Source organism: Sinomonas sp. ASV322, from assembly GCF_030908245.1.
Lineage (GTDB): Bacteria > Actinomycetota > Actinomycetes > Actinomycetales > Micrococcaceae > Sinomonas.
Window position 1 is genome coordinate 1 of record NZ_JAVFJJ010000015.1, and the last position, 84,894, is coordinate 84,894.

At 68.2% G+C, this 84,894-nt stretch carries 74 protein-coding genes and 2 tRNA genes; 39 read left to right on the forward strand and 37 right to left on the reverse strand.

Going from position 1 to position 84,894, the window contains the following annotated elements:
* Window positions 1-825 (forward strand): IS1249 family transposase (locus tag RBS12_RS16465; protein ID WP_307964492.1); only part of this gene is annotated, 825 nt, incomplete at its 5' end.
* A 123-nt stretch (window positions 826-948) separates the two neighbouring features.
* On the opposite strand, the gene RBS12_RS16470 is transcribed toward RBS12_RS16465, so the two are convergent.
* The 11 genes from RBS12_RS16470 to dnaA all read right to left on the reverse strand — a co-directional run bounded on the left by RBS12_RS16470 (window position 949) and on the right by dnaA (window position 12,714).
* A tRNA-Ala gene (locus RBS12_RS16470) sits at window positions 949-1,021 on the reverse strand.
* 16 nt (window positions 1,022-1,037) lie between these two features.
* Window positions 1,038-1,157: a DLW-39 family protein gene (locus RBS12_RS16475; RefSeq protein WP_307967219.1), complete on the reverse strand. Its 120-nt coding sequence runs from the start codon at window positions 1,155-1,157 to the stop codon at window positions 1,038-1,040.
* Window positions 1,158-1,186: 29 nt separating this feature from the next.
* Window positions 1,187-1,260: transfer RNA gene (locus RBS12_RS16480), tRNA-Ile, on the reverse strand.
* Window positions 1,261-1,334: 74 nt separating this feature from the next.
* A complete protein-coding gene (locus RBS12_RS16485; RefSeq protein WP_373886546.1) occupies window positions 1,335-1,922 on the reverse strand; it encodes a DUF3566 domain-containing protein in 588 nt (195 codons plus the stop codon).
* Window positions 1,919-4,558 carry a DNA gyrase subunit A gene (gene gyrA, locus RBS12_RS16490; RefSeq protein ID WP_307967220.1) on the reverse strand — a complete coding sequence of 880 codons (2,640 nt, stop codon included), beginning with the start codon at window positions 4,556-4,558 and terminating at the stop codon, window positions 1,919-1,921. Before gyrA ends, RBS12_RS16485 begins: the two co-directional genes overlap by 4 nt.
* Before the next feature lie 49 nt (window positions 4,559-4,607).
* Window positions 4,608-6,632: a DNA topoisomerase (ATP-hydrolyzing) subunit B gene (gene gyrB, locus RBS12_RS16495; protein WP_307967221.1), complete on the reverse strand. Its 2,025-nt coding sequence runs from the start codon at window positions 6,630-6,632 to the stop codon at window positions 4,608-4,610.
* A gap of 274 nt (window positions 6,633-6,906) precedes the next feature.
* The gene (locus tag RBS12_RS16500; protein WP_307967222.1) at window positions 6,907-7,452 is read right to left on the reverse strand and encodes a DciA family protein; all 546 of its coding nucleotides are present in this window, start codon (window positions 7,450-7,452) and stop codon (window positions 6,907-6,909) included.
* On the reverse strand, window positions 7,452-8,774 hold the full coding sequence (gene recF / locus RBS12_RS16505) for a DNA replication/repair protein RecF (protein ID WP_307967223.1): 1,323 nt from the start codon (window positions 8,772-8,774) through the stop codon (window positions 7,452-7,454). Before recF ends, RBS12_RS16500 begins: the two co-directional genes overlap by 1 nt.
* A 23-nt stretch (window positions 8,775-8,797) precedes the next feature.
* The gene (gene gnd, locus RBS12_RS16510) at window positions 8,798-9,682 is read right to left on the reverse strand and encodes a phosphogluconate dehydrogenase (NAD(+)-dependent, decarboxylating) (RefSeq protein WP_307967224.1); all 885 of its coding nucleotides are present in this window, start codon (window positions 9,680-9,682) and stop codon (window positions 8,798-8,800) included.
* A gap of 38 nt (window positions 9,683-9,720) precedes the next feature.
* Window positions 9,721-10,845 carry a DNA polymerase III subunit beta gene (gene dnaN, locus RBS12_RS16515; protein WP_307967225.1) on the reverse strand — a complete coding sequence of 375 codons (1,125 nt, stop codon included), beginning with the start codon at window positions 10,843-10,845 and terminating at the stop codon, window positions 9,721-9,723.
* 456 nt (window positions 10,846-11,301) lie between these two features.
* Entirely contained in the window at window positions 11,302-12,714 is a 1,413-nt protein-coding gene (gene dnaA, locus RBS12_RS16520; RefSeq protein WP_307967226.1) for a chromosomal replication initiator protein DnaA, read from the reverse strand.
* Window positions 12,715-13,214: 500 nt separating this feature from the next.
* Between dnaA and rpmH the strand changes: the two genes are divergently transcribed.
* The 8 genes from rpmH to RBS12_RS16560 all read left to right on the forward strand — a co-directional run bounded on the left by rpmH (window position 13,215) and on the right by RBS12_RS16560 (window position 18,861).
* Window positions 13,215-13,352, forward strand: coding sequence for a 50S ribosomal protein L34 (gene rpmH / locus RBS12_RS16525; protein ID WP_084249685.1), 138 nt, complete (start codon window positions 13,215-13,217; stop codon window positions 13,350-13,352).
* Between the two features lie 50 nt (window positions 13,353-13,402).
* Window positions 13,403-13,786 carry a ribonuclease P protein component gene (gene rnpA / locus RBS12_RS16530; protein ID WP_307967227.1) on the forward strand — a complete coding sequence of 128 codons (384 nt, stop codon included), beginning with the start codon at window positions 13,403-13,405 and terminating at the stop codon, window positions 13,784-13,786.
* A complete protein-coding gene (yidD, locus tag RBS12_RS16535; protein ID WP_307967228.1) occupies window positions 13,770-14,180 on the forward strand; it encodes a membrane protein insertion efficiency factor YidD in 411 nt (136 codons plus the stop codon). The genes rnpA and yidD overlap by 17 nt, the downstream gene beginning before the upstream one ends.
* A 9-nt stretch (window positions 14,181-14,189) precedes the next feature.
* On the forward strand, window positions 14,190-15,152 hold the full coding sequence (yidC, locus tag RBS12_RS16540) for a membrane protein insertase YidC (protein WP_307967229.1): 963 nt from the start codon (window positions 14,190-14,192) through the stop codon (window positions 15,150-15,152).
* Window positions 15,153-15,172: 20 nt separating this feature from the next.
* Window positions 15,173-15,766, forward strand: a complete 594-nt coding sequence (locus RBS12_RS16545) for a protein jag (protein WP_373886548.1) — start codon at window positions 15,173-15,175, stop codon at window positions 15,764-15,766.
* A gap of 43 nt (window positions 15,767-15,809) precedes the next feature.
* The gene (gene rsmG, locus RBS12_RS16550; protein ID WP_307967288.1) at window positions 15,810-16,469 is read left to right on the forward strand and encodes a 16S rRNA (guanine(527)-N(7))-methyltransferase RsmG; all 660 of its coding nucleotides are present in this window, start codon (window positions 15,810-15,812) and stop codon (window positions 16,467-16,469) included.
* A 71-nt stretch (window positions 16,470-16,540) separates the two neighbouring features.
* Window positions 16,541-17,575 (forward strand): ParA family protein, encoded by a 1,035-nt coding sequence (locus tag RBS12_RS16555; RefSeq protein ID WP_307967231.1) that lies wholly within the window; start codon window positions 16,541-16,543, stop codon window positions 17,573-17,575.
* Window positions 17,576-17,631: 56 nt separating this feature from the next.
* Window positions 17,632-18,861, forward strand: a complete 1,230-nt coding sequence (locus RBS12_RS16560; protein ID WP_307967232.1) for a ParB/RepB/Spo0J family partition protein — start codon at window positions 17,632-17,634, stop codon at window positions 18,859-18,861.
* 5,791 nt (window positions 18,862-24,652) lie between these two features.
* Here the strand turns inward: RBS12_RS16560 and trxA are convergent.
* The 5 genes from trxA to RBS12_RS16585 form a co-directional block, all read right to left on the reverse strand.
* Complete coding sequence (trxA, locus tag RBS12_RS16565) at window positions 24,653-24,982, reverse strand: thioredoxin (protein ID WP_307967233.1); 330 nt, start codon at window positions 24,980-24,982, stop codon at window positions 24,653-24,655.
* Window positions 24,983-25,009: 27 nt separating this feature from the next.
* Entirely contained in the window at window positions 25,010-25,990 is a 981-nt protein-coding gene (trxB, locus tag RBS12_RS16570; RefSeq protein ID WP_307967234.1) for a thioredoxin-disulfide reductase, read from the reverse strand.
* A 206-nt stretch (window positions 25,991-26,196) separates the two neighbouring features.
* A complete protein-coding gene (locus RBS12_RS16575) occupies window positions 26,197-27,735 on the reverse strand; it encodes an ABC transporter substrate-binding protein (RefSeq protein ID WP_307967235.1) in 1,539 nt (512 codons plus the stop codon).
* Between the two features lie 112 nt (window positions 27,736-27,847).
* On the reverse strand, window positions 27,848-29,788 hold the full coding sequence (gene murJ, locus RBS12_RS16580; protein WP_307967237.1) for a murein biosynthesis integral membrane protein MurJ: 1,941 nt from the start codon (window positions 29,786-29,788) through the stop codon (window positions 27,848-27,850).
* Window positions 29,789-29,798: 10 nt separating this feature from the next.
* Complete coding sequence (locus RBS12_RS16585) at window positions 29,799-30,305, reverse strand: NUDIX hydrolase (protein WP_373886549.1); 507 nt, start codon at window positions 30,303-30,305, stop codon at window positions 29,799-29,801.
* A 157-nt stretch (window positions 30,306-30,462) separates the two neighbouring features.
* Between RBS12_RS16585 and RBS12_RS16590 the strand changes: the two genes are divergently transcribed.
* The 9 genes from RBS12_RS16590 (at window position 30,463) to RBS12_RS16630 (ending at window position 44,129) form a co-directional block, all read left to right on the forward strand.
* Complete coding sequence (locus RBS12_RS16590) at window positions 30,463-31,968, forward strand: CCA tRNA nucleotidyltransferase (RefSeq protein ID WP_307967239.1); 1,506 nt, start codon at window positions 30,463-30,465, stop codon at window positions 31,966-31,968.
* Window positions 31,965-32,546: a histidine phosphatase family protein gene (locus RBS12_RS16595; RefSeq protein WP_307967240.1), complete on the forward strand. Its 582-nt coding sequence runs from the start codon at window positions 31,965-31,967 to the stop codon at window positions 32,544-32,546. Before RBS12_RS16590 ends, RBS12_RS16595 begins: the two co-directional genes overlap by 4 nt.
* Before the next feature lie 602 nt (window positions 32,547-33,148).
* On the forward strand, window positions 33,149-33,385 hold the full coding sequence (locus tag RBS12_RS16600) for a hypothetical protein (RefSeq protein WP_307967241.1): 237 nt from the start codon (window positions 33,149-33,151) through the stop codon (window positions 33,383-33,385).
* Between the two features lie 75 nt (window positions 33,386-33,460).
* Window positions 33,461-34,303, forward strand: a complete 843-nt coding sequence (locus RBS12_RS16605; protein ID WP_307967242.1) for a trypsin-like serine protease — start codon at window positions 33,461-33,463, stop codon at window positions 34,301-34,303.
* 55 nt (window positions 34,304-34,358) lie between these two features.
* Window positions 34,359-35,810: a glycosyltransferase 87 family protein gene (locus RBS12_RS16610; RefSeq protein WP_307967243.1), complete on the forward strand. Its 1,452-nt coding sequence runs from the start codon at window positions 34,359-34,361 to the stop codon at window positions 35,808-35,810.
* Window positions 35,811-35,818: 8 nt separating this feature from the next.
* Entirely contained in the window at window positions 35,819-38,497 is a 2,679-nt protein-coding gene (hrpB, locus tag RBS12_RS16615; protein ID WP_307967244.1) for an ATP-dependent helicase HrpB, read from the forward strand.
* 111 nt (window positions 38,498-38,608) lie between these two features.
* Window positions 38,609-40,777 carry a transglycosylase domain-containing protein gene (locus RBS12_RS16620; protein WP_307967245.1) on the forward strand — a complete coding sequence of 723 codons (2,169 nt, stop codon included), beginning with the start codon at window positions 38,609-38,611 and terminating at the stop codon, window positions 40,775-40,777.
* Between the two features lie 74 nt (window positions 40,778-40,851).
* Window positions 40,852-42,867, forward strand: a complete 2,016-nt coding sequence (locus tag RBS12_RS16625) for a penicillin-binding transpeptidase domain-containing protein (RefSeq protein WP_307967246.1) — start codon at window positions 40,852-40,854, stop codon at window positions 42,865-42,867.
* Window positions 42,868-42,899: 32 nt separating this feature from the next.
* On the forward strand, window positions 42,900-44,129 hold the full coding sequence (locus RBS12_RS16630) for a sugar MFS transporter (protein WP_373886550.1): 1,230 nt from the start codon (window positions 42,900-42,902) through the stop codon (window positions 44,127-44,129).
* 68 nt (window positions 44,130-44,197) lie between these two features.
* Here the strand turns inward: RBS12_RS16630 and RBS12_RS16635 are convergent, their stop codons facing one another.
* From RBS12_RS16635 to RBS12_RS16670, 8 genes are all read right to left on the reverse strand, one after another.
* Window positions 44,198-45,487, reverse strand: coding sequence for a hypothetical protein (locus tag RBS12_RS16635; protein WP_307967247.1), 1,290 nt, complete (start codon window positions 45,485-45,487; stop codon window positions 44,198-44,200).
* 133 nt (window positions 45,488-45,620) lie between these two features.
* Complete coding sequence (locus RBS12_RS16640) at window positions 45,621-46,208, reverse strand: copper resistance protein CopC (protein WP_307967248.1); 588 nt, start codon at window positions 46,206-46,208, stop codon at window positions 45,621-45,623.
* Between the two features lie 56 nt (window positions 46,209-46,264).
* Window positions 46,265-47,020 (reverse strand): YcnI family protein, encoded by a 756-nt coding sequence (locus RBS12_RS16645; protein WP_307967249.1) that lies wholly within the window; start codon window positions 47,018-47,020, stop codon window positions 46,265-46,267.
* An 80-nt stretch (window positions 47,021-47,100) separates the two neighbouring features.
* Entirely contained in the window at window positions 47,101-47,682 is a 582-nt protein-coding gene (locus RBS12_RS16650; protein WP_307967250.1) for a hypothetical protein, read from the reverse strand.
* Between the two features lie 136 nt (window positions 47,683-47,818).
* Entirely contained in the window at window positions 47,819-48,367 is a 549-nt protein-coding gene (locus tag RBS12_RS16655; protein WP_307967251.1) for a hypothetical protein, read from the reverse strand.
* A 22-nt stretch (window positions 48,368-48,389) separates the two neighbouring features.
* Complete coding sequence (locus RBS12_RS16660) at window positions 48,390-49,619, reverse strand: ABC transporter permease (RefSeq protein ID WP_307967252.1); 1,230 nt, start codon at window positions 49,617-49,619, stop codon at window positions 48,390-48,392.
* Window positions 49,616-50,365, reverse strand: coding sequence for an ABC transporter ATP-binding protein (locus tag RBS12_RS16665; RefSeq protein WP_307967253.1), 750 nt, complete (start codon window positions 50,363-50,365; stop codon window positions 49,616-49,618). Before RBS12_RS16665 ends, RBS12_RS16660 begins: the two co-directional genes overlap by 4 nt.
* Before the next feature lie 10 nt (window positions 50,366-50,375).
* Entirely contained in the window at window positions 50,376-51,947 is a 1,572-nt protein-coding gene (locus RBS12_RS16670) for an HlyD family efflux transporter periplasmic adaptor subunit (RefSeq protein WP_307967254.1), read from the reverse strand.
* Window positions 51,948-52,117: 170 nt separating this feature from the next.
* On the opposite strand from RBS12_RS16670, the gene RBS12_RS16675 reads away from it, so the two are divergent.
* The 7 genes from RBS12_RS16675 to RBS12_RS16705 all read left to right on the forward strand — a co-directional run bounded on the left by RBS12_RS16675 (window position 52,118) and on the right by RBS12_RS16705 (window position 59,745).
* Complete coding sequence (locus tag RBS12_RS16675) at window positions 52,118-53,101, forward strand: ABC transporter ATP-binding protein (protein ID WP_307967255.1); 984 nt, start codon at window positions 52,118-52,120, stop codon at window positions 53,099-53,101.
* Entirely contained in the window at window positions 53,098-53,988 is an 891-nt protein-coding gene (locus RBS12_RS16680; protein ID WP_307967256.1) for an ABC transporter permease, read from the forward strand. Before RBS12_RS16675 ends, RBS12_RS16680 begins: the two co-directional genes overlap by 4 nt.
* Before the next feature lie 22 nt (window positions 53,989-54,010).
* Window positions 54,011-55,351: a histidine kinase gene (locus tag RBS12_RS16685; protein WP_307967257.1), complete on the forward strand. Its 1,341-nt coding sequence runs from the start codon at window positions 54,011-54,013 to the stop codon at window positions 55,349-55,351.
* Window positions 55,351-56,079 carry a response regulator transcription factor gene (locus tag RBS12_RS16690; RefSeq protein WP_307967258.1) on the forward strand — a complete coding sequence of 243 codons (729 nt, stop codon included), beginning with the start codon at window positions 55,351-55,353 and terminating at the stop codon, window positions 56,077-56,079. The genes RBS12_RS16685 and RBS12_RS16690 overlap by 1 nt, the downstream gene beginning before the upstream one ends.
* A 111-nt stretch (window positions 56,080-56,190) precedes the next feature.
* Window positions 56,191-57,519 carry a Fic family protein gene (locus tag RBS12_RS16695; RefSeq protein WP_307967259.1) on the forward strand — a complete coding sequence of 443 codons (1,329 nt, stop codon included), beginning with the start codon at window positions 56,191-56,193 and terminating at the stop codon, window positions 57,517-57,519.
* 171 nt (window positions 57,520-57,690) lie between these two features.
* Window positions 57,691-58,422 carry a glutamine amidotransferase gene (locus RBS12_RS16700; protein WP_307967260.1) on the forward strand — a complete coding sequence of 244 codons (732 nt, stop codon included), beginning with the start codon at window positions 57,691-57,693 and terminating at the stop codon, window positions 58,420-58,422.
* Window positions 58,423-58,467: 45 nt separating this feature from the next.
* Window positions 58,468-59,745, forward strand: coding sequence for a M18 family aminopeptidase (locus tag RBS12_RS16705; protein ID WP_307967261.1), 1,278 nt, complete (start codon window positions 58,468-58,470; stop codon window positions 59,743-59,745).
* 1 nt (window position 59,746) lies between these two features.
* Here the strand turns inward: RBS12_RS16705 and RBS12_RS16710 are convergent, their stop codons facing one another.
* A complete protein-coding gene (locus RBS12_RS16710; RefSeq protein ID WP_307967262.1) occupies window positions 59,747-60,412 on the reverse strand; it encodes a DUF1345 domain-containing protein in 666 nt (221 codons plus the stop codon).
* Window positions 60,413-60,717: 305 nt separating this feature from the next.
* Here RBS12_RS16710 and rpsF point away from each other — a divergent pair, with 305 nt between their 5' ends.
* The 6 genes from rpsF to RBS12_RS16740 all read left to right on the forward strand — a co-directional run bounded on the left by rpsF (window position 60,718) and on the right by RBS12_RS16740 (window position 64,645).
* Window positions 60,718-61,023: a 30S ribosomal protein S6 gene (rpsF, locus tag RBS12_RS16715; protein ID WP_307967263.1), complete on the forward strand. Its 306-nt coding sequence runs from the start codon at window positions 60,718-60,720 to the stop codon at window positions 61,021-61,023.
* 62 nt (window positions 61,024-61,085) lie between these two features.
* Complete coding sequence (locus RBS12_RS16720; RefSeq protein ID WP_307967264.1) at window positions 61,086-61,685, forward strand: single-stranded DNA-binding protein; 600 nt, start codon at window positions 61,086-61,088, stop codon at window positions 61,683-61,685.
* 64 nt (window positions 61,686-61,749) lie between these two features.
* Window positions 61,750-61,989 carry a 30S ribosomal protein S18 gene (gene rpsR / locus RBS12_RS16725; protein WP_010144869.1) on the forward strand — a complete coding sequence of 80 codons (240 nt, stop codon included), beginning with the start codon at window positions 61,750-61,752 and terminating at the stop codon, window positions 61,987-61,989.
* Between the two features lie 19 nt (window positions 61,990-62,008).
* A complete protein-coding gene (rplI, locus tag RBS12_RS16730) occupies window positions 62,009-62,461 on the forward strand; it encodes a 50S ribosomal protein L9 (protein WP_307967265.1) in 453 nt (150 codons plus the stop codon).
* 201 nt (window positions 62,462-62,662) lie between these two features.
* Window positions 62,663-63,346: an FMN reductase gene (locus RBS12_RS16735; protein ID WP_373886547.1), complete on the forward strand. Its 684-nt coding sequence runs from the start codon at window positions 62,663-62,665 to the stop codon at window positions 63,344-63,346.
* Between the two features lie 171 nt (window positions 63,347-63,517).
* Complete coding sequence (locus RBS12_RS16740) at window positions 63,518-64,645, forward strand: dipeptidase (RefSeq protein WP_307967267.1); 1,128 nt, start codon at window positions 63,518-63,520, stop codon at window positions 64,643-64,645.
* A 15-nt stretch (window positions 64,646-64,660) separates the two neighbouring features.
* Here RBS12_RS16740 and RBS12_RS16745 read toward each other — a convergent pair whose 3' ends face one another.
* On the reverse strand, window positions 64,661-65,392 hold the full coding sequence (locus tag RBS12_RS16745; protein WP_307967268.1) for a hypothetical protein: 732 nt from the start codon (window positions 65,390-65,392) through the stop codon (window positions 64,661-64,663).
* 545 nt (window positions 65,393-65,937) lie between these two features.
* Here RBS12_RS16745 and RBS12_RS16750 point away from each other — a divergent pair.
* Window positions 65,938-68,613: a replicative DNA helicase gene (locus RBS12_RS16750; RefSeq protein WP_307967269.1), complete on the forward strand. Its 2,676-nt coding sequence runs from the start codon at window positions 65,938-65,940 to the stop codon at window positions 68,611-68,613.
* A gap of 117 nt (window positions 68,614-68,730) precedes the next feature.
* Here the strand turns inward: RBS12_RS16750 and RBS12_RS16755 are convergent, their stop codons facing one another.
* The gene (locus tag RBS12_RS16755) at window positions 68,731-69,609 is read right to left on the reverse strand and encodes a sigma-70 family RNA polymerase sigma factor (RefSeq protein WP_307967270.1); all 879 of its coding nucleotides are present in this window, start codon (window positions 69,607-69,609) and stop codon (window positions 68,731-68,733) included.
* A 77-nt stretch (window positions 69,610-69,686) separates the two neighbouring features.
* Here RBS12_RS16755 and RBS12_RS16760 point away from each other — a divergent pair, with 77 nt between their 5' ends.
* Window positions 69,687-70,481, forward strand: a complete 795-nt coding sequence (locus tag RBS12_RS16760; RefSeq protein ID WP_307967271.1) for an NAD(P)H-binding protein — start codon at window positions 69,687-69,689, stop codon at window positions 70,479-70,481.
* Here RBS12_RS16760 and RBS12_RS16765 read toward each other — a convergent pair.
* Genes RBS12_RS16765 through RBS12_RS16780 form a run of 4 tightly spaced genes read right to left on the reverse strand, consistent with a single transcriptional unit; the run spans window position 70,456 to window position 74,520 of the window.
* A complete protein-coding gene (locus tag RBS12_RS16765; protein ID WP_307967272.1) occupies window positions 70,456-71,706 on the reverse strand; it encodes a glycosyltransferase in 1,251 nt (416 codons plus the stop codon). The genes RBS12_RS16760 and RBS12_RS16765 overlap by 26 nt on opposite strands.
* Window positions 71,706-72,305, reverse strand: a complete 600-nt coding sequence (locus RBS12_RS16770) for a TetR/AcrR family transcriptional regulator (RefSeq protein WP_307967273.1) — start codon at window positions 72,303-72,305, stop codon at window positions 71,706-71,708. Before RBS12_RS16770 ends, RBS12_RS16765 begins: the two co-directional genes overlap by 1 nt.
* A 41-nt stretch (window positions 72,306-72,346) precedes the next feature.
* On the reverse strand, window positions 72,347-72,940 hold the full coding sequence (locus tag RBS12_RS16775) for a TetR family transcriptional regulator (protein ID WP_307967274.1): 594 nt from the start codon (window positions 72,938-72,940) through the stop codon (window positions 72,347-72,349).
* The gene (locus tag RBS12_RS16780; RefSeq protein ID WP_307967275.1) at window positions 72,937-74,520 is read right to left on the reverse strand and encodes an MFS transporter; all 1,584 of its coding nucleotides are present in this window, start codon (window positions 74,518-74,520) and stop codon (window positions 72,937-72,939) included. The genes RBS12_RS16775 and RBS12_RS16780 overlap by 4 nt, the downstream gene beginning before the upstream one ends.
* Before the next feature lie 92 nt (window positions 74,521-74,612).
* On the opposite strand from RBS12_RS16780, the gene RBS12_RS16785 reads away from it, so the two are divergent.
* The 5 genes from RBS12_RS16785 (at window position 74,613) to RBS12_RS16805 (ending at window position 78,504) form a co-directional block, all read left to right on the forward strand.
* Window positions 74,613-75,992, forward strand: a complete 1,380-nt coding sequence (locus RBS12_RS16785) for an MATE family efflux transporter (protein WP_307967276.1) — start codon at window positions 74,613-74,615, stop codon at window positions 75,990-75,992.
* A 38-nt stretch (window positions 75,993-76,030) separates the two neighbouring features.
* A complete protein-coding gene (locus RBS12_RS16790; protein WP_307967277.1) occupies window positions 76,031-76,615 on the forward strand; it encodes a hypothetical protein in 585 nt (194 codons plus the stop codon).
* A 105-nt stretch (window positions 76,616-76,720) separates the two neighbouring features.
* Complete coding sequence (locus RBS12_RS16795; protein ID WP_307967278.1) at window positions 76,721-77,101, forward strand: hypothetical protein; 381 nt, start codon at window positions 76,721-76,723, stop codon at window positions 77,099-77,101.
* A gap of 64 nt (window positions 77,102-77,165) precedes the next feature.
* Window positions 77,166-78,164, forward strand: a complete 999-nt coding sequence (locus RBS12_RS16800; RefSeq protein ID WP_307967279.1) for a LysM peptidoglycan-binding domain-containing protein — start codon at window positions 77,166-77,168, stop codon at window positions 78,162-78,164.
* A gap of 82 nt (window positions 78,165-78,246) precedes the next feature.
* Window positions 78,247-78,504, forward strand: a complete 258-nt coding sequence (locus RBS12_RS16805) for a TM2 domain-containing protein (RefSeq protein WP_307967290.1) — start codon at window positions 78,247-78,249, stop codon at window positions 78,502-78,504.
* A 167-nt stretch (window positions 78,505-78,671) separates the two neighbouring features.
* Here the strand turns inward: RBS12_RS16805 and RBS12_RS16810 are convergent, their stop codons facing one another.
* Together RBS12_RS16810 and RBS12_RS16815 are read right to left on the reverse strand one after the other, a co-directional pair.
* Window positions 78,672-79,514 carry a hypothetical protein gene (locus RBS12_RS16810; RefSeq protein WP_307967280.1) on the reverse strand — a complete coding sequence of 281 codons (843 nt, stop codon included), beginning with the start codon at window positions 79,512-79,514 and terminating at the stop codon, window positions 78,672-78,674.
* A 173-nt stretch (window positions 79,515-79,687) separates the two neighbouring features.
* Complete coding sequence (locus tag RBS12_RS16815; protein WP_307967281.1) at window positions 79,688-80,233, reverse strand: CGNR zinc finger domain-containing protein; 546 nt, start codon at window positions 80,231-80,233, stop codon at window positions 79,688-79,690.
* 109 nt (window positions 80,234-80,342) lie between these two features.
* Between RBS12_RS16815 and RBS12_RS16820 the strand changes: the two genes are divergently transcribed.
* Entirely contained in the window at window positions 80,343-81,311 is a 969-nt protein-coding gene (locus RBS12_RS16820; protein ID WP_307967282.1) for an EamA family transporter, read from the forward strand.
* Window positions 81,312-81,398: 87 nt separating this feature from the next.
* On the opposite strand, the gene RBS12_RS16825 is transcribed toward RBS12_RS16820, so the two are convergent.
* The 4 genes from RBS12_RS16825 to RBS12_RS16840 form a co-directional block, all read right to left on the reverse strand.
* Window positions 81,399-83,690 carry a heavy metal translocating P-type ATPase gene (locus RBS12_RS16825; RefSeq protein ID WP_307967283.1) on the reverse strand — a complete coding sequence of 764 codons (2,292 nt, stop codon included), beginning with the start codon at window positions 83,688-83,690 and terminating at the stop codon, window positions 81,399-81,401.
* A gap of 77 nt (window positions 83,691-83,767) precedes the next feature.
* A complete protein-coding gene (locus tag RBS12_RS16830; protein ID WP_307967284.1) occupies window positions 83,768-83,998 on the reverse strand; it encodes a heavy-metal-associated domain-containing protein in 231 nt (76 codons plus the stop codon).
* A 55-nt stretch (window positions 83,999-84,053) separates the two neighbouring features.
* Entirely contained in the window at window positions 84,054-84,386 is a 333-nt protein-coding gene (locus RBS12_RS16835) for a metal-sensitive transcriptional regulator (RefSeq protein ID WP_307967285.1), read from the reverse strand.
* 236 nt (window positions 84,387-84,622) lie between these two features.
* Window positions 84,623-84,894, reverse strand: a 272-nt coding sequence (locus tag RBS12_RS16840) for a hypothetical protein (protein ID WP_307967286.1), incomplete at its 5' end; no start/stop codon positions are given.

The window sequence follows — 84,894 nt, forward strand, 5'->3', positions numbered from 1 at the left end:
CTGATCGCCACGGCCGGGGAGCACGTGATCGGCTGGCAGTGGTGCGACACCGAGAAGTCCGCCGCGTGGGCGGCCCTGCTCGAGCGCTTCCCCGCCCCGCGCGTGGTGGTCTGCGACGGCGGTGCCGGCCTGGCCTCGGCCCTGCGCAAGGTCTGGCCGGAGACCCGGGTCCAGCGCTGCCTGGTGCACGTTCACCGCAACGTCCGCACCCACCTGACCCATCGGCCCCGGCTCGAAGCCGGCAGAGCCCTCCTTCGCCTCTCCAAGGCGCTCATGCGCCTGAAGACCGCCGAAGAGGCCGCCGCCTGGGCGACCGCGCTGAACGACTGGCACACCCGCTGGGGCCCGATGCTCAAACAGCGCACCCACCGCGGCGAGGCCGGGGCCGCGCCGTCATGGGTCAAGCCCTCCCAGCAGTGGTGGTACACCCACAAGCGGCTGCGCGCCGCGTACTACCTGCTCGAGCGGCTCGTGAAGGCCGGGACGCTGTTCACCCACCTCGCCCCCGAGCACGAGGACCTCCGGATCGCCTCGACCACAAACCGGATCGAAGGAGGGGTCAACGCCCAGCTGCGCCTGCTCCTGAAGCACCACCGCGGCATGAGCCAGAACCACATGAAACGCGCCGTCGAATGGTGGCTCTACACCCACTCCGAAAACCCCGCCCCGGCCCACAAGCTCATCCGCCCAGAGCACCGCGAACCGCCGAAACGAACACCGACAACGACCGAGGAAGAACGGATCGGACCGGCCCTCTACGACACCGCCACGACCGCCGAGGAAGGCCTCTGGGCACGCACCGGACGGGCCGGCAGAAGCCGATGACACGCCCGGGCCATCCCCACGTTTTGACCGATAACCCCCCGACCGATTGGGAAAGATCAACCGGACTGGAGCGCGGGCTTGCCAGACGAAAAGGGTCCCAGCACTAGTGCTGGGACCCATCGGTGGAGGCAAGGGGACTCGAACCCCTAACCCCCTGCTTGCAAAGCAGGTGCGCTACCAATTGCGCCATGCCCCCGAGAATCCAGGCGAAGCTAGTCGACGCGATCCGTCGTCGAGCTCCAGACCTTCTTCTGGGCTTCGGATTCCTGGATCTTCCGGACAAGAAAGGCACCCGCGAGAGCAGCGATCGCCACCGCAATCAGCTTCTTCACGGGCACCTCCAACCGGAAACAGGTTTCCGTGGGCGTACCAGGACTTGAACCTGGGACCTCTTCGTTATCAGCGAAGCGCTCTAACCGCCTGAGCTATACGCCCCCATTTTGGCCCCACAGTGCGCTCGGGCCGAGATATGACTTTACAGCACCCCGGGGCCACCGGACAAATCGAGATCAGTCGTCCGTGAGGGTCACCCCGATGCCGCCAACGAGCGCAGCCGAGATGTTGTACAGGACGGCCGTGAGCATCGAGAGCGCCGTGAGCAGCACGACGTTGACGACGGCGATGATCGTCGCGAACGACGCGACCTGGCCCAGCGAGGCGATCTTCTTGAGGTCGAAGCCGCCGCTCTCGGATCCCGCGACCTCACCGAGGAGGCCGTTGATCTTGTCGAAGATGCCCGTGACGTCGAGGACCATCCACAGGACGATCGACGCCACGACGGTCACGATGCCGAGCGCGACCGAGAGGAGGAACGACATCTTGAGCACGGACCACGGGTCGACCTTGCTCACGAGGAGCCGCGCGCGCCGCTGCTTGGCCTTCGGAGCGGGGCGCACGAGACCCTGCGTCGGGGCGCCACCAAGGGGAGCCCGCGGCTGCGTCGGCCGAGGGGCGGGACGCTGCTGCGTCGTCGTCGGGCCTTGGGAGCCGCGCGGCTGGGAGTTGGCCGACGGCGCTGCGGCACCCGGCCGCTGAGGTGGCCGAGCCGGTGGGGTCACCGGGTAGCCGCCACGGGCCTCGTTCTCTGGCGTGCTCACGCGTTACCTCCGGGGTTCTCGACAGAGTCTCCGGTCAACGTTACGGCATCCGACGCTTCGGTGCTGGGGCCCTCGACCGCAGCGGCGCCCTCAGTACCCTCCTCCTCGGGCTCCTCCACGAGCCCACGCTCGGTGTTCTTCGCCACCGCAATGATGCGGTCGCCCCTGTCCGGCTTGGCGAAAATGACGCCCATCGTGTCACGTCCCGTGACCGGCACGCCGGATACGGCGGAGCGCACGACCTTGCCGCCCTCCATGACCACCAGCACCTCGTCCTCGTCGTGCACGATGAGTCCGCCCATGAGGTGGCCGCGGCCCTCTTGGTACTTGCCGACCTTGATGCCGAGACCGCCACGCCCCTGCCGCCGGTACTCCTCGACGGCCGTCTTCTTGGCATAGCCGGCCTCGGTGACGATGAAGACGTACGAGTCGTCGGTCACGACGTCCGCGGTGAGGAGCTCGTCGTCGTCCCTGAACTTCATGCCGGTGACGCCGCTCGTGGCGCGGCCCATCGGGCGCAGCGCGTCGTCGTCGGCCGTGAAGCGCACGGACTGGCCGTGGCGCGAGACGAGCATGAGATCGTCGGTCTCTGACACGAGCTGCGCCGAGACGAGTTCGTCGCCGTCGCGCAGGTTGATCGCGATGACGCCGGCGGTGCGGTTCGTGTCGTAGTCCTCGAGGCGGGTCTTCTTGACGAGGCCGCTCTTCGTCGCGAGCACGAGGTACGGCGCCTGCTGATAGTCGCGCAGGTCGAGCACCTGGGCGATGCGCTCGTCGGGCTGGAACGCGAGGACGTTCGCGACGTGCTGGCCCTTCGCGTCGCGGCCGCCCTCGGCGAGCTCGTACGCCTTCGCCCGGTAGACGCGGCCGAGGTTCGTGAAGAACAGGAGCCAGTGGTGCGTCGTCGTGACGAAGAAGTGCTCGACGACGTCGTCGCCGCGCAGCTGAGCGCCCCTCACACCCTTGCCGCCGCGGTTCTGCTGCCGGTACTGATCGCTCCGGGTCCGCTTGACGTAGCCGCCGCGCGTGATCGTGACGACCATTTCCTCTTCGGGAATGAGGTCCTCGACGCTCATCTCGCCGTCGAAGCCCGCGAGGATGCGGGTGCGGCGGTCGTCTCCGTACTTATCGACGATCGCCCCGAGCTCCTCGGAGATGATCGTGCGCTGGAGGGCCGGATCGGCAAGGATCGCATTGAACTCGACGATCTGGGCCTCGAGCTCCTCGTGCTTGTCGATGATCCTCTGCCGCTCGAGGGCCGCGAGCCGTCGAAGCTGCATGTCGAGGATCGCCTGGGCCTGTTGCTGGTCGATCTCGAGCAGCGCCATGAGGCCCTCACGCGCTTCCTCGACTGTGGGGGAGCGGCGGATGAGCGCGATGACCTCGTCGAGCATGTCGAGCGCCTTGAGCACGCCGCGGAGGATGTGGATCTCCTCCTCGGCCTTGCGCAGCCGGAAGCGGGTGCGGCGCACGATCACGTCGATCTGGTGCGTGACCCAGTGGCGCACGAACGCGTCGAGGGAGAGGGTGCGCGGCACGCCGTCGACGATCGCGAGCATGTTCGCCGCGAAATTGTCCTGCAGCTGCGTGTGCTTGTAGAGGTTGTTGAGCACGACCTTCGCGACCGCGTCCCGCTTGAGGACGATCACGAGGCGCTGGCCGGTGCGGCCCGAGGTCTCGTCTCGGAGGTCGGCGATGCCGGCCAGCTTGCCGTCCTTGACGAGCTCGGCGATCTTCATCGCGAGGTTGTCCGGGTTCGCCATGTAGGGGAGCTCGGTGACCACGAGGCACGTGCGGCCCTGGATCTCCTCGACGTTGACGACCGCGCGCATCGTGATCGAGCCACGGCCGGTGCGGTAAGCGTCCTCGATGCCCCGGTGGCCGAGGATCGTCGCGCCCGTCGGGAAGTCAGGGCCCTTGATGCGCGCGAGGAGCGCGTCGAGGAGTTCCTCGCGGGTCGCCTCGGGGTTCTGGAGGTACCACTGGACGCCGTCGGCCACCTCGCGCAGGTTGTGCGGCGGGATGTTCGTGGCCATGCCGACGGCGATGCCCGACGAGCCGTTGACGAGCAGGTTCGGGAACCGGGCCGGCAGGATCGTCGGCTCCTGGTTCTTGCCGTCGTAGTTGTCCTGGAAGTCGACGGTCTCCTCGTCGATGTCCCGGACCATCTCCATGGCGAGCGGCGCCATCTTGGTCTCGGTGTACCGCGGTGCAGCCGCGCCGTCGTTTCCGGGGGAGCCGAAGTTCCCCTGGCCGAGCGCGAGCGGGTACCGCATGACCCAGTCCTGGATGAGGCGCACGAGGGCGTCGTAGATCGCCATGTCGCCGTGCGGGTGGTACGTGCCCATGACGTCGCCCACGACGCGCGCGCACTTGTTGAACCCGCGGTCGGGGCGGTAGCCGCCGTCGAACATCGCGTACAGGACGCGCCGGTGCACGGGCTTGAGGCCGTCGCGCACGTCCGGCAGCGCGCGGCCGACGATGACCGCCATGGCATAGTCGAGGTAGGAACGCTGCATCTCCGTCTGGAGGTCGACCTGCTCGACGCGGTCGATCACCGCGCCCTCGACGACGCCGCCGGCAAGGCCGGCGTCGTCCGGGCCCAGGCCGGGGTTCTCGGGGGTCTCGTCACTCACGAGTGTCTCCTAAAGATTGCTCTGGCTTATCCGCGGGTCGGGACCCGGCTCAGATGTCCAGGAAGCGGACGTCCTTGGCGTTCTGCTGGATGAAGTGGCGTCGCGACTCGACGTCGTCGCCCATGAGCACGGAGAAGGTCTGGTCCGCGGCCGCGGCATCCTCCATCGTGACCTGCAGGAGCGTCCGGTGGTCTGGGTCCATGGTCGTGTCCCACAGCTCGGTGTAGTCCATCTCGCCGAGGCCCTTGTACCGCTGGATCCCGTTCTCCTTCGGGAGCCGCTGGCCCTTGGCTGTGCCCACGCGGATGGTCTCGTCCCGCTCGCGGTCGCTGTACACGTAGTCGTGCGCGTGGTTCGACCACTTGATGCGGTAGAGCGGCGGCTGCGCGAGGTACACGTAGCCGTTCTCGATGAGCGGGCGCATGTACCGGAACAGGAGCGTCATGAGCAGTGTCGTGATGTGCTGGCCGTCGACGTCGGCGTCGGCCATGAGCACGATCTTGTGGTAGCGCAGCTTGGCGATGTCGAAGTCCTCGCCGATGCCCGTGCCGAACGCCGTGATCATCGACTGGATCTCGGCGTTGCCGAGCGCCTTGTCGAGGCGAGCCCGCTCGACGTTGAGGATCTTGCCGCGCAGCGGGAGGATCGCCTGCGTCTTGGGGTTGCGGCCGCGCTTCGCCGAACCGCCTGCCGAGTCACCCTCGACGAGGTAGACCTCGCACTCCGACGGATCCTTGGACGAGCAATCCGAGAGCTTGCCCGGCATGCCGAACGATTCGAGCGGGCTCTTCCGGCGCGCGTTGTCGCGGGCCTTGCGGGCCGCCATGCGCGCCTGGGACGCCTGGATCGCCTTGCGGATGACCTCGCGAGCCGGCCCCGGATTGCGCTCGAGCCAGTCGCCGAGCTGGTCCGTCACGACGCGCTGGACGAACCCCTTCGCGTCGGAGTTGCCGAGCTTCGTCTTCGTCTGGCCTTCGAACTGTGGTTCAGCGAGCTTGATGCTGACGACGGCGGTGAGGCCTTCGCGGACGTCGTCGCCCGTGAGGTTCTCCTCCTTCTCCTTGAGGATGCCCTTCTCGCGCGCGTACCGGTTGACGAGGGACGTCATCGCGGCACGGAAGCCCTCCTCGTGGGTGCCGCCCTCGTGCGTGTTGATCGTGTTCGCGTACGTGTGAACCGACTCGGCGTAGGCCGTGGTCCACTGCATTGCGATCTCAAGCGCCATCTTCTTCTCGTCGTCGACGTTCTCGAACGCGATGACTTCCTCGTGCACAACCTCGATCTTCTTCGAGGAGTTGAGGTGCTTGACGTAGTCGAGGAGACCGTCCTCGTACCTGTAGTCGACGGTGCGCGGCGCGGGCGCGTGCTCGCCGTCGTCGCCCGCGATCTCCTCCTCGTCGATCTGTTCGAAGCGCTCGTCCGTGAGCGTGATGCGGAGCCCCTTGTTGAGGAACGCCATCTGCTGGAAGCGAGCACGGAGCGTCTCGAAATCGAACTCGGTGCTCTCGAAGATCGCCGGGTCTGGGTAGAAGGTCTGGATCGTCCCCGTCGCGTCGGTCGCCTCACCCTGCTCGAGGCTTCCAACCGGCTGCCCGCCGTCGCGGAAGGACATGCACCACACATGGCCCTGGCGCCGCACTTCGGTGATGACGCGCGTCGAGAGGGCGTTGACGACCGAGATGCCGACGCCGTGGAGGCCGCCCGAGACGGTGTATCCGCCGCCGCCGAACTTGCCGCCCGCGTGCAGGATCGTCATGACGACCTCGACCGTCGGCTTGCCCTCGGTCGGGTGGATGTCCACGGGAATGCCGCGGCCGTTGTCCTCGACGCGCACGCCGCCGTCGCGCTGGAGCGTCACGTTGATGTGGTCGCAGTAACCCGCGAGGGCCTCGTCGACCGAGTTGTCGACCACTTCGTAGACCAGGTGGTGCAGGCCGCGCGGACCTGTGGACCCGATGTACATGCCGGGGCGTTTGCGGACGGCTTCGAGGCCCTCGAGCACCGTGATGCTGCTTGCCCCGTATTCCTTGGGTGCCTTCGCTTCGGGCACGTTCGCTCCGCTCTCGTCAGACACAGGCGGTCTCTACCCCTCTTCAGTAGACAGGCTTATCGCATTAATTCTACCGGTTGGTTCGCGAAATTCCGGCCAGCGGCGCCCGCGGGTGCCCATGGGAAGCCCGCAACGGGCCGAATGGCGGCTCATCGGGACCCCGACCAAGGGGGAGTGTGGCTCCCGCCCCGTGAACGGCCCAGACAGCGGATTCCCGGCTTCCGCCGCATACCAGTCGACGCGCCGTTGCGCCAGTCACCTTCCCGGGCCCGGCCGACGGGAGCGGAGGGGCGAGACGTCAGCCGTACGTGTCGCGCGGCCCGCGGCCCCGCACGTGCCGCACGCCCTTGCGCCAGCTCGGCGCCGCGGGCCCGAGAACATGGAGCGAGCGGACGACGTCGGGGCCCAGCTCGCGCGCGAAGCGGTCGAGGAGCGCCGTGCTCAGCAGGCGGAGCTGAGTGGCCCACGCCGTCGAATCGCACCTCACCCGCAGCGTCGTGTCCTCGAAGCTCTCCGGCGTGCAGTGCGCCGCGACCTCGGGACCCACGAGTTCGGGCCACCTCGCGATCACCGAGCCGACCGCGACCGGGGAGGACCATCCCCGTTCCGAGACCATGCGGCTCATGACGCTCCCCAGGCCCTGTGGGTCCCGGCCGCCGTAGCCCTCGGCAAAGCCGGATCCCCGCCGTCGTCCTTCACGCCTGGCCCGGGTATCGGCCGCCCCCGACGAGCCGAGCGAGCCGGACGCGCGCGTGCGGATCTCGCCGCGCGCCTCGGCCGCCCGGCGAACCCGATTGAGGGCGGACTGGGCGGCGTCGATCTCGTCCTTCGGCTCGTCCGCCATCATCCACCCGCCGGGGCGGGCCCGGTTTCGTCCTCGATCCCGCCGGGCACAACCCTGATCCGGCGGCCCGCGAGCTCGGCCGGGATGTCGCCGTCGACCGCGGCCGTGACAATGACCTGCTCCGCGTGCGCGACGATCGAGGCGAGCCGCGCGCGGCGGGCCGTATCGAGCTCGGCGAAAACGTCGTCGAGGATGAGGATGGGCTCGTCGCCGTCGACCGTCGAATCGTCGAGCATGACGTAGTACGACCCGAGCCGGAGCGCGAGCGCGAACGACCACGTCTCGCCATGGGACGCGAAGCCCTTCGCGGGCGCCTCGCCCAGGAGAAGTTCAAGCTCGTCCCGATGCGGCCCCACGAGCGAGAGCCCGCGCTCGAGCTCGGCCGGCCGCGCGGCCGCGAGTGCCGAGAGATAGAGCTCCGCGAGCTCGTCGGCGGGGAGGGCCTCGAGGCCGCCGCCGTCGGATGAGCCCTCGGCTTGCGCGGACAGCGGCGCCGCGCCCGCATCCACGGTGAGCAGGCCGCCGGAGGCGGGCTGGGCATCGGGGCCGGATTGGGCATTCGGGTCAGACTGGCCGTCGTCGTCCGGGACGAAGCCCGTGATCGAGGAGCGATAGACGAGCCGCGCGGCCTTCGACCCGTCCGTGAGCTGCTCGTACGCCTTTGCAACGTGGGGCCGCAGCCGCTCGACGATTTCGAGTCGCGCGGCGAGGAGCTGTGCGCCGATCCGCGCGAGATGCTGGTCCCACACATCGAGGGTCGACTCGACCGTCGCACCGTGGGCGTCGGGCGCCCGTCCTCCGCGCGAGCGGGAGGTGCGTGCCGACTTGAGGAGCGCATTGCGCTGCTTGAGGACACGGTCGTAGTCCGCCCGGGTGCCGGCATGCCGGGGAGCGAGGACCGTCAGGAGCTCGTCGAGGAAGCGACGGCGCGCCGACGGGTCGCCCTTGACGAGGGCAAGGTCCTCGGGCGCGAAAAGGACGGTTCGGGCGATTCCGAGGATTTCCCGCGCACGCCGTGGGGCGCCGCGGTTGATCCTGGCCCGGTTCGCCTTCCCCGGATTGATCTCGAGTTCGAGCTGCGAACGCTGCACGCCGCGGACGAACCCGGCGCGAACGAAGGCTTGCGTCGAGCCGAACCGCACGAGCGGCGCGTCCGAGGAGACGCGATGCGAGGACAGCGTCGACATGAGGCCCAGGGCCTCGACGACGTTCGTCTTCCCGACGCCGTTCGGCCCGACGAGAACAGTCGGGCCGGGTTCGAACTCGAGATCGAGCTGGGGGTAGCTCCGGAAGTCCGTGAGCGAGAGCCGTTCGACGTACACGGACCAGGCAGTCCTTCCCGCCGCTACTTGGCGGGGCGCGTGGCGTGCCCGCCAAACTGGTGGCGCAGGGCCGAGACCATCTTCATGGCGGGGGAGCTGTCCTCGCGGGACTCGAAGCGCGCGAAAAGAGCGGCGGTGATGGCCGGTGCGGGGACCGCGTTGGCGATCGCCTCCTCAACCGTCCAACGGCCCTCGCCCGAATCCTCGACGTAGTCGTCGATGTTCGCAAGGCCGGGGTCTTCCTCGAGGGCCTTGACGAGGAGGTCGAGGAGCCACGACCGGACGACGGTGCCCTTCTGCCACGCACGGAACGTGCCGGGGAGATCGGTGATGATGTCCTTCGCGGCGAGGAGCTGGTACCCCTCGGCGTAGGACTGCATGAGGCCGTACTCGATCCCGTTGTGGACCATCTTGGCGTAGTGGCCCGCGCCGATCCCGCCGACGTGGACGAAGCTGTCCGCGCGCTCGCCTTGGGGGCGCAGTGCATCGAAGATCGGCATGGCGATCTCGACGTCCTCCGCCGCGCCGCCGGCCATGAGCCCGTAGCCGTTTTGGAGCCCCCACACTCCGCCGGAAACGCCGCAGTCCACGAAGCGGATGCCCTTCTCGGCGAGTTCGGCGGCGTGGCGCTGGTCCTCGGTGAAGCGCGAGTTGCCGCCGTCGATCACGAGATCGCCGGGGGAGAGCTTCTCGCCGAGCTCCTTCACGACTTTGTCGGTGATCTCGCCCGCGGGGACCATGACCCAGACGACGCGCGGAACCGGCAGCGTGCCGACGAGCTCATCGATCGTCGCGACATCCGAGACCTCGGGATTGCGGTCGAAGCCCGTCACCTCGAGACCCGCGCGGCGTGCTCGCTCGCGCATGTTGAAGCCCATCTTGCCGAGGCCGATCAATCCGAAGTGCATGGTTGTCCTTTCGACGACGACTGAGGGCCTGGGTGGGGTCAGTTGGGGAGACGCACGGGCATGACGAGGTAGCGGTAGTCCGTCTCGTCGTCGCCGTCGAGCTCCTTCTGCGCCGTGATCATGGCAGGCTTCGGGGCGCTCGTGAACGAGAACCTCACGAACGGGGTCTCGATGACGCTCAGCCCCTCGATGAGGTAGTGGGGGTTGAAGGCGACCGTGATGTCCTCGCCCGTGAGCTGCGATTCGAGCTCTTCGGAGGCCTGGGCGTCCTCGCCCGTCCCGGCGTCGAGCACGACAAGCCCCTCGCTGAAGGCCAGGCGAACGGGGGTGTTGCGTTCGGCGACGAGCGAGACTCGTCGAACGGCCTCGACGAGCTCCTGTGTCGAGACGACGGCATGGATCGGGGTGCTGTCGGGGAAGAGCGAGCGGATCTTGGGGTAGTCGCCGTCGACGAGGAGCGACGTCGTGGTGCGGCCGCCGCTTTCGAAGCCGACGAGCCGTGAATCGTCTTCGGCGAGGGCGATGTTGAGTTCGCCTGAGCCGCCGAGGGTCTTGGCCACCTCGTTGAGGGTCTTTGCCTTGACGAGCGCGCTGGTCGAAACGCTCGGAGTGGCAGGCTTCCAGGCGATTTCGCGGAGGGCGAGCCGGTAGCGGTCGGTGGCCAGGAGTGTGATGAGCCCGTCCTCGAACTCCATCCGGACGCCGGTGAGGATCGGCAGCGTGTCATCCTTGCTTGCCGCGATGATCACCTGCGACACGCCCTTCGCGAACGAATCCCCGGGAACTGCGCCGGTGATGGTCGGCAGCTCAGGTAGGGGCGGGTATTCCGATTCAGGCATCGTGGCGAGGTGGAACGAGCTTCGACGGCACGTGAGAGTCACCTTCGATCCGTCGGTTTCGACGTCGACAGGCGCGGCGGGGAGGCTGCGGCAGATGTCCGCGAGCAGGCGGCCTGAGACCAGGATCGTGCCTTCAGCGCTGATCTCGGCCGGGATCTCGAGACGAGCGGAGGTTTCGTAGTCGAAGCTGCTGAGGCTCACCACGCCGTCGTGTGCTCGAAGCAGGAGACCGGACAGGACAGGTACCGGGGGCCTTGGGGAGAGCGACCGTGCCGCCCAGCTCACAGCCTCGGTGAGGACATCCCGCTCGACTCGGAACTTCACGGAAGGGTTCCCGCCTTTCAACGATTCGTGCGTCCCAGCGCGCACTGCCCACAGCTTAGCCGCAAGTTCCTCGGGTCGTTCAACGGGCTGGTGATTTGCCAGGACCGTGCGGGGTGGGGCGCAGGGCGAGCGGGTTCCTGTTGTCTAGCTGTTCATGGAGTTTTTGGGATTCGTGGTGTTAATAACTGCTGTGGAAACTGTGGAAAAGCGCTTTCCGACCTGACGGACAGCGGGTTCGGGCTGTTCATGAGTTGTTGATCGGATGCGGACGATCGGGGGTGGTTCTGTGGATCGCAGGATTCTTGTCATTCAGCTCCTCCACAGAGCCGTGGTGAGTTTTAAGCCCATCCGGGGCACCTGTGCACTTAACTTCCCACAGGGTTGTCCACAGGGTGCTGTTAATAAGGAATGACAAGAAGGGCGAGCGCCGGGTGCCAGGGGTTCCCGTGCCGGGGCTCACGCCCCTCGCTGGGCCTGCTTGATCTTGTTCGTGAGCTCCGTGACCTGATTGAAGATCGCTCGCCGCTCGGCCATGAGTTCGCGGATCTTCCGGTCCGCGTGGATGACCGTCGTGTGGTCGCGTCCGCCGAGCACCTGGCCGATCTTGGGCAGGGACATGTCGGTGAGCTCGCGGCACAGGTACATCGCGATCTGGCGGGCTGTCACGAGAGTGCGCGTGCGCGACTTGCTGTTGAGCTCCTCGATCGAGAGCTTGAAGTAGGCGGCCGTCTCGTGGAGGATCTGGTCCGCCGTGATCTCGAGCGACGAATCGTCCGTGATGAGGTCCTTGAGGACCATCTCGGCGAGAGCCACGTCGACCGGCTGCTTGTTGAGGCTCGCGAACGCCGTGACGCGGATGAGGGCGCCTTCGAGTTCGCGGATGTTCGAGGCGATCCGCGAGGCGATGTACTCGAGCACATCGTCCGGGGCGTAGAGGCCCTCGCTGTTGGCCTTCTTCCGAAGGATCGCGATACGGGTCTCGAGGTCCGGCGGCTGGATGTCCGTGAGGAGGCCCCACTCGAAGCGCGACTTCATGCGGTCCTCGAAGCCGTGCAGTGCCTTCGGCGGCTGGTCGGACGTGATGACGACCTGCTTGTTGCTGTTGTGCAGCGCGTTGAACGTGTGGAAGAACTCCTCCATCGTCCCCGTGCGGCCTGCGAGGAACTGGATGTCGTCGATGAGCAGGAGGTCCACGTTGCGGTACGTGGTTTTGAAGCTCGTGCCCTCGTCGTCGCGGATCGAGTTGATGAAGTCGTTCGTGAATTCCTCGGAGTTCACATAGCGGACGCGGATCCCCGTGTAGAGCCGGCGCGCGTAGTGGCCGATCGCGTGCAGGAGGTGGGTCTTGCCGAGGCCCGAGTCCCCGTAGATGAAGAGAGGGTTGTACGCCTTCGCGGGAGCCTCTGCGACGGCGACGGCGGCCGCATGGGCAAATCGATTCGAGGCGCCGATGACGAAGGTGTCGAACGTGTACTTCGGGTTGAGGCGGCCGAACTCCTGGGACGTGCTCGGTGGCGTGGGCGCCGGCCGCAGGTCCGGCACGGGCTCGGGACGCTTGATCGGCTCAAAGATCTCTTCGCGGACGGGTACGAGCTCGGTGTCGACGTCGATCGCGCACCTGACGTCCTCAGAGAAGACCGAGCGGAGCGCGGCGTCGAGGGGTTCCTTGAGCTGGGTCTGGAGGACTTCGCGCGTGAGCTCGTTGGGGACCGCGACGAGGAGCGTCGAGCCGATGAGGCCCTGCGCCTGGGCGAGGGCTACGAATCCGCGCTGCCGCGGGCTGACCCGATCGTCCTCCTCGAGCAAGCGCACGACGCGCCGCCACGAACTGCCAACGGTGTTGGCCTCGTTCGCCTCGTCAGTTCCCATGTGCCCTTCTCGCCGTCCATGCAGTGCTCTGTCTTGTTGCTGCGCAGCCACCGTTTTCCACACGGCTATCCACACGTGCGCATGGGGTGCATTGAGCAAGCCTAGAGGACGGAGAAACCAGATGAGAACTGGGAACGGCCGCGCTGTGAATTACACTGATGGAGTTCGCCGCGTGAACCGCGGCGCCACGCTGTCCACAGGCTCGACGTGCAATTCACCACAGCTGGGGACAACGTCCTGAGAGTTGGCTCAGGCCGTCCTTCGGCGACCCTTCGGTTTGCTGCTGAGTTTGACGGCTGTGCCGTCCTTGCCCTAACGTCGTTAAGTCCTTTGTGTCTGCCTACTGTCCTGTCGCATGCCCCCGAACGCCTGGTCCAGCCCTGAAAGCTGGCGTGGCGGTCGGCATGAGGCGCGGCGGGGCGGCAGGCACCGCATATACGCGTCCGCCTGGCTCAACCGTGCCATCCGGGTGAGGCGCCGGAACCCACTGGAGTGACACCGTGAGCAAGCGGACTTTTCAGCCGAACAACCGCCGTCGTGCCAAGAAGCACGGCTTCCGCCTTCGCATGCGTACCCGCGCCGGCCGTGCCATCCTGGCTGCCCGCCGCTCCAAGGGCCGCGCAGAGCTCTCGGCCTAAGCCGGGCTCAGCCCTCGGCCTGCGGGTGATGCAGCGTTAGGAGCCCTGACGTGCTTCCCGCCCGCAACCGACTGCGAACGAGCGTCGATTTCTCGCATACCGTACGTTCCGGCGTCCGCCAAGGGCGCCGGAACGTCGTGCTGTATGCGGCTCTTTCGGACGACGGCGCGCCGTCGCGGTTTGGCTTCATCGTCTCCAAGGCGGTGGGGAACGCCGTCACCCGCAACCTCGTTAAGAGGAGGCTGAGGGAAGCCGGCGCGGAGACGCTCCGGGAGAGGCCGAGGGGCGTTGACGTCGTCGTGCGGGCTCTTCCCGCCGCGGCGTCCGCCGACTGGCCTTCCCTCCGAAGCGATTACGTCTCAGCTTTGCGCGGAGCGGTGCGGAAACTCGCGATGGGGTTGCGACAGGAGGACGTCGATGGCAGCGGTGAGTGACGCTCCACGGGGCCATGCCCCGCGGGAGTGGTTCGCCGTCGTCGGACGCTTCGTCTGGAACGTGCCGCGGAACGTGCTCATCGTCTTGCTCGTCGTCTACCGCGCCGTCATCTCACCGCTCTATGGGCAGGTGTGCCGGTTCTACCCCTCTTGCTCCGCATACGCGCTCGAGGCCGTCACAGTTCACGGGGCTGTGCGAGGATCGTATCTGGCGGTTCGTCGGCTTGCGCGCTGCCACCCCTGGAACTCCGGCGGACTGGATCCTGTGCCCGATGGGCACCGGCACTGGCCCGCCGGCCGCACGCCGCGGATCGTGGTGCTCAACCACCCGGACCGCTACTGGAAAGACGAGCCGGGCTCTGGTGGCCTGACGGCTTTCGACACGAGGAAATAGGGAAAACACATGGACCCTCTGGGGACAATACTCCTGCCCTTCGAGTGGCTGGTCTCCTTCGTCATGGTGGCCTTCCACGAGGCGCTCTCGTTCATCGGCCTGCCCGCTGCAAGCGGCTGGACGTGGACGTTCTCGATCATCGGGCTCGTGCTCGTGATCCGTGCCGCCCTCATCCCTGTCTTCGTCAAGCAGATCAAGGCCCAGCGCGGCATGCAGCTGCTGCAGCCGGATCTCCAGAAGCTCCAGGCCAAGTACAAGGGCAAGACTGATCAGCTCTCGCGCCAGGCCATGGCCCAGGAGCAGATGGCCCTGTACAAGCACCACGGCACGAATCCGTTCTCCGCGTGCCTCCCCATGCTCATCCAGATGCCGTTCTTCTTCGGCCTCTTCCGAGTGCTGTCCAACGTCAGCGGCGCTCAGACCAACAATCCGGGCATCGGGGCGATGTCCACCGATCAGGTCAATCAGTTCCACGGTTCAAGCATCTTCGGCGCGCCGCTTTCTGCGTCGCTCCTGCACGGCGGTGGTGGGGACGCCGTCGTCGTCGCCGTTCTCTCGATCCTCATGATCGTCGCGATGACCGCCTCGCAGTTCATCACGCAGAAGCAGATCATGGCGAAGAACATGTCCGAGGCCGCGATGCAGAGCCCGTTCATGCGCCAGCAGAAGATCCTCCTCTACATCCTCCCGCTCGTCTTCGGCGTGGGCGGCATCAACTTCCCCATCGGCGTCCTCATCTACTGGACCATCAGCAACCTCTGGACGATGGGCCAGCAGTTCTACGTCATCCGACGCATGCCCGCCCCCGGTTCGCCGGCCGCGAAGGCCCTCAATGAGCGGCGTGCCGCGAAGGGCCTCGCTCCCATTGACGTGACGACCGGGAAGGCCATGAAGCCCGAGGACATCCCGCCGCCCCCTGAGCCCAAGGGCCAGCGTCAGCAGCCGCAGCGCAAGAACCGGAGGAAGAAGTGACCCCTGCCGAGACCACCGCAGTGAACGGAACCGACGACAGCCTGGAGTGGGCGAACGCCCACGAGGACGCCGAAGCCGCTGAAGCTTCTGATGACGTCGCCGAGTCCGCGGAGAACGGCACCGATGAGGGTGCCGACGAGGTTCCCCTGAGCCGCCTCGAAGAAGAGGGCGACGTCGCGGCAGACTACCTCGAGGAGCTCCTCGACATTGCCGACATCGACGGCGACATTGACATCGAGGTGCGTGGCGGCCGGACCTATCTCTCGGTCATCGGCGACGAGAACGCCCAGGGTCTCGACACCCTTGTCGGCGACGGCGGCGAGGTGCTCGAAGCCCTTCAGGAGCTCACGCGGCTCGCCGTGCTCTCCCAGACGGGCTCGCGTTCGCGCCTTGTCCTCGACATCAATGGCTATCGGGGCGAGCGGACCAAGTACCTCCACTCTGTCGCCGAGGATGCCGTCGCGAAGGTCAAGGCGGATGGCACCCCCGTTCACCTCGATCCGATGAGCTCGTACGAGCGCAAGATCGTCCACGACGTCGTTGCCGATCTGGGCTTCGCGAGCGAGTCCGAAGGCGAAGGGGCCAAGCGCCACATCGTCGTCTCGGCCGCCTGACGTGGCGGAGGAGCACGCGCCGTCTGCCGCGCGCGACGCGTCGATGGGAGCGGCCGACGGCGGTCTTCCGGACTTGGCGGGGGCGGAGCTCGCGGCCGCGGAGAAGCTTTTTGGCGATCGACTCGAGCTGGCACGACGATACGTCGACCACCTCGCGACGTCGGGCCTCGAGCGCGGCCTGATTGGACCGCGCGAAGTGCCGCGTCTCTGGAGCCGGCACGTGCTCAATTGCGCCGTCATCGAGTCGGAGTTCTCCCACGGCGCCCTCGTGGCCGATGTCGGAAGCGGGGCCGGGCTGCCCGGCCTATGTCTCGCACTCGCCCGCCCGGACCTCACGCTGATCCTCATCGAGCCTCTCGAGCGCCGGGTGGTCTGGCTCGAGGAGGTCGTCGCGGATCTCGGGCTGACCAATGTTCGCGTCTTTCGCATGCGGGCCGAGCAGGCTGTCGACCTCGTGAACGCCGACTACGTGACCGCGCGGGCTGTCTCGGCCCTCGCCACACTCATCCCGCTCACCCTTCCGCTTCTCGGCGGTTCGGGAACGCTCGTCGCGATCAAGGGGCGCAGCGCTGCCGAGGAGATCGAAAAGGCGGCGAAGGCAATCAAGAAGTACCACGGCCGGAATCCGCAGATTCGCGTCCTCGGGGAGGGCCTCCTCGAGGAGCCGACGACAGTCGTGAGGATTGACGCCGGCCGTGCCTGATCCGGGGAAGGGCCGAGCCCACCCGCTAGGCTAGAGTGAGGAGACGTACGCGAACCGGGAGTGAGTGAACAGTGAGCAGTGACGAGTCATCGGCACAGCGGATTCCGCCCTTCGTATCGCTGGGGCCAGCTCGCTCGTCAACCGTCGCACAGTCTCTTGCTTCTCAACCCGCTCAGGTTGATTCCACCGCTTCTCGCGGACCCGCCAACGGGTCATCGCCCGGGATCAGCATCGATGAGTCGAGCCCGATTGGGAGCCAGCTCGCGAACGAAACGAAGCGCCGAGAGCGGCTCAGCCAGCGCCAGCTCCGCAGGCCGGACGCCACGCGGATCTTCACCGTATCGAACCAGAAGGGCGGCGTCGGCAAAACCACGACGACGGTGAATATCGCCGCGGCCCTCGCGGCCTCGGGCCTCAACGTCCTCGTGATCGACATCGACCCGCAGGGCAATGCGTCGACCGCCCTGGGCATCGAACACCACGCCGACGTGGAGAGCATCTACGACGTGCTCATCAACGATCTTGCACTCGCCGACGTCGTCCGTCCGTGCCCAGACGTCGAGCGGCTCGAGTGTGCGCCGGCCACGATTCATCTCGCGGGGGCCGAGATCGAGCTCGTCTCACTCGTTGCCCGCGAACAGCGCCTGCGGCGCGCGATCGACAACTACGCGAAAGAACGCGTGGCCCAGGGCCTTGAGCGGTTGGACTACATTTTCATCGACTGCCCGCCGAGCCTCGGCCTCCTGACGGTCAACGCGTTCTGTGCGGCCGGCGAGGTGCTCATCCCCATCCAGTGCGAGTACTACGCGCTTGAGGGACTCAGCCAGCTCCTCAATAACATCGGGATGATTCAGAAGCACCTCAACGGCGATCTTCGAGTTTCCACGATCCTGCTGACGATGTACGACGGTCGCACGAACCTTGCGGCGCAGGTTGCGGCCGAGGTTCGTGAGCATTTCCCGAACCAGGTCCTTGAGGCTGTTGTGCCGCGCTCCGTTCGCATCTCGGAGGCTCCGAGTTACCAGCAGACGGTCATGACGTATGACCCGTCGTCGACCGGGGCACTCTCCTACATGGAGGCTGCGGCGGAAATCGCCGAGCGTTAGTTTTTCACACAGGTCACACCCTCCGTGGTCGAGGGTTCGAGGGAGGAAGTCCGCGCATGAGCGAGAAGCGCCGAGGCCTGGGCCGTGGCCTGGGAGCTCTGATTCCGAGTTCCGGCACGGTCTCGGGTGGGACTGCCGCGCCGTCGCGTCCGGTTGACCTCTTCTTCCCCGAGTCGCGCAGTTCGAGTGAAGAGCGTGCGACGGCTGAGGAGACCGCCGCCCCGCAGAAAGAGGCTGAGGCTGCGAACTCGGCTGCGCCGGCAGCGGCTGAGGGGGAGCGTTCGACGGCGGCAGGGCTTGCCTCGGAGTCCGCCGCCCAAGTCGAGGAACGCCCGACGACGAAGCGCTCGCCTTCTCCGTCAAAAGGGTCGGGATCGCGAAGCGGTTCCGAGCGGCGCAAGAGCACGTCCGAGGAAGGCCCTTCCTCGTCTGCGGGCGGATCGGGCGAAGATGAGCTCGATCTTGTCGAGGTTCCCGGCGCGCAGTTCGCCGAGCTTCGAGTCGGTGACATCCATCCGAACCGCAAGCAGCCTCGCAGTGTCTTCGATGAAGACGAGATGGCTGAACTTGTGCACTCAGTTCGCGAAATTGGCGTTCTTCAACCGATTGTCGTCCGTCGATCAACCGAACCTGGTAGCGAAAGCTACGAGCTCGTCATGGGCGAGCGTCGCTGGCGCGCCGTTCAACAAGCCGGCCTCGAGACGATACCCGCCATCATCCGTGACACGAGTGATGACGACCTCTTGCGCGACGCACTCCTCGAGAACCTGCATCGCAGCCAGCTCAATCCGTTGGAAGAGGCGGCCGCGTACCAGCAGCTTCTCGAGGACTTCGGGACGACCCATGAAGAGCTTGCCGACCGTATTGGTCGCTCGCGTCCGCAGGTCTCCAACACGATTCGCCTTCTGCGCCTTCCGCCGCTTGTGCAGCGGCGCGTTGCCGCGGGTGTCCTTTCCGCCGGCCACGCCCGCGCGTTGCTTTCTCTCCCAGATGCCGGGGCCATGGAACGCGTCGCGCAGCGCATCGTTGCTGAAGGCCTCTCGGTGCGGGCCACGGAAGAGGCCGTTGCCCTGTATCAGGACCCGGGGGAGCCTCGCCGCAACAACATCCCCAAGCCGAACGCTCGGCACGAACGGCTCGACTTCCTGGCCTCGACGCTTGCCGACCGCCTCGACACGAGCGTGAAGATCACACTCGGTGCTCGCAAGGGCCGCGTGAGCATCGAGTTTGCGAGTGTTGAGGATCTGAATCGCATCATGGGTGTTTTGAACCCGGGCGCGGAGTAGGCGGAGTATTCCCTCCGGGGTCGCGATGACAGGGCCTCGTCCGTTATGGGCGGGGCCCTTGTCATGTGCAGAGGGCTGTCGCGGTGGTGCGGTCTCCTGGTCGTGTGGCTGGCCTGTTCGTGCGCCGGTGCCCGCGGATTGCTTGGGACTGGCAGCTCCTCCTTGCCGCTGAACGACACACGGTGCCTCTGCCGCCCGCATCGTTGCCTGACCTGCGCCTCGTCGGGCTGGTTTCAATGCACCTAGGGAGCCGTCGTGCGCCGCTCAAGAGCTACCGCGGATAGAAGCGCGCCGAGTGGTTTGCCGTGGGGTGCACTGCAGCCGGAAATGATCGACCACACCGGGGTCTCGCTGTCGGCGAGGGGATCGTTGAGCAGCAGTCGCACTGGACGTGGTGTTTCACGTGAAACATGACGTATGACTGCGGTCAGCTCTCGATGAGTTTCGTGGGGTTCGCCGCCAGCACGATGAGTGTCTTGTGTGAGCGGGGCCTCTCCACCTGGACCGGGTGTCGCGTGGTGAAGTCTCACCCATTGTGTGAAAGGTCGCCGATCCCTCCGTCCAGGGCGTCGTGGGTGCAGCCGCCAGAACGCGCCTGGGGCTGGTTCCACATGGAAGCTTGACGTGCGACCCAGCGATTTTGGGCCCAAGTTGAAGGAGTCAGGGCCTGCGCGTACGTCGTGGTCGCGACCTGCTCTACTCGGGCGCAGTGAGGGCCACCAGAGAGATAGCCAATGATCCGCCGGCCCGTATGTACCGACCCAATCCGGCCCAATGGTGCGCGGGTGGGTGCGGATTCCACACCGTAGCCGCGAAATTGGGGAGGGCGTCGGACTGCGGAGCCCGGGCCGTTCACTGAGGCCTGATGCTGACCGAGCAGGATCGGTTCGGCGGACGCGCGCAACGGAGCGGCGTGGGTGGTTGGGCGGGCATTGCGCTGACTCTAAGAGCGATTGATGTGGCCAGATCGGACTTGGTCTGTTGATCACGAGTGCCAGCCGGAGATCTGTGCATCAGGGCTAGGTGGATTCTGGAGCTGATGGGCTCATCGTGCCATCGGACGCGGGCACTTGAGTCAGGAGGCTGAATCGGCAGCGACTTGCGGTGTCAAGGGCGGTTCCAGGGGAGGCTTCAGGGCGATGGCGGGATGCTTGTCGTCTCGCTTGGGTTGCGAGCTGGCGGCGAATTGGGCGGTTCGAGCTCGGGTGTCGGCTGCGTTTGCGGCGGGATCGAGGGTAAGGCAACGCTGGCCGGGATCACCGTTCCGCAATGCTGGCCCGGACCGTAGAGTGGCAAGGTTCAGCCGGGATGGGGGTAGGCGACGGCCGGTCGGGGATGGTGTGCGGGAGCGTCGGGCGGGGAAGAAGTAGGGGAACGTTGGCTGGGACGGAGCACAGGGCGTTGGGTGGTGATGGGTTACGGCGACATCGGGCGGGGCCGCAGTACGGGAGCGTTGGGCTGGGACGGAGCACTGGGCGTTGGGCGGTGATGCGTTACGGCGACATCGGGCGGAGCCGGAGTACGGGAATGTTGGGTGTTGATAGGGTACGGCGACGTTGGGTGATGACGCAGTACGGGAACGATGACCGGGACGCGATATGGCAAAGCCTTCCGCGGCTGCTTTCCGGAACGCTGGCTGGAGCTGCGGTAGGGCAATGACCGGAGGGGCGTCCGGCGGGTGGATGGGTGGTCGGGGACTGGCCCGGTGCGGACGGAGGTGTTGGGAGATCTGGTCCGCGCTGAAGATTCTCCCTTGGCGAATCGACGGGTACCGATTCCTTGGCGGTTTCGATCGATGGATTGTGGTCGATTCCCCGCGGATTACGAAGAGACGCGTTCCGGAAAGGGTAGTAGCGAACGGTAGGCGCCGGTGGGTTTGTGCATGGCGGTAAGTGCCGACGTGTCAGCACTCGAGGATGAGGCCGGGCTCGCGGCGTCGAGTTCGGTGCCGGACCCACGGTGTGATACCGGGCTGCTGATCGATCATGGGGTAGCTGGCCATATCCAACGCTCGCACGCCGTTTTGTGCATCTGTCGCCTGACTACATCCTGTCACTGGTGTCTGGTCACGCCTTGGCTTGCTTTGGAGAGCGCCTCGCGTGGCTGCCCTAGCGGCAGTGGATGCTCGGCGGACCCGACATGCGTCGTCGGTTCCGGTCATCCATGGTCGCGGAACCTGACTCGGCGAGCGGCTTCTGCTGCCGGCTGTTCGTGTGGTTCCGAGTGGGATGGTGCCTGGCGTGGGCGGACCCGTAGCGAGTCCTCGCCGCCAGCAGGCGGTCCCATCGCGAGCTGGTTCGCGCGTGGGCGCGGGCATGGAGTTTGAAGAGCCTCCGTATCGGCTGGTGCGGAGGTGTACACCGACGTTTCCCATCGCAGAGCGGAGCTGTCCATGTTTCACGTGAAACATGGATGGTCGCCGGATTCAGGGAATTCAATCACGACGACCAATCCTTCTGCGCGCGCATCTGGGTGGTCGTGCATCGCTCGGGTGCCACTAGACACCCGAACCGTCGTGTGGATTTCACTGTGGATAACCTCATGCACCCGATTTTCGGATAGTGACAGGGACTGTGGATAACCGATGCGAAGGTGCTCAAGGCTGGATGGTTTGACGCGTCCGATGAATAGTGAGTTCCGTGTGATCAGAGCCCCGCGTGCAATTCGACAGGAGGCACGACGGTCCAGGGGCGACGCCGAGGTTGGGTTGCGGCGCTATCTAGACCTTGGAAATGCGCGTTTCCCGAAGGTTGAGGGGTGCTGTGCGTCGCCGCGCGCGGATTCTCCCATCCGTGACGTGGACTCGGCGGCCTGCGGCCGGGGACGTTAGCGCAGACGTCCTGATTGGGCAGCGCATTCCGGGCCCCCACTATCCACATGACGCGTTGCCCATCTGTGGATAACTGCTGTGGATACGCTTGTGGACAACTGTCAAAACTCCGAGTGACGACAAGGCACTTCGAGTACGGTTCTCACGGTACCTAAGAGCGACTGGTCCACCCGGGGGGCTTGGTCATCGTTCGGGTGCTGCGCCGAGGCGCGTGGGTTGGGCCGGGCAGATGTGCGCCTTCGCTGGTCCAAGGTACTGCACGGTTCGTTTGGCCGTCGACCAGTCCGTGCTCCGGACGACAGGTCACGCGACTCGCGTTGGCTCATTGCGCGGCCCCGGACGAGCCCGGAGTCCGGCGTGAAGGGAGGTGAACCGGCGTAGCGCTTCGGCCATTGCCTGTGGGCGTAGCTCCCAGCTGCTGTGGCGTCCACTTGGGGCAAAGCGCCGACATCTCGATGGGCACGTGCCTCCTGGCTACCCGGCGCGGCGGATCGCCCGACTCGGCCCGGGCAGGTGGGTCTTCAGAGGTAAGTAGGCGTGACACTGGCCTCCGTCCGCGGGTGCCCGGAGAGCGAGTGGATTTTGGCCACGGCGCCCACCATCGCACCGTGGACCGCGTCCTGTGTTCAGCGTGCCATCGCTGGACTCGCCGTTGTGTCCGTTGAGGGTCGACCGGGGCCATGTGGTCGGTGCTGCGAGGGATACCGCGTTCACCTGCCATGCCTACGGGCCGTCTGGGGCTCAACTCATTCCACGGCGCAGCGTCCTGGTGCGGGACGATGCTCAGTTCGTAGGGTGCCCGCGGTGCGAGGTGACGCCCCGCCGCTCGTCTGACCGCAGATGAGCCGCGCTGCCGGAGAGCCGCCGATAGTGGCTCTGCTTCCTCACGCGATTCTCTGCGTTACGAGTAGTTCGGCGGTTCGGTGTGCCGAGTTGGTGGGGGATTCCCCGGGATGACTCTGCTGCCAATCAGTCAGGATGAGTCGGACGTCTAAGCGTCGTCCGGCACAGCTGTTCAATCAGATCCCCATGCCTCTTGGGTTCTCTTGCCGTGCCTACCGGTGTGGGGCGTCACGCGTCCGTTCCATCGGAGCGAACTCGCGCCGCCGCTTCTGACCGAACCTGGATCAATACGCTGTCCATTCGGAATTAAGTGGCGGGAGGTCCGACAGTTCCTATGGTCTTCGGGCCCTATCGATCAGCTGGTTCGGGTCAGGCTAGGTTTCACGTGAAACATCGTTGGGCCGGTCCCACGGGATGGCTTCGTCCGCTAGGGCGCTGTCGGTTGGTGGGTGGGTCACGTTCGACGATCGTTGGGCCGCCGGCGGGACGAAGTGTCGGTGCTCGACCGAATCATTAGCGTAGACGCGGTGGGTCATTGGGCGCGTCTGGCATTCTGCTGGCAACCACAGTTTGACCGCGAGGCAGTGAGAATCACCCAGCCCAGGAACGGAACCAGGGTCAGATAAGGGCCTGAGCGGCTCCGCGGCTCCCAGCGACTCGCCCATGTCCATAGGTGTCCTCACATGAGGCATTCTGTGCGCTGCGGTACCGGGTAGTTGGAGTGCCAGCCATTTTGATCGTCCCAGACTCATGGATCCAACGTGTATCAGCTCGGGCCGGGCGCTGGCCCTGCATTCTGCAGATGACCGTTGGTTGTGTCGACGAGCTCGCTGCGCTGCCCCCGTGTGATCGAAGGGCTGCCGGGGCCTGCGGACTGGGGTTCGGGCGGCGACGCGGACGGGAATGAACCACGGCCTTCGCGACCCTGGCTCGAAAGGCCCGCCCCCGCCATGTGAGTCGTTAGCTGCGGGGAGCATTTGCACAGATGTCGACGGAAGGGGCAGCTTCGACGGTGGCGGTTTCGACAATGAGCGTCAAAGTTGCCCGATGGCCCCCGGCGGGCAACGGAGGTGGTCCGAGCTATTCCGCGTGATGGAGGGTAGCGAGGAGCCGGACCTTGCGACCGGCGGAAGTTCCGCTGGGGGAAGAGCTGAGTCGTGCCCACCAGCGGTTAGCGAGCCGTCGGGACCAGGGCGGCACGGCGCGCGGCTGGCACCTGGATGCGCACGCCGCGGGCTAATGACGTCTAGCTTCGCCAAAAAGGTAGACCTCTGCAGATCACTTCTCGAAAGCTGAGCGATGGGGTAAATGCTGGTCGACGTGCCGCACACCGGGCGGCGTGGCGGAAGCTGGTCGATGTGCCGGGTCCTGAGTGGCGTGGCGGATGCCGATCGGAGTGGCGGACGCTGAGCGATAGGGCGGACGCCGGCCAATGCGTCCGACCCCTGAGTAGCGAGGCGGAAGCCGGCTGATGTACCGCGCGCCGAGTGGTGTGGCGGAGGCTGGCTGATGTGCCGGGTCCTGAGTGGCGTGGCGGATGCCGATCGGAGTGGCGGACGCCGAGCGATGTGCTGCGCGATCAGCGTGACGGACGCTGAGCAATTGGGCAGACGTCGGCCAATGTGTCCGACCCCGAATAGCGAGACGGACGCCGATCGGCGTGGCGGACGTCGGTCCACACAGCGCCGGGTTCCCCGCCTCCCATATCGGCGACGGTGGCGAAGGATGTGGATTCAGAAGTAGCGACGCCTCGTCGTCCATTGGACGCGTCTCTCAGTGCCTCTGGGGGTGCTGGCGTGATCATCGTTGGCCCGACCATCGGTGACTCCTCGCTGAGGGGCGCGTGACGGCTTTTCAGGCGCATTGTGAGGATCATGATCTCGGCGGAGCAGTCCTCATCTTGGCAAAGCGTTCTGGACACACCAGCTGCGATGACGTTCTCCCGCGTCGTTGTGCACTCAGTCACCTCATGGCAAGCCATGGAAACAGAGGGATCCAATTGATCCCGAGCTTCGGGTCGCGCTTCGCACGAGCACGAGCCGCCTCATCGTTTCACGTGAAACAAAGGGGGCGCAGCCACCAGGCTGCGCCCCCTCAGATTCCGTCGAAACGGATGAGCTACTTGGAAAGGATCTCCGACCATTCCTTCTCGAAGTACTGCTTGGGACGGGCCCCGATCACGGTTCCGGTCACCTTGCCCCCCTCGAAGAGGTAGACGGCGGGAATCGATGTGATTCCGTACTCAGCGGCAATGTTCGGGTTGTCGTCGACATTCACCTTCACAACGTCGACCTGATCCGAGTATTCGACCGAGATGTCGTCGAGGATTGGACCCACCTTGCGGCACGGCCCGCACCATTCAGCCCAGAAGTCGACGATAACGGGCTTCTCCGAAAGAAGAACCTCATCGGTGAACTGGGCGTCGGTGACGTCTCTGGCGTTGCTCATGTCTGCCTTCCGATCTGTGGGGGTGAATTAGGCTTGCTGAGTGGCGAGGGTTCGCGCCTCGAGGTCTGCAAGGTAGTGCTCAACGTCGAGGGCGGCAACGCAACCGGATCCGGCTGCGGTAATCGCTTGGCGGTACGTGGGGTCGACGACGTCGCCCGCGGCAAACACGCCGGCGACACTCGTGCGGGACGAGCGGCCATCCACGGCGATCGTGCCGACGGCGGTCAACTCGAGCACGTCCTTGACAAGGTCAGTGCGCGGATCGTTCCCGATGGCGACGAAGATGCCGGTCACCGCGAGCACGGACTCCGATCCGTCCTCGATGTTGCGAAGCGCCAGGCCGGTGACCTTGTCGCCGCCGATGACATCGACGACTTCGCTGTTCCACGCGAACGAGATCTTCTCGTGCGCGAGCGCGCGGTCAGCCATGATCTTCGACGCGCGAAGAGAGTCGCGGCGGTGGACCACCGTAACGGTGCGCGCGAACTTGGTCAGGAATAGTGCTTCCTCCATGGCGGAGTCGCCGCCGCCGACGACAGCGATGTTCTGGTCCTTGAAGAAGAAACCGTCACAGGTCGCGCACCAGCTCACGCCGTGGCCCGAGAGACGCTTCTCGTTGGGCAGCCCCAGCTCGCGGTAGGCCGAGCCGGTCGCGATGATGACCGAGCGAGCAAGGTGCTCCTCGCCGTTCGCAAGGACCACCCGCTTGACCTCGCCCTCGAGGTCGACTGTCTCGACGTCCTCGAACTCGATCTGGGCGCCAAACTTGGCCGCCTGCTGCTCGAGCTTGTCCATGAGCTCGGGACCCTGCACGCCGTCCGGGAAGCCGGGGAAGTTTTCGACCTCGGTCGTGTTCATCAGTTCGCCGCCGGCGGTCACGGAACCAGCGAAAATCAACGGCTTGAGGTTGGCTCGCGCGGTATAGATCGCTGCGGTGTACCCGGCGGGACCGGAGCCCACGACGATAACGTCGCGGATGTCGGTGGCGTTGCTGTCGGCAGTGCTCACTGGCGGATGACCTCTTCTTCTGACGTGCGGGACTCGGCGTCCACAGCTCACAACGTGTCGACGAGCGCTGGTATTCCGCCGCTCTGTCGCCCTTCAAGGGTACCGAAGGCGTTCGTGGCCCGAGAGGATGTGAAGAAAAGCCGCCCCCGGAACCACATCCGGGGGCGGCTTTCGACGAAAAGGGGGCTGCGCCGTCGTCGTCCGGTCTATTGGATCTTGATCTCGGCAAGCCGCAGACCATACGGATACTGCGTCTTCGGAGCGGACAGCCTCGGCAGCGCCTTGATCTGAATGATCACGTATTGCGCCTTGACGGCGTTGGGCAGCGGAAGGACGAGCTTTTCGCTGTTGAAGGAGCTTGTCCCGGCAAGCGTCGCGCCGGTGAGATCGGGCTGTGCGTTGGTGTAGACACTGACGCTGCCGCCCGTTCCGCCGAGCTGGTCGAGCTCGACCTGCTTGATGTCGGAGACTTCCTTGAGCTTCACGGAGAGGGAGACGCTCTTGACGAGTCCGCCCCAATCCTCGGAGCCGAACTCCATGTCCGACCAGTATGTTGCCGGATTGCCGTCGAACGTCAGCGGGAGCTTCGAGTCGAACTGCGCTGCGAAGCTCAGCTCGCCCGGATTGAGCCGGGTCACCGAGTCGATGACGGGAACAACCGGCGCGGCGGGCTGGCTCTGCCCAGGGCTCGAGGACTGGCCGGCCCCGCCGGTCGTGGCCCCCTTGGTCCCGCCCGCCTGTGGTTGGAAGAGTCCGCCGAGGGTCGTGAACGCGAAGATGAGCGCCGCGATGAGGATGACCGCGAGGATACCGCCGACGAGCCACGGAACCGACTTCGGTCGGGTCGACTCGTCGTCCTCTTCGAGCTCGTCGTCCCGGTCGAAGACTCGTTCCGATGTGTTGCTCCAGGCCGCCTGCCGTGCGGCATTCGGGAACGTCGTTCCGCGGCCCTGACCCGACGGGGACGCCGCAGAGGCAGGCTTCTGGGCCGGCGGCTGAGGTGTGTAGCGCGGGGCTTCCGTCGGAGGCGGCGCGGCCGGTGCGGCCGGCGTGGCCTGCGTGGGCGCCGGAGAGGTGTTCTGAGACGAAGGCTCACCGGTCGCGGGCTCGTACCACGGGGTCACCTTGGGCTGAGAGGCCGCCGGGCCCTCGCTTCCGGCGTCGAGGCCATTCGCCGAACGGGGAGGCGCCGCCGGAGGGGGCGGAGCGGCAGCAGGCGGAACCGGGGGCGCGGCCCACTGCTGGCGCGGTGCCTGCGACCCGTTCGCCTGCGGAATCTGGCCTGTCGGCCCGCCCTCTTCCCCCTCCGGGTACTGGATGTAGTCATGCTGGCCGTGGTCGTACAGCCCGTTGTAGGTCTCGGGTTCGCGCGAGCGGGATTCGCCGAAGATCTCGCTGCCGAGGGTGTCCGTGAAGAACGGCTCCACATATGGAGCCTCCTGGGCGACGATGAGGTCGAGGAGATCGGCGGCCTCGGCGTGGTTCGTGATGAGATACGTTGCGCCGTGGCTGACCCCGAGATCGAGCACCTGGATGCCGACGTTGCGTTCGCCAACTGCGACTTCGCGCGCGCTCTGGGCGAGTTGTTCGGCGTTGTCCGGCGCTGAAACCAGGATGCTCACGGGACGGTTGAGGATCTGGTCCACTCCGTCGAGCACCAGGTCCCCGTCGTGCGACGTGACGATCGAGGACGTGACTTTATACCGTCCGCCCAACACTGTGCCGACGTCGATGGACTGGGACACGGGTACCTCCCTGGATAAAAGTCTGCCCCGGCCAGCCCGGACGTGCCGGGCCTATGTGCTAAGTCTTGATCCTAGCGGACAGGGGCCGGACGACTCTTTTTGACGGAGCGGATCAGATTTCCGGGAAATGCGGATTCCGCCCCGGTCGGCCTTGGTAAGTCCTCCTGCCGGGCAGGGTGCCGGGACCCGATGAGGGCGGCCGCGCGCGGTAGAAGCCCGGGTCGAACTGGCCCGAAATGCGCGGGATGATGCCCGTGTCGTCCGAGAGGGTCGGAAGGCTGTCGCGGAGCGCGTAGGCCGGCTCCGGCTCGCGCGGGTGGCCGGCGGCAGCACCCCCGTCGTCCGTCGCCGCACGCGCTGGAGCGGACGACGGCGTGGCAGCCGCCCGCGCGCCGAGTCGCCCCAGCAGGGGGCGCAGGAGATCCCGCAGCTCATGGACGCGGAAGATCCGCAGCAGAACGAGGTAGACGAAGAGCATTGCGACGCCGATGACGGCGATCGACACGAGGGCTGCGAAGCTCGAGCTCCAGATGAAGCCGTCCTTCGAAAGCCCGCCGAGGAGCCCCACAGCAAGGCCGCCCGCGAGGGCTGCGCCGGACGCGGCGTAGCCCATGCGGATGTACGAGCGGGCCACGGTGGCGCCGTCGAGATGGCCGAGTCGGCGCCTGAGGTACGCGCCGCTCAGGACGACGGAGAGGATGTTGCCCACCGTGTACAGGGCGGCGATGGCGTAGATGATGAAGCGCGCGGGAAGGAACTGGATCGCCGTGGCGCCGACGACGTTGAGGACGGCGAGCCATAGCTGGATCTTGAACGGCGTCTTCGCGTCCTCGTAGGAGTAGAAGACGCGGGACATCATGAAGTTCGCGCTCAGGAACGGGGTGCTGAGGGCGAGGATGCTGAGGGTCTGGGCGAGCATGACGCCGTCGGTCTTGTTGCCGCCCGAGAAGAACATGCCGAGCGGCGCCGCGAGGGCGAAGAGCGCGAGGGCGCTGAAGACGGTGGCGACGGCCATCGTGCGCAGACCGGAGGAAAGCGCTATCCGCACGCCGCGCCGGTCGCCGGACTGGGAGGCCTCCGTCATCCGGTTGAAGAGGACCGTCGCGAGGGAGAGCGCAATGATCGAGTGCGGCAGGAGATAGAGCTGGCTCGCCATCTCGAGCACCGTGTTGCCCGGGATGAACTGCCATAAGGGGTCGTTGGCCTCGCGCAGCTGTTCACGCGCGGCGCCCGGCATCGAGGCGACCCTCATGAGGTAGAGGAACGTGAGCTGGCCGACGGCCGTCGTCGCGAGCGTCCACGCCCCGATGCGCGCTGCCGCACCGAGGCCGACGCCGCGCCACCCGAATCGCGGCCGCAGCCCGAGGCCGAGCCGGGCCACCGGGATGAACAACATGGCTGTCTGGATCACGACGCCGACCGTCGAGGCGCCCGCGACGAGCAGCGTCTGCGGCGTGCCCCAGTTGTCGAGCGTGTGCTGATGCGCGTTGTTTGTGCCGAAGATCCAGATGAACATGCCGAGGCCCGCGATCGCGACGACGTTGTTCACGAGCGGCGCCCACATCGCGGGCCCGAAGGCCCCATGCGCGTTGAGGACCTGGGTGAGCAGGGCATACAGCCCGTAGAAGAAGATCTGCGGGAGGCACCAGTACGCGAAGACTGTCGCGAGTGCGAGCTGGGGCGGGCTGTACCCGGAGGTCGTGAGGCGCATGACAATCGGGGCGCCGATCGTCACGAGGGCGGTAAGGACAAACGTGACGATGACGCCCAGCGTGAGCAGCCGGCTGATGTAGTCGGCACCCTGGTCGGCAGCCCGGCTCGCCTTGATGATCTGCGGAACGAGGACGGTGTTGAAAACTCCGCCCGCGACGAGCAGGAAGATGAGATTCGGCAGGTTGTTCGCGTTGACGAACGTATCCGTGACCGTCGAGCCGAGGCCCAGGGCGTAGACGAGGAGGAGCTGGCGCAGAAAGCCGAGCACGCGCGATAGCAGCGTGCCGGCGGCCATGATCGCGCTTGATCGGGCCTCAGACGCCGGGGCCTTGGTTGCCATCAGGGGCCCGTCACTTCAGGAGGTGCTCCGGGAGCACTTCCCGGGCCAGATCCGCGATGCGCCGCTCGTTGGGGAACGAGAGCCGCCGCGAGAGTTCCGAGATCGGGACCCACGCGACATCGACCGCCTCTTGGTCGGGATCGTTCTCGATCGTCAGATCGCCGCCTACCGCCTGGAGAAGATAGTGGTGCACGGTCTTGTGCACGCGATGGCCCGTGACGGTGAACCAATAGTCGATGCTTCCGAGCGGCGCGAGGATCAGCCCGTCGATTCCGGTCTCTTCGCTGATCTCCCGGACTGCGGCGGTTTCGTTGGATTCCTTGCCCTCGGGATGGCCCTTGGGGAGGCACCACTCGAGCCGGCCTCCGCGATTGAGCCGCGCGATGATCGCGACGGGAAGGTTCGGATCGGTTGTATCGACGATGACGCCGCCCGCGGAAATCTCCTCAACAGTGGGAAGAGAGTGGATATAGGTTTGCCCGGCCGGCGCGACGTGCGGTCCGATCGCGGACGGCAGCGGCGCGCTCCTCCTCTTCTGAGGATCGCTCGGCAGCGGGATAACCATGCAGTCCACTCTAACCAAGAGAGCTCCCCGCGGGACCGTGCACGGCCTGCGCCGCAAGATCTGCCAAGCTTTAAGGACTATGGCAGGAGAAGAAGCGCAGGGAGCACGTATGACGGCGCCCGAGTCACCGTCCGTTCAATTCACGATTGAGCCCGTGGCGCTCGAACTCGGTCGGCGATTCGTCGATGCGGGCTTCGAGCTTTCTCTCGTTGGCGGCCCTGTGCGTGACCTCTTCCTTGACCGGCGCTCGCCCGACCTCGACTTCACGACGAACGCCACGCCCGACGAAACGCTCAACGTCATCAAGGGCTGGGCAGATGCCCACTGGGAGATCGGGCGAGACTTCGGGACCATCGGGCTGCGCAAGGCTGGCTTCCAGCTCGAAGTGACGACCTACCGCGCGGAAGCGTACGATCCCGAGTCCCGCAAGCCCGTCGTCGCGTTCGGAAGCTCGCTCGTCGGAGACCTCGAGCGCCGCGACTTCAGCATGAACGCCATGGCGCTCCGCCTGCCCTCGCTCGAACTCGTCGATCCGTTCGGCGGCGTCCGCGACCTTCTCGCCGGCGTCCTCCGCACTCCCGGAACGCCTGAAGACTCCTTCTCCGACGATCCGCTGCGCATGATGCGGGCCGCACGTTTCGCGTCCCAACTCGAGGTCGACGTCGCCCCCGACGTGCGTGCGGCGATGACCGCCATGGCGGGCCGGATCTCGATCGTCTCGGCCGAGCGCATCCGCGACGAACTCGTCAAGCTCATCAACGGCCCGGACCCGCGTGTCGGCATCGACCTCCTCGTCGAGACCGGGATTGCGGACATTGTCCTGCCGGAGGTGAGCGCCCTGCGGCTTGAAGTCGACGAGCACCACCGCCACAAGGACGTCTACCACCACTCCTTGACCGTGCTCGATCAGGCGGTCGCTCTTGAGACCGGCCCCGACGGCTCTGTGCCCTCGCCGGACTTCGTGCTCCGCTTCGCTGCCCTCCTGCACGACATCGGCAAGCCGGCGACGAGGCGCTTCGAGCCGGGCGGCGGGGTTTCCTTCCGCCACCACGACGTGGTCGGCGCGAAGCTGGCCAAGAAGCGTATGCGCGAGCTCCGCTTCGACAACGACACCATCAAGGCCGTCGCGAGGCTCGTCGAGCTGCACATGCGCTTCTACGGCTACGGCGACGCGGGCTGGACGGATTCCGCCGTCCGCCGCTACGTGACCGACGCGGGACCCCTGCTCGAGCGGCTCCACCGGCTCACCCGCTCGGATGTGACGACGCGGAACCAGCGCAAGGCTGATCGCCTCTCGTTCGCCTACGACGACCTTGAGCAGCGCATCGCCGAGCTCGCCGAGCAGGAGGAGCTCGCCGCGATTCGCCCCGATCTCGATGGCCAGGACATCATGGCGATCCTCGGGATCAAGCCGGGACCCGTCGTCGGCCGTGCATACCGCTTCCTGCTCGACGAGCGCATGGAGAACGGGCCGGCCACGGAGGACGAGGCGCGCGCGAAGCTGCTTGAATGGTGGGCGGCTCAGCCGGAGTCCGCCGGTGACGGAAATGCCGATGGGGCAAGCTCCGGTGCCGCAGAGAAGGCCGGCACGGCTGAGAAGAAGGAGAACGAGTGAGCGTCGAGGATTTCGGACTGCCCAAGCTGTGGCTCCTGCGGCACGGCGAGACGGAATGGTCGAAGAGCGGCCAGTACACGGGGCTCACGGACCTTCCGCTCACCGCTGAGGGCGAGGACCAGGCGCGCGAGGCGAAGTCGACGCTGGGCGGCGTCGACTTCGGGCTCGTGCTCACGTCGCCGCTCCAGCGGGCGCGGACGACGGCGGCGCTTGCCGGCTTCCCGGACGCGACCGTCGAACCGAATGCGGTCGAGTGGGACTACGGCGACTACGAAGGCATCCGTTCCGCCGACATCCGCAAGGAGAATCCGGACTATCTCATCTGGACGCACGGAGTTCCCCACGGCGAGACGCTCGACGACGTCTCGGCGCGCGCGGATCGGGTCGTCGAACGCGCGCTGAACTCCGAGGTGGAGAACGTCCTCGTCGTCGCGCACGGCCATTTCTGCCGCATCCTCACGGCGCGATGGCTCGGGCTGGCCCCGATCGAGGGACGTCACTTCCTCCTCGGCACCGCAAAGGCCTGCCGCCTCGGCTGGGACAAGAGGACACCGGCCGTCGAGGCCTGGGGACTTTAGGACATTCGCCTCCGGGGCGCGGCTCGGCCGGCCCCGAAAGCTGGCGGCAATTCGCGTGTATCGACGTGCTGATGGCTTCTGGCGCAAACACGAGTGAAATTTTCTCGTCGCGGGGTTGCGAATTCTTGTGATGCTGGGATAGCTTTACTGATGTGCCGTGGGGCTTTGGCCTCGTTATCGACTCGACGTCCGGCACGAACGCATATCGGCAGCAGAGGAGGGTGGACTCATGAAGGCAACCAAGGTTCTTGACCGTGGCTGGACCGCGTTTACGGTGGGAGGAGTCCGCGGACTGCTGCCGGTACGCGGCGCACGGCGAGGCTGAAGCCTGCCCTTTGCGCCGCCGCGCCTTCTGACACCGTAGGCCGGGCTATGCCCACACCCCGAAGTCATCGTTCCGGGGACCCTTCTCGCCTGCGGCATTCCGGGATTCTGTCTTTCTGATCCCGGCTTCCCGCACGCAGCTTTTCGACGTGTGAATTCACATCGATGATTGCTGCCTGCAGTCGCCGAATTGGCGCACGACCAATTCCGCATGCCCTTATTCAGCCGTGCCCACCTATTGTGCGCGGCCGCACCACTCACGCACCGAGGAGTTACCCATGCCCACGCCCATTTCGCCGTCCCCATCGACCGCGATCGACGACGAGCCAAGCGGCGTCGACGACCCGCACGGCGACCACCCGCCGTCGTCCATTGACAGCGAATCACCCGAGGAGGTGACGACCATGATCCAGCGTCTCCGTCAGATTCTCTCGACCGGCATCGACGCCGAACGCATCGAAGCGCACCGCGAGGCGGTCCACCGTGAGATAGCCCTCACCACTCCGCTTCGGTGACACTGGCCAGAACCCGAGTACGTCGTGAAGAATCCCTCTCGGGCGCACAGGGCGTGCGCGGGGAAGAAGGGGAGCATGCGCAAGAGAATCCTTGCCGTCTTTGCGGTATTGGCCACGGTATTCGGGCTCGCGGTCGCGGCCGTTCCCGCTCAGGCGAGCACTGGCGGGACGGCCGACGGCGGCGCGCACCCGGGCGTTGCGATGATCGTCTTCTACTCGGCTGAGGGGCGGTTCCGCTGCTCGGCGGCCCTTGTTGCGCCGAACGTGCTGCTCACGGCGGCCCACTGCACGGATGGCGCGCTCGGGAAGACACTCGTGACGTTCGATTCCGTCATCGCCGAGCAGCCGCCGTCGGGCCTTCCCGTCGCATCGGACCCCAAGGCCGGGTACTCGGCCGCCGATCTCGCAGGGCGGATCTCGGGCACGGGGTACACCGACCCGCAGTATTCGCACTTCACGGACGAGGCGAACTGGAACGACGTCGGCGTCGTCGTGCTCGACCAGCCCGTCTCTCAGCAGCCGTACGCGATCGCGGCGTCCGGAACGCTGGACGCGCTCGCACCCGGCGATGTCCCGAAGTCGACGGTCACCGCGGTCGGCTATGGAGTCGAGCTCGGCAAGCCTGAGTCTGGCCCGCAGCGACGCGTGCCCATCGCGTACCCGATGATCCGCCGCTCCGTGGACCTGCGCGTCCAGAGCGTTGCGGCACAGATCCTCACGACCCATGCGAACGTGAACCCCGGCCGGGGCACGGGCGGGATCTGCTCGGGCGATTCGGGCGGGCCGGTCTTCGCGGACGGGGTGATCGTCGCGGTGACGAGCTTCGGCCAGGCGAACTGCCTTGCGCACGACGGCCTGCAGCGCGTCGACATCGCCCCCGTTCAGGCGTGGCTCGCGGGCTTCGGCGTGACGCCATAGGCCTGCGAGCCTGGGGCGCGGCCTGCGGCCGGCGTCGGCCGGTATGCTCGGTGGCATGGACCCGACCGCGGACGACGACGGCCGCGCGCCGCGCGCGGTCATGTCGCCGAGCCGCAACGATCCGCTCGTGCACACCCTCTCGGAGGTCGTCGGTGGGCCGGTAGGTTCCCACGCCGCACCGGGAATCGTGCGTCGGGGAATCTGGACCCCTGAACTCATGCTCCTGATTCTGACGGCGGCCGCGGCCGTCGCGGGCGTGCTCATCAAGGGGTACTGCCGGGCCAACGGGTGGAACTCGCCCGCCGAGTTCTATGCGACGTGCTATTCGGACTTCCCGACCCTCTTCAAGGAACGCGGATTCGCCGACGGCATCCTGCCGCTCTTCACCCCGGGGACCCGCTTCGAGTACCCCGTCGTCACGTCGTTCATCGCGGCGGTCACGGCGCTCGTCGTTCCGGGCCATGGGGCGAGCGACGCGCGGGCCACGGCCTACTTCGACGTCAACGCGACCCTCGCCGCGCTTATGTGGATGATCGCGGTCGTCGCGACGGCCCGCTTGAACCTGCGGCGGCCCTGGGACGCGGCCCTCCTCGCGATCGCTCCGGGCGCGATCCTCGCGGGCTTCATCAACTGGGACCTGTGGGCCGTCGCGTTCCTCTCCCTCGGCATCCTCGCGTTCTCCCGCAACCGACCTGTCCTCGCGGGCCTTGCGATCGGCCTCGGAACCGCGACGAAGTTCTACCCAGTGCTCGTCCTCGGGGTGCTTGTGCTTCTCGCGATCCGCACGGGACGGTGGCGGCAGACCCTCCTCGTGGTGGGTTCGGCCGCGCTTGCCTGGCTCCTCGTCGACCTCCCGGCCATGATCGGCGACCCTCGCGGCTGGGCGTTCTTCTACGAGTTTTCAGCCTCGCGCGAGCCCGGCTTCTCCTCGGCCTACTACGCGTGGAACCTCGTCGCCGACCGGCTCCACTGGACCCAGATCTCGGCCCCGGCCGCCAACGCCCTGTTCATCGCGGGGTTCGGCGTCTGCTGCCTCGGCATCGCGTTCATCGCCCTGCACGCGCCGCGTCGCCCGCGACTCGCGCAGCTCGCGTTCCTCGTCGTCGCGGCCTTCACGCTCACGGGCAAGGTCTACTCGCCGCAATATGTCGTGTGGCTCATTCCGCTCCTGGCACTTGCCCGGCCCAGATGGCGCGACTTCCTCGTCTGGATGGCCGCCGAGGCGCTGCATTGGACCGCGGTGTGGATGTATCTGGGCTTCACGACGAGCAACGGGCCGGTTCAGAACAACATCGACTCGCCGTATTATGCGATGGCCGTCCTCGTGCATATGGCGATCCTCGTATACCTCTGCATACATGTCGTTGCAGACATATACGACCCTTCGACGGATCCGATCCGCAGGAGCCGCCAAGACGATCCCCAGGGTGGCGAGTTCGACGGCGCGCCGGATGCAGTGACGATCGCGCGGTCTGGGCTGGCCTTCACGACATCGACTGCTGCGTAACTGTCGTTATGGGGTCTCAAAACGACAGTTACTCAGCAGTCGATGCCGCAGCGCGCGGCTTCGACCTCGCGCACCTCGGCGCGGGGCTCGTGTTCGCACACGCGCTCGACGAGCTCGGGGACGTGCTCGCCGTGCGGGGAGTCGCCGTCGTCCAGGCGCCGCCCGGCACCGGCAAGACGACGCTCGTCCCACCGCTCGTCGCCAACCTCACCTCCCGTTTGGCCGCGGACGACGGCGGGAGGCGCCCGCGCGTCGTCGTCACCCAGCCCCGGCGGGTCGCCGTACGGGCAGCGGCCCACCGCCTCGCCGCGCTCGACGGCAGCGCACTCGGCGACCGCGTCGGCTACACGGTCCGCGGCGAACGCCGCGGCGGCCAGGACCTGCTCGTCGAATTCGTGACCCCGGGGGTCCTCGTGCGGCGCCTCCTCGCGGACCCGGCCCTCGACGGCGTCTCGGCGGTGATCCTCGACGAGGTCCACGAGCGCGGCCTCGAAACCGACCTCGCATTCGGCATGCTCGCCGAGGTGCGCCAGCTCCGCGAAGACCTCGTGCTCGTCGCGATGTCGGCGACCCTCGACGCGCCCCGATTCGCGGCCCTTCTCGCGAACGACGACGTCGTGCCGGCTGCCGTCGTCGACAGTCCTTCCGCTCTGCACCAGCTCGAGGTGGGCTGGGCGCCGTCGTCCGCTGCGAGGCTCGATGATCGCGGGGTGACGCGCGGATTCCTCGACTACGTGGCGGACACGGCGGCCGCCGAGCATTCGGCAGCGCTCGCCGCCGGTCACGACATCGACGCGCTCGTCTTCGCGCCCGGCGCGCGCGAGGTGCGCCACATCGCGGAACGACTGCGCGCCAGGCTCACTGGGGTCGACGTGTTCGAGCTCCACAGTCAGGCCCCGCCCTCGGAGCAGGACCGCGCGGTCTCCGGGCGAGCACCGGGCGACCCGCCGCGCATCGTCGTCTCGACCTCGCTCGCGGAGTCGTCGCTCACGGTTCCCGGCGTGCGGCTCGTGATCGATTCGGGGCTCGCGCGCGAGCCGCGGCGGGACGCGACGCGCGGCATGTCGGGACTCGTCACGGTCTCGTGTTCGCGGGCGTCAGCCGAACAGCGGGCCGGGCGTGCGGCCCGGCAGGGACCGGGACGCGTCGTGCGCTGCTACGACGAGCGCGCGTACGCGGCGGCTCCGGCTCAGCCGACCCCCGAGATTGCCGTCGCCGACCTCACGGAGGCCGCACTCCTCCTCGCATGCTGGGGCGCCCCCGGCGGGCGCGGACTCGCGCTCCCGGACCAGCCGCCGCCGTCCGCGCTGGCCGACGCCGTGCGCACCCTCGAAGGCATCGGCGCCATCGCGCAGGACGGGCTCGCTACGGAGCTCGGGCGCGTCCTCGCCCGGATTCCCGCGGATCCGCGGCTGGGCAGAGCCCTGCTGGATGGGTCTGCCGTTGTGGGTCCGCGCGCCGCAGCGGAGGCCGTCGCGCTCGTCGCACGCGATCCGCGGGCTCCCGGGGCCGATCTCGGGAGGCTCCTCGCCGTGGCGCGAGCCGGCCGCGAGCCCTCGCTGCGGGCCTGGGACGAGGAGGCCCGGCGGTTCGAGCGCCTCGCCCGCGAGCACGCCGGCCCCCCGGGGCCTGACCGCGACGGTACGCCGCCCCCCACGCTGCGGACCGACGCCGAGAGGGCCGGTCTCGTCGTCGCCCTCGCCTTCCCGCGCTCCGTGGCACGCCGCGTTCCGGGCGCGGACGAGCGGTACCTGCTCGCGTCCGGAACCCGAGCGGGCCTTCCGGCGGCAAGCCCGCTCTCGGGGCACGAATGGCTCGCGATCGCCGACGTCGCGCGCTCGCAGGGGCGGGACGCGGCCGGCACGGGCGCTGTCGTTCGGGCAGCCGTAGCGATCAGCCAGAACATTGCGGAGTACGCGGCGAGCCACATTGTGACAGATGCCGTCCGGGCGGAATTCGTCGAGGGTCGCGTGGCGGCGCGGCGCGAGCGACGGCTCGGGGCCATCGTGCTCTCGTCCACCCCGGTGCGTCCCTCGCGCGCCGAAGGACGCGAGGCGGTTGGCCGGGCACTCGCCGAGGACGGCCTCGGCGTCGTCGGCTGGTCGCCGGCCGCAGACGCGCTCCGCCGCCGGCTCGCGCTCGTCCGCCGGGAAATCGGGGATCCCTGGCCGGACGTCGCCGAGGCCGCGCTCCTCGAGCGCCTCGACGAGTGGCTCGGCCCCGAGCTCGAGGCGCTGGCCGATGGCGCCTCGACGCGGTCGGTCGACCTCGCCGATCCGCTGCGCCGCCTCCTCCCATGGCCCGAGGCCAGCCGGCTCGACGAGCTCGTCCCAGAGCGGCTCAAGGTGCCGAGCGGTTCGCGCGTTCGGATCGACTACCCGGCTCTCGCGCCGCACGGCGCGGACGACGGCGGGCGGCCGGTTGTCGCGGTCAAGCTTCAGGAGTGCTTCGGTCTGGCCGAGACCCCGCGCATTGTCGGCGGGCGCGTGCCGATCCTGTTCCACCTCCTCTCGCCCGCGGGCCGGCCCCTCGCCGTCACCGACGATCTCGCCTCGTTCTGGTCGGGGCCGTATGCGCATGTCCGGGCGGAAATGCGCGGAAAGTATCCCAAGCATCCGTGGCCCGAGGATCCGTGGACGGCCGTCGCCACCGCAAAGACCAAGCGGCGCATGGAGGGCGGCGGGTAGGGGCGAGGTGGCCGTCGTCGTCCGATGTCGCCGGCTGTGGGTAGGATTCCCCTCCAATAGGGGGAATATCCCGGCGCTGCTTTGGCTCGGCCGGGTGCAATGGGGGTTGCAGTGCGCAAGAAGCTCGTCGCGTGGCCGTTTGCCACGTCCGCTGTTTTCGGCAGGATCTTGTCTTTCGTCGGCGTCAGCGCCCTGTGCGGCGTGTTGGTCGCGGGGCTCATCATGCCCGCGGCCGCGGTGGTGGGAAGCGCCGCGGGCGGCACGGCCCAGATTTTCGACCGGCTCCCGAGCGAGCTCATCGTTGCGCCGCCCGGGCAGGTGACCAGGATCCTCGCGGCCGACGGCTCGCAGCTCGCGACGCTCTTCAGCGAGAATCGGACACCGGTCAAGCTCGACGACATGTCGCCCAACATCAAGAACGCCATTGTCGCCGTCGAGGACTACCGGTTCTACGAGCACGGCGGCGTCGACATGTCGGGCATCCTGCGGGCCGCCGTCGCAAACCTGCGCGGCGGGCGGCAGGGCGCATCCACGATCACACAGCAATACGTGACCAACGTCCTCAACGACGCCCGGGTTGCGCAAGGCAGGCAGAACGAAGTCGTCGTCAACGGGCAGCAGAAGGGCTACGGGGACAAGCTTCGGGAGATCAAGCTCGCCATCGCCCTCGAGAGGCAGTACTCGAAGGAGCAGATCCTCGAGGGGTACCTCAACATCGTCTTCTTCAACCGCAACGCGTACGGGATCCAGGCTGCGAGCCAGTACTACTTCTCCGTCGACGCGAAGGACCTCAGCCTCACTCAGGCGGCCACGCTTGCGGGTCTCGTCAACGGTCCCGCGTTCTTCGACCCGATCCAGGCCCCCGAGGCCTCGGCCAAGCGCCGGAACCTTGTTCTCGGGGCGATGCTCGAACACGGCTACATCAACCAGCGCCAGTACGACGAGGCCGTTGCATCGCCTTTGCAGACGAAAGCGAGCCCGCCCAGGCAGGGCTGCGCGTACGCGGCCCAAGCCCCGTATTTCTGCGACTTCGTCGTGAACCAGATCCTCGGCGATTCGGCCTACGGTTCGACGCCCGAGGAACGCGCGCGTACGCTCTCGCGCGGCGGCCTCACGATCAAGACGACGCTTGACCCCCGGCTTCAGGGACCGGCCCAGGACCAGGTCGACTCGACGGCAGGAGCCAATCCCGACACATGGGGCGCCTCGCTCGTGACCGTCCAGCCCGGGACGGGCAAGATCCTCGCCATGGCCCAGAACACGCGCATGCTCAAGGACCAGGGCCTCGACTTCGTCACGGCCTACAACTTCAACGTGGACGCCCACGACGCCGGCGGCAACGACCTGGGCGGAGCCGGCGGATTCCAGCCGGGCTCGACGATGAAGCCCGTGACGCTCTCGGCATGGCTCGGCGAGGGCAGAGCCACAAACCAGTATGTCGACGCGTCGCGTCGCCGCTACGGCCTTGACCACCCGTGGAAGACGACGTGCAGCCCCGTGACCGGCTCCTACGACAGCTCGCAGCAGGGCTCCCTCGACCTCCAGAACGATGAGCCCACGTGGTACCGCCGCATGACGGTCCGTGAGGGCGTGTACCAGTCGATCAACACCGCGACGTTCGCCTCCGCGGCCGCGCTGAGCGACTTCTGCAACATCCAGCGCGCCGCAGATTCGCTCGGCATCCACAAGGGCGAGGGCCAGGGCAAGAAGCTCGACCTGTCGACTCTCGGCAACCTGCTCGGCGGTGAGAATGTCGCCCCTATGACGATGGCGAGCGCCTTCGCGACCTTCGCGGCGAACGGAACGTACTGCGAGCCGATCTCGATCAGCGAGGTCACGGACTCCCGCGGGAAGCGGCTCGGTGGCCAGGCACAGCGCTGCATCGAGAGCGCCGTCAAGCCCGACGTCGCGAAGGCCGTGACCAACGTGCTCGAGGATGTTCTGACGAAGGGCTCGGGCCTCAACATCAAGGACGCCGGTGGCCGGCCGATCAAGGTCGGCGTCCCGGTCGCCGCGAAGACGGGGACGAACCAATACAACAGCCAGACGTGGGTCGTGGGCTACACGCGTGGACTCGCGACGGCGTCCTTCTTCGGCGAGGCGCTCAACGACCCGAGCCTGCGGAACGGGCGCGACGTGTGGGTCAACGGACGGCACTATCGAAGCGTCGACGGTGCTTTCATTGCGGGGCCGCAGTGGGCGCAGTACATGCAGAAGGCCGCGCCGCTCTTCGACCGCGGAGACTTCGACCCGCCCCCAAGGAACCTCATCACCGGGTAGCGGCCCGGGACCGTTTGACCATCGAACGCAGTAAAGTCCTAGGACGCGCTGCCCGAACTGCGTAGGCTGGGGCGGTGGGGAACCTCCGTACCGTCACCTTTGTCCTCTCTGCCGCCCTGCTGGCCGCCGCTCTCGCGTCCTGCGACGACGGTTCTCAGGCCGCGCAGCAACAGGCCGCCGACCAGGTCTCCAAGGCGCTTTCGGCGCTCGACGTGAGCCAAGCGCCCATCACCGGGACGGATCCGGCGACCGCCCAGAGCCAGCTCAAGGCCATCGTCGAGGGCCTCGGAGACGCCAAGCCCGCCGTGACGGCCGGGCACCCCACGAAGTCCAACGAGGCGACGACCGTGCCGCTCGACTTCCGCTGGGAGCTCGCCGGTCGCGAGTGGAAGTACACGACGACGGCGCAGGTCGCCCAGGACGGCGGGCACTGGGCAGTACGCTGGGCGACCGGACTGCTTGCCCCCGGACTCCAGGCCGGGGAAGTGCTCGTTGCGCAGACGCGCACGCCCGCACGGGCCGACATCATCGGGGCGGGGGACGCGAAACTCGTGACGGAGCGCGCAGTCGTGCGGGTAGGCATCGACAAGACCAAGGTCCCGAAGGAAGCGCAGGACGCTTCCGCACGCGCTCTCGCAACCCTCACGGGCCTCGACCCGGCCGACTACGCGAAGCAGGTCGCGGCCGCGGGCGAGAAGGCGTTCGTCGAGGCCATCGTGCTGCGCGATGCGCCCGGCCGCACCCCCAACGACGCACAGATCACGGCCATCCAGGGTGCGGTGGCCCTGGGAGACACCCTTCCCCTCGCCCCCACGAAGGCCTTCGGCCGGGCGCTTCTCGGAACCGTCGGCCAGGCCACGGCCGAACAGATCCAGAAGTCGGGCGGCGAGCTGAGCGCGGGCGATCTCACGGGCACGGGCGGGCTCGAGGAGAAGTACAACGACCAGCTGCGCGGGAAGGAGGGCGTGACCGTTTTCGCGGTCCATTCCGGCGGCTCGGGCGAGCCCAGCGCAACCGCGGCCCCCAGCGCGGGGAAGGCGGCGCCGTCGCCCTCGCCCTCGGGCTCCGCGAAGCGCACGATCTTCGAGGCAGCCCCCGAGCCGGGCACGCCCGTCAGGACCACGATCGATCCCCGGCTCCAGCAGCTCGCCGACGACACCCTCGCAGGGGTCGGCCCGGCGTCGGCGATCGTCGCGATCAGGCCGTCGGACGGCTCGGTGCTCGCGGCCGCGAGCGGACCTGGCAGCAAGGGATACAACACCGCGATGCTCGGGCAGTACGCCCCCGGCTCGATCTTCAAGACAGTCGACTCCCTCGCGCTCCTGCGCCAGGGCGCGACGCCCGAGCTTCCCGTCGAATGCACCCCGACGCTCACGGTGGACGGCAAGACCTTCCAGAACGCAACGGGCTACCCCGCCGCCCACCTCGGTACGATCCCGCTTCGCGATGCGTACGCGCACTCGTGCAACACCGCGTTCATCTCGCAGCGGGACAAGGTCTCGCAGGATCAGCTCTCGGCGACTGCGACATCCCTCGGCGTCGGCGTCGAGGCGCCGCTCCTCGGCGCGGACGCCTTCCTCGGGTTGGTTCCCGATCAGGCCGGGTCGACCGAGCATGCCGCGTCGATGATCGGGCAGGGCAAGGTCCTCTTCTCACCCCTCGCGGCCGCGGTCATGGCCGCGTCCGTCGAGAAGGGCGATCGCGTCTCGCCGCGGCTCGTGCTCAGCCAGGGAGAGCACGACGAGCCGACCGAGGGAAGCACGGCCTCGGCAACCGCGGCGGCCTCGCCGACCGCGAAGACGCCCATAGGCAAGCCGATCTCCCAGGCTGAGGCGAGCACGCTTCAGGGCATGATGCGCGCCGTCGTCACGAGCGGGCACGCGGGTTTCCTCCTCTCGGTGCCCGGCGCACCCGTCGGCGCGAAGACCGGAACGGCCGAGTTCGGGAGCGACAACCCACCCAAGACGCACGCGTGGATCATCGGAATCCAGGGAGACCTCGCGGTCGCCGTCTTCGTCGACGAGGGCGGCCTCGCTGCGACGATCTCCGGCCCTCTCCTCACAACGTTCCTCACGAAGGCAGCGCAGTGACCCTCCCTCGTGACGCGTCCGACACCGAAAGGATCGAGGCGGCGACGCCGCGCGCCGTCGTGCGCCGCGCAGCGATCGCGACGTTCGTCATCTTCGCGACGAACGGATTCATCTTCGCGAGCTGGGCCGCGCGCATTCCGGCGGTGACCGAGACGCTCGGCCTGTCGACGGGACAGATGGGCCTCTTGCTGCTCGTCGGGGCGATCGGCTCGCTGTGCTCGATGCCGCTCGTCGGGCACATCGCGGGGCGCATCGGGATCGTCCGCACGGTGCGTCTCGGCGGTCTCCTCGCGGTCGTGGCGGGTGGGACGCTCGCCGGCGGACTGCTTGTGCACTCAGTCCTGGTGGTTGCGGCGGGGCTCGCCGTGTTCGGCGTGGGAATCGCGCTCTGGGACGTCGGGCAGAACATCGAAGGGGCCGACGTCGAGCACCGCCTCGGCCGCACGATCATGCCCCAGCTGCACGCGGGCTTCAGCGGCGGCGCCGTGCTGGGGGCGCTCGTCGGCGCGGCCTTGAGCGCGCTCGGGGTGCCGCTCCCACTGCATCTCGCGGCGATCATGGTGGCGGTCCTTGTCATCGTTGCCCTGGTTCCGCGGCACTTCCTTCCGCTCGCCGCCCACGAGACGCCCGCCCTGAGCGCGGCGGACAACAGCGCGGACGACGGCGGGTCCCCGGCCCGCGCGGACAAGGAACCGGGCGGCGCGCTCGCCGCGTGGACGCACCCGCGCACGCTGCTCATCGGCGTCGTCGTCCTCGGGGCGACGCTCACGGAGGGCGCGGGCAACGACTGGATCTCGAAGGGCGTCGTCGACGGCCTCGGCACGAGCGAAGCGGCGGGCGCGGCCCTCTTCGCGGTGTTCGTGGGTGCGATGACGATCGCGCGCTGGTTCGGCGGTGCGATCATCGACCGCCTCGGCCGCGTGACGGCGCTCCGGCTCAGCATGGTCTCGGCACTCGTGGGCCTCGCCGTCTACGCGCTGGCGGGAACCTATTGGATCTCCTTCGTCGGCGCGCTGCTCTGGGGCCTCGGTGCGGCCCTCACATTCCCCATGGGCATGTCCGCCGCGTCCGACGATCCCCGGCACGCCGCCGCGCGCGTCTCCGTCGTCTCGACCATCGGGTACATCGCGTTCCTCGCGGGCCCGCCTTTCCTGGGCTTTCTCGGAGACCACGTAGGGCTCCGCCCGGCTCTCCTTGCGATCCTCGCGCCGATCGCCGTCGCGCTCGTCCTCGCGGGGGCCACGCGCAAGCCCGCGTCTTAACCGTTCAAGGGTCAGGTCCCGTGGGTGAGAACCCACGGGACCTGACCCCTGAATGATTGGCGGGAGGCTTAGAAGGCCCCCGTGCCGTTCGGCGTTCCGAGCCCCGTCGGCCCGTCCCAGCCCGTGCCGGCCGTGCACCACAGCGACGGCGAGCACGAGCCATTGGTCCCGTTCGTGACGTCGAAGAGGCTGCCCGGGTGGCCGTACGGGATCGAGTTCGCGTACGTGCCCGTCGCCGCCGAGCCCGTGTTGCCGCTCAGTGCGTAGACGGACGCGATGATCGGCGAGGCCTCGCTCGTGCCGCCGAACTGGCCCCACGTCGAGCTCTTGCTCGAGGTCGGGTAGTAGACGGCGAGGCCGCCGGTGTTTGGATCGGCGGCCGCGGCGACGTCATTCATGGCCCGCTTGGCGCAGCCCGTGTTGTAGGGAGCCGCCGCCGGCAGCGCGGCGTTGTAGGACGAGCAGCCCGATCCCGTGCCGCTCCACACCGACTCGGTCCAGCCGCGTGCGGTGCCGGGGGCCGCGGAGAGCGAGGTGCCGCCGACGGCGGTCACGTAGCTCGAGTCGGCCGGGTACGAACCGCCCTTGTAGCCGCTGTCGCCGGCGCTTGCGGTTACTGCGATGCCGGGGAAGTTGTAGTACTTCCCGTACGTCGCGTCGGAGGCGTCGGAGCCGCCGTAGCTGTTCGAGATCGCGACGACGCCGGGGATTTTCGCCGCGGTCTGGACGCCCGTGCCGAGGTCGCTGAACGATGCGCTGTTGGCCTGGATCACGACGATCTTGCAGTCGGGGCACGCCGCCGAGACCGCGTCGACGTCGAGGGACTGCTCCTGCGCCCAGCCGAGGTTGAACGCGGGGAGCCTCGTGCCGCCGTTCTCATTCAGGATCCGCAGGCACCCGCTCGCGACGGTGCACGCGGGCAGGCCGAACTGCGCGCGGTACGTCGCGAGATCGTTTGCGAGGTTCGGGTAGCCGTAGGCATCGACAATCGCGACTGTGCGGCCGCCGGACGACGTTCCCGTGAGCTTGTAGGCGTCGCGGAGCTGCGCCGGAGTGAGCGCCGTGCTGGGGGGAGACGCGTTCGAGACAGGGTGGCCATTGCGATCGGCCGCTTGGCGTGCGGTGCACGCTGCCTGACCCGGCAGGAGGTTCGTGCACACCTTGATCGAGTGATCGATCGTCACGTCGACCACGTGATCGACATCCACTTCGACTGAGGGGCCGACCTTGACATCGACCGAGGGGCCGGCGTTCACCGAGACGTCGAGGGACGAGGCCCACGACGGAGTCGACATGGCCGCAAGGCCCGTCGCGAGCAGCAGGGCTGAGCCCGCCAGCGCAAAGTATTTGCGTTTCAAGTGGTGTCTCCTCGACTCACAGCTGTGTAACAAGTTGACAGTTTGTGTTATTAAACAGCCTTCAGAGCGTTGCAGACCACGGCGCCATTCACAAGATGGCGTTCAGGATTATCAGCTCATTCCCAGCTTCGGTTCAGTCTTCCGGCTGGGCGCGACTCAGCGCACGCCGCACGATCAGGGCGAGCGCCGCGATCGCCAGCACGACGGCGGCGCCTCCCGCGATGACCCACCACGGCACGCCCGCCCCGACCGCTTCATGGTCGCTGTCCGATGAGCCCGCGGCCGGCGCGGACGACGGCGGGGCGACCCCCGCGGTTGCGCCCCCGTCCGCGGCCCCTCCGCGGGGCGCCTTCGCCGTGAACGTGAAGGTGCCCTCGATGGGGTGCGAGTCCGAGGACACGACGCGCCACGTCACGGTGTAGGCACCGGCCGGGGCGCCGGGCTTGATCGCCTGGGTCACCGTGTTGTCGACGACGCGCGCCTCACCCGACGCCACGTCCGTTCCGGATGGATCCTTCACGACGACCTTCGTGCCGATCGCAATCGGCGTGTGGTCGAAGGTGAGCTCCACGGCGGCGGGCACGGCCGCGACGGTCGATCCGTTCGCCGGATTCGTCGACTCGAGGACATCGTGAGCGTTCGCGGCCGCGGCAGGCAGCGCGAGGGCCGCGGCCGCAGCGATGACCGCAGCGGCCCGGGCAAGGGTCGTAAGAGTTCGCATCGTCACCATTCTCCGCGGGAGGTGGCCGGGCGCGGGCCCGGCCACCTCCATGATGCTTACTTGGCGGTCTTGCCGCGACGGGTCAGGACCAGGCCGAGCGCGGTTGCACCGAGCACAGCCCCGATCGCGCCGAGGACGACGCCCCACCCTCCTGCCACATCGGTGGTCTGTGCCGCGGGGGCGGCCGAGTTCGCCTTTGCCGCACCAGCGCTCGGGCTCGCGCTGGCCGTCGCCGTTGCCATCGCCGGCGCCGCCTCGTCGGCCGCCGTCGTCGTGAATGCCGGCGCCGGGTGCTTAGGCTCGGGCTGGCCCTCCTCGGCGGTCTCGTTCCACTCGACGACCATGCCGTCGGTGTACGTCTGTGTAGCCGCGAGCACCACCTTCGTGCCCGCGGCGGGGAGCCTCCCGACCGAGAGCGAGAACGACTGGTACTGGTTCTGGCCGATCTGATGGGCCGCGTCGTTCGCGGTCCAGACCACCTCGATCGGCGCCTTCGTGACGGTCGATCCGCCGACCGTGACCGGCTTGGGCAGCTCGCCCGTGATGACCTGGGCGGTCCAGCCTTCAACGGGCCTGACCGAGACGGATGTGAACGGGGTGTCGGTGGGGAGCTTGACCTCGAGCTTGGTGGTCTCGGCCGTCTCGGATTCGTTCGGCATGTTGAACGTGAGGTGGCTGTAGCCGTCGGCGCCGGTGTCGTCGGGGCTCACGGTGACGTGGGCATTCGCTGCGGCGGCTCCCGCGGCGATGAGGGCGGCCGTCGCGGCGGCGGTGCCGAGGGACGTGAGGGTACGACGAAAGTTCGTGTTCATGTGAAAGGCCTTCAGGGTTGCCGGGCGTGTCCCGGTCAGGATTGATGAGGAACCCGCTGCCGCGGGGAGCACGTGCCGTCTCAGGCGACGGCGAAGGCCGCCGGCGGGCCGCGGCGCGACGGCAGCCGAGTGCCGGGCCAAGGGCCCGGGGCAGCTTCCTCGGTGAAGGCCGGAACGACCGGCGTGGGGTGAGGGGCGACGGCGGTCAGGACCCTCACAAGGGGGCGCAGCCACGCGTGGAGGGCCCACAGGGCGGCCTCGCCCTTCGCGAGGACCATCCCGGTCAGGACCGTCGCGGCGGTGTGCGCGAGGATCATGAGCAGGCCGTCCGCGTGGACGTGACCGGCGACCGCTTGAGCCGCGCCGCCGAGAACATGGACGTGCGCCGCCGAAAGCTCCGGGAGGCTCGTGGCCGAAATCGAGAGTGCGTCGAACGCTTCGTGCAGGACGAACTGGCCCGAGATGAGGATCGCGAGCATGGCCGCCGCCGAGATCTTCCGCCGCGAGAGTGCGATCACGGGGACGAGCACGAGGGAGAAGAGGCCGGCCACGATGAGCGGGTCTGGCAGCACTCCGCCCGCGGCGACGTGGGCGCTCGCAGCGAGGAACACCGTCATCGCGGAGACAGTGACGGCGCGCGAGAGCCTGAAGGGCATGCGCATGCAGGCACCGCCTTCCGTCGCTTCGCCAGAGGATCGCATCTACTGTACGTAGAAAGGCCGGGCGGACGGGAATCCGGCCGCGTCTGGTGCCATCCGGGGTTCCGTCCCGTGCGCGTACCGCAAGGGACGCGCGCGGTTAGTTTCCGCCGGCCGTGGCTGGCGCGGAGGCCTTCGGTGCTGGCGTGGCGTCGCCCGAGCCGGCGCCAGCCCCCTGGGACGAGCGGCTCCCGAATCCTCCTTGGCCTCCGTTCGTGCCGCCAGTCTGGCCTGTACCGGCGCCGTTCTGGCCCGTGCCGGGCGTGAACTGCGAGAAGTTCCCGCGGCCCGTTACCCCGTTGCGCACGTCCACGACCTTCTGGACCGCCGCCCCGCCGAGCGCGCCGGCGAGCACGAGGCACGCGCATGCGAGCACCTTGGTGAAGCGTCCCATGCGGTACCGCGGGGCGGGAACGAACGGCTCGTCGTCGGCCGCGGCGGGGGTCACAGGCTCGGCGCCGCTCCACGCGGGCTCGCCATGGTGACCGACGACGGCGGCCGGCGCCCCGGCGTCGTGCGTCGCCTGATGCTGGGGCGCGCCCCAGGCGGGGGCGCCCCAGCCGGGAGCGGGGGCGTCGAAGGATTCGGTCGGGCTCTCGACGCTGGTGAGTTCCGACGTGCGGTCGGATTCGGAGGTGCGCTCAGGCATGTGCGGCTCTCTCATGGGTGGCCTACTCGTAACGGAGGGCGTCGATGGGGCGGAGCTTGGCGGCCTTGTTGGCCGGGTAGATCCCGAAGACGAGGCCGATGCCGGCCGAGACGGCGACGCTCAGCCACACGGTCCACCACTGGACTTCGGGGCGGATCCCGGCGATCGTGAAGCTTGACGCCCCGAATCCGATGAGGATCCCGACGATCCCGCCGAGGATCGAGATGATGAGCGATTCGACGAGGAACTGCATGACGATGTTCCCGCGCGTCGCGCCGATCGCCTTGCGGATGCCGATCTCGCGCGTCCGCTCCGTCACGGTCACGAGCATGATGTTCATGACGCCGATCCCGCCCACGAGGAGGCTGATGCCGGCCACGGCGCTCAACAGGATCGTGAGCGTCTGGGTGGTCGTCGTCGCGGTCGAGAGAACCTGCGCCTGGTTGCGGACCTGGTAGTCGCGGTTCGTGCTCGTGACCTGATGCCTCGCGTCGAGGATCTGCTGGATCTCGTTCTGGGCCTCCGTCATGACGTCCGCGCTCTTCGCCTGGACCTGGATCGAGGAGAGGCTCGGCGAGTAGCCCGAGAACTTGTCCTGGGCGGTCGCGTAGGGGACCATTGCCACGTCGTCCGGGTCGTTGAGCCCGCTCGTGCCCTTGGCCGCGAGGACGCCGGCCACCGTGAAGTTCTGCCCGTTGAGGGACACCGTCTGCCCTACGAGGGTGGAGACATTCGTGGCGAGGTCCGCTGCGACGCTGTTTCCGAGCACGACGACGGGCTGTCCGGCGTCGGCGTCGTCGATCAGGCGGCCGGCGGCGATCGTGAAGTTCGTGATGCCGAAGTACGAGGGCGATGTCCCGAGAGTCGACGCGATCGAGTGCGTCGACGAGCCGAGTGCGGCGGTCACCGACTGGGTCTGCACGACGGGCGCGGTGGTCGCGATATCGGGGGCGAGGACGGGGTCCTGGAGGGCCTGCTGGTCCGCGAGCGTGAGGTTCGTGGTCCGCGTGCGCGTGCCCGTGGCGCTCCCTCCGGTCGTGCGGCCGCCCGTCGAGATCGCGCGGTTGACCGTGAGGACGTTCGTCCCGAGCTTTCCGATCTGGTCCTTGATCATGTTCGACGTCCCCGCGCCCACCGCGAGGAGCGTGATGACGGCGCTGATGCCGATCACGATGCCGAGCGTCGTGAGTACCGAGCGCATCTTGTTGGCGCTGATGCCGGAGAGGGCGAAGCGGATGGCTTCGGCAATCATCGGGTGCCTCCCGCCGCGTGGTATGCCGCCTGCGCCGTGGCGGTGCCCGTATCGGCGATCACCTGGCCGTCCTGCATCCGCACGACCCGCTCGGCCCGCGCCGCGACGTCGGGCTCGTGCGTGATCATGACGATCGTCCGGCCGCGCGCATGCAGCATCCCGAACAGGTCGAGGATCTCTTCGGACGAATGCGTGTCGAGGGCGCCCGTGGGCTCGTCCGCGAGGAGCAGCACGGGTTCCGTGACCAGGGCGCGCGCGATCGCGACACGCTGCTGCTGGCCGCCCGAGAGCTGGGAGGGCAGGTGCCCGGCACGGGCGGAGAGGCCGACGGCGTCGAGCGCCTCGAGCGCGAGGGCGTGGCGTTCCCGCCGGTGCACCTTGCGGTACGCGAGCGGCATGGCCACGTTGTCGACGGCGCGGGTCCTCGGGATGAGGTTGAAGCTCTGGAAGACGAAGCCGATCTTGCGGTTGCGGATCTGGGCGAGCTGGTATTCGTCGAGCTCGCCCGTCTCGATCCCGTCCATGAAGTAGCGGCCGGACGTCGGCGCGTCGAGGCAGCCGATGATGTTCATCATCGTCGACTTGCCAGAACCGGACGCGCCCACGATCGCGACGAACTCGCCCCGCTCGATCGTGAGGCTTACGCCGTCGAGCGCCCTCACCTCGGCCTCGCCCTGCCCGTAGACCTTCCGGATGCGGTCGAGCGCGATGACGGGACGCGGCCTCCTCGCGTGGGCGGACTGCACCGCCCACGCCTCACTTGCCGGTGCCGGAGTTGGTGCCACCCGTGCCGCCTCTCGTGCCGCTGTTGCCATTGCCCCCGTTGCCCGCGCCTCCAGTTCCGCCGATGCCGCCGCCCCCGAAGCCGCCCCCGAGGAAGCCGCGGTTGGTCTGCGTGCTCGAATCCGTGCTCGTCGTGACGCTCGGGAGCACGACCTGGTCGCCGTCGCTCAGCCCCGTGAGCACCTCGGTGCGGCCGTTCGCCGTGATGCCGGTCGTGATCGCGACCATCTGCTCGGAGCCGCTGCGCTCGACGCTCACGGTCTGCCGATTGCCCGCCGTCGTGATCGCGAGCGTGGGAACAACGAGCGCGTTCGCCGCGGTCGACGTCGTGACCGCGATGTCCGCGCTCTCGCCGAGGCGCACGGCCGCGGGCGGGTTGGCGATCGAGACGGTGACGGCGTAGGTCACGACGCCGTTCGTCGTCGTCGACGTCGCCGCGATCGAGGTGACCGTCCCCGTGATCGCCGCCGCGCTCGGATCCGCCTTGAGTGCGGGGAACGTGAACGTCGAGGCCTGTCCGACCTTCATTGACGCGATGTCGGACTCGGAGAAGCCCGCGACGACCTGCAGGTGCGCCGTGTCCGTCAGCGTCACAAGCCCAGAGGACGACGACGAAGAGCTCGCCGAGGAGCCCGAGCTGCCACCGGCTGCGCCTGAACCGCCCGATCCGCTCGCCGACGAGCCCGTGCTTCCTGTGCTTCCCGCGTTTGCGCCGACGACGGCGCCGATCGCGGTCACCGTGCCGTCGGAGGGTGCCTTGACCGTGCAATCCGCGAGGTTCTTCTGGGCCGTCTGAAGGGTGATCTTCGCGGACGTCGTGTTGCTCGGCGCGGCGTTCGCCTGCGAATTCTGCGCGGAGCTGAGCGACACCTGTGCTGACGAGAGCTGCTGTTGATCCTTGAGCGCGGAGGACTGCTGCTGGTTCTGCGCCTGGGTCAGCGCCTGCTGATCCTTCGCGAGCTGCGCCTGCGCGGCCGCCAAGGCATTCGCGTCTTGGACGTTGTTGGGGTTCGCCGACGCCGTGGCCTGCGCGGAGTTGACCGTGGTCTGATCGGTGTCCACCTGCTTCTGCGCGTTGGCCACCGCGGCAGACTGCTGTTGCGCGTCGAGCGCCTGGGTCTGCTGGGCGTTCGTGAGCTGCTGCTGGGCCTGGGAGACCGAGTTCGCGGCCTGTGCGGCTTGCTGCCCGGCCTGGGCGACGGCGGAATCCAGGGCGGCCTGCGCGGAATCGACGGCGTTCTGCTGGTTCGTGGGGTCGATGTCCACGAGCTCCTGCCCTGCTTTGACGGGCTGCCCGACGCTCACCTTGACCGCCGTGACCGGCCCGGAGCAGTTTCCGGGGCCCACGGCCGTTGTCGTTGCGGACGAGACGTTTCCCGACGCGGTTGCGGTGGCCTGCAGGCTTGCCCTGCTCACGGCGACGGTTCTCGCGGTGACGGTGCTTGCCGGCTTGGCCGTCGCCGAGATGGTCGCGTAGGTGCCCCCAGCGAGAAGGAGCGCGGCGGCTCCGAGGGCGGAGTTGATGACGACGGTCTTTCGGTTCACGAGAGGAATGTAGTGGTGGATCCTATGCGTCGGCTGTGCGGTCTCGGAGATCCCCCCATGGATCACTTAGTCCTTGAGGACGATGCCCCCGAGCGAGGATCATCCCGCGGAGCGTCGCGCGCCGCTGCCTGCCGTCCTAGCGTGGAAGGGTCAGCTACCCAGGAGGCGACATGATCCAGGCAACCGACCTGGCCAAGGTCTACGGCGACAAGACCGCCGTCGACGGCGTCACATTCACCGTGGAACCCGGCCGCGTCACGGGATTCCTCGGCCCGAACGGCGCGGGCAAATCGACCACGATGCGGATGATCATGGGCCTCGACGCCCCCACGCGGGGAACGGTCACGGTCAACGGCGCACCCTATGCCAAGCACAAGGCCCCCTTGCGCGAGATCGGCGCGCTCCTTGAGGCCAAAGCGGTGCACCCGGGGCGGACCGCGTTCAGCCACCTGTCGGCGCTCGCGGCAACCCACGGGATCCCGTCCAAGCGCGTGCACGAGGTTATCGAGATGACGGGCCTCGGCGCCGTTGCGAAGAAGAAGGTCAAGGGCTTCTCGCTCGGCATGGGCCAGCGGCTCGGCATCGCCGTCGCGCTCCTGGGTGATCCGCAGGTCATCATCCTCGACGAGCCGGTCAACGGGCTCGACCCCGAGGGTGTCGTCTGGGTCCGAAATCTCGTCAAGTACCTCGCGAGCACCGGCCGCACCGTGTTCCTGTCGAGCCACCTCATGAGTGAGATGGCCCAGACCGCCGATCACCTCATCGTGATCGGGCGTGGGAGGATCCTCGCCGATGCGCCCATCCAGGATGTCATCGAGGGTCAGGGCAAGGCCCGGTCGCGCGTCCGCACCGACCGCCCCGAAGACCTCTCGCGGCTCCTCGCCCGCTCCGGCGTCACGATCCAGGCCCCTGAACACGAGGTGCTCGAAGTGAGCGGTCTGGACTCGCGCTCGATTGCCCAGATTGCGCTCGACAACCGCGTCCTCGTCTACGAGCTCACGCCGCTTCAGGCCTCGCTCGAAGAGGCATACATGCAGCTCACCAAGGACGAGGTCGAGTACCGCTCCGACGCGGCTGCGGCCCATGTGCCCCTCCCGTCCGGCTCGGAGCCGGACGTCCAGGCATCCGCACCGGCTCAGGAGGTTTCGCGATGAGCACGATCCAGCACGAATTTCGCCACGCCACGGCGCCGCGCGAGCGGCTCGTCGGCCCGAACTTCTTCCGCATCCTCAACTCGGAGCGGATCAAGTTCCTCTCGCTGCTGTCGACCCGCATCCTCCTCCTGTGCGCCGCCGCCCTCATGGTGGGCTTCGCCGCCCTTCAGGCGTGGGGGATCGGAACCTTTTACGAATCCAGCCGTCGTCCCCCGGGTGGCGCGGCCGGCGGCGGGCCCGCCGGCCAGGGCGGAGTCCCGGACGTCACGCAGATCCTGCATCAGATCCCGTCCGCGGGTGTGTCCTTCGCCCAGCTCATCATCGGCTCGCTCGCGGTCCTCATGATCAGCGCCGAGTTCTCGACTGGTATGGCCCGCTCGTCGTTCGCCGCCATTCCCACGCGTTGGCCGGTGCTCGCCGCGAAAGCCATGTACGCCGCCGTCGTCGGCTTCGGCCTCACCTACATCGGGGCCTATGTCGGAGGCCTTGTCGCCGTCCCGATCCTCAACAGCTACAACCTGCACTTGGACATGGCGAGCTGGGATGTGCAGCGGCTGATGCTCCTCAACGCCGTGTACGTCGCCGCCGTCACGCTCATGGGCCTCGGCCTCGGAGCGCTCCTGCGGAACTCGGCGGGCGCGATCGTGACGCTCGTTGCCCTCCTGTTCGTCCTGCCGATCATCTTCGCGATCATCCAGGCCGACTTCTTCAAGGAGACCCGCAAGTACTTCCCGACGACCGCTGCGGACGCGATGTTCGAGGCCGGGTCGAGCGCAGCGCACAACACCGCCTACCTCGAGCCGTGGCAGGGCGCGCTGGTGCTCGCTGCCTACGTCGTCGTCCTCCTGGGCGCTGCGTTCACATCCCTCAAGCAGCGGGACGTGTGACGCTCGGTCCACAATGGACGCCATGGCACCACTGATTCCGGCGGGGGGTGCGCCCAGAAGAACGGACGGCGCACTCCCCGTCTCCGTGCCCGCGGCCCGCACGGCATCCGGCCCGGCGCCTTCGCGCGCTCGCGACGGCCGTGGCCCTGCTTCCGGCGAGCAGTCCGGACCACCCGCGTACGTACCGCCCGTCCGCCGGGGCCGCATCCGCCAATACCTCTACGAGCATCCCGTCGCGATGGACGGGGTTGTCGTCTTTGCGAGTTCGGTCCTCTCGATCGGGGCGATCATCGAGACGGCCGACGGCAGCCACTGGTGGCAGTTCGCGCTCGTCGTCGCCGAGCAGCTCGCGCTCATGCTGCGGCGCAAGGTGCCGTGGTCGCTTCTCGGCGGCATCGCCGTCGCGGACGCGGTGTTCCTGTTCGCGACGCCGAGCATGGGAAGCACGAGCGCGGCCGTGCTCTTCGCCCTCTACGCCGTCGCCGTGCAGGTTCGCACGGGATGGGCGCTCGGCGCGGCGGTCGCCGCAAGCTTGCCGGTTGCCGTGTACTTCGCGCTCGTGTACCGACCCACCGAAACGCTCGTCGAACAGAGCGGGCCGTTTATCGGCCTTGTCGGCTCCGTGTCGGTGCTCCTGTCCAATCTCGTCGCGGTCGGGGTCGGCATCGTCGTCCGGGGCAACCGGATCCATCAGGCCGAGATCCGCGCATGGGCCATGCGCCGTGCCCAATTCGCGTCTATCCAGGAACGCAACCGCATCGCGCGCGAGATGCACGACGTCGTCGCCCATTCGCTCACCGTCATGGTCGCGCTGAGCGACGGGGCAGCGCGCGCGCTCGAGCGCGATCCCGAGACAGCACGGGCCGTCCTCGGCGAGCTCTCGAGCACGGGACGCGCAGCACTCGCCGATATGCGGCGCGTGCTCGGTGTGCTTCGCGCCGACGCGGGGGCGCCCACGCGCGAACCCGCCCTCGGCGGGCTCCAGGCCCTGGTCGATGGATTCAGGGCCGCGGGCCTCCCCGTCATCCTCACGCAGGACGGCGAATCGCTTCCGGACGACGCCGCCTTTCGGCTTGCGGTGTACCGGATCATCCAGGAGTCCCTCACGAACGTCCTGAGATACGCGCGCGGAGTGGGGCGCGTCGACGTGCTCGTGGCGCGCGACGGCGGGACCGTGCGCGTGCGGGTGGAGAACGACGGCGGCACCGCACCTGACGGCCCCGAGGCGCACTTGGGGACCGGGGGAGGGATCGCCGGCATGCAGGAACGCGCCGCGATCTTCGGGGGTTTCCTGAGCGCGGGTCCGCGATCCGGGGGAGGATGGCGCGTGGACGCTGAACTGCATTGGAACGAGGGGGAATGATGGGTGCCGAGACACCGTCGAGGACGTCGGGTGGCGCGGAGGACCACGCCCTGAGGCTCCTGCTGGTCGACGACCAACCGCTCCTGCGGGTCGGGTTCCGCATGGTCCTCGAGTCGGAGGACGGGATCGAGGTGGTCGGCGAGGCGGGCGATGGCGCGGAGGCCGTCCGGCTGACGCGCGAGCTTGATCCCGACGTCGTGCTCATGGATGTCCGCATGCCCGTCATGGATGGGATCGAGGCCACTCGCAGAATCGCGGCATCGCCGTCTGCGGCCAGGGTCATCATCCTGACCACGTTCGACCTCGACGAATATGCGTTCGCGGGCCTTCAGGCCGGGGCGTCCGCGTTCCTGCTCAAGGACGTTGCGCCCGCCGAACTCGTGCACGCGGTGCGGCTCGTCGCGAGTGGCGACGCCGTCGTGAGCCCGAGGGTGACCCAGCGCCTCCTCGAGACGTACGTGCGGGCGGAGGGCGCCGCCGTCGGACGCCCCGAAGCCCAGTCGGACCCGCTCCTGCATGATCTGACGCCGCGGGAGCTCGAGGTGCTCCGGTCAATCTGCGAGGGCCTCAGCAACGCGGAGATCGCGCACCGGCTCTACCTCTCGGAGGCGACGGTCAAGAGCCACGTTCGCCGCATCCTGTCGAAGCTGCACTTGCGCGATCGCGTGCAGGCCGTGGTCTACGGGTACGAGACGGGCCTCGTGATCCCGAGCAACCCGGACTACTGACGGCGACGGCCCCACCGTTTCTCCAAGTACAAATCCTGTTTGGAGCAAACTTGGAGAACGGTTAGACTTTCTCCAAGTACAAGTTCTATTTGGAGCAAAGTTGGAGAAGCCGTGAAGCTGCCCATGCCTCCTCCGGATCCTGCCGTCAGCCGGAAGCTCATGGCTGGCGTCTTGGCTCTCGGGACCTATCACGAGCTCGATGACTCGACCTATCTCCCGTGGGACGAGCTACGGTACCGGCCCGTCCCAGAGATCCTGGGCTCCGACGCCGACCACGAACTCTGGTGGGCGGTCCTTATGTGGTCTCGTCGGGCACGCCGCCGCAATCTTGGAATCCTGCAGTCCAACGGCGAACCTTTTGGCCTTGTCCTCACCGACCGGATCCTCAAAGCGTCCGAACAGATCGCTCGCGAGACTGGCGGTCGCTTAGGCCTCCCGGAAGACGTCCTCGGGCCCTCCGATAGGAATCAGTACATCGTCCGCTCGCTCGTCGAGGAAGCGATTACGTCGTCGCAGCTTGAGGGTGCGTCAACGTCACGGCGGGTAGCCAAGGAGATGCTCGATTCGGGTCGCGAGCCCGTCAACAAGTCCGAGCTCATGATCGTGAACAACTATGTCGCCATGCAGCGGATCCGCGACGAGGCCAAGAATGCGCTGACTCCTGCGTTCGTGCTCGAGCTCCATCGGATCCTCACAGACGGAACCTTGGATGATCCGGAGGATGCAGGTCGCCTCGAGACCCCCGATCATGAGCGTGTTGCAGTGTGGGACAACGAGTTGAAGATCCACACGCCGCCGCCCGCCGAACAGCTTCCCGATCGGCTGCATAGACTTTGCGATTTCGCCAATGGCAAGCTTGCCCCGGAGGTGTATCTACCCCCGGTGGTGCGCGCCGTCGTCGTCCACTTCATGGCGGGCTACGATCACTACTTCGCCGACGGCAACGGACGTACAGCGCGCGCGCTCTTCTACTGGAGCATGCTCCATGAGGGCTATTGGCTGAGCCAGTACGTCACGATCTCGAAGATCCTTCGAAAGGCCCCCTCCAGATACAGCCTTGCGTACCGGCACACCGAGGACGACGACGGAGACCTCACCTATTTCATCCACCACCAACTTGATGTCATCCTGCGGGCGATCCGCGAGCTCAACGAGTACATAGATGCAAAGGGACACGAGCTGCGGTCGGTGCGTTCTGCCCTGCGAGGACAAGCTCACGACCTCAACCAGCGTCAACTCCAGGCTCTCGAGGAGGCCGTGAAGGACGACTCCGGGCTCCTGACGGTCAAGGAGCACGCTGGCCATTTTGGCGTGTCGGGCGAGACGGCTCGCGCGGACCTCGGCGACCTCGAGCGACGGGGCTACTTGGTCCGCTCGAAAGCAGGCAAGCAGTTCGTATGGAAGCCGGCCCCCGGCCTTGCCGGCCTGTTGGGCCGATAGTCTTCGGGGCTGGCTTCCCAGCTGCGCTCTGGTCCGGTTGTGATGTCCCAATCGGTCGAAAACTCGGCGTGTCGGGTCGGATCCGCCCGTGTTGGGCCGGATAAACGGTCCGGAGCGCGCCCCCTCGAACCCCCTCTACCGCGCTGACCCGGCCCGGCGCACAATGGCCGCATGCGGCCGTTCCTGCTGTTGGCCTCGCGCGACCATGACGTCGTGGCAGACGACGAGTACCGCGCATTCTGCGAGTATGGCGGTCTCGCACCCGCAGAACTGCGCCGCGTCCGGGCGGAAGCTGGTCCGCTCCCGGACATCCGGCTCGAGGACTACTCGGGCGTAATCCTTGGCGGCAGCCCGTTCACCGCCTCCGACCCGGAGGACCAGAAGAGCGCTGTCCAGCTGCGTGTCGAGGCCGAGATCGGGGCGCTCCTCGACGGCATCGTCGCGGCTGACTTCCCGTTCCTTGGCGCGTGCTACGGAGTCGGGCTTCTCGGCACGCACGAGGGCGCCGTCGTCGACCGCCGCTTTGGGGAGCCCATCGGCGCGGTCAAGGTCCGCCTGACCCCGGCCGGGCTCCTCGACCCGCTCTGCGCCGGCCTCGAGGAGGTGTTCGAGGCCTACGTGGGGCACAAGGAGGCCGTGCGGACGCTCCCGTCGAGCGCGGCGCTCCTCGCGGGCTCGGCCACGTGCCCCGTGCACATGTTCCGGTTCCGCCGCAATCTGTATGCCACCCAGTTCCACCCCGAGCTCGACCTCCGGGGCATCGAGCATCGTGTCGAGGCTTACCGCCACTCGGGCTATTTCCCGCCGGAGGAGGCCGAGGCCGTCATGGAGCGAGCGCGCGGCGCGCACGTGCACGAGCCCCACCGGATCCTGCGGAATTTCGTGGAGCGGTACGCGCGCTGACCGCGGCCCGGCGGCTCCGTGCCGGCGCTGGCTAGACTCGGGACCATGCCTACCGCCGCGCATCGCCATGCCCTGGACCTCGGCCGTTTCGTCATGGCCTCCCCCTCGAGCTTCCACGCGGCTCACGAGGGCGCGCGGCGGCTCGCGGAGGCCGGGTTCCGGGTGCTGTCCGAGGCCGAGGAATGGCCGACGGCGCCGGGCGCCTACGCGGTGATCCGCGACGGCGCGCTCATGGCCTGGGTGGTCCCCGACGGTGCCGGGCCGCTCACGCCGTTCCGGATCCTCGGCGCGCACACCGATTCGCCGTCGTTCAAGCTCAAGCCCAAGCCGACGACCGGCGCCCATGGCTGGCTCCAGGCGGGCGTCGAGATCTACGGCGGCCCCATGCTGAACTCGTGGCTCGACCGTGAGCTTCGGCTTGCGGGACGCCTCGTGACGCTCGACGGCGCCGAGCACCTCGTCGCGACCGGTCCGCTTCTGCGGTTCCCGCAGCTCGCAATTCACCTTGATCGCGCGGTCAACGACGGCCTCACGCTCGAAAAGCAGCGGCACATGAACCCCGTGTGGGGCCTCGGAAATCCCGCCGAGGCCGATCTTCTCGGGTTGCTCGCCGGGCACGCGGGGGTCGAACCGACTGAGGTCGGCGGCTACGACTTCGTCGTGGCGGACGCTCAGGAGCCGGCCGTGTTCGGCGCGGGCGACGAGTTCTTCGCCTCGGGGCGGCTCGACAACCTCTCGTCGGTGCATGCGGGCCTCACTGCCCTCGCGCGATCTTATGAGGGTGCCGGAGGCGATGCGATCCCGGTGCTTGCGGCGTTCGATCACGAGGAGGTCGGTTCCGCGACCCGGTCCGGTGCGTGCGGGCCGTTCCTCGAGGACGTGTTGGCCCGCATCGGCGACGGCTTGGGTGCGACGGCGACCGAGCGCCGTCGTTCGCTCGCCGCCTCGTGGCACGTCTCCGCCGACGCCGGCCACGCGATCCATCCGAACTACCCCGAGAAGCACGACCCGGCCAACCGCCCCGTCCTGAACGGCGGGCCGCTGCTCAAGATCAACGCCCAGCAGCGCTACGCGACCGACGCGGCGGGCGCCGCGCTGTGGGCGCGCCTCTGCGCCGAGTCCGAGGTGCCGTACCAGGAGTTCGTCTCGAACAACGCCGTGCCGTGCGGCTCGACGATCGGCCCGCTGACCGCGACCCGGCTCGGGATCCGGACGGTCGACGTCGGCGTGCCGCTCCTCTCGATGCACTCCGCCCGCGAACTCGCCGGCGTCTTGGACCCGTGGCGGCTCGCGCTCGTCGCGGAACGCTTCTTCGCGGGCTGACTCAGCTCGCGAGGCCGATCACAAGATTGATCGTGGCCGCAAGGATGAGTGTCGCGAAGACGTACGCGAGGAGGCTGTGCTTGAGTGCCTCGGCTCGCATGGCGTGGTTCGTGATCGATGTGTCTGAGACCTGGTAGGTCATGCCGAGGCTGAACGCCATGTACGCCATATCCGTATAGCGCGGCGGGGTGTCCTGGTTGAAGTCGATCCCGCCCTCGGGCGTCGACGTGTAGTACAGCTCGGCGTAGCGGAGCGTGAAGAGCGTGTGCAGCATGAGCCAGGACGCCCCGACGACTAGCAGGGCGAGGAGGGCGAGCGCGATCTTCACGGGCTTCTCCGCCTGATTCCCGGAGACCATGACGATGAGGACCGCGATGATCGCCGCGGCATTCGCGCAGAGGATGAGGAAGTCGCGGGTCGTGCGCCGAGGGTCTTCCTCGCGCGCGTGCACGCGGGTCTCGGCGGGGTCCATGCGGCTGATGCGGGACCAGACCCAGACGTCATAGAGGAGCGCGGCAGCTCCCCAGCCCGCCGCGGGTGCGTGCCACCACGAGTTGAAGAATCCCGTGATGAGCGCGGCGGCGGCGCCGACGGCCACCATGACCCAGATGCGTCGGCGGGCGGTCTTCGCGCGGGGAGTGGGCAGGCTGAGCGTTTGCGGGGTCATGTCACGATCGTTGCACCGGGGGGCTTGGCGGAGGCCGATATCCCGTCCACATTTTCAGTTGCGGCGTGTCGTCCACATCGGCGCCCAAGACGGACGACGACGGCCCGCAGCCGGCGTAGCGTCGAGGGTATGGGAGCGAGGGGGTGCTTCGGCTGGGTCCGGGGCTGCGAATCCGGTAAGATAGGGAAGTCTGTGCTGCGGACGGGTCGTTGTCATGACGGCCGCGGACCGCGCAGACGAACGCAATTGAACCTCCTGTTGCGGAAAGACCGCAACCGCTTAGCCCAAAGGAGGTGGGTTCACACATGCGTGCTTACGAACTGATGGTCCTCATCGACCCCGAGGTCGACGAGCGCACCGTTCAGCCGTCGCTCGACAAGTTCCTCAGTGTGATCACCACCGACGGTGGAACCGTCGACAAGGTGGACATCTGGGGCCGTCGTCGTCTGGCCTACGACATCAAGAAGAAGAGCGAGGCGATCTACGCCGTCGTCAACTTCACCTCTGAGCCGGCCACGGCGCAGGAGCTTGACCGTCAGCTGAACCTCAACGAGACGATCATGCGCACGAAGATCATCCGTCCCGAAGACCAGAAGGTGTCCGCCAAGTAGTCTTGGCGTAAACCCTTCGCTTACCCGCAAGAACGTCGAAAAGGCTCGGACCAGGAGGCAGCATGGCAGGCGAAACCACAATCACGGTCATCGGCAATCTGACGAACGATCCGGAACTCCGGTTCACGCCGTCGGGATCTGCCGTGGCCAACTTCACGGTGGCTTCCACTCCGCGCACCTTCGATCGCCAGTCGAACGAGTGGAAGGACGGAGAGACCCTCTTCCTCCGCGCGTCGATTTGGCGTGAGGCTGCCGAGAACGTCGCAGAGTCCCTGACCAAGGGCATGCGCGTGATTGTCAGCGGCCGGCTCAAGAGCCGTTCTTACGAGACCAAGGAAGGCGAGAAGCGCACCGTCATCGAGCTCGAAGTCGACGAGATCGGCCCGAGCCTGCGCTACGCCTCTGCCAAGGTGAACCGCACCCAGCGCTCCGGCGGTCAGGGCGGGAACTTCGGCGGTGGCAATTTCGGTGGCGGGAACGCCGGGGGCAACCTGGGCGGCGGTTCCGGCGGCAACTGGGGAGGCAACCAGGGTTCTCAGAACCAGGGTGGCAACTCCGGCGGCTGGAGCGGCGGCGCTCAAAGCGACGATCCGTGGGCAACCCCGGGCGTTAGCAACTCGGGCGGTTGGGGCAGCGGCTCCGACTCCGAGCCGCCTTTCTGATCACCACTTTCATTACCATCCCGTGGATTGACCACGGGCTCCGCGAGACATAAGGAGCTCCACGATGGCTAAGGCTGAAATCCGCAAGCCCAAACCAAAGTCCAACCCCTTGAAGGCCGCTGACATTACGGTCATCGACTACAAGGACGTCGCCCTGCTGCGCAAGTTCATCTCGGACCGCGGCAAGATCCGCGCCCGCCGAGTGACCGGCGTGACCGTGCAGGAGCAGCGGAAGATCGCCCAGGCGATCAAGAACGCCCGCGAGGTTGCCCTGCTCCCCTACTCCGGCGCTGGCCGCGGCTGAGAAGGGAAGCTAGAGAACCATGGCAAAGATCATCCTGACCCAGGAAGTGACCGGACTCGGCACGCCTGGCGACGTTGTTGAGGTCAAGGACGGCTACGCCCGCAACTACCTGTACCCGCGCGGCTACGCGCTGCGCTGGACGCGTGGCGGCGAGGCTCACGTCGAGGCGATCAACGCGGCGCGTGCCGCGAAGGCCCACAAGACGCTCGAGGCCGCTCAGGAGCAGGCCGCTGCGCTGGCCAAGACGCCCGTGCGTCTCGAGGTGAAGGCCGGCAAGGAGGGTCGCCTCTTCGGCACCGTCCGCACCGAGGCCGTCGCTTCGGCCGTCGAGGCCGCTGGCCTCGGCGTCATCGACAAGCGCAAGGTCGTGCTTCCGGGCCACATCAAGTCGACCGGCAACTACAGCGTCTCCGTGCGCCTGCACGACGACGTCACCGCGACGATCAACCTCCAGGTTGTCGCCGCGAAGTAGTCTCCACGCGGCCTGATGGCTGTTGGACGCAAGAGGGCCCCTGCCAGACGGCAGGGGCCCTCTGTTCTGTTTGTCCCACCCCCGCTTGCCTCCTGCCCCCGCCCACCTTCCTCCCGCCCGCCGCCCGCCACCTCCTGCCCGCCCCCGCCCGCTGGGGCGGGAATAGGTTCGGGGCGTCATCCGTTGCAGAGATCGATGCAAATGCATGAACTCAGCGAATGGAGCTCGAACATCATGGACGCCCAGAAGATCGTGGTCATCTCGGCCGGACTCGGCACGCCGTCGTCGAGCCGCCTCCTCGCCGATCAGCTCGGCGACGCGACGGCCCGACGCGCGGCCGGCTTCGGGATCGAGGCCCGGGTCACGACCTACGAGCTGCGCGACCTCGCCGTCGACATCGCCAACAACTTCGTGACCGGCTTCGCCGCGCCGAAGCTAGCCGAAGCGATCGAGGACGTCGAGCGCGCCGACGCCCTGGTCGTCGTCTCGCCCGTGTTCAGCGCCTCGTACAGCGGACTGTTCAAGTCGTTCTTCGACCTCATCGACAACAAGGCGCTCGAAGGCAAGCCGGTCCTGCTCGGCGCCACGGGCGGTTCCCAGCGGCACAGCATGGTCCTCGACTTCGCGATGCGGCCGCTCTTCAGCTACCTGCGCGCGCGCATCATGCCGACCGCGGTCTTCGCCGCCCCGATGGACTGGGGACAGAGCGCCGACGGTGACCTCGGCGGGGCCGGCGACCTCACCTCTCGCCTGGAGCGTGCGGCGGCCGAGCTGGCCGCCGAGCTCGTGCACGACGGCGGGGCCTCCGCCGCTCCGAAGGTCGCGACGCGTCCTGAGGACAAGAGCTTCGAGGAACTCCTCGCCGACCTCACGAGCGGCCGCTGAGCCCTCATTGCGCCGTCACGTCCGCAAGGGGGAGCACCCGCGAGAGGTGACGGCGCACGTGTCGGGGACCCGCGAGAGGTGACGGCGCAACGGGAGCGCTCCCCGGTGCTGTGCAGGGCGGGCCGGGTAGCGGGGCCGGGGCCGAGCCCCGGGGCGGCGTACGATGACGGGATGCGCGCAGCAACCGCCTGGCCGCCGGTCATCGACGGCCACAACGACCTCCCATGGGCCCTCCGCCAGGACTTCGGCTACGACGTCCTGGGGGCCGGGCTCGACGTCGGCCAGCCGCGCCTCCACACGGACATTCCAAGGCTGCGACGCGGGGGAGTCGGGGCCCAGTTCTGGTCGGTCTTCGTGCCCTCGACGCTCACGCCCGAGCAGTCCGTGGTCGCGACCCTCGAGCAGATCGACTGCGTGCAGCGGATCACCGCGGCCTACCCGGACACGTTCGAACTCGTCCGAACAGCGGCAGGCGCGCGCGACGCCGTCGACCGCGGGAAGATCGCATCGCTCATGGGGATGGAAGGCGGCCACAGCATCGCGGGCTCCCTCGCCGTGCTCCGCGCGATGTCCGAACTCGGCGTCCGGTACATGACGCTCACCCACAACGACAGCACTCCGTGGGCCTCGTCGGCGACGGGCGACGGCGAGGATCTGGGACTCGCGGAGTTCGGCCGCGAGGTGGTCGCCGAGATGAACCGCATCGGCATGATCGTGGACCTCTCGCACGTCTCCGAGCGGACGATGGCAGACGCCCTTGAATGGACCAAGGCGCCGGTCATCTTCTCGCACTCCTCGACGCGCGCGGTCTGCGATCATCCGCGCAACGTCCCCGACAGAATCCTCGAGCGGCTTCCCGCCAACGGCGGCGTGCTCATGGTGACTTTCGTGCCCAAGTTCGTGTCTGAGGCGTGCCGCGAACACGCCGACGCTGTGCATGATCGTCGCCTTGCGCTCGGCCTACCCGTGGGCTTCCACGACGTCGCCCCCGACGAGGATCCCGAGGCGGCCGTGGAGTTCGGGGCGTGGCTCGCCGCGCACCCGGCACCCATGGCGACGATCGACGACGTCGTCCGTCACCTCGAGCACGCGCGCGACGTCGTCGGACCGCGTCACCTCGGGTTGGGAGGCGACTTCGATGGGACCCCTGAGCTCCCGGCGGGCATGAACGGGGTCGAGGGGTACGCGCCGCTCATCCACGCCCTCGCGGAGCGCGGCTGGTCGCGCGAGGATCTCGAGGCACTGTGCTGGGAGAACGCCCTGCGGGTCCTCGAAGAGACGGAGCAGGTGGCCGGGTAGCCGGGCCTCGGTGGGTCAGAGCAGTTCGACGAACGCGCGCGCCTCTTCGATGCTGATATCCGAGTGCTTCCAGAGCATCTGGGCGGCGTCTTCCGCATCGCCTATCTGGGCGAGGGCCTTGATCTCCTCGTAGATCTGGTCATTGAGCAGGTTGCTCGCCACTTCGAGCGTCTGCCGGCCGTTGCTCACGATCGCACGGTAGCGGTAGGGGAAGCGCGTCGTCGAACGCCCCTCTGCACCGCCTCCCGGCACGACGGCGGCTGGCAACGCCGGGCTCAAGGGGATTTCGGCAGGCGACTCTTCGCCTCCCGGCTGTGGCGTGGCGGGGCGAGGTGACGCGGGTTCGGCCGGCGCGCGTTCGGCCGGGACGGGTTCGGTCGAGCGCTCAGTGGGTTCCGCATCGGCGTGCGCCGTCGGATGCTCGGTCCCCGCGCCTCCCCGCGCGCCGTAGGCCTGCGGATACCGCTCCATGAGGAGGACGGCGTTGCGCGCCTCGATGAGCTTGGCCCCCGTGGCCTCGCGGTAGCCGGCGATCGCCTGCACGATGAGCCCCTGGGCGATAAGGGAGTAGATGATGCGATGCTGTTCTTCCGTGAGCCGGGCAGACGCCGCTTCCGCTGCATCGGGTCCGCTCGCGAGCGCTGCCTCTGCGGAGGACTGTGCGCGCTTCGCACCTCGCCGCAGCACCAAGACCACGATGACGATGACGCACAGCAGAATGATGAGGGGAGGGAACAGGTTTTCCATCGGGGCTTCCGGATCGATGCGGGTGGGTGCCAGCGGCCCCTGCCCTGGGCAATTCCAGAGTAGTACGCGGCGGCGGCGCGGGCACGCGGCGGGGCCGGCCTTCTCGCTCCTCGGGGCACGTGAGCGCACCGGCGCGCACGGGGCCGCCTCGGATATGAACCATTCGGTATGCATCCAGCGCGAAGTCCTCCGGAGGAATGTGTGCAAAATCACATATTCTCCCGGGGGCACGTGAAAACACAAACACTTGTCCAAAACCGCGACTTTCCGCTGTGGATTTCGAATGTGGAAAAAATTCTTTGGTCCACATCGGGTGGAATAAGTTTTCGCAGGTCAGCGGCTAGTTTTCGTGCCAGTTTGAAAGTTTTCCACACTTGTCCACAGGCTCCGTGAACAACTTCCGGGACGTATTCCACAAGTTGTCCACAGGTGTGGTGGACGGCCAGCTGGAGAATGTCGGAGGCCACGGATACCTTTGCTGCAACCATCCGGAAGAGGTCCACGGGCCTCGATCCGGGCGTCACATGCGAGGTGAGGTGTCGCCGGTGTCTGCATCCCAGATCGAGTCCGCTCCGTCCTATCGAGACTCGGATGGGGGCCGAACACCCCCTCAGGACATCGTCGCCGAGCAGTCCGTGCTGGGTGGCATGATGCTCTCGAAGGACGCGATCGCCGACGTCGTCGAAGTCCTTCGCTCGGTCGACTTCTACCGTCCCGCGCACGAGACGATCTTCGAGGCGATCACCGACCTGTACAGCCGCGGCGAGCCCGCGGACGCCGTCACCGTCTCCGACGAGCTGACCAAGCGCGGCGAGATCAACCGCGTCGGCGGGCCGGCGTATCTCCACGAACTCATCCAGTCCGTGCCGACTGCCGCCAACGCCGGCTACTACGCCGCGATTGTCGCCGAACGAGCCGTGCTGCGCCGCCTCGTGAGTGCGGGGACGAAGATCGTCCAGCTCGGCTACGGCCAGGACGGCGAGGTCGAGGATCTCGTCAACCAAGCCCAGGCCGAGGTCTACGCCGTGGCCGAGCGCCGCCAGGGCGAGGACTACGTGGCACTCTCCGAGGTCATGGAATCGGCCATGGACGAGATCGAAGCTGCCGGCCACCGAGGCGAGGGCATCACGGGCGTCCCGACGGGGTTCTACGAGCTCGACGAACTCACGCACGGCCTCCACGGTGGCCAGATGATCGTCATCGCGGCGCGGCCCGCCGTCGGCAAGTCGACGTTCGCGCTCGACTTCGCCCGCTCGGCCGCGATCAAGCACAAGCTCCCCACGGTCTTCTTCTCCCTCGAGATGAGCCGCAACGAGATCGCGATGCGCCTCATGAGCGCGGAGGCCACGATCCAGCTCCAGGATCTCCGGCGCGGCACCCTCCGCGACGAGCAGTGGGCCAAGATCGCGAAAGTCATGGGTCCGCTCAACGAGTCGCCGCTTTTCATCGACGATTCGCCGAACATGTCGCTCATGGAGATCCGTGCGAAGTGCCGCCGCCTCAAGCAGCAGCACGGCCTCCGCCTGGTGGTCCTCGATTATCTCCAGCTCATGAGCTCGGGCAAGAAGGTCGAGAGCCGTCAGCAGGAGGTCTCCGAGTTCTCGCGTGCCCTCAAGCTGCTCGCGAAGGAACTCGAGGTTCCCGTCATTGCGCTCTCGCAGCTCAACCGCGGCTCGGAACAGCGCCAGGACAAGCGGCCGATGGTCTCGGACCTTCGCGAGTCGGGGTGCCTCACCGCGGACGCCCGCGTGCTTCGGTCGGACACGGGCGCTGAGACGACGATGGGTGAGCTCTTCGCGTCCGGGGCCAAGGACGTTCCCGTCTGGTCCCTGGACGAGAGCCTGAGGTATGTCGAACGGCATTTGACGCACGTCTTTTCGACCGGGGTCAAGCCTGTCTATCGCCTGCGGCTCGCGTCGGGGCGGACCGTTCGTGCGACGGCCAATCACCCCTTCTTCACGTACGAGGGGTGGAAGCCCCTCGGCTCGCTGGCGGTCGGTGATCGGCTGGGCGTTCCACGTCACGTGAACGGACCGGCCCTCCGCACCGAATGGGATGACGGCCAGGTCACCATGCTCGCCCACCTCATTGGCGACGGGTCCTTCGTGCGGCGGCAGCCGATTCGTTACGCGACACAGGACGAGGCCAATGTTGCAACCGTTGTCAGCGCGGCCGAGTTCTTCGGTATCGCCGCGGTGCGGGATGACTACGCCGCTGCTCGCTGCACGACAGTGCGGTTGCCCGCTCCGTTCCGGCTGACGCATGGAAAGCGGAACCCGATCGCCGCGTGGCTGGATGATTTGGGCCTGTTTGGCGCGCGGAGCCACGAGAAGTTCGTCCCCCAGGACGTCTTCGCCCTGCCGAAGAAGCAGATCTCCCTTTTCTTGCGCCATCTGTGGGCAACGGACGGTTCTGTCACCGTGAACAAGGCGGGAACGGGCGGTCGGATCTACTACGCCTCGACGTCTCGTCGTCTCGTCGACGGCGTGGCGATGCTCCTTCTGCGTTTCGGGATCACTGCTCGTGTCAAGACGGCGACTCCGAAGGGCACCTATCGTCCTGGCTACACGCTTGACGTTTCGGGTGCCGACGATCAGCGCCGTTTCCTTCAGGAGATTGGTGTCGCCGGGGCGCGGTCTGCGAACTGCGAGCGTCTGCTCGAGATCGTCCGGGCGACGACGGCCAACACCAACGTCGACACGGTTCCCCACGCCGTGTGGGACGACGTTCGCTCGATCCTGGCCGAGAGGGAGATGACCCACAGGGAGTTCCAGGCCGCTCTGGGCACCCAGTATTGCGGCTCGACCTTGTTCAAGGCGGCCCCGTCGCGTGAGCGGCTCTCCCGCGTGGCCGAAATCCTTGACTCGGCGGAGCTCGAGATCCAGGCGCTCAACGACCTGTTCTGGGACGCCGTCACCAGCATCGAGCCGGACGGGGTCGAGGAGGTCTACGACGCGACCGTCTTGGGGAACCATAACTTCGTCGCCAACGGCATCGCAGTTCACAACTCCATCGAGCAGGATGCCGACATGGTGATCCTGCTCCACCGCGAGGACGTCTACAACAAGGAATCGCCTCGCGCAGGCGAGGCGGACATCCTCGTCGCGAAGCACCGCAACGGCCCCACAAAGGACATCGTCGTCGCCTTCCAGGGCCACTATTCGCGCTTCGCCAACATGGCCGCAGACGCGGGCGACGGCGAAGGCGGCGGCGGGTTCTAGACACCCAGCGGGGAGACGCCTTGTGGCCGAGAAGAGAGCCTGAGGAGTTCTTCCCGGCCACAAGCCGTCTTACGGATGACACGGGCAGCGCGCGGAGGCCCCGCCGTCGTGCGCAGTTCACTCGAGCGGCGACACCTCGAGCGCCCGCAGCCGCGCCGGATCGGCCATGACGTCGATGTGGGTGATGCGGTCGCCGTCGATCCCGAACTCGAGCACGATGCGCAGGCGGCCCTTCGGAGCCACGACGATGGCCACCGCGCCGTTGACGACGGCGACGCGCGCGAACGGTGCCCGCGCCGCGGACGCGACGGCGGCGTGCGCGACCTGCTCGGCGCCGCGGAACGAGACACGGACGCGCGACGGCGTCGACGCGGCATCTGCGTCGATCAACACGTCCGGGGCGAGCAGCGCGACGAGCGCCTCGAAATCGCCCGTGCGGACGGCGGTGAGGTAGGCCTCGACGGCGCGCCGTTGGCGGGGGCGATCGGGGTCAGGGGCCTCCGAGCCGCGGACGCGGCGGCGCGCGCGGCTCGCGAGCTGGCGCGTCGCCTCGGAGGACTTGCCGAGGATCGGGGCGATGCGGTCGAAGGGGACGTCGAACATGTCGTGGAGCACGAACGAGAGCCGTTCCGCGGGCTGAAGGGTGTCGAGCACCACGAGGAGGGCGAGACCGACCGAATCCGCCATGACGGCCTCCTCCTCGGGTCCGTCCGCGGTGGTGGCGACCACGCCGTCGAGCCCGTCGAGCCCGTCGAGCGGCTCCTCGCGGCGCGTGCTCCGCGCCCGCAGGACGTTGAGGCAGATCCGCCCGACGACGGTCGTGAGCCACGCGCCGAGGTTCTCGATCGCCGCCGCCTCCGTGCGGGCGAGGCGCAGCCACGCCTCCTGCACGGCGTCGTCCGCCTCGGGGAGCGACCCCAGCATGCGGTACGCCACGGCACGGAGGCGGCCGCGCTCGGACTCGAATCGGGTGGCCAGAAGATTCTCGACATCCACGCTGTCACACTCCAGCACCGTCGCGTGTCATGCAAGTGAAGGGGCCGCAAGGGCCCCACGACAAGGGAGAACACGAGATGGCAGCGACAATCCTGGTCACGGGCGGAACCGGAATCCTTGGGCGGCAGGTGGTGGCACGGCTTCGCGACGCCGGGCAGTCCGTGCGCGTCCTGAGCCGGCACGGCGGCCCAGCGGGCGACGGCGTCGAGTACGTCGCGGGCGACCTCCAGACAGGCGAGGGGGCCGCGGCCGCGGTGGACGGTGTCACGACCATCGTGCACTGCGCGGGCACCCAGAAGGGCGACGGCGACAAGGCGCGTCACCTCGTCGCGGCGGCCAAGGACGCGGGCGTGCGGCACATCGTGTTCATCTCGGTGGTCGGGGCGGACACGATCCCCGTCGTGAGCGGCATCGACCGCGGTGCGTTCGCCTATTTCGAGTCGAAGCACGACGCCGAACGGGTCATCGAGGCGTCGGGCATCCCGTGGACGACGCTCCGCGCGACCCAGTTCTACGAGCTCACGCTTCTCACGGCCAAGGCGATGGCGAAGCTGCCCGTCATCCCCGTGCCGTCCGGCTTCAACTTCCAGCCGGTCGACTCGGGCGAGGTTGCGGACCGGCTCGTCGAGCTGGCCCTCGGCGACCCGCAGGGCTTCGTGTCCGACGTGGCCGGACCCACGGTGTACAGCATGAAGGACCTCATCCGGTCCTACGTGGCTGCGGCCGGCCTGCGCAGGCTGTTCCTCCCCGTGCCCATGCCGGGCCGCGCCGCCCGGGCCATCCGGGACGGGGCGAACATCGCTCCGGCTCGGGCGGTTGGGCGCCGGACTTGGGAGGAGTTCCTCGCTACGCAGTCACTGGTCCAGGCGTGACGGCCGAATCGAGCAGTGCCTCGATTGCATCCGCGCCAGCGGAGGCCCCGCCTGCTGCGACGTAGCCCGCCGCGACCCGCCGCGCGCCGTCGGCCATTCCCGCGGCGCGGCGCACGGCGTCGCGGAGCGCGCGGCCGCTGAGCCTCTTGCGGTTCAGCCGGACGCCCGCACGGGCCTGCTCGACGCGGGCGGCGACCTCGAGCTGGTCTCGTCCAAAGGGCACGACGACGGTCGGCACGCCGGCCGCGAGGGCCTTCTGGGTCGCGCCCATGCCGCCGTGCGTGACGGCGACTGCCGCGCGCGCCAGCACGGGTCCATGGGGCACGAACGATTCGACCCGGACGTTCGCCGGCAGCCGGCCGAGATCCGCGACGCCGGAAGGCATCGTCACGACGACCCGGTAGGGCTCGCCCGCCAGGCCTTCCACGGCGGCTCGCGCGAGCGATTCGTCTGCCTGGTATTCGGACGAGGTCGTCACGAGGGCGAACGGCTCGCCGGGCTCGTCAAGCCACGCAGGCACATCGGACGGGGGCTCCCACGGGAGAGCGCCGATGAGTCGCACGTCCGGCGCCCAGTCCGGATGCGGGTACTCGAACGGTTCGGCGGTGGCCACGAGGACGAGCTGGCCCGCCCGGAAGAACGCGCCGACGCTCGGCGAGGCCGGCAGCCCGCGCGCCGCCCGGGCGGCGTTGATCCGAGGCAGGAAGCGCTTCTCGAGCTGGCCGGTCACGAGCGGCCGCAGTACGGCGTCGCGAGCTCGGCCGAGCGGCCCCGCCATGGGCTTGAACCCGGGACCGAATGGCGGCGTGCCGCGCGCCTCGATTGGCGGGATGTAGGGGCTGAACGTCGCCCATGGTCCGCCCGAGGCCTCCGCCGCGATCCGCGCGCCCCATGCATTGATGTCGACGACGACGGCGTCCGCGCCGGTTGCGCTGAGGGCTGCGGCGAGGTCTGGGCCGTCGAACTCGGCGCGGCGGGTCATGACGTCGGCTGCGGCCGAAAGCGCCTGGACGGCGTTGCGCGCGCCGAAGTCACGGTGTTCGATCGCGGGGATCCGCGGATCGATGCCCTCCGCCTCGAGGCCGAGCCCGCGGAGCAGGCCGACGTGGCTCTCGAGCGTGCGCACGCACACCCTGTGGCCCCGGGCTGCAAGTTCGAGGAGGAGAGGGGTCAGGGGGAAGAGGTGCCCGATGGCAGGCGAGGTGTAGGCGAGGATGGTAGACATCACGGCCTCCGGACGAGGGGTTCGAGGAGCTCGGTGAGGGCAACGAGGTACTGGCGTCGGCTGAGGCCCGCATCGAGCCTCAGGAGCTTCCAGGTGTAGACGTCGCAGAGGGCGACGAACTGGGCGAGGCGGCGGTCGCGGTCCGCGCCGGTCAGGCCCGCGAGGGAGTTCGCGAAGACGCGCGAGCACCAGCCGCGATGGTAGCCGCGACCCCGACCCGTGACCTCGCGCATGAACGCGGAGGCGTGTTCCTCGGCGAGCATCTTGAGCGCGAGCTGTCCGGTCGTCTCGTAATGCTCGGCGAGGTTCTCGAGGGCGGCCGCGAGGTTGTCTGCCGGTGCGGCGTCGCGCGCGTTCGCGACGGTTTCGAAGCCGTGCTCCGCCGCCGACGCGAACAGCGACTCCTTGTCGCCGAAGCGCCGGATGACGGTCTGCACGGTGACGCCCGCGCGGTCCGCGACCTGTGCGAGCGTGATCTGCGCGAGCGGGATCTCGACGAACAGCCCGAGCGCGGCGTCGAGAAGTCGCACGCGCGTCTCCTCGGCCGAGGCAGCGCGCTGGCGCATGACGTAAGGCCGGCCGCCGCCCTCGGATTTCATGTTAATGACGCTAACTTTAAATCCGGGGCGGCGTCTAGCCCCTAAGCCCCGATCTTCAACCCAGTGCCGAGGAAGGCGAGCGCGTCGTCCATCATGGCTGGAAGATCGCCGCGCCCGTCGTCGGCGACCCATTGTTCGAGGACCGCGGTGAGCGCCCCCATCATGGCGCCTGCGGCCACCGCAATCCTCGGATCGTCCGTGGAGATGCCGATGCTCCTGGCGAGGATGCCGCCGTAGATCTGCCCGATCTCGTGGTTGGCCGTCATGATCCGGCTGCGGAGGGCCGGCGTCTCGAGGACCAGGCGCATCCGCTCGAGGATCACGTCGCGGTCCACGGCGAAGAATTGAGCGAATACGCCGCGGAGGACGGATCGGAACGCCTCGACCACGGGCGTCTCGGGGGGAATGGTCTCGAGTGCGGCCATCATCGACGCGTCGTACTCGTCGGCGAGGACCACGTCTTCCTTCGTCGGGTAGTACCGGAAGAACGTGCTCGGCGAGACCTCCGCCTCGGCGGCGATCTGGTCGACCGTGGTCTCGTCGTAGCCCTGCTCGGCGAAGAGGCGGAGCGCGACGTCTTGGATGAGGCGCCGCGTCTTCGCCTTCTTGCGTTCGCGCAGCCCTGGTTCCGTCATGCACCCATCTTGCCAGCCGCCGTCGTGCGCGGAGCCTGCGCGCGGCGCGGGAGCACAATTGCCATCGCGGCCGCTATGACGATCGCCGCCGCGAAGCACACGAGGCTCACGCCGTGAACGCCGTCGAGGTACGCGGAGCCGGCGGCATCGCGCAGCGCGTTCCCCGCGGGTCCGAGGCGACTCGCGACGGCGACGGCCCCGCCGAGCGAATCGCGCGCGGCGCTCGCCGCGGCACCGGGGAGATGCGCGACCGGCCCATCCATGCCCGAGCGATACGCGGCCGTGAGGATGCTTCCGAGGACGGCGACGCCGAGCGCGCCGACGGTCTGCCGGACGGAGAGGTTGAGCGCAGTGCCGGTGCTCTGAACTCCGTCGGGGAGCGAATCGAGCATCGCGGCCATGGCGGGCGGCATCGCGACGCCGAACCCGAAGCCTGTCACGGCGAGCGTCGCGAAGAGGGGCCAGTAGTCGGACGACGGCGTGATCCCCAGGAGTGCGAGGAAGCCCACCGAGGAGACGAGGAGGCCCGCGGGGACGATCACCCTGAGGCCAAGCCGCGGCCCGAGCCGCGACGAGATGGCCGAGCCGATCACGAGAGTGAGCATCATGGGCATGAGCTTGAGCCCCGTGACGAGCGCCGAGTCCCCGAGATACGCCTGCAGATAGAGCGGAATCGCGAACAGGAGTCCCATCATCACGAATGAGGTCAGCGCCGTCGCGACCGTGGGCCACACGAACAGGCGCGATCCCATGAGGCGGCGGTCCAAGAGCGGTCCGGCGCTGCGCGCCTCGACGACTCCGAACGCCACGAGCAGCGCGACCCCGCCGCACAGCGGCACGAGCGTCGACGCCGCACCCCAGCCGTCGATCGGCACCTGCGTGATCCCGTAGACGACGCCGGTAAGCCCCCCGACCGTGAGCAGGAGCCCGAAGGGATTGACGCGCCGGGGGCTCAGGTCTCGCGAGTCGGGGATGAACGCGAGGCCCGCGGCGAGGGCCACGGCGACGGTCGGCACGTTGAACAGGAGCGTCGAGCCCCACCAGAAGTTGTCGAGCAGCCAGCCGCCGACGAGCGGCCCGAGGGGCATGCCGACGCCCATCGCGGCGGTCATCACGGCTACGGCCTTGGGTCGCTGGGCCGGGGCGAAGACGGTCGGGATGATCGAGAGCGCGAGCGGGAAGACCGCCGCGGCGCCGATTCCCATGACGGTGCGCGCGGCGATGAGCTCGGTCGGATTCTGCGCGAGCGCGCCGACGGCACTCGCGGCCACGAAGATCCCGAGGCCGACGGCGAGCACGCGGCGGCGCCCCAGGCGGTCGCCAACGAGGCCCGCGGGGATGAGCAGGACGGCCGAGGTGAGCCCGTAGCCGTTGACGATCCACTGGAGTTCGGTCGTGCTGGCGCCAAGGGCGCGCGAGATGTCGCTCAGTGCGACGTTGAGCACCGTCGCGTCGAGGCCGACGACGAGGAGCGAGAGGGCGAGCGCCGCGAGGATCCACCACCGGCGGGGGTGACCCGCCTGGGCCTCCGTGGATGCCGGCGCAGATGTCGCAACCGAGGGGATCTTGGAAGTTGCCATGAAATGACAGTAACTCTCACAAACTAGTGTCTGTCAAGAGGTTGTGAATCGCAGAATCCAAACTGTCGGTGGCCCGTCCTACAGTGGGTGTCATGGAACAAGCGGGGGCCGAGCAGGCCGATCTTGGCGTGGGCGGGGCCGCGCGGCGGGCCGGATCGCGCTCGACGGCGCGGGACATCCTGCGCCTTGCCCTCCCCGCACTGGGCTCGCTCATCGCCGAACCGCTGTTCCTCCTCGCCGATTCGGCCATCGTCGGGCATCTCGGCGTCGATGAGCTCGCAGGACTCGGCCTCGCGACGACCGTCCTCGGCACCGTCGTGGGGCTCATGGTGTTCCTCGCGTACGGCACGGGACCGGCCGTCGCACGCCTGCTCGGCGCTGGGCAGGCGCCGCGGGCTATGGCGGCCGCGCGCGACGGCGTGTGGCTCGCGCTGCTGCTCGGCCTCGTGCTCGCCGTGGCCGGCTGGGCGTCCGCGCCCGCCGTCGTCCATGCCGTGGGCGGGCTCCCCGCCGTCCAGGGGTACGCGGTCGAATACCTCGCGTGGTCCATGCCGGGGCTCGTCGGCATGCTCGTGGTCTTCGCGGGCACGGGCGTTCTGCGGGGGCTCCAGGACACGCGGACACCGCTTGCCGTCGCGACCGTCGGGTTCGCCGCCAATGCGGCACTCAACTTCGTGTTCGTCTATGGCCTCGGATGGGGCATCGCGGGGTCGGCCATCGGCACGAGCATCGCGCAGCTCGGCATGGCCGGCGTCTATCTCGCGATGGTGGTTCCGCGGATGCTGCACGAGGGCATCTCCCTCGCGCCCCGGTGGAGTGGGATCCTGGCCGCTGCGCACGTCGGCTCGTGGCTCATGCTCCGCACGCTCACCCTGCGCGCGGCCATCTTCGCGACGGTCGTCGTCGCGACGGCCCAAGGTGCCGAGAACCTCGCCGCGCACCAGCTCGCCATGACGATGTTCAATTTCCTCGCCTTCGCGCTCGACGCGCTTGCGATCGCGGCGCAGTCCCTCATCGGCAAGGAGCTCGGCGCCTCGAACGCTCCGAGGGCACGAGAACTCACGGCAACCATGGTCCGGTGGTCGCTCGGGTTCGGCCTCGTGACGGGTGCGGTCCTTGCCGCGTGTGCCCCGTGGATCGGATGGCTCTTCACGGGCGATCGCGCAGTCCACGAGACGCTGACCCCCGCCCTGCTCGTCCTCGCGGCGAGCCAGCCCGTGTGCGGGTTCGTGTTCGTGCTCGACGGCGTCCTCATCGGGGCGGGCGACTCGCGGTATCTCGCGATCGCGGGTGTGCTGAATCTGGTGGTCTACGCGCCGCTCCTCGTGTGGGTCGGGCTCTCGGGGATCGGCGGGCCGGCTGGCCTCGCGTGGCTGTGGGCGGCCTTCGCGGGCGGCTACATGCTCGCGCGCGCCCTCACCCTCGGGCTCCGCGCCCGAACTGGAGCGTGGGTGGTCCTCGGGGCACATTAGGCGCGGGGGCTCCGGGCCGCCCCGACTAAACTGACTGCGTGCCTTCCCCCTCTCCGCAGCCCGACCGCGTCCGACTCGCGTGGCCCGTGCTGATCCGGGCGGCGGCCGCGCTGGCCTTCGGGGGCGCCACCGTTTTCTGGGGGCGGCCGACGACGGCGGGGGCCGCGTGGGTCTTCGCCGCGTACGTCTGGCTTCTGCTCGCCGACGAGGTGTGGCTGCTTCGCTCGGAGCGCCCTGGGCCGTCGCGCGGGTCCGCGCTCACGGGGCTGGTCGGGTTCGCGCTCGCGGCGATCGCCGCCGTCGTACCTCTCGTCGCTCCCGCTGACGGGGTCTTGGCCGGAACGGGTGCCGCGGCGCTTGTGCTCGTCGGGGCATCCGACGTCGCGCGCGGCCTCATCGCCCGGCGTGCCCCGTCGTCGGGGGTGGCCCCGCTCGCGCGGGACCTGCTCCTCGTGGGGATCGTGACCGTCGGGGCGGGAATCCTTCTGCCGTTTTTCGCGGGTCTCGGGCCGCACGCGATCTTGGGCGTCGCGGGCGGCGCGGCCGTCATCGCGGGAGTCCTGCTCGCGATCGCAGGGCTGAGCTTGAGGCACGATGCCGCTGCGGCGGCTCGAGTGGCCTAGAATTGAGTCGTTCTACCTCACGTAGAACGACCCCCACGCGAACATCCAACTGCACCGAAGATCCATCGTGGCGCCGCGCCATCGCGGGCCGCGCAAGGAGGGCCCATGACCGAAGAATCCCCGCGCGGACCCCGCGTCGGCATCAAGGGTCCGCTCACGTTCTCCGCCTTCTTCGGCGTGGTCGCCTTCTTCGGCGTCCTGATCTTCGCGTCGGGCGGCACCGGGCACGGCCTTCGGTTCGACCTTGCGTTCACGGCGGGCGGCGTCGCCTTCATCGTGTGCCTCGTCGTCGCTGCGATGCTGTCGATGACGTACAAGGAGAACGCCGACCACCTCGGGAAGGGCTCGGGGGTCAACCTCCGCTCGGAGGATCGCCTCAAAGGCCGCGGAGCGCAGCACCAGAACGCGCCGGCCGACAGCGAAGCGGGGCCTGCGTCGGGCACCGCGGACGTCGAGGCAACGGACGACGACGAGAATCGCGCCTGACGCTGCCGCGGCACGTGCGTTGGACATGTCCATAATTGGGCCTCTGACCGCATAGAGTGGCGGTATGAGCCCCAACAAGAACCGCCATCGCGCTGCGACCGTTGCGGCGTCCGCTGCGGCCCTGACTGCAGCCATCGCGTCCCCCGCTGCCGCCGCTGCCGACACGCACACCGTCCGTCCCGGAGACACCCTGAGCGGAATCGCGGCGCGGCACGGCGTGGCGCTGAGCGAGCTGTTCCGACTCAATGGACTCGGCTGGACCTCGATCATCTATCCGGGCCAGCAGATCCGCCTCACCGGGGTCCCCGCCCCGGCGCCTTCGGGCTCGGTGAGCCTGCCCGTCGCGCCGGCTTCTGCCGCAGCAGCGTCGGGCCAGACCTATACGGTCAGGTCGGGCGACTCCCTGTGGGCCATCGCGCAGCGGACGAGGGTTCCGCTCACGTCGCTCTTCTCGCTCAACGGCCTCGGGCCGACGTCGATCATCTACCCGGGCCAGGTCCTGCAGCTCTCCGCGCCGGCGCCCGCGCCTGTGCTGGCTCCGGCGCCCGCCCCCGCCGCCCAGGCTCCCGCCCCGGCCGCGAAGCCGGCGACCCCGGCGCCGGCACCGGCTCCCGCCGCACACGCGCCCGCTCCGGCTCCGGCGCCCGCCGCGCCGGCCGCGCCGGCCCCGGAGACCTCGGCCCAGATCCAGTCGATGGTGCGGTCGACCGCGGCGAGCATGGGAGTCCCCGTGCCGCTGGCTCTCGCGATCGCCGCGCAGGAGTCCGGATTCCGGCAGAACGTGACCTCGCCCGCGGGCGCCATCGGCGTCATGCAGATCATGCCCGCCAACGCGAGCTGGGTCTCAGGCCTTGCGGGCCGGCAGCTCGATCTGCACAAGACGCAGGACAACATCACGGCCGGCGTCGCAATGCTTCGGTGGCTCCTGCGCCAGGCGCCGACCCAGGACATCGCGATCGCGGGGTACTACCAGGGCCTCTACGGCGTGCAGGCCTACGGAATGTACTCGGACACGAAGGCCTATCTCGCGCAGGTCAAGTCGCGGATGGCAACGTTCTCGTAGCGTCGATCGGACGTCCGGGCCCTCGCCCGCGTTCGGGTAGTCTGAGAGTCCCTGACGAGTCCCCTGTGAGCTTCGCGTGACCATGCACATCGAATCGCCGACCCTGTCGCCGCGCCGCCGTGCGATCGCCGGCCTGCTCGGCATCTACCTGGGTGCCTTCGGCGTGCACCGGTTCTATCTCGGGTACACGGCGATCGGCGTGATCCAGGTGATCACCGCGCTCGCTCTTGCGAAGACGACGTACGGGACGATCTTCCTGTGGGGCATGATCGAGGGCATCCTCATCGTCCTGGGCGCGCGGCCGTTCCGCACCGACGCCGCGGGCCGCGAACTCCGCTGACCGGCGGACGGGCGAGTCACTTTTCGCAGAAGTCGGGCTCTTGCCCGACCGGCAGTCCCCTTACCGGTCGCGAAGTTACCTTGAGGAGGACTTCGCGACCAATAAGGGGACTGCTGAGTGCGACAAGGGGACTTCCCGACGCCGTCATCCGCCCACGGCCCGGGCGACTACCGCCAGAGGGGATTCTGGTCGGTCCAGCCGATCGGGATCCCGAGCCGCTCGACGGTGCGCGGCGTCGACGTCTCGGCCGTCCCGACGACCGCGAGGGCGTTGACTACGAGGTGCGTCTGCGCCGCCGCGACCCAGGAGGCGGTGTCGGAGTGCTTCGAGCGCGCGTCGACCACGAGCCATGCCTGGTCGGCCTGGAGCCGCTCAGCGGCGGACGCGTTCGCGGCAGTCGAGCCGGGCCGCCCGAGGCCGAAGGCCACGACGATAGGCCTTCCGTTGACGGCGCCCTCTTCCCGGGCGGCGGCGGCCTGCCGTCGGTTCCCGATCGACGCGACCCCGTACGCCTCAAGCAGTCCTGCGGTGCGCAGCTCACCGTGGATCGCCTCCGCGAGGGCCATCGCGGGGCCGAGCGCCGCGTCGTGCGGGGCCGCCACGAGGATGAGCGTTCCGGGCGCCGCAAGGGGGGCGGGTTCGCCCCGGTCTTCCACGACAACGGGAGCTCCGAGATGCTGCAGCATCGCTGCGAAGTCCTCGGCGGCCACCTGTGGCCCGAGTTCGGGCAGGGTGTCCGGCCCTTCCTGGGGCTCGGCCGTCCGGAAGATGGTTTCGAGCCCCATCTCCTGGGCGATCTTGAGCGACCATTCCCCGGGCTCGCTCGGATCGGGCACGACCACGAGCCCTTCGTAGCGATCACCCCGGATGAGGGCCCAGAGGTTCCGCGAGCCGATCTTCCGCGCGCTGACGAGCCAGGCGCTGGGCCCGTAGGCCTCGGCTTTGGCCTTGAGTTCGTCGAAGGAGCGGGCCCGCAGCGTTGACGCGATCGGCACGCGAATCACCCCCATGGTGAACGTCGAGGTTGGCCCGGCCGTCCGCACGATTGCCTATCCGGCCAGTCCCGCGTCAACCTCAGCGAAACCGCGGACCTTTCGGAAGACTACCAAGCCGGTAGCCCCATCGGGGCTCGGCGCGAGCGGCGATTGTGACGGAAACAGGACGGTCGAGCGACGCTCAGCCCCTAGCTCGCAGCCTTCCGCTCGCGGTAGGCGCGGACGTGGGCGCGGTTCGCGCAGTTGCCCGTGTCGCAATAGCGCTTCGAGCGGTTCTTCGAGAGGTCGATGAGGACGGCGTTGCAGTCGTCCGCGGCGCAGAGGCGCAGCCTGTCGAGTTCCTTCGAGCGGATGACGTCGACGAACGCCATTGCTGCCTCGGTTCCCATGCGCACCGAGAGGGGAGCCTCGGGGGTGGTCGCGTGCAGATGCCAGTCCCAATAGTCATGCTTGACGAGCTGGGGGAGCGCGCGCGATTCGCGGAGGATGCCGTTGACGAGCGCGACGGCGTCATCCTCCGAGGCGTCCCACAGCGTCCGGAGCTGGGACCGCAGCGCGCGCACGGAGGCGAGCTCGTCGTCGTCGTGCGTCCTCGAGCCGGTGAACTCTTCCTGCTCGAGGAAGCGATCCAGATCGCCCGGAGCCCGCAGATGCTCGACGCCCTCGGAATCGAGGGTGTTGACGAGATTCACGGCCGTTCGCAGCGCGACTTCCGTGTCATAGGCGAACAACACTTTGACTCCTGACTCGTCGGAGGCTTACTGTCATTACCATACACTCGCTTTGGTCCTGACACGCGGCTGGTCCGCGGTTCCGTGCAGGCCACCACCCTAGGAGGTGTCCGTGCCGCCCGCGAACCGCTCGACGTCCGGCCTCGTCTACGCGCTGCTTTCCGCCGCAACCTTCGGCATCAGCGGTCCGCTGGGGAAGTCGCTCCTCGAAGCGGGGTGGAGCCCGGGGGCCGCGGTGGGCACGCGCATCGGCCTCGCGGCACTCGTCATGCTGGTTCCGACGCTCCTCGTGATGCGCGGCCACTGGGCTCGGCTGCGGGGCGGCCTCGGGATCATGGCGGGCTACGGCGTCGTCGCCGTCGCCCTGTGCCAGTTCTGCTACTTCAACGCGGTCGCTCGCATGAGCCCGCCCGTCGCCCTCATGCTCGAGTACCTCGCGCCGATCATCATCGTCGGCTGGATCTGGCTGCGCACCCGCCGCCGCCCGGGGCTCCTCACGATCGGCGGAACCGTCGTCGCGATGGCCGGCCTCGTCCTCGTCCTCAACCTGTTCAGCGCGACGCGCGTCGATCCGATCGGCGTCCTCTGGGGCTTCGGCGCCGCGGCGTGCCTCGCCGTGTACTTCGTGCTCTCGGTCAAGGCCGACGGCGTCCTGCCGCCGTTCGCCGTCGTCGGCGGCGGCATGGTGTTCGGCGCGGCGGCCATTGGCGCCCTCGCGCTCGTCGGGGTCCTACCCCTCGCTGCGACGTTCGGCACGGTTCACCTCGCGGGCGCAGAGCTCAGCTGGGTCGTGCCCGTCCTCGGCATCACGCTTATCGCGGCCGTCGCCGCCTATTCGCTCGGGATTGTCGGGACGCAGCGCCTCGGCTCGAAGGTCGCGAGCTTCGTCTCGCTCACGGAGGTCCTGTTCTCGGTCCTCGCGTCGTGGCTCATGATCGGGGACGTGCCCGCTCCCATCCAGGCCCTCGGCGGCGTGCTCATCGTCGCGGGCGTCGTGCTGGTGCGCGTCGACGAGCTGCGCTCGCCGGTCCCCGAGAAGGTCGTCGAAGAGGCGTCGCCGGAGCCCCTCCCGGCGTCCTAACCCCATCGACTGCTCCATAACTGTCGTTATGGGCGCCCAAAACGACAGTTACGGAGCAGTCGATGCTCGCTAGCGGTCAATGCGGGCTCAGCGGCCGAAGCGCGTGAGCCGCAGCGAGTTCAGGACCACGAGCACCGAGCTGGCGGCCATCGCCGCGCCGCCGATCATGGGATTCAGCAGCCCGAGCGCCGCGATCGGGATCCCGATCGTGTTGTACGCGAAAGCCCAGAACAGATTCGCCTTGATCGTGCGAAGCGTTGCGCGGGAGAGCTCGATGGCCTGGGCGACGTGCGCGAGGTCCTCGCCCATGACCGTGAGCTCCGCGGCCTCCCGCGCGACATCCGTGCCCGAGCCCATCGCGACGCCAAGGTCTGCCTGCGCGAGGGCTGCGGCGTCGTTCACGCCGTCCCCGGCCATCGCGACCGTCGCCCCTTCGGCCTGGAGCCGCCGCACGGCGTCGACCTTCCCTTCAGGCGTCACCCCGGCGTGCACGTCCGACGGCGCGATCCCGACTTCCGCGGCGACGCGCGCCGCGACCGCCGCGTTGTCTCCCGTGACGAGGAGCGGCCGGAGCCCGAGGGCGCGGAGGCGTTCGACCGCGGCGCGCGAGCCTGGCTTGACGGTGTCCGTCAGGCTGGTGGACCCGGCCGCAGACCCGTCGACGGCGACCCACACCGCCGTCGCGCCGGCCTCCTCGCGCGCCTCGAACTGCCCGCGCAGCCCTGCGGGAAGACCGATGCCGTTCTCGCGCAGCCACGTTTCGCGCCCCACGACAACCGTCCGCCCCTCGACGCGGCCCACAACTCCGCCGCCCGGCGCCGAGCGGAACCCCTCGACGCCCGGCAGACGGCCGCCGTCGTCGGCTCCCGCCCCGGACCGGATTCCGGTCCCAGGCTGGATTCCCGTCCCGGACCGGATTTCTGTCCCAGCGCGGACTGCCTCCTCGGCGGCGGAAGCGATCGCCCGGGCCAGCGGGTGCTCGCTCGCGGACTCGACGGCGCCGGCAAGCCGCAGGAGTTCGCGGGCATCGCGGCCCGGCGCGGCATCGACGGCGTCGACGGAGAGTCTGCCGGTCGTGACCGTTCCGGTCTTGTCGAGCACGATCGCGGTGATCTTGCGCGTGTCCTCGAGGGCCTGAGGGCCCCGGATGAGGATGCCGAGCTGGGCTCCGCGGCCCGTCCCCGCGAGGAGCCCAACCGGGGTGGCGAGTCCGAGGGCGCACGGGCACGCGATGACGAGCACGGAGACGGCGGCGGCGACCGCGGACTGGAGTCCGCCGCCGAGCGCGAGCCACGCCCCGAAGGTGATGATCGCGACCCCGAGGACCACGGGGACGAAAACCGCGCTGATACGGTCTGCGAGACGCGCGATCGGAGCCTTCGAGGTCTGGGCCTCGGAGACGAGGCGCCCCATGGCGGCGAGCGTCGTCTCGGCGCCGACGCGCGTGGCCTCGACGATGAGCCGACCCGAGGCGTTGACGGTCGCGCCGGTCACGGCGTCCCCAGGCCCGACCTCGACGGGCACCGATTCGCCCGTGAGGAGCGAGGTGTCGACGGCGGAGAGCCCGTCGACGACCACGCCGTCGGCCGCGATCTTCTCGCCGGGGCGCACGACGAAGACGTCGCCGCGCTCGAGGCGGTCAGCGGGAATGCGGTATTCGACGCCGTCCGCCAGGAGCGTCGCGTCCTTGGCCCCGAGGTCGAGGAGGGCGCGCAGGGCGCTCCCCGCGCGGGACTTGGCCCGTGCCTCGAGGAAGCGGCCGAGCAGCAGGAACGTCGCGACGACGGCCGAAACCTCGAAGTAGAGCGCGCCCATGTCCATGCCGTGCGCGGTCATGTCGGGGTGGGTGAGCAGCTGCGCGGCCGAATAGGCGTACGCGGCGATGATGCCGAGTGAGACGAGCGTGTCCATCGTCGAGGACCCGTGCCGCGCGTTGATCGCCGCGGCGCGGTGGAACGGCCATGCCGACCACGTCACGACGGGGAGCGCGAGGACCGCGACCCACCAGCCCCAATTCGCGAACTGGAAGAGCGGCACCATCGAGATGAGGAACACGGGCACTGTGAGCACTGCTGCGACGACGAGGCGGGGCAGGAGCTCCGCTCCCGGCGCGCGGTCGCCGTGGTCCGCGGGCCCTGCCGTGGCGCGTCCCTTGAGCGTCGCGCTGTAGCCGGCCGCGGCCACGCGGTCGAGGAGCTCTTGGTCGGTGACGCCGGCGGGCGCGAGCACGCGCGCGGATTCGAGCGGGAGGTTGACCGTGGCCTGCACGCCGTCGATCGCGCCGAGCTTGCGTTCGACGCGGTTGACGCACGACGCGCATGTCATGCCCTGGATATCGAGCTCGACGACGCGGGCGACGTCATAGATCGGCGTGGACATGGTCAGCCTTTCTCTCTTCTTCGATCCCGCGACGGCGGGTTCGGCGGCCGATAGTTCGGCCTGCCGCAGCGCGACCGTCAGGCGTTGTTGTCGACGACGAGGTAGCCGGCCTCGGCGATGGCCTCGCTGATGGCCTCGTGCTTGAGGCGGCGGTTCGAGTTGATCGTGACCTCGGAGATCCCGCCCGCGTTGAGGTCCACGGCGACGCCGTCGACGCCCTCGAGCGCCTCGAGCTCTTCGGTGACGGAGTCGACGCAGTGGTGGCAGGTCATGCCGTCGACGTGAACGGTGGTGCTGAAGTTCGTCATGATGGCTCCTTCATGGGATGGGTTGTTCTGGCTGGCGGGAATCGGCCCGCACGGGTCAGCGCAGGAGGCGGCCGATCGCGTCCGAGGCCTCCTTGACCTTCGTGTCGATGCCTTCGGCCCGCAGGGCGGGATCGGGTTCGCTCGCCGCGCCGACGACGCAATGCCCGATGTGTTCCTCGAGCAGCCCGAGGCTCACGGCGTGCAGGGCCTTCGTGACGGCAGACACCTGCGTGAGGATGTCGATGCAGTACTTGTCTTCGTCGACCATGCGCGCGATTCCGCGGACCTGGCCTTCGATGCGCTTGAGACGACGCAGGTAGGCGGCCTTGTTCGAGGTGTAGCCGTGGACCGTTGCGTCGCTGGTTGGAGGTGCTTCGGCCGTTTCCATGCCCCGAACCTATACCCCGGCGGGGTATGCGTCAAGTACCCCCAGGGGGTATGCCACGCCGTGCGCTCCGACGGCAGCGAACGACGACGGCGCGGCGCACCGTGCGCTGTGGCGGACCCCACACCCCGCGGATTTGCCGGTGCCAGCGGGGGCCGGTAATGTATTCCGAGTCGCCAGCGGAGAGCGCGGACAGCGCGAGACCGCGGCGGCCAACCCCACCTCAACCAGAACGGCAGTCATGCTGCCTGCTCTGCGGCGGGGAATCGAGCTATTGCCGAGCATTTGAATCCCGAAAGGGAATTTGAGGCCGAGGCGAGAAGCTGGTAGGGTTGAGAAGTTGCTTCGGGGAGATATGCCGGGTTTTGCCTGGTGGATGCACTCGGGGGGCTTGTTGTTTGAGAACTCAATAGTGTGCCATGTTCGATCGATGCCATTTTTTTGATGGCCGATTGTTGCTGTCCTGATGCACCCCCGTGTGTTGGGATGGTTTTTTTCGGCTGGGATCGGA

Excerpts from the sequence above, each read along its gene's own strand:
- RBS12_RS16600 (WP_307967241.1), top strand. The coding sequence starts at position 33,149 with ATGCCCACGCCCATTTCGCCGTCCCCATCGACCGCGATCGACGACGAG.
- RBS12_RS16765 (WP_307967272.1), bottom strand. The coding sequence starts at position 71,706 with ATGTCTACCATCCTCGCCTACACCTCGCCTGCCATCGGGCACCTCTTC.
- RBS12_RS16740 (WP_307967267.1), top strand. The coding sequence starts at position 63,518 with ATGCGCGCAGCAACCGCCTGGCCGCCGGTCATCGACGGCCACAACGAC.
- RBS12_RS16745 (WP_307967268.1), bottom strand. The coding sequence starts at position 65,392 with ATGGAAAACCTGTTCCCTCCCCTCATCATTCTGCTGTGCGTCATCGTC.
- yidD (WP_307967228.1), top strand. The coding sequence starts at position 13,770 with ATGGCAGCGGTGAGTGACGCTCCACGGGGCCATGCCCCGCGGGAGTGG.
- RBS12_RS16560 (WP_307967232.1), top strand. The coding sequence starts at position 17,632 with ATGAGCGAGAAGCGCCGAGGCCTGGGCCGTGGCCTGGGAGCTCTGATT.
- RBS12_RS16710 (WP_307967262.1), bottom strand. The coding sequence starts at position 60,412 with ATGACCCCGCAAACGCTCAGCCTGCCCACTCCCCGCGCGAAGACCGCC.
- RBS12_RS16680 (WP_307967256.1), top strand. The coding sequence starts at position 53,098 with ATGAGCACGATCCAGCACGAATTTCGCCACGCCACGGCGCCGCGCGAG.
- yidC (WP_307967229.1), top strand. The coding sequence starts at position 14,190 with ATGGACCCTCTGGGGACAATACTCCTGCCCTTCGAGTGGCTGGTCTCC.
- RBS12_RS16685 (WP_307967257.1), top strand. The coding sequence starts at position 54,011 with ATGGCACCACTGATTCCGGCGGGGGGTGCGCCCAGAAGAACGGACGGC.
- RBS12_RS16605 (WP_307967242.1), top strand. The coding sequence starts at position 33,461 with ATGCGCAAGAGAATCCTTGCCGTCTTTGCGGTATTGGCCACGGTATTC.
- RBS12_RS16825 (WP_307967283.1), bottom strand. The coding sequence starts at position 83,690 with ATGTCCACGCCGATCTATGACGTCGCCCGCGTCGTCGAGCTCGATATC.
- rpsR (WP_010144869.1), top strand. The coding sequence starts at position 61,750 with ATGGCTAAGGCTGAAATCCGCAAGCCCAAACCAAAGTCCAACCCCTTG.
- RBS12_RS16700 (WP_307967260.1), top strand. The coding sequence starts at position 57,691 with ATGCGGCCGTTCCTGCTGTTGGCCTCGCGCGACCATGACGTCGTGGCA.
- RBS12_RS16795 (WP_307967278.1), top strand. The coding sequence starts at position 76,721 with ATGACCGAAGAATCCCCGCGCGGACCCCGCGTCGGCATCAAGGGTCCG.
- RBS12_RS16675 (WP_307967255.1), top strand. The coding sequence starts at position 52,118 with ATGATCCAGGCAACCGACCTGGCCAAGGTCTACGGCGACAAGACCGCC.
- RBS12_RS16760 (WP_307967271.1), top strand. The coding sequence starts at position 69,687 with ATGGCAGCGACAATCCTGGTCACGGGCGGAACCGGAATCCTTGGGCGG.
- RBS12_RS16810 (WP_307967280.1), bottom strand. The coding sequence starts at position 79,514 with ATGGGGGTGATTCGCGTGCCGATCGCGTCAACGCTGCGGGCCCGCTCC.
- RBS12_RS16770 (WP_307967273.1), bottom strand. The coding sequence starts at position 72,305 with ATGAAATCCGAGGGCGGCGGCCGGCCTTACGTCATGCGCCAGCGCGCT.
- RBS12_RS16650 (WP_307967250.1), bottom strand. The coding sequence starts at position 47,682 with ATGCGCATGCCCTTCAGGCTCTCGCGCGCCGTCACTGTCTCCGCGATG.
- RBS12_RS16800 (WP_307967279.1), top strand. The coding sequence starts at position 77,166 with ATGAGCCCCAACAAGAACCGCCATCGCGCTGCGACCGTTGCGGCGTCC.
- RBS12_RS16590 (WP_307967239.1), top strand. The coding sequence starts at position 30,463 with ATGACGGCGCCCGAGTCACCGTCCGTTCAATTCACGATTGAGCCCGTG.
- RBS12_RS16645 (WP_307967249.1), bottom strand. The coding sequence starts at position 47,020 with ATGAACACGAACTTTCGTCGTACCCTCACGTCCCTCGGCACCGCCGCC.
- RBS12_RS16735 (WP_373886547.1), top strand. The coding sequence starts at position 62,663 with ATGCATGAACTCAGCGAATGGAGCTCGAACATCATGGACGCCCAGAAG.
- RBS12_RS16785 (WP_307967276.1), top strand. The coding sequence starts at position 74,613 with ATGGAACAAGCGGGGGCCGAGCAGGCCGATCTTGGCGTGGGCGGGGCC.
- rsmG (WP_307967288.1), top strand. The coding sequence starts at position 15,810 with ATGGGAGCGGCCGACGGCGGTCTTCCGGACTTGGCGGGGGCGGAGCTC.
- RBS12_RS16610 (WP_307967243.1), top strand. The coding sequence starts at position 34,359 with ATGGACCCGACCGCGGACGACGACGGCCGCGCGCCGCGCGCGGTCATG.
- RBS12_RS16830 (WP_307967284.1), bottom strand. The coding sequence starts at position 83,998 with ATGACGAACTTCAGCACCACCGTTCACGTCGACGGCATGACCTGCCAC.
- RBS12_RS16640 (WP_307967248.1), bottom strand. The coding sequence starts at position 46,208 with ATGCGAACTCTTACGACCCTTGCCCGGGCCGCTGCGGTCATCGCTGCG.
- RBS12_RS16655 (WP_307967251.1), bottom strand. The coding sequence starts at position 48,367 with ATGCCTGAGCGCACCTCCGAATCCGACCGCACGTCGGAACTCACCAGC.
- murJ (WP_307967237.1), bottom strand. The coding sequence starts at position 29,788 with ATGGCAACCAAGGCCCCGGCGTCTGAGGCCCGATCAAGCGCGATCATG.
- RBS12_RS16835 (WP_307967285.1), bottom strand. The coding sequence starts at position 84,386 with ATGGAAACGGCCGAAGCACCTCCAACCAGCGACGCAACGGTCCACGGC.
- RBS12_RS16805 (WP_307967290.1), top strand. The coding sequence starts at position 78,247 with ATGCACATCGAATCGCCGACCCTGTCGCCGCGCCGCCGTGCGATCGCC.
- gnd (WP_307967224.1), bottom strand. The coding sequence starts at position 9,682 with ATGCACTTCGGATTGATCGGCCTCGGCAAGATGGGCTTCAACATGCGC.
- dnaA (WP_307967226.1), bottom strand. The coding sequence starts at position 12,714 with ATGGGAACTGACGAGGCGAACGAGGCCAACACCGTTGGCAGTTCGTGG.
- trxA (WP_307967233.1), bottom strand. The coding sequence starts at position 24,982 with ATGAGCAACGCCAGAGACGTCACCGACGCCCAGTTCACCGATGAGGTT.
- rplI (WP_307967265.1), top strand. The coding sequence starts at position 62,009 with ATGGCAAAGATCATCCTGACCCAGGAAGTGACCGGACTCGGCACGCCT.
- RBS12_RS16500 (WP_307967222.1), bottom strand. The coding sequence starts at position 7,452 with ATGGCGGACGAGCCGAAGGACGAGATCGACGCCGCCCAGTCCGCCCTC.
- rpsF (WP_307967263.1), top strand. The coding sequence starts at position 60,718 with ATGCGTGCTTACGAACTGATGGTCCTCATCGACCCCGAGGTCGACGAG.
- hrpB (WP_307967244.1), top strand. The coding sequence starts at position 35,819 with ATGGGGTCTCAAAACGACAGTTACTCAGCAGTCGATGCCGCAGCGCGC.
- RBS12_RS16705 (WP_307967261.1), top strand. The coding sequence starts at position 58,468 with ATGCCTACCGCCGCGCATCGCCATGCCCTGGACCTCGGCCGTTTCGTC.
- RBS12_RS16690 (WP_307967258.1), top strand. The coding sequence starts at position 55,351 with ATGGGTGCCGAGACACCGTCGAGGACGTCGGGTGGCGCGGAGGACCAC.
- RBS12_RS16720 (WP_307967264.1), top strand. The coding sequence starts at position 61,086 with ATGGCAGGCGAAACCACAATCACGGTCATCGGCAATCTGACGAACGAT.
- RBS12_RS16780 (WP_307967275.1), bottom strand. The coding sequence starts at position 74,520 with ATGGCAACTTCCAAGATCCCCTCGGTTGCGACATCTGCGCCGGCATCC.
- RBS12_RS16775 (WP_307967274.1), bottom strand. The coding sequence starts at position 72,940 with ATGACGGAACCAGGGCTGCGCGAACGCAAGAAGGCGAAGACGCGGCGC.
- RBS12_RS16660 (WP_307967252.1), bottom strand. The coding sequence starts at position 49,619 with ATGATTGCCGAAGCCATCCGCTTCGCCCTCTCCGGCATCAGCGCCAAC.